General features: G+C 46.2%; 96 protein-coding genes and 1 riboswitch (2 of these 97 only partly in view). Of the genes, 19 read left to right on the top strand and 77 right to left on the bottom strand.

Annotated features, from left to right (window positions below; all coding sequences use genetic code 11):
• Window positions 1–812, top strand: partial view of a Ger(x)C family spore germination protein gene (locus GQF01_RS31700; RefSeq protein ID WP_161411045.1) — the 3' portion only. 376 nt of this gene lie to the left of the window's left edge; 812 of the gene's 1,188 nt are visible here — the last part of the coding sequence; its start codon lies beyond the left edge, outside the window; the stop codon is at window positions 810–812.
• A gap of 16 nt (window positions 813–828) precedes the next feature.
• Here GQF01_RS31700 and GQF01_RS31695 read toward each other — a convergent pair whose 3' ends face one another.
• The gene (locus GQF01_RS31695) at window positions 829–1,398 is read right to left on the bottom strand and encodes a DJ-1/PfpI family protein (RefSeq protein WP_161411044.1); all 570 of its coding nucleotides are present in this window, start codon (window positions 1,396–1,398) and stop codon (window positions 829–831) included.
• Window positions 1,399–1,499: 101 nt separating this feature from the next.
• Here GQF01_RS31695 and GQF01_RS31690 point away from each other — a divergent pair, with 101 nt between their 5' ends.
• Both GQF01_RS31690 and GQF01_RS31685 read left to right on the top strand, forming a co-directional pair.
• Complete coding sequence (locus GQF01_RS31690; protein WP_161411043.1) at window positions 1,500–2,300, top strand: class I SAM-dependent methyltransferase; 801 nt, start codon at window positions 1,500–1,502, stop codon at window positions 2,298–2,300.
• Between the two features lie 194 nt (window positions 2,301–2,494).
• Window positions 2,495–3,115 (top strand): isochorismatase family cysteine hydrolase, encoded by a 621-nt coding sequence (locus GQF01_RS31685; protein ID WP_161411042.1) that lies wholly within the window; start codon window positions 2,495–2,497, stop codon window positions 3,113–3,115.
• Window positions 3,116–3,327: 212 nt separating this feature from the next.
• Here the strand turns inward: GQF01_RS31685 and GQF01_RS31680 are convergent, their stop codons facing one another.
• Entirely contained in the window at window positions 3,328–3,501 is a 174-nt protein-coding gene (locus GQF01_RS31680) for a hypothetical protein (protein WP_161411041.1), read from the bottom strand.
• A 173-nt stretch (window positions 3,502–3,674) separates the two neighbouring features.
• On the opposite strand from GQF01_RS31680, the gene GQF01_RS31675 reads away from it, so the two are divergent.
• The 3 genes from GQF01_RS31675 (at window position 3,675) to GQF01_RS31665 (ending at window position 6,455) form a co-directional block, all read left to right on the top strand.
• Entirely contained in the window at window positions 3,675–4,739 is a 1,065-nt protein-coding gene (locus GQF01_RS31675; RefSeq protein WP_161411040.1) for an LLM class flavin-dependent oxidoreductase, read from the top strand.
• Between the two features lie 179 nt (window positions 4,740–4,918).
• Window positions 4,919–5,236: an ArsR/SmtB family transcription factor gene (locus tag GQF01_RS31670; RefSeq protein WP_161411156.1), complete on the top strand. Its 318-nt coding sequence runs from the start codon at window positions 4,919–4,921 to the stop codon at window positions 5,234–5,236.
• Window positions 5,237–5,342: 106 nt separating this feature from the next.
• On the top strand, window positions 5,343–6,455 hold the full coding sequence (locus GQF01_RS31665; protein WP_161411039.1) for an NADH:flavin oxidoreductase: 1,113 nt from the start codon (window positions 5,343–5,345) through the stop codon (window positions 6,453–6,455).
• A 387-nt stretch (window positions 6,456–6,842) separates the two neighbouring features.
• Here the strand turns inward: GQF01_RS31665 and GQF01_RS31660 are convergent, their stop codons facing one another.
• The 8 genes from GQF01_RS31660 to GQF01_RS31625 form a co-directional block, all read right to left on the bottom strand.
• Window positions 6,843–7,655, bottom strand: coding sequence for an arylamine N-acetyltransferase family protein (locus GQF01_RS31660; RefSeq protein WP_161411038.1), 813 nt, complete (start codon window positions 7,653–7,655; stop codon window positions 6,843–6,845).
• A 76-nt stretch (window positions 7,656–7,731) separates the two neighbouring features.
• Window positions 7,732–8,550 (bottom strand): inositol monophosphatase family protein, encoded by an 819-nt coding sequence (locus GQF01_RS31655; RefSeq protein WP_161411037.1) that lies wholly within the window; start codon window positions 8,548–8,550, stop codon window positions 7,732–7,734.
• 33 nt (window positions 8,551–8,583) lie between these two features.
• Window positions 8,584–9,027: a DMT family transporter gene (locus GQF01_RS31650; protein WP_161411036.1), complete on the bottom strand. Its 444-nt coding sequence runs from the start codon at window positions 9,025–9,027 to the stop codon at window positions 8,584–8,586.
• Window positions 9,028–9,045: 18 nt separating this feature from the next.
• The gene (locus GQF01_RS31645) at window positions 9,046–9,987 is read right to left on the bottom strand and encodes a ComEC/Rec2 family competence protein (protein WP_161411035.1); all 942 of its coding nucleotides are present in this window, start codon (window positions 9,985–9,987) and stop codon (window positions 9,046–9,048) included.
• Between the two features lie 19 nt (window positions 9,988–10,006).
• Window positions 10,007–11,104: an ABC transporter ATP-binding protein gene (locus GQF01_RS31640; RefSeq protein WP_161411034.1), complete on the bottom strand. Its 1,098-nt coding sequence runs from the start codon at window positions 11,102–11,104 to the stop codon at window positions 10,007–10,009.
• Between the two features lie 12 nt (window positions 11,105–11,116).
• Window positions 11,117–12,775 carry an ABC transporter permease gene (locus GQF01_RS31635; protein WP_328803569.1) on the bottom strand — a complete coding sequence of 553 codons (1,659 nt, stop codon included), beginning with the start codon at window positions 12,773–12,775 and terminating at the stop codon, window positions 11,117–11,119.
• Between the two features lie 75 nt (window positions 12,776–12,850).
• Window positions 12,851–13,963 carry an ABC transporter substrate-binding protein gene (locus GQF01_RS31630; protein ID WP_161411032.1) on the bottom strand — a complete coding sequence of 371 codons (1,113 nt, stop codon included), beginning with the start codon at window positions 13,961–13,963 and terminating at the stop codon, window positions 12,851–12,853.
• Window positions 13,964–14,029: 66 nt separating this feature from the next.
• Window positions 14,030–15,364 (bottom strand): hypothetical protein, encoded by a 1,335-nt coding sequence (locus GQF01_RS31625; protein WP_161411031.1) that lies wholly within the window; start codon window positions 15,362–15,364, stop codon window positions 14,030–14,032.
• Between the two features lie 315 nt (window positions 15,365–15,679).
• On the opposite strand from GQF01_RS31625, the gene GQF01_RS31620 reads away from it, so the two are divergent.
• Window positions 15,680–16,393 (top strand): GntR family transcriptional regulator, encoded by a 714-nt coding sequence (locus GQF01_RS31620; protein ID WP_161411030.1) that lies wholly within the window; start codon window positions 15,680–15,682, stop codon window positions 16,391–16,393.
• A gap of 57 nt (window positions 16,394–16,450) precedes the next feature.
• Here GQF01_RS31620 and GQF01_RS31615 read toward each other — a convergent pair whose 3' ends face one another.
• The 4 genes from GQF01_RS31615 to GQF01_RS31600 form a co-directional block, all read right to left on the bottom strand.
• Complete coding sequence (locus GQF01_RS31615; RefSeq protein ID WP_161411029.1) at window positions 16,451–16,750, bottom strand: iron-sulfur cluster assembly accessory protein; 300 nt, start codon at window positions 16,748–16,750, stop codon at window positions 16,451–16,453.
• A gap of 130 nt (window positions 16,751–16,880) precedes the next feature.
• A complete protein-coding gene (locus GQF01_RS31610; protein ID WP_161411028.1) occupies window positions 16,881–17,600 on the bottom strand; it encodes a stalk domain-containing protein in 720 nt (239 codons plus the stop codon).
• Between the two features lie 94 nt (window positions 17,601–17,694).
• On the bottom strand, window positions 17,695–18,426 hold the full coding sequence (locus tag GQF01_RS31605; RefSeq protein WP_161411027.1) for an anti-sigma factor: 732 nt from the start codon (window positions 18,424–18,426) through the stop codon (window positions 17,695–17,697).
• Window positions 18,423–19,001, bottom strand: coding sequence for an RNA polymerase sigma factor (locus GQF01_RS31600; protein ID WP_161411026.1), 579 nt, complete (start codon window positions 18,999–19,001; stop codon window positions 18,423–18,425). The genes GQF01_RS31605 and GQF01_RS31600 overlap by 4 nt, the downstream gene beginning before the upstream one ends.
• Window positions 19,002–19,170: 169 nt before the next feature.
• Here GQF01_RS31600 and GQF01_RS31595 point away from each other — a divergent pair, with 169 nt between their 5' ends.
• On the top strand, window positions 19,171–20,796 hold the full coding sequence (locus tag GQF01_RS31595; RefSeq protein ID WP_235960722.1) for a copper amine oxidase N-terminal domain-containing protein: 1,626 nt from the start codon (window positions 19,171–19,173) through the stop codon (window positions 20,794–20,796).
• 149 nt (window positions 20,797–20,945) lie between these two features.
• Here the strand turns inward: GQF01_RS31595 and GQF01_RS31590 are convergent, their stop codons facing one another.
• The 27 genes from GQF01_RS31590 to GQF01_RS31460 form a co-directional block, all read right to left on the bottom strand.
• Window positions 20,946–21,155 (bottom strand): alpha/beta-type small acid-soluble spore protein, encoded by a 210-nt coding sequence (locus GQF01_RS31590; RefSeq protein WP_161411024.1) that lies wholly within the window; start codon window positions 21,153–21,155, stop codon window positions 20,946–20,948.
• A gap of 55 nt (window positions 21,156–21,210) precedes the next feature.
• On the bottom strand, window positions 21,211–21,747 hold the full coding sequence (locus tag GQF01_RS31585; protein WP_161411023.1) for a hypothetical protein: 537 nt from the start codon (window positions 21,745–21,747) through the stop codon (window positions 21,211–21,213).
• A gap of 121 nt (window positions 21,748–21,868) precedes the next feature.
• Window positions 21,869–22,027 (bottom strand): DUF3934 domain-containing protein, encoded by a 159-nt coding sequence (locus GQF01_RS31580; RefSeq protein WP_161411022.1) that lies wholly within the window; start codon window positions 22,025–22,027, stop codon window positions 21,869–21,871.
• Between the two features lie 61 nt (window positions 22,028–22,088).
• Entirely contained in the window at window positions 22,089–23,006 is a 918-nt protein-coding gene (locus tag GQF01_RS31575) for a DMT family transporter (protein ID WP_161411021.1), read from the bottom strand.
• On the bottom strand, window positions 23,003–23,710 hold the full coding sequence (locus GQF01_RS31570) for an ABC transporter ATP-binding protein (protein WP_161411020.1): 708 nt from the start codon (window positions 23,708–23,710) through the stop codon (window positions 23,003–23,005). Before GQF01_RS31570 ends, GQF01_RS31575 begins: the two co-directional genes overlap by 4 nt.
• Window positions 23,707–24,492, bottom strand: a complete 786-nt coding sequence (locus GQF01_RS31565; protein WP_161411019.1) for an ABC transporter ATP-binding protein — start codon at window positions 24,490–24,492, stop codon at window positions 23,707–23,709. The genes GQF01_RS31570 and GQF01_RS31565 overlap by 4 nt, the downstream gene beginning before the upstream one ends.
• The gene (locus tag GQF01_RS31560) at window positions 24,489–25,775 is read right to left on the bottom strand and encodes a branched-chain amino acid ABC transporter permease (RefSeq protein ID WP_161411018.1); all 1,287 of its coding nucleotides are present in this window, start codon (window positions 25,773–25,775) and stop codon (window positions 24,489–24,491) included. The genes GQF01_RS31565 and GQF01_RS31560 overlap by 4 nt, the downstream gene beginning before the upstream one ends.
• Before the next feature lie 10 nt (window positions 25,776–25,785).
• A complete protein-coding gene (locus tag GQF01_RS31555; protein ID WP_161411017.1) occupies window positions 25,786–26,772 on the bottom strand; it encodes a branched-chain amino acid ABC transporter permease in 987 nt (328 codons plus the stop codon).
• A 75-nt stretch (window positions 26,773–26,847) separates the two neighbouring features.
• The gene (locus GQF01_RS31550) at window positions 26,848–28,062 is read right to left on the bottom strand and encodes a branched-chain amino acid ABC transporter substrate-binding protein (RefSeq protein ID WP_161411016.1); all 1,215 of its coding nucleotides are present in this window, start codon (window positions 28,060–28,062) and stop codon (window positions 26,848–26,850) included.
• A gap of 1,780 nt (window positions 28,063–29,842) precedes the next feature.
• On the bottom strand, window positions 29,843–30,814 hold the full coding sequence (locus GQF01_RS31545; protein ID WP_235960720.1) for a C40 family peptidase: 972 nt from the start codon (window positions 30,812–30,814) through the stop codon (window positions 29,843–29,845).
• An 8-nt stretch (window positions 30,815–30,822) separates the two neighbouring features.
• On the bottom strand, window positions 30,823–31,926 hold the full coding sequence (locus GQF01_RS31540; RefSeq protein ID WP_161411015.1) for a dipeptide epimerase: 1,104 nt from the start codon (window positions 31,924–31,926) through the stop codon (window positions 30,823–30,825).
• Window positions 31,927–31,938: 12 nt separating this feature from the next.
• The gene (locus GQF01_RS31535) at window positions 31,939–32,871 is read right to left on the bottom strand and encodes a S66 peptidase family protein (RefSeq protein ID WP_161411014.1); all 933 of its coding nucleotides are present in this window, start codon (window positions 32,869–32,871) and stop codon (window positions 31,939–31,941) included.
• 74 nt (window positions 32,872–32,945) lie between these two features.
• The gene (locus GQF01_RS31530; RefSeq protein ID WP_161411013.1) at window positions 32,946–34,589 is read right to left on the bottom strand and encodes a peptide ABC transporter substrate-binding protein; all 1,644 of its coding nucleotides are present in this window, start codon (window positions 34,587–34,589) and stop codon (window positions 32,946–32,948) included.
• Between the two features lie 31 nt (window positions 34,590–34,620).
• The gene (locus tag GQF01_RS31525; protein ID WP_161411154.1) at window positions 34,621–35,658 is read right to left on the bottom strand and encodes an ABC transporter ATP-binding protein; all 1,038 of its coding nucleotides are present in this window, start codon (window positions 35,656–35,658) and stop codon (window positions 34,621–34,623) included.
• A gap of 14 nt (window positions 35,659–35,672) precedes the next feature.
• Window positions 35,673–36,590, bottom strand: coding sequence for an ABC transporter permease (locus GQF01_RS31520; RefSeq protein ID WP_161411012.1), 918 nt, complete (start codon window positions 36,588–36,590; stop codon window positions 35,673–35,675).
• A 3-nt stretch (window positions 36,591–36,593) separates the two neighbouring features.
• Window positions 36,594–37,526 (bottom strand): ABC transporter permease, encoded by a 933-nt coding sequence (locus GQF01_RS31515; protein WP_161411011.1) that lies wholly within the window; start codon window positions 37,524–37,526, stop codon window positions 36,594–36,596.
• A gap of 21 nt (window positions 37,527–37,547) precedes the next feature.
• Window positions 37,548–38,372, bottom strand: coding sequence for a M55 family metallopeptidase (locus GQF01_RS31510; protein WP_161411010.1), 825 nt, complete (start codon window positions 38,370–38,372; stop codon window positions 37,548–37,550).
• A 124-nt stretch (window positions 38,373–38,496) separates the two neighbouring features.
• Window positions 38,497–38,886 (bottom strand): DUF3870 domain-containing protein, encoded by a 390-nt coding sequence (locus GQF01_RS31505; RefSeq protein WP_161411009.1) that lies wholly within the window; start codon window positions 38,884–38,886, stop codon window positions 38,497–38,499.
• Between the two features lie 134 nt (window positions 38,887–39,020).
• Complete coding sequence (locus GQF01_RS31500) at window positions 39,021–40,175, bottom strand: serine hydrolase domain-containing protein (RefSeq protein ID WP_161411008.1); 1,155 nt, start codon at window positions 40,173–40,175, stop codon at window positions 39,021–39,023.
• Window positions 40,176–40,226: 51 nt separating this feature from the next.
• A complete protein-coding gene (locus GQF01_RS31495; protein WP_161411153.1) occupies window positions 40,227–41,459 on the bottom strand; it encodes an MFS transporter in 1,233 nt (410 codons plus the stop codon).
• Between the two features lie 27 nt (window positions 41,460–41,486).
• Window positions 41,487–43,061 (bottom strand): response regulator transcription factor, encoded by a 1,575-nt coding sequence (locus tag GQF01_RS31490; protein ID WP_161411007.1) that lies wholly within the window; start codon window positions 43,059–43,061, stop codon window positions 41,487–41,489.
• Window positions 43,058–44,851, bottom strand: a complete 1,794-nt coding sequence (locus GQF01_RS31485) for a cache domain-containing sensor histidine kinase (RefSeq protein ID WP_161411006.1) — start codon at window positions 44,849–44,851, stop codon at window positions 43,058–43,060. Before GQF01_RS31485 ends, GQF01_RS31490 begins: the two co-directional genes overlap by 4 nt.
• 127 nt (window positions 44,852–44,978) lie before the next feature.
• A complete protein-coding gene (locus tag GQF01_RS31480; RefSeq protein ID WP_328803568.1) occupies window positions 44,979–45,779 on the bottom strand; it encodes a carbohydrate ABC transporter permease in 801 nt (266 codons plus the stop codon).
• A 54-nt stretch (window positions 45,780–45,833) separates the two neighbouring features.
• The gene (locus GQF01_RS31475; RefSeq protein WP_161411004.1) at window positions 45,834–46,706 is read right to left on the bottom strand and encodes a carbohydrate ABC transporter permease; all 873 of its coding nucleotides are present in this window, start codon (window positions 46,704–46,706) and stop codon (window positions 45,834–45,836) included.
• Window positions 46,707–46,815: 109 nt separating this feature from the next.
• Entirely contained in the window at window positions 46,816–47,949 is a 1,134-nt protein-coding gene (locus GQF01_RS31470; protein ID WP_161411003.1) for a Gfo/Idh/MocA family protein, read from the bottom strand.
• A 20-nt stretch (window positions 47,950–47,969) separates the two neighbouring features.
• The gene (locus tag GQF01_RS31465; RefSeq protein ID WP_161411002.1) at window positions 47,970–48,767 is read right to left on the bottom strand and encodes a sugar phosphate isomerase/epimerase family protein; all 798 of its coding nucleotides are present in this window, start codon (window positions 48,765–48,767) and stop codon (window positions 47,970–47,972) included.
• A 51-nt stretch (window positions 48,768–48,818) separates the two neighbouring features.
• Window positions 48,819–50,138 carry an extracellular solute-binding protein gene (locus tag GQF01_RS31460; RefSeq protein WP_328803567.1) on the bottom strand — a complete coding sequence of 440 codons (1,320 nt, stop codon included), beginning with the start codon at window positions 50,136–50,138 and terminating at the stop codon, window positions 48,819–48,821.
• A 280-nt stretch (window positions 50,139–50,418) separates the two neighbouring features.
• On the opposite strand from GQF01_RS31460, the gene GQF01_RS31455 reads away from it, so the two are divergent.
• Window positions 50,419–51,138: a 3-ketoacyl-ACP reductase gene (locus tag GQF01_RS31455; RefSeq protein ID WP_161411000.1), complete on the top strand. Its 720-nt coding sequence runs from the start codon at window positions 50,419–50,421 to the stop codon at window positions 51,136–51,138.
• Between the two features lie 434 nt (window positions 51,139–51,572).
• Here GQF01_RS31455 and GQF01_RS31450 read toward each other — a convergent pair whose 3' ends face one another.
• From GQF01_RS31450 to GQF01_RS31405, 10 genes are all read right to left on the bottom strand, one after another.
• A complete protein-coding gene (locus tag GQF01_RS31450) occupies window positions 51,573–54,662 on the bottom strand; it encodes a glycosyl hydrolase family 95 catalytic domain-containing protein (RefSeq protein ID WP_161410999.1) in 3,090 nt (1,029 codons plus the stop codon).
• An 18-nt stretch (window positions 54,663–54,680) separates the two neighbouring features.
• Complete coding sequence (locus GQF01_RS31445; protein WP_161410998.1) at window positions 54,681–55,553, bottom strand: carbohydrate ABC transporter permease; 873 nt, start codon at window positions 55,551–55,553, stop codon at window positions 54,681–54,683.
• Window positions 55,554–55,565: 12 nt separating this feature from the next.
• On the bottom strand, window positions 55,566–56,543 hold the full coding sequence (locus GQF01_RS31440; protein WP_161410997.1) for an ABC transporter permease: 978 nt from the start codon (window positions 56,541–56,543) through the stop codon (window positions 55,566–55,568).
• Between the two features lie 82 nt (window positions 56,544–56,625).
• A complete protein-coding gene (locus tag GQF01_RS31435) occupies window positions 56,626–58,266 on the bottom strand; it encodes a type 2 periplasmic-binding domain-containing protein (RefSeq protein ID WP_161410996.1) in 1,641 nt (546 codons plus the stop codon).
• Window positions 58,267–58,502: 236 nt separating this feature from the next.
• Window positions 58,503–60,878, bottom strand: a complete 2,376-nt coding sequence (locus GQF01_RS31430) for a helix-turn-helix domain-containing protein (protein ID WP_161410995.1) — start codon at window positions 60,876–60,878, stop codon at window positions 58,503–58,505.
• 469 nt (window positions 60,879–61,347) lie between these two features.
• The gene (gene kynA, locus GQF01_RS31425; RefSeq protein ID WP_407945438.1) at window positions 61,348–62,205 is read right to left on the bottom strand and encodes a tryptophan 2,3-dioxygenase; all 858 of its coding nucleotides are present in this window, start codon (window positions 62,203–62,205) and stop codon (window positions 61,348–61,350) included.
• A 33-nt stretch (window positions 62,206–62,238) separates the two neighbouring features.
• On the bottom strand, window positions 62,239–62,865 hold the full coding sequence (gene kynB / locus GQF01_RS31420) for an arylformamidase (protein ID WP_161410994.1): 627 nt from the start codon (window positions 62,863–62,865) through the stop codon (window positions 62,239–62,241).
• Between the two features lie 29 nt (window positions 62,866–62,894).
• The gene (kynU, locus tag GQF01_RS31415; RefSeq protein ID WP_161410993.1) at window positions 62,895–64,181 is read right to left on the bottom strand and encodes a kynureninase; all 1,287 of its coding nucleotides are present in this window, start codon (window positions 64,179–64,181) and stop codon (window positions 62,895–62,897) included.
• A gap of 630 nt (window positions 64,182–64,811) precedes the next feature.
• Window positions 64,812–65,987 carry a GntR family transcriptional regulator gene (locus GQF01_RS31410; RefSeq protein ID WP_161410992.1) on the bottom strand — a complete coding sequence of 392 codons (1,176 nt, stop codon included), beginning with the start codon at window positions 65,985–65,987 and terminating at the stop codon, window positions 64,812–64,814.
• 124 nt (window positions 65,988–66,111) lie between these two features.
• A complete protein-coding gene (locus GQF01_RS31405) occupies window positions 66,112–69,165 on the bottom strand; it encodes an alpha-mannosidase (RefSeq protein ID WP_235960719.1) in 3,054 nt (1,017 codons plus the stop codon).
• Between the two features lie 230 nt (window positions 69,166–69,395).
• Between GQF01_RS31405 and GQF01_RS31400 the strand changes: the two genes are divergently transcribed.
• Window positions 69,396–71,480, top strand: coding sequence for a GxGYxYP domain-containing protein (locus GQF01_RS31400; RefSeq protein ID WP_328803566.1), 2,085 nt, complete (start codon window positions 69,396–69,398; stop codon window positions 71,478–71,480).
• Window positions 71,481–71,553: 73 nt separating this feature from the next.
• On the opposite strand, the gene GQF01_RS31395 is transcribed toward GQF01_RS31400, so the two are convergent.
• The 14 genes from GQF01_RS31395 to GQF01_RS31335 form a co-directional block, all read right to left on the bottom strand.
• The gene (locus GQF01_RS31395) at window positions 71,554–72,381 is read right to left on the bottom strand and encodes a carbohydrate ABC transporter permease (RefSeq protein ID WP_161411149.1); all 828 of its coding nucleotides are present in this window, start codon (window positions 72,379–72,381) and stop codon (window positions 71,554–71,556) included.
• Between the two features lie 74 nt (window positions 72,382–72,455).
• Entirely contained in the window at window positions 72,456–73,412 is a 957-nt protein-coding gene (locus tag GQF01_RS31390) for an ABC transporter permease (RefSeq protein WP_161411148.1), read from the bottom strand.
• 191 nt (window positions 73,413–73,603) lie between these two features.
• Window positions 73,604–75,412: a cache domain-containing sensor histidine kinase gene (locus GQF01_RS31385; RefSeq protein WP_161410991.1), complete on the bottom strand. Its 1,809-nt coding sequence runs from the start codon at window positions 75,410–75,412 to the stop codon at window positions 73,604–73,606.
• Window positions 75,409–76,425: a response regulator gene (locus GQF01_RS31380; protein ID WP_161410990.1), complete on the bottom strand. Its 1,017-nt coding sequence runs from the start codon at window positions 76,423–76,425 to the stop codon at window positions 75,409–75,411. The genes GQF01_RS31385 and GQF01_RS31380 overlap by 4 nt, the downstream gene beginning before the upstream one ends.
• A 108-nt stretch (window positions 76,426–76,533) precedes the next feature.
• Window positions 76,534–78,096, bottom strand: coding sequence for a type 2 periplasmic-binding domain-containing protein (locus GQF01_RS31375; protein WP_161410989.1), 1,563 nt, complete (start codon window positions 78,094–78,096; stop codon window positions 76,534–76,536).
• A gap of 120 nt (window positions 78,097–78,216) precedes the next feature.
• Window positions 78,217–80,526, bottom strand: a complete 2,310-nt coding sequence (locus GQF01_RS31370; protein WP_161410988.1) for a glycoside hydrolase family 95 protein — start codon at window positions 80,524–80,526, stop codon at window positions 78,217–78,219.
• Window positions 80,527–81,146: 620 nt separating this feature from the next.
• The gene (locus GQF01_RS36760; protein ID WP_268894407.1) at window positions 81,147–81,275 is read right to left on the bottom strand and encodes a hypothetical protein; all 129 of its coding nucleotides are present in this window, start codon (window positions 81,273–81,275) and stop codon (window positions 81,147–81,149) included.
• 5 nt (window positions 81,276–81,280) lie between these two features.
• Entirely contained in the window at window positions 81,281–82,063 is a 783-nt protein-coding gene (locus GQF01_RS31365) for a carbohydrate ABC transporter permease (RefSeq protein ID WP_161411147.1), read from the bottom strand.
• A gap of 129 nt (window positions 82,064–82,192) precedes the next feature.
• The gene (locus tag GQF01_RS31360; protein WP_161411146.1) at window positions 82,193–83,059 is read right to left on the bottom strand and encodes a carbohydrate ABC transporter permease; all 867 of its coding nucleotides are present in this window, start codon (window positions 83,057–83,059) and stop codon (window positions 82,193–82,195) included.
• A 7-nt stretch (window positions 83,060–83,066) separates the two neighbouring features.
• Window positions 83,067–84,146, bottom strand: a complete 1,080-nt coding sequence (locus tag GQF01_RS31355; RefSeq protein WP_161410987.1) for an ABC transporter ATP-binding protein — start codon at window positions 84,144–84,146, stop codon at window positions 83,067–83,069.
• A gap of 20 nt (window positions 84,147–84,166) precedes the next feature.
• Window positions 84,167–85,036 (bottom strand): HAD family hydrolase, encoded by an 870-nt coding sequence (locus GQF01_RS36985; RefSeq protein WP_161410986.1) that lies wholly within the window; start codon window positions 85,034–85,036, stop codon window positions 84,167–84,169.
• A gap of 115 nt (window positions 85,037–85,151) precedes the next feature.
• The gene (locus GQF01_RS31345; RefSeq protein ID WP_161410985.1) at window positions 85,152–86,465 is read right to left on the bottom strand and encodes an ABC transporter substrate-binding protein; all 1,314 of its coding nucleotides are present in this window, start codon (window positions 86,463–86,465) and stop codon (window positions 85,152–85,154) included.
• Between the two features lie 189 nt (window positions 86,466–86,654).
• Window positions 86,655–87,287 carry a glycerol-3-phosphate responsive antiterminator gene (locus tag GQF01_RS31340; protein WP_235960716.1) on the bottom strand — a complete coding sequence of 211 codons (633 nt, stop codon included), beginning with the start codon at window positions 87,285–87,287 and terminating at the stop codon, window positions 86,655–86,657.
• Window positions 87,288–87,313: 26 nt separating this feature from the next.
• Window positions 87,314–88,156, bottom strand: a complete 843-nt coding sequence (locus tag GQF01_RS31335; RefSeq protein WP_161410984.1) for a metallophosphoesterase family protein — start codon at window positions 88,154–88,156, stop codon at window positions 87,314–87,316.
• Window positions 88,157–88,404: 248 nt separating this feature from the next.
• Window positions 88,405–88,533, top strand: a riboswitch (SAM riboswitch).
• 99 nt (window positions 88,534–88,632) lie between these two features.
• On the opposite strand from GQF01_RS31335, the gene GQF01_RS31330 reads away from it, so the two are divergent.
• The gene (locus tag GQF01_RS31330) at window positions 88,633–89,133 is read left to right on the top strand and encodes a hypothetical protein (RefSeq protein WP_161410983.1); all 501 of its coding nucleotides are present in this window, start codon (window positions 88,633–88,635) and stop codon (window positions 89,131–89,133) included.
• Here GQF01_RS31330 and GQF01_RS31325 read toward each other — a convergent pair.
• A complete protein-coding gene (locus GQF01_RS31325) occupies window positions 89,130–90,374 on the bottom strand; it encodes an MFS transporter (protein ID WP_161410982.1) in 1,245 nt (414 codons plus the stop codon). The genes GQF01_RS31330 and GQF01_RS31325 overlap by 4 nt on opposite strands.
• A 345-nt stretch (window positions 90,375–90,719) precedes the next feature.
• Between GQF01_RS31325 and GQF01_RS31320 the strand changes: the two genes are divergently transcribed.
• Window positions 90,720–92,102, top strand: a complete 1,383-nt coding sequence (locus tag GQF01_RS31320) for an MFS transporter (RefSeq protein ID WP_161410981.1) — start codon at window positions 90,720–90,722, stop codon at window positions 92,100–92,102.
• 39 nt (window positions 92,103–92,141) lie between these two features.
• Window positions 92,142–92,777, top strand: coding sequence for a peptide-methionine (S)-S-oxide reductase MsrA (locus GQF01_RS31315; protein ID WP_161410980.1), 636 nt, complete (start codon window positions 92,142–92,144; stop codon window positions 92,775–92,777).
• Window positions 92,778–93,045: 268 nt separating this feature from the next.
• On the opposite strand, the gene GQF01_RS31310 is transcribed toward GQF01_RS31315, so the two are convergent.
• Window positions 93,046–93,705, bottom strand: coding sequence for a cupin domain-containing protein (locus GQF01_RS31310; protein WP_161411144.1), 660 nt, complete (start codon window positions 93,703–93,705; stop codon window positions 93,046–93,048).
• Window positions 93,706–93,910: 205 nt separating this feature from the next.
• On the opposite strand from GQF01_RS31310, the gene spoVB reads away from it, so the two are divergent.
• Window positions 93,911–95,461, top strand: coding sequence for a stage V sporulation protein B (gene spoVB / locus GQF01_RS31305; protein ID WP_161410979.1), 1,551 nt, complete (start codon window positions 93,911–93,913; stop codon window positions 95,459–95,461).
• Between the two features lie 21 nt (window positions 95,462–95,482).
• Here the strand turns inward: spoVB and GQF01_RS31300 are convergent, their stop codons facing one another.
• Window positions 95,483–95,989, bottom strand: a complete 507-nt coding sequence (locus GQF01_RS31300; protein WP_161410978.1) for a GrpB family protein — start codon at window positions 95,987–95,989, stop codon at window positions 95,483–95,485.
• A 191-nt stretch (window positions 95,990–96,180) separates the two neighbouring features.
• Complete coding sequence (locus GQF01_RS31295) at window positions 96,181–97,437, bottom strand: S1C family serine protease (protein ID WP_161410977.1); 1,257 nt, start codon at window positions 97,435–97,437, stop codon at window positions 96,181–96,183.
• Between the two features lie 288 nt (window positions 97,438–97,725).
• Here GQF01_RS31295 and GQF01_RS31290 point away from each other — a divergent pair, with 288 nt between their 5' ends.
• Window positions 97,726–98,073, top strand: coding sequence for a VOC family protein (locus tag GQF01_RS31290; protein WP_161410976.1), 348 nt, complete (start codon window positions 97,726–97,728; stop codon window positions 98,071–98,073).
• Between the two features lie 95 nt (window positions 98,074–98,168).
• Here the strand turns inward: GQF01_RS31290 and GQF01_RS31285 are convergent, their stop codons facing one another.
• The 3 genes from GQF01_RS31285 to GQF01_RS31275 form a co-directional block, all read right to left on the bottom strand.
• Entirely contained in the window at window positions 98,169–99,371 is a 1,203-nt protein-coding gene (locus tag GQF01_RS31285) for a multidrug effflux MFS transporter (RefSeq protein ID WP_161410975.1), read from the bottom strand.
• A gap of 99 nt (window positions 99,372–99,470) precedes the next feature.
• Entirely contained in the window at window positions 99,471–100,178 is a 708-nt protein-coding gene (locus tag GQF01_RS31280; protein ID WP_161410974.1) for a DNA alkylation repair protein, read from the bottom strand.
• Window positions 100,179–100,670: 492 nt separating this feature from the next.
• The gene (locus GQF01_RS31275) at window positions 100,671–101,498 is read right to left on the bottom strand and encodes a glycerophosphodiester phosphodiesterase (RefSeq protein WP_161410973.1); all 828 of its coding nucleotides are present in this window, start codon (window positions 101,496–101,498) and stop codon (window positions 100,671–100,673) included.
• Window positions 101,499–101,797: 299 nt separating this feature from the next.
• On the opposite strand from GQF01_RS31275, the gene GQF01_RS31270 reads away from it, so the two are divergent.
• Entirely contained in the window at window positions 101,798–103,282 is a 1,485-nt protein-coding gene (locus GQF01_RS31270) for an oligosaccharide flippase family protein (protein WP_161410972.1), read from the top strand.
• 296 nt (window positions 103,283–103,578) lie between these two features.
• On the opposite strand, the gene GQF01_RS31265 is transcribed toward GQF01_RS31270, so the two are convergent.
• Window positions 103,579–106,122, bottom strand: a complete 2,544-nt coding sequence (locus GQF01_RS31265) for an asparaginase domain-containing protein (RefSeq protein ID WP_161410971.1) — start codon at window positions 106,120–106,122, stop codon at window positions 103,579–103,581.
• 21 nt (window positions 106,123–106,143) lie between these two features.
• Window positions 106,144–107,313 carry an asparaginase gene (locus tag GQF01_RS31260; protein WP_328803564.1) on the bottom strand — a complete coding sequence of 390 codons (1,170 nt, stop codon included), beginning with the start codon at window positions 107,311–107,313 and terminating at the stop codon, window positions 106,144–106,146.
• A 718-nt stretch (window positions 107,314–108,031) separates the two neighbouring features.
• On the opposite strand from GQF01_RS31260, the gene GQF01_RS31255 reads away from it, so the two are divergent.
• The 3 genes from GQF01_RS31255 (at window position 108,032) to GQF01_RS31245 (ending at window position 112,749) form a co-directional block, all read left to right on the top strand.
• Entirely contained in the window at window positions 108,032–110,242 is a 2,211-nt protein-coding gene (locus GQF01_RS31255; RefSeq protein WP_161410970.1) for an amidase family protein, read from the top strand.
• A 31-nt stretch (window positions 110,243–110,273) separates the two neighbouring features.
• Window positions 110,274–111,929 carry an S-layer homology domain-containing protein gene (locus GQF01_RS31250; RefSeq protein WP_235960714.1) on the top strand — a complete coding sequence of 552 codons (1,656 nt, stop codon included), beginning with the start codon at window positions 110,274–110,276 and terminating at the stop codon, window positions 111,927–111,929.
• Window positions 111,930–112,056: 127 nt separating this feature from the next.
• On the top strand, window positions 112,057–112,749 hold the full coding sequence (locus tag GQF01_RS31245; protein ID WP_328803563.1) for an MBL fold metallo-hydrolase: 693 nt from the start codon (window positions 112,057–112,059) through the stop codon (window positions 112,747–112,749).
• Window positions 112,750–112,850: 101 nt separating this feature from the next.
• Here GQF01_RS31245 and GQF01_RS31240 read toward each other — a convergent pair whose 3' ends face one another.
• The 3 genes in view from GQF01_RS31240 to GQF01_RS31230 are tightly spaced (at most 22 nt apart) and all read right to left on the bottom strand, a layout consistent with a single transcriptional unit that may run on beyond the window.
• Window positions 112,851–113,675, bottom strand: coding sequence for a carbohydrate ABC transporter permease (locus GQF01_RS31240; RefSeq protein ID WP_161410968.1), 825 nt, complete (start codon window positions 113,673–113,675; stop codon window positions 112,851–112,853).
• A 15-nt stretch (window positions 113,676–113,690) separates the two neighbouring features.
• Window positions 113,691–114,620: a carbohydrate ABC transporter permease gene (locus GQF01_RS31235; RefSeq protein WP_161410967.1), complete on the bottom strand. Its 930-nt coding sequence runs from the start codon at window positions 114,618–114,620 to the stop codon at window positions 113,691–113,693.
• A gap of 22 nt (window positions 114,621–114,642) precedes the next feature.
• Window positions 114,643–115,343, bottom strand: partial view of an ABC transporter substrate-binding protein gene (locus GQF01_RS31230; RefSeq protein WP_161410966.1) — the 3' portion only. 613 nt of this gene lie beyond the right edge of the window; 701 of the gene's 1,314 nt are visible here — the last part of the coding sequence; the start codon falls outside the window, past its right edge — the gene reads right to left on this strand; the stop codon is at window positions 114,643–114,645.

Raw genomic sequence — 115,343 nt, 5'->3', positions numbered from 1 at the left:
TTGTGCGCAGCATAAATTTAGAGACGCTGATCGATCAGCATTTTCGCGATAATGAAGTTAGAGAAAGCGGACTTGTACTCGTGGCTAGAGGACTGGCGAAAGATACATTAGAATCAAAAGGCCCTGACATCCCCGTCGATCGACTTGTTCGGATTTCGAAAAATCAATACCGATCGACGAGGATTTTACCGTCAATGACCATTCAAAACATCATGGAGAAGATCGCAACCCATTCCAACTTCCTGATCCAAAGCGTAGTTGCCGCGCAAGATGAAGTGAAATTTGCTGGAGCTGCTGTATTCAAACAAGGAGAAAATAAGCTGATCGGGTTTCTGAGTGAAGAAGAATTAGAAGGCTTGACCTGGTTAACGGGAAAAAGTAAAGGCGGCGTGGTGAAAACAATGGATGAGGGCAATCATCCGTTTATCATCTATGAGCTGGAATCGTTAAAAAGCCAAATTAAGCCGAAAGTGTCGGGCGACAAAATATCCTTTCACGTGGAAATTGACTCTGTTGGCCGCCTGACGGAAGACTGGCGCGATAAAGTCGATTATCTCGATGACAGCTACCTGCAATCCGCGGAAAAAGCGGCAGAAAAAGAAGTCTCTCGCCATATCGACATGATTCTCAAGGTCATGCAAAGCAAGTATCTTGTTGAGGTTGCCGGCTTTGGCACGCAATTAAGAATCCATTACCCGAAGGTCTGGCAAAAAGTGAAACAAAACTGGGATCAAGAATTCAGCAAGATCCCTGTTACGTACTCCGTAAAACTGAAAATAAACGATTATGGATTAAGACGCGAGAAAAAATAAGACAGACTTGAGCCTGTTATCTATCCATAATATCTCTATACAGTTCTCGCTTCTCATCCCTATTTGAATAAATGCCAAGATAATCAAATATTTCGAAAGAGAAATCCACGAAAGCGCGTCCTTTGGCTGTAAGGACATGTCCTTCTCTAACGACGCGCTTATCAACATAATTTTCCCGCGGAAACGGATCTTCTACGTTTAATTGATTAATACTCTCTATTGAACATGATGTGGTGAATTTACGCTTATGAAGGATACCAGCTCTTCCTAAATATTGCGGACCGTTACAAATGGCAGCCAGCATCTTGCCTTCTTGATCAAGTTTGTTGATGAAATCGGTTAACGCTTGGCGCTGAATGCGAATCGGGCCACCCGGGATAATAAGTCCTTCAATATCGCTTAGTTCCATCGCTTCACGGAATATTAAATTAGGCTTATAGGTCAAACCAGATTCGCTCACGATAGATTCATCGCTATAGGCCACTGTCAAAACTTCTTTCTTTCCTACATTTCTGATTTTATGGAGAGCCAGCGTAATCTCAAAATCCGCGAAATCATCCGATATAAAACAAATTATTTTCCCCATCGTTGATACCACCTTCGCATTTATTATGTTAAAATAAGAAAGAGTTCCGCAATGTGACACTGGGTTTCATCTAGTGAAATTTTATTTCGGAGGTGTTTCTTATGGTAAATGAAAATGAAAAGACCATCAAACAGCATGTGCAGCAGCAATTCGGCAAAAATGCTAACAAGTATGTGACAAGTGAGAGGCATGCAAAAGGTGACGATCTCGCACTGCTGCTAGGCTGGCTGCCTGTAGAAAATACTTGGAACGTACTGGATATCGCAACCGGTGGCGGTCACGTGGCCAAATTGTTGTCTCCACATGTCCAGCAGGTCGTTGCTACTGACCTAACGCGCCCTATGCTGGTTGCGGCTGCTGAACACTTGAAGCAGGCGCAGTGCACGAATGTGCTTTATGTCGTCGCTGATGCCGAACAGCTCCCTTTTCTCGACAGTTCGTTCGATGCAGTAACCTGCCGCATAGCTGCTCATCATTTTCCCAATCCTCACCTGTTCATTCTTGAAGCGGCGCGCGTACTTAAGCCAGGAGGCAAATTAGTTCTCATCGATAATGTTGCTCCCACTGAAAAAGCACTTAATCAATTTATGAATACGTTTGAAGCTATGCGGGATACCAGCCATGTTCGGTGTTTAACGGTTCTGGAATGGCAAGCACTTGCGGAGAAAGCCGGACTGCAAATCGAGCAATCCGTCATGAATCGCAAACCATACAATTTCCCGGTATGGGTCATGCGTACGACCGAAAACGAAGAACAAGCGAAAGCTGTAGAGCAGTTTATAAGTGATGCTGATCCGGCTATTCGCGCATATTTTTCCGTGCATATTGAAAATGAGAACGTTCAAACCCTTGAAATTGATGAATGGCGAGCTATGTTCAGTAAACCTGCTCAAACCACATAAATATGGATACAATGGCAGCCGATTCGGCTGCTTTTTTTCATCTCAACCGCGAACACACCCACCCCCTCCTCGCTCCATATTTTACCACACTTTTCTAGCGGAATATGACCAAGCTCCCCTTCATATATTCATGAGGAACAGTAGGCTGACAGTACATGAATCCTCATAAATATAATGTGATTTGGAGGAAACTAATGTTTACACCTCATCCCGCTCATACAGCAATTGTCATTACGGACCCGCAGAACGATTTTCTTTCACCTGGTGGCAAGGGCTACCATTTAACGAAAACTAATATTGAGCATAACAACACGCTAGCTAACTTGGAAATTCTGATGCATACCGCTATGAGCAAAGGGTACCAGCTTTTCATATCTCCCCACTATATCTATCCGCATGACTATAGTTGGCAATTTACTGGAGCTGAACAAGAAATGTTATTAAAGCTGCGAGTGTTTCAAAAACAACATGACTACACTTCTGTAGGAGCCGACTGGGTTCCATCGCTTAAACCCTACATATTATCTAATCGGACAGTCATTACAACAGCTCATAAGATCGCGAGTCCGCAGAGTAATGATCTAGTCTACCAGCTGCGTCAGCATCGCAAAGAAAAAATCATTTTGGCAGGCGCCCTATCGAATATTTGTGTGGAGTCGCATATGCGAGATTTGATCGAAAATGGCTTCGAAACCGCGGTTGTTTATGATGCCACTGCCACTGTAAGTGAGCAGGCTTTTCAGGCCGCGTTAACAAACTATCAAGCCTTCAGCAGTGCTACTTGGTCTACTCAACAGGCGATCTCTCACATGTAATCAAAAAAGGTAACCTTATCCCCACTGATCCTACTGGGACAAGCTTATTGGCAATAACCTCTAAAAGAGCAAAAAAAGGACCCACAGCAACGGGCTGTGGGTCTAAGTTTTATATTTTAAAGGGGGGTCGACTTTTATTATAGGCTTGTTTCATTAAAACCATATGAATGTAAGATTTCATTTCTGTTACATTTAAATACAATTCAAAATCATTAATTTTGATTAATTTTCGGGGAAATCCAAGATACTAACATAGTAACAACAAACCATGAAGCTCCTCCAACGAAGCTGACACTGATGTGTTTATCTAAAAAGTAGTTAACTGCAGCCCAACTGATCCCGCCTGCTAAACCCAGAAGTATAGCTTTGCGCATTCTCTTTTGCATAACAACCCACCTTTCAACAACCCATATTTTACTCTAAAAAAGTTGCTTATGGTACTGATAAAATATTCTTGGTCCGCCCGCATTACTTGGCTATCGTTGATATTAACTTACTTTTGTTGAGTTACATTAAAATATAAAGTATAATAATCCTATACAGAAGGGAGAGAATTACTATGACTAATCTTACGACTTCTTCACTCGAAATAGGAATAAGCACTTTTCTCGAAGCTGCTCCGAGAGCGGGCGGCATCACACATGCCGAGCGGCTCCGACAAGCCGTCCAGGAGATTAATCTTGCCGATCAAGTCGGCCTTGACGTCTATGCGATCGGTGAACATCATCGCGCAGATTATGCGAGTTCAGCTCCAGCCGTCATCTTAGCAGCTGCCGCTACGACAACCAAACGAATTCGCCTCTCAAGTGCCGTGACTGTATTATCTTCGGACGACCCGGTTCGCGTGTACCAAGCTTTCTCCACATTAGACGGCCTATCCAATGGACGAGCTGAAATTATGGCGGGCCGCGGCTCGTTTATCGAATCTTTTCCATTGTTCGGATATGACTTGAACCACTACGACGAACTATTCGAGGAAAAGCTTGAGCTTCTACTCGCGATCCGCGAAACAGAGAAAGTGACATGGCGTGGCGGTCATCGCCCTGCCATCAACAATCTCGGCGTCTATCCGCGATCTGTCCAAGAGCCGCTACCCGTATGGATCGGAACGGGCGGCAATCCAGAATCCGCGATACGCGCTGGTATCCTAGGACTGCCAGTCGTCTTCGCGATTATCGGCGGTATGCCGGAGAGATTCGCTCCTCTAGTCAAGCTCTATAAAGAAGCTGCTGCCAAAGCCGGACACGATGTAAGCAAACTGCAAATCGCGACGCATTCGCACGGCTTCATCTCCGATACGACAGAGAAAGCCGCCGACTTGTTTTATCCATCGACGGCTGCTCAAATGAATACCATCGGCCGCGAACGCGGCTGGGCGCCATACACCCGCGAATCGTTCGACGATGCTCGCAGTCTTCGCGGAGCGCTGTACGTCGGCGATCCCGAGTATGTCGCTGAGAAAATTATTCTGCTGCGCAAAAACCTGGGGCTAACGCGCTTCCTCTTGCACGTAGACGTCAGCACGCTGCCGCATAGCGAATTGCTTCGCACCATCGAACTGCTCGGCACGAAGGTTGCGCCAATCGTTCGCAAAGAGCTTGCTCGCGAGACAGTTCAAGGCTGATTTAAGCCATACCACAGCAATCAGTCCGAACCAAGGGGCATGACCTTGGCTCGGATTTTTTTTACCCCAACCGTCGCTGAACGCTTGTTACATAGACCTCTATTTCTCTATAGCCATACTTTTGGTATACTGAGAACAAATCAACCAGAAATGGGTGTCGAGTAGTGAAACATGAAGAAATGCTTGCGGTGCTGAAGGCTCTGTCCAATGAGACTCGCCTCAACATCCTATGCTGGCTGCGGGAGCCGGATAAGTTGAACGAGAAGCTGCCGAGCTTGATTAAAGAAGAGTTTCCAGGCGGGGTTTGCGTGGGAAGCATCCAGGAAAAATCTGGTCTGGCGCAGTCTGTCATCTCCTCTTACCTGTCTTCCATGCAGAAAGCAGGTCTGCTGGAGTCTCGCCGTTATGGCCAATGGACCTATTACAGACGTAATGAAGAAGCAATTGCCAATTTTTTGACGGACTTTACCTCGGGGCTGCAAGCCACAAAGAAGTAGTCTCCGATGTTTTCTCCGAAGAACTTGCATCTTTATCGATTAATCTATATATTTATATTTATAGATTAATTTATAAACCTTTTTATATGCAGGAGGAGAGAATAAGATGACTACATCCAAAACAACAACAGCTCTGTTTCAACCTTTTGAAATTGGTAACCTGAAGCTTGATAATCGTGTTGTTATGGCACCGATGACCCGTACTTTTTCACCAGGTGGCGTCCCAGGTCCTAACGTAGCAGGCTATTACCGCCGCAGAGCGGAGAACGCCGTTGGCCTCATCATCACGGAAGGAACCGTCATTAACCACCCAGCTGCATCTGCCGATCACGGTGTACCGCATTTTTACGGGGAAGAAGCTCTGGAAGGTTGGGCGCGTGTCGTCCGCGAAGTGCATGAAGCTGGCGGCAAAATCGCTCCGCAGATCTGGCATACCGGAACTGCCCGTGACAAGAACAAGTTCCCCGATTCGAATATCGATTCGATCGGCCCATCCGGCCTCAACCTGAAAGGTGAGCAAGTATCTGAGCCGCTTTCGGTCGAAGAGATTCAAGGACTCGTTCAAGCTTATGCGCAGGCTGCCTCTGACGCGAAGCGTCTTGGCTTTGATGCAGTAGAGATTCACGGTGCGCACGGTTATCTCATTGACCAGTTCTTCTGGGACGTCACGAACAAACGCACGGATGAGTATGGCGGCGATCTAGTTGAACGTACCCGATTCGCGGTAGAAGTTATCGAGGCTGTACGTGCCGCCGTTGGCCCCGACTTCCCGATTATCTTCCGCTTCTCCCAATGGAAGCCAGTTAATTACGATGCCAAGCTGGCAGCTACGCCAGAGGAGCTGGAACGCTTCCTTGCACCGCTGTCCGCGGCTGGTGTTGATATCTTCCACGCATCCTCACGCCGCTTCTGGGAGCCAGAGTTCGAGGGCTCCGATCTGAACCTAGCAGGTTGGACGCGCAAAGTCACTGGAAAGCCGGCTATTACCGTCGGTTCCGTCGGCCTGGACTCCACTTTCACAAGCCTATTTGAAGAAGGCAAGGGAGGCGAGTCTGCCAGCCTCGATAACCTGATTGAACGTCTGGATAACAGCGAGTTCGACCTCGTCGCTGTCGGTCGCGCACTATTGACTGACCCAGCCTGGGCAGCCAAAATCCGTGACAACCGCACGGATGAATTACTACCGTTCACACGCGAGGCGCTTGCTTCGCTGAGTTAATTCTATTGTGCAGTGCCTCCTCACGGAGGACCAGCCAAATAGTTCAAAGAGGCGATCCCACAGTCATGAGATGACTTGGGGTCGCCTCTTTCGTATGGAGCCGAATCGAATAGCGGGAAAAACTCCATGTATTCCAAGCGAGTCTTTGTCAGATAAACCTAATAACTGGAAAAAGTCCTGTTAATTCACTCCTCAACCCCTGTTTCCAAGCTCAATCGTCCACATTAACTGGAGAAATTCCATTTATTCGTCCCTGTAGCGTGTTATTGGGCGATTTAGCGGGAGTATTTCCCGTTATTCTAAAAAGGCGCTGCCAAGCTCACAAAGCGCACAAAGCGCACAAAAGGCTGTCTCTCAGTCATTAATTGACTTCAGGACAGCCCTCTTTTATGTAACAATACCAAAATAGGTGACCAAAGCTTCTTTAAACGCTTCCTCTGTCTCCGTGGAGAAGGTTCGTACACCTTCAGAATTGAAAATACGGAATTCGCGGTCAACGACGGTGTGCCGCCCCTCGGGCGTCCGGATCGCAACTATCGGGAATTTGGTGAAAATCGAATCAGGCGCATTTTCACACCAGAAACTAGCAAACAGGTAGTCTTTCGCCAGCTGCGGCTCCTCCGTGAAGGAATAAATGCGAGTCCAATCCCCATGTTTGTGTTCGCATAGTGCCCAGCCATGCTCAGGATCTTTATCCAGCCGATAGTACTCTTCACCTTGCTGCTGAACAAGTCCCTCGACGATGGCAATCGGTCTGATGGGCACGACCCCGCCGACTCCGACATCGCACAGATAGCTGGTGCCCTCGGCTTCTACCTTCAGGACGTGATGGCGCCTTTTGGGCGGAAGCTCTGTCTCATCGCGCCAGAACCTGGCCACAAGGTCAGTAACCTCGTATCCAAGCTCTCGCAGCAGCCAGCCGAATAAGGCATTTAACTCAAAACAATATCCGCCCCTCTTGCGCTCGACAATCTTGTGATACAGCACCTGTGGATCTAGCGACAGCGCTCTACGTGCCAGAATGTCCAAATTCTCGTAGGGAACCGAGTACAAATGTCGTTCTTGCAGGGCAGCCAGCGTCTTAGCACTGCCATCAAGCGGGCCTTGAAAACCAATACGATCTAAGTAGCTCTGAATGTGATTGTTCAAACTTAAGACACCGTCCTTATGAGAGTTACTTGCCAGTAAGATAACAGTCATTTGATAAAATCATACCATGAGGTACAACGAGATGACAAAATATCTTGTGAAGCAAGCTTCTCGCCTGTCCGCTATCTCATTTCAATAGTGACATCAATTCCCGGTGTATGATTGCATTGGAGGCAACTAAGCTGTCATCGCTTAAGGCATATGTTTTCCCCGCAGCATCGGTAAGTACGCCACCCGCTTCTTGCAGAATTACCATTCCGGCGGCAACATCCCAAGGATATAATCCGTCATGCCAAAATCCCGTCAATCGCCCTGATGCCACGAGGCACAAATCAAGACTGGCAGCCCCCATGATGCGCACACTGCGAGCTTTACCTGTCATTCTGCCGATTTGTTCCACAACCACAGAATTCGGTTTCCAGTCCAAAGCGCGGAATCCCGTTGCCAGCAAGGCTTGACTAATATCTTGCTCTAACCCAACCTGAAGCTTGCGTCCATTCAGAAAAGCCCCGCCCTGCTTTTGACCCGAATACAGCTCGTTGGTTACAGGATTATAAACGACACCGCCAATCGGTACGCCATCTTTCACAATACCGACGGAGATCGCAAAATGTGCGATGTTGTGAATAAAGTTAATCGTGCCATCCACTGGGTCGATAATCCATCCATAACCCGCCGGTGGCTGCTTTAGCGTATGATGGGAATCTTCCCTGCCGCCATCTGTTTCCTCCGATAATATCCAATGATCCGGATAGTCCTGGTGAATTCGACTACGCAGCAATTGTTCGCTCTGCACATCGACTTCCGTCACTAGATCGGCTTGATTCTTCTTTTCTTGAATGTGAAGCGGCATCTTCATGAGTTCCATAATCAAAGTGCCCGCTTCTTTCACATACCTTATGGCATCCTGCATAATTGCATCCTCGTGTGTTAGTTGCTCGTTCATACGCTCTCCTTCTCCTCAAGCTTTCTGTTTGATTTACCTAGATGATTTTATGAAACAAAGTATGCCTGTCATAATAAGTAAGATACTTCCGAATTTCGCTAAAGTAACCGGATTTTTAGGCAAACCCATGAGCCCGAAATGATCGATCACCGATGAAGCAACCATTTGCCCGGCGATAATCAGGATAAATACGGGGAGGGTGCCAATTTTCCCTGTCGCATAGGACGTACTAAACATAATTGCTACGCCCAAAACGCCAGCAACCAGTATCCATGGAATAACATGAAGCTGCAAGGAAGAATGAGATTTCATACGCCACAATAAGAAGGATGCAAAGACAATTTGGATCGCAGAAACACCAATAATCATTCCGTATTGTCCCTGAACCTTCCCAATGTACGCATTCATCATCCCTTGTGTGACACCAAATAGTCCTGCTGAAAAAGCGAGTATAAAGCTGATCTTGTTGCCTAGCATTTGCCTATCTCCTTTTAATTAAAAGCCAATTTCAATTGGCATAGATCCGTTAACAATCTGGCACGTCTTTCCTCTGGCATAACTGCCCGTTAAATAAAAGGCAGCATCCGTCTTCGAACGGAGTTCTTCCCAATCTCCCTTCAGAGCATGAGAGCGTCCGATGCTGACGGGAATAATGCAATGTTCAGGCTGAATCCATGATAGAACGCGGGCATTAAAGCCGTCATCCATCCCATGATGGGAAACTTTCCAAATACTGCACTTAAGTTCTGTCCGCTGTGCCAGACGCTCCCATCCTGGTTCTAATTGATCCCCTCCGAACAAGACAGTTGATTCGGGTTCTTCCACGCTGCTGAGTCGATATACGGAGCTATCATGGTTAGATAGTTCAAAGAAACGCGGTAAATCCTCCCGTAAGCCACTGTCGTCTGCATCATCTGAGAGAGCATTCATGAGCATATCGTAAGCGGGAAGCGGATCTCCTTCCCAAGGATAGAGCTGGGTGAAGGTGATCCCTTCCTCGGACCAAATCGTGGATTGCTCATTTGATCCATACTCGCTGCGCCACTTGATCTCCGTCCCCTGTTCGATCAAGACCTGAATTAGCTCCAGATAGGTAGCTAACATGCGGTATACTCTACAAGTAAATTCGTCCCTTAGCTCTTGCACCAGCTCTTCTGGGGGCAGCACAAACGGTTCATACGGCAGAACGGCTTTGGTGACCGACTTCGCTCTGGCTACATCCAGAAGTCCGTTGACATGGTCTTCATGAATATGAGTAAGAAGCATCCAGTCCAGTCGATCAACCTTATGACGGTTCATCCAGGACAAGGGATGGTCCTGATCTTCAGAGAACGTACCGTCCCCTCCGTCAATTAAGCAAACACCGCCGGAAGGCAGCCTAATCAGGTGAGCATCCCCCCACCCGACGTTCAGGAATTGAACTTTGGTATTCAGCATAGGAATATCCCCTTTATCGTTAGTTTGTCGTTGTTTCCTTCTCAGACGGCAGCAAATGAATGTTATGCTTATCCAGCGCTAGATATACCGTGCCTTGCAGATATCCCCGCATACTTGGACTTGCGTCATCGACGATCCATTGAAGCGGAGCATCATTGATCCAATAACGGATCATGCGCCCCAGGAAACTGCTTCTCTGAATGACGCCGCTCCAAACATTGTGACCTTCCACCGGCTTGTCGGATATGGCGATGCACTCCGGTCTGATGACAACGGTCACTTGGTCACCTATCCGGAAGGCGTAGTTGCTTCGATGAACGCGAAATACGACAGAGCTGCATTTTACAATCAAATCTTGGCCCTCTTCAGCTATGACTCCACCCTCAATAAAATTAGCTGTTCCAACAAAGTCGGCCACAAACTTGCTTTCCGGTTTAAAGTAAATATCCCAAGGTGTCCCCACTTGCCCGATACGCCCCTTGTTGAACACAGCAATTCGATCCGAGATCGACAACGCTTCATCTTGATCATGCGTTACAAATATCGCTGTAATGCCTAATCGTTGCTGCAGCTCTCTAAGCTCATCTCTTACTTCTACTCGCATTTTGGCGTCCAAATTGCTGAGCGGTTCATCCATCAGAAGTACCTTCTGCCCCATAACGAGTGCTCTTGCAAAGGCAACCCGCTGCTGCTGTCCTCCGCTTAACTCTCTGGGAAATCTGCCTTGCAGCCCTTGCAGCCCGAACATACTGAGCATGGCATCGACTTTGTCCTTCACTTCTTGCCGGGTCGGCCTCTGCAGCTTTAATCCGTAAGCTATATTCTCGTATACCGTCATATGAGGGAATAAGGCGTACTCCTGAAAAACTAGCGGTGTATTCCGCTTATACACAGGCAGCTCATTCATATTTCTACCTTCTATAGAAATGTGACCGGCATCCGGCTCGTAGAATCCGGCAATAAGCCGCATCAGTGTCGTTTTGCCGCAGCCGCTTGGCCCGAGAAGTGTCGTGAAGCTGCCTGCGGGAATGTCGAGAGACACTTGACTGATGGCATCGAAGTCTCCAAAACTTTTTGAAACATTAGAAATTTGGATCATCGGTTTCTCCGTATTCATGGTTTCCTCCACTTATAGTTCTATCGATCTGCCCTGCTTTTTCAAGAAAAACTGTGCCAACAGCAGCACAACGAATGCGATGGAAATCAGCACAACCGTAAAGGCCGATGCGCTTCCCCAAGCCCCGTTCTGCACTAATCCAAGAATGGACACCGTACCCACGGAAGTTTTCGCCGAATAAATGAATATAATGACGCTCAAGCAAGTAACGGACCGCAGAAAAGACACGACAATCCCCGAGATAAAAGGCCCTTTCAACAAAGGAAGGACAATTTTCCTGAATGTAGCGAAGTTGTTGGCACCAAGATTCAGTGAAGCTTCTTCCAGCGCTCCGCTGATCTGCTGAAGACCAGCCAGACTGGCGCTATAGCAGGTCGGTAAATTCCAGAACATGAGCGCAAGAACCATAATGAGCGAAGTTCCTGAAAGCAGCAGCGGTTTCTCGTTAAAGGCCATGGCGAAGCCAAGTCCTAAGAAAACTCCCGGTACAGCCCCCGGCAATATCGCCAAGAAATCAAGCAATCGGTTAATGCCTATACGCTTCCTCTGAACGATATAGGCAAGTGGCAAGGCAAAGAATCCAGCCGCTAACGATGCAAGCAAAGCGAATTTCAAGCTGTTGAAAATTTCTCTTCCCTTGGCCTCCACATATTGTAAATTTTGCAGCGTGAACGACCAGTCGAATCCCCATGTCTTGGTGAAAGCTCCATAAAACAACACGCCATAAACCGAAAGAACAATGAGCGTGACGAGCATACAGAAAGCAAATAACCCCCATTTCACCGCAAAGGGCAGTGGAAAATGCTCCAGGGATGTTTCTTTACCGGTAACAGTAACGTAGGATCGCTTACCTACCCAAGCCCTGTTCCATACAAATAGACCAAGTGCAGGAACCAGCAGCGCGGTTGAGAGCACAGCAGCCGAATTTAGATCGAACATCCCTGACATTTGCATATATGCTTCTGTTGGAAGAACCGTGAAGTTCCCAGCTATGATCATCGGATTTCCAAAGTCAGCTAACACGTTCATTGCTGTAATTAATGCCCCGCCTGCTATACCCGGCCTGCATAGGGGAAGAAATACTTGTTTAAATACTTGCCAATGAGAGGCACCGAGATTATAAGCCGCATACTCCAGATTCGTGGAGGTTGATTTCAATACACCGTGAATGACCGCATAAGCATAGGGGAAAAAGGTCATCGTTTGCACGAGCCAAAGCCCATGCCAACCGTAGACATCTATATTAACGTGCAGCACATATTTCGAAATGATGCCCTGTCTGCCGAAGAGCAGAATGTAGGACAGAGCGACAATAAACGGAGGTGAAACAATCGGCAATATCGTTATAAATTTAAAGAGCCCTTTGCAGGGAACTTTCAATCTGGTAATCGTATAGGCAAAAATAAAAGCAATAACTGTACATGAAACGGTTGAGATAGCTGTCATGAATACACTATTCAAAGCGGCATGATACCATCGGGTGAATGTAAAGAGCTTCAGATAATCCTCCGGGCGAGTGAAGCTTAGCACCTTCAGAATAGGCCAAATGACAAAAAAACAGGTGATCAGAATGATTGCTGCCACACCCAAAGCGACAGCAGGTTCCTTCCGCAACTTCTTTATTTCCGACCAGGTATCTTTGACAGTAGTTGAAATCAAGACTTTCCACACCTTTCGGTTATAAGCATGCACCTCCCCCTGCCAATTGGCCGCAGGAGGAGGTGTACAAGCTTTCCTTTACATCACTTATTTGCTTGTCATTTCCGTAAATTTCTTCACAACATCAGCTTTCATAGAAGCAGCTTTATCTCTGTCATAGTTCACTAGCTTGACATCCTCAATCTTGATCATACCTTCTGGTGGGGCTACATCTTTTCTAACGGAGTAGCGATTAGACAGCTTCGTGTTCATTTCCCCAACCGGTTTGGTTAACAACCAATCTACGAATTTCTTCGCATTTTCGGTATTCGCTCCACCCTTGACTACACCAACACCGCCGATTTCAAAAGCCGTTTGCTCAGGAACGATAACCTTAATTGGGTAACCTTTTTGAGCGGATTTTACGATATCATGTGCCCAGGACATAGCCGCTACGAATTCGCCTGTCGCAGTAAGCGTAATTCCGTCTCCGGCAGCTGGTGTGTAATGGTGCACATTGGCGCTAAGCTTTTTCAAATAGTCCCAACCTTTTTCTTCTCCCAATCGGAACAACTGGTCAGCAACAAAGATATAACCCCCGCCCGCTGTTGCAGGATTGGACGTAAGGAAGAGACCTTTATAGTTAGGGTCGAGCAAATCGTCCCATGTCGCTGGCTCTTTTACGCCTTTCGGAGCAAGCTCCTTCTGGAATCTATCTTTGTTCAGAACGATACCGAGAACGCCCATGTACCAGCCTTGCCAGTACCCCTTCGGATCATTGAAACGGGACTCAATTTCCTTGGCATTCGGGGACGTGTACTTTTCAAGCAATCCTTGCTGAGCAAGCGGCTCATAGAACTCAACCGAGCCCCCTACGAAGATATCCGCTTTAGGTGTAGCTTTTTCAGCTTGAATGCGCGTACTAGCTTCACCGGCACCGCTTAAACGCAAGTATTCAATCTCAATGCCCGTATCTTCTTTGAACTTCTTTTGAATTTGTACGATATCATCTTCGTTTAACGCTGCGTAAACAACCAGTTTCTTCGACTCTGGTGCTTTCGTAGCTTTCGCAGGCTCACTGCTTGTCGTGCTGGCTGGCGTTGATGCTGGTGCACTGGCTGTCTTGCTTCCGCCAGCTCCACACCCTGTTAATACGGTGGTTAACATGAATGATGCTGCTAATAACAAACTTACAGTACGTGCCTTCGGTTTCAAAAACATTGCCCATCCTCCTAGATGTATTCTCTTTTGAATTTTTCGTTGAACCGACTTACTCCTGCAATAACCTTATTGCGCAGTGACGGTAGCGGAAACCTTGGCCTGCCCATTACTTGTCAGTGCATTTGTCCAAGATTGGGTGCTTCCAGGCGCTACAACTGCTGAGACATATCCCATATCGTCATCACCAGAAGTTCCATCTGAATCATAGACATGGATTTCAACATTGCTATTGGATGGTTTCGCTACATAGACGGTGTTGTAGTTTTCCGAGAAGTTAGGACCGAATTCTGCATCATTGGCACCAAAAGCGATATTGTAAACTTGATTTTTTGGAGCATCATTTTTCTTCCAGAACCTAGCATCTGTCTGTCCTTGACCGTTCACGTAGGCTTTAATGAACATATCGCTTTTATTGCCGAACGGATCGCGATCTTCAAGACTCTGTGCATTCTGGAGAACTATTTTATGAGAGTAGTAAGGATTAAACACATAGGTATGCGAAAAATTACCGAGTCCATTCAGGTGCACATCGACTTGGTGAGCCGGATCAGACCAGTTCATCCCTTGCAAGGCAGGCCCGTCATCACTATCGTCCCAGCCCCATGGCGCATTCGCCGAGTTAGCTGTATGGTTGTCGCCTGCAATCGTGCCCCAGGAAGCGAAAATATTAGGGTCATTCCGGCGGTTCCAAAGATCTCCCCACTCCACTAATGCGTAGCTGTAATGGTTCGTATAGCTGCCTGATGTATTCGTTGGGAACTGTGCTACACCCGAGTAATCGTAGACGATGCCATCTCCGCCCGGAGCGCTTGATCCGTCATAGGCTTTGACGCCATGCCCACCGCTAGGACTCTGTCCATTCGCCTGACAAAACACCATAGGATGACTTCCATTGAAGAGAACGCCACCATCAACGTTATCGGTACCAGCGGTAATGTTGGGATCATTCGTGTAATCGTACCACTGGTTATGTGCCATGGTTTCCATTAACTGGAACGACCCATAATTGGATCCATCCTTCTTGATCACAAGGAATAGCCCTTCAAGGTCATTCTCATGAGCATCAAGCGGTCTGGTGTAAGCATCGTCTCTTGCATGGAACAAGTCATACTCAATAAAGTAATGCGTTGTCGTTTCGGACACTTTATAGTAGACGTATCCATTTTCATTGTAATTGGAGAGATTATCCCAGTTATTGCGAGCCAAATAATCACCGTCATAGTTGAAATTGGTAATAAAATCTGCCCTTACATCAAGATCAGCATTCACATCCTGGTAAATCTGAGGTGCCCAGTAGGCAGCCAGTTCGGAATAACTTGCAGCATGGGTGGTGCTCGCGTTAGTGAAGAAAGGAACCGCCAAAGTTAATATCGTCATTAGACTTAACACTTTTTTCCTCATTTAAAATGCCCCTCCGTGATATCAAATGATATGCCATTTATCATCATGCCGTCCTCCTTTTAGCAAGTCCTCCTTTCATTCCCGCTGCAGTTCATGCTGTCTGACATCTAAAATTATAGGGAAGATATCTCACTTGTGTCAATCGATCCAATGTTAAATAATTATGTAGATAAATAGCTCTATTCTGCTGATAATATTGCCTATCTAGTCTTTCAAATTTTATAAAATGTGGTACACTATTGTTGTCAGACAGCTCGGATTTTAGTACTCATTGAACTTGACCATCATCAACCTATGGAAAGGAATCGCTGAAATTTGGAGAAAAAGCTGCTTTACCTCAGAGTCAAAGAAGAGATCGAAAGAAGCATCAACGAAGGTGAACTTAAGCCGGGAGACAAGCTTCCGTCTGAACCGGAGCTCGCCAAGAAATACGAGGTAAGCCGCCCTACCCTCCGCGAAGCGCTCAAGATGCTTCAGCGGGAGAAGGTGCTCATTAGTAAAAACGGTGTCGGGACCTATGTCAACAATCGTCCGGATTTCATTATCAACCCACTAAGCAAGCTGCAAAGCGTGGGGCAAATGATTAAAAATGAAGGTTATATCGAGAGCGAATTAGACATTAAGATCTATACACGAGAGCCAGAGGAAGATTGGAGAAAGCAATTACAAATTGATGAGGATGAAAAGGTTGTCATTTTGGAGCGTTCGCGAACAGCAAACGGTAAGAAAGTGGCATTTTACTATAATATTTTTCCGCAGAGTCTAGTGGCAGGCCATTTTGAGGGGGAATTCTCAGGAGCTATCTTTGATTTCTTAAAGAGCAAGATGGGCATCAACATCGCCTACGCCATTACCGAAATTTGCGCGTTAAGCAGCTCCGAAGAAATGGATCAGAATGCGGTGAAAGTGCTCGGCAATGAAATTCTATTATTAAAACAACTTCATTTCGATGAAGAAGATCGACCTGTCTTCTATTCGCTGGACTATTTGAAAAACAGCGTCTTTAAATTTTTTATCAAACGTGAATAGAAATGAAAATGACGTATATTCCTGTCCATACTTACGACAAGAATATACGTCATTACCTTACTTCTCAAGAAATCCTGTAGAAGGATTCGTAATGAAAAAACCTTCATCCGGGACATGAAAATACTGAATCCAAACGCCATCTAACAGGTTTTCTCGTTTATCTAGTATGACATTAATCCCTTTATCTGTTTCTACGATTTCATCATTCTCAGTGGCATGATCCAAGATGACGTCATAATGACCATGATCACCATGATTCTGTGTAATAATGACTCGGACCATCTTGCCTTCCGCGCCTTCCTGACTCAACATATCCTTCAAAACCTTCGCAGCGTTTCGGTTTATTTTGCATTTCATATCCGTATTTCTCCTCTATTCCATCTTATTTTTGACTATTAGTACGGCCTTCCTAACTTCACCCAATCGCCCATAAAATATTCCATGTAAAATGAAAAAAAGGGGGATTCGCCCCCTAATCGTTCACGGTTTATTTGACTGTAATCGTCCCCTGCATCGCATTTTTATGCAATTCACAGAAATACGCATAGTCACCAGGCTCAGTTAACGTTATACTCCCCGATTCACCTGTTGTCAACAACGGAATCTTGAAACTCCCATTTTCCGCCACGGCATTGTGCTTAACTTTATCCTTATTCGTAAAAATAATCGTTGAACCTGATTCCACGGTGATATTCCCGCCCTTGAATTGGAAACCTTCGATCGTTATCTCGTAGGTTTTAGGGGCTGGGTTCTCTGAAGGCTGCCCAGAACTAACCAAATGAACCGTTCGCGTCGCTTCGTCATAGTGAACTCTGATCCCAAACACTTCAGAAAGAAACCGGGAATGCACGAACGTCGAGTTATTTATCAATTGGGCAGGGCCTACCATCATACGACTGCTTCCACCAACAATCGCCTCTGAGGAACCAATGGTTAAATGGACTGTCAACCCGCCTTTTTGGACGGTTACTCCCTGAGTGGCAGCCTCATAGCTCACTTCCGCACCAATTCCTTCCGCGAACGCGCGATATGGAACAAAGAGTGAATTATCGATCAGGTACGACTCGTCTAGTTGCAGCGGCTTTCCATCCAGCTCCAACTTCATATCCGATTTCACTTGGAGATGCTCCTCAGCAGATACGGTAACGGCCCCAACCATCCACATTGCGACACACAGACAAACAAGCAGCCAACTTTTTCTCAACATGAAAATCCTCCTTTGTGTTTTCATCCACTCTTTAGAGTAACGAAACAAAGGAGGATTTGGATTACTTCCAGCTAAATTAAGTAATTCCTCACCATCAACTTTTCAACAGAGCCGCCGCCAGAACTGGTGTTCCCCTTGGTTTGTCGCCATGAGCATCAGGCTCCAGTGTAATCGCAATGGTGTCATAGCTATTGGTATCAATGGTGTAGTACAAGCCTCCTGTACCATTATGCGTCAGGAATGTGCCTGCATTCACCGGATTTTCTTTCCCCTTGATCAGCCATACTTGATAAGCTTCGCTATTTTTAAGCTCTGGCAGCTGTTCTGCTTGCACCAGCAGATGAGTGCCTTTGGCATCAATCACAATTGTTGCAAGTCCCTTCGCCACGATTTCCTTGGCCGTGCTGCTGAGCGCCACAACATTATTCACCTGCACAGCTTCTGCCGGGCGATTAAGAAGTGAGATTCTGGACTGCAATTCATTAACATTCTGCTTTAGCGTGTAGCTATATACACCAAGGATAAGGACAGCAGCCGACAGTCCTCCAACCAGCCACGGACGAATTCGGGTTACTTTGCTACTGCTAGGTTGCACGTTGCTCTCACCCAAAACATGCTCAAGCACACGAGCTTTCATGCCATCAGGTACGGACACAGGCTCCGATGCCATCGGTAGAAGATCCACAAGTGCAATAAGCTCAACTAGTTCTTCTGCACACGCCGAGCATTCTTGGAGATGGCGTTCAAACTCCACCCGTTCTTCCGGGTCTAATCCACCAACTGCGTACATTTCGAGATTCTCGCAACCATTCATTGGCTTATTCATCTTTGAATTTCCTCCTTCCCTACACCGGCAAGTCGTCCTCTTAATTGCTTTAAAGCTAGCCTCACCCTGCTTTTCACTGTACCGAGCGGGATTGCCTGCTGATCAGACACTTCTTGCTGCGTGTAGCCCTGATAATAGATAAGATCAACAACTTGCTTCTGATCAGGACTTAGTTCATGCAAAGCCTCCCGAATTTCTTGTCCCCTCCAACCCTCCAGGGCAACTTCCTCCGTGCTCTTGCCGTTATCCGGTATGCGATTCAACTGTTCGGTTTCCGTCGTTTGCACATTTGTGCGATTTTGCTTCTTACGCAGTAAATCAATGGCAATATTTCGAGTCAATGTGAACATCCAACTCGTTAATTTTCCATGATCTGCATCGTAACGTTCGGCAGCCTTCCATATTCGCAGAAACAGTTCCTGCACAACTTCCTCTGCCATCATCGCATCTTGAACGATTCGATACGCAAACGCATATATGGGCTTCTCATACTTGTCATATAGAAATTTGAGCGCATCGGCATCTTTATTGACGATTTGCATCATAAGCTCTTGATCGCTACGCGTACCATTCATGAAGGATCTCCTCTCCAAGGTCTCCTTCCTAGTATATACTTCGCAAAATCTTTTGTATTGGATGATAGACAAAAATAAAAAAGATTGCGATCCCTGTGATCCATATCTCAACATCTCACGTTCTATTAACCGAGAGCACACAAAAACCATAATGAGGAGCGCGATAACTATGAAACCTATGATCCGAACGTTCGTAACTGCAGCACTTGGATTTACACTCCTTTTCCCGGCAATGGCAAGCGCACATACGTATTCGATTAAAAGCGGGGCATCCGACCTGCGCATCACACTCGAAAGTTTGCTTGGCGAACATGCCGAGTTAGCTGTCATCGCGATGCAAAAAGGCGTTGACGGAGCTGCCGACTTTAATGATGCAGCAGCAGCTCTACTCGCCAATGGCGATGATTTGTCCGCAGCTATTGGTTCTGTTTATGGCGCAGATGCTGCCAAGGCTTTCAAGGGACTGTGGAATACACACATCGGTTTCTTCGTTGACTATGTGACGGCTACAGCGAAGAAAGATGAAGCTGGACGTAAAGTTGCACTCGATAAACTAGAGAGATACGGGACTGATTTTGGCGCTTTCTTAGAAAGTGCGAATCCCAATCTGAAAGCAGCCGATGTAGCGGATGGATTGAAAGCTCACGTTAGTCAACTGATTGAAGCTTTCAATGACTACGTAAACAAAGATTACGCTGGTGCCTACAAAGCTGATCGTGAAGCCTACTCACACATGATGCATTTCGGTCACGTGCTGGCTGATGCCATTGTGAAGCAATATCCCGATAAATTCACGAATCAAGGTGCTTCTGCAGCTTCTGTCGACCTGCGCTCCGCCTTGGATGGTCTGTTAAGTGAACATGGCGGCTTGGCTGTTCTGGCTATGCAAAAGGGAATAAGCGACGCCCCTGATTTTGATGCTGCGGCAGGTGCTCTACTCGCAAATAGTGATGACTTAACGGCTGCCATCATCTCTGTCTATGGGGAAGACGCAGGCAAAGCCTTCAAAGGGCTATGGAATACGCATATCGGATTCTTCGTAGATTATGTGAAAGCGACAGCTGCGAAAGACGAGAGTAAGCGAAAAGAAACTTTGGATAAACTGAACCAATATGGAACTGATTTCGGAGCCTTTTTAGAAGGAGCTAACCCAAATAATTTTAAAACAGCCGATATTGCTGGCGCCTTGAAGCCGCATGTTGCCCAATTGATTAGCGCGTTCGACAGCTATGTGAATAAGGATTATGCCAAAACTTATGCCAGCACTCGTGAAGCTTATGCCCATATGTCACATACGGGTGACTACTTAGCAGCAGGAATCGTTGCGCAATTTCAAGACAAATTTCATGATCCTAAAGCGCCAGACATGACCTCTACCATGAAAATTTGGCTAAAAATAGGAAGCAGCAACATCATGATTGATGATAAATCCACCATGATGGACACCGCACCTTTCATGTGGGAAGGCAGCACGTACATCCCCCTTCGCTTCTTAGCAGAAGGAATTGGTGCTAAGGTAACTTGGGATCAAGCCAGTCAAACGGCTTGGGTGAAGGCCGGAAACGATACGCTGACGTTCTGGGTCGATAAAGATTACATGGAAGTTAATGGTGTAAAAAAAGAGATCGGAGCTCCTATTGTTCTCAAAGATGGGCGCACGCAAGTACCGCTGCGTTTCATCACGGAACTGCTAGGTTGGGATGTAAAGTGGAACGAAGCAGATTGGTCCATTACGTTAACCAAAGCCATGGCCATGAAACCGGGCATGGATATGGGGACTCACATGCACGAATAAGGCACAAGAGGCTGTCCCGCGTCATTGGATGACTCGGAACAGCCTTTTTGCATCGCATACCCCAACATAAAAAAGACTGCATTCACCCAAGGAGGAAGAGTGATTGTAGTCTTTTTAATTCTTGCTTATTGCTTGCTTTACAAAAAAAATTAGCGTCTGAAACCTTGCAATTGTTGTTCCGCTATTTGCACCAACCGTTTGGTGATGGTGCCACCAATCGAGCCTGCATCGCGCGTGGCCAGATTGCCATTGTAACCATTCGGTTGCAAAGCAATCCCTAACTCTTGAGCAACTTCAAATTTCAATTGATTTAAAGCAGCCTTTGCTTCTGGAACAACTAGCGTGTTACTGTTTGCCATTAATAAATCACTCCTTCTCGTGGTGTAATCTTATAATGTGGAGTGTAAGGAAGTCTTATACATTCAAATTTAAAGAAGTTAAATTTCTTGCTCTGTTCATAATTTTGAGGAACGTTTGCAGATCCTCCGTTGCCACATCTTCATTACTTTTAACCACAGTAACGCTTTCCTTCTGACTTCTCAATTCATTAATTTCAAGTTTGAGCTTTGAGTTTTCATGAATTAATTGTTCAAACTTTAGCGCCTGATCCTTCGCGATCTTAATAATTTGTCTAAAAGCATCTTCATATTTCGGCATCATCGGTTCATCTTCTAGTGTTGGCATGCCAGAAATGGTTGCATGAATGTCTCTTTTTTGTTGCTTGCGCTTCATCCTAAATAATTTGGCGTCATTGATCTCGGTTTCGTATTGATGACGCAGTTCTTTATTCCATCGAAATCCACATGCGGCAGCTGTACGATTCAATCTACTTGCTGAATCTTCGAATGCTGCAAGCTGCGTACTTCCATTTTTAATATGACTAATTACGGTTTGAGCTAATGTTACATCATGATTATCGGTCCAAGCATCTTCTCGTCTTTTATCTTTCATTCTAGTTCACCTTCTTTGATATGTTATTAGAGATTGTTACCTGTAATATTAATTTTATTCAATGTGCATGCATAAAAGACCCACATATCGTATATGTGGGCCTCTTTTAACTAGAAATACACTATCCTTTGTTGCTGGTGCTTACTTTATCATTGCTATCTTTTTTAAGACCTTTGCTTTTATAGGGTTTCGGGGCGCTTTTTGCTTTATTAGCACTAGCTTGCCATCTATTCCAGCCTTTTTTGTCCGTTCCTCTGCCAGTTCCCTTGCCTTTACTCATGTAATCACTCCGTTCCATTAATCGGATAGAAAGCTATTGTATCACGAAAATGGAATTAATCTTAATTTATTCGTCTATTTTTCGGTAGTAAACTATGGATGATCATGCCGACAATCACACAAAACATCCCCATCCAAGACCAAACCGTTGGAAATACCGCACCAAGAATTAACATTTCACCGAGAATGGTAAAAATGATTTCACCGGCTTGCGTCGCTTCTACCGCAGCTAGTTGATGAGATGAGCTTTTCACCCGTTCTGTTGCTGCAAAAAAAAGGACCGTAGCAATCACGCCTGAACAAACGGCCACAATAGCGGATTGACCGACTTGCCCTGCGGTGGGTGCGCCTGCATGAACAACCGCATAGAGTGAGAGTACGATCCATAGAGGTAGACTGGCTATTGTCATACCTAGTACTCGCTGGTAAGTATCTAAGCGATCCTCGCAAACCTCCATCATCTTTCGATTACCTAAAGGATAAGCAAAAGCTGCCAGCAAAACTGGCAACACACCTAATAGAACCTCTTTCACGGACAATTGCTCACCATGATCCACCTGGATAACGATTACACCAAATAAGATAAGGAGAGAAATAAGCAAACCCCGTACAGGGAGTTTTTCCTTGAATAATGGAGCAAGCAAAGAACCCGCAATAATCGTTATCTGCCAAGTAGCTGCAAGTAACCATCCAGGTCCATAGGCGGCGGAAAAGCACAGCGGCACATAAAATAGTCCGAATCCGACAAAACTCCACCCCATCCACGCCCCTATGTTCCTTCTCATTTCATAGAGCAAGCCCCGGAGGTTCCCTCTGGCCCCTACAATCAGCAAGAGCAGAGGAAACATGAACAGATAACGAAGCGAAGCACTCCATACCCAATACCCGCCTGACAGCTCCATGGACCGGTTCATGATGAAGGAAAAAGAGAAAAAGAAGGACGCCAAGATGCCATACAGCATCGGCAGAAATGAATTCATCCCGCAAGATAAGCTTCTTTTACTTGATCGTTGACAAGCAAGGTTTTGGCGTCATCCTCCATAATAATTTCACCAGTCTGTATGACATAACCCCGATTCGCAACTTGCAGAGCTTGATAGGCGTTCTGTTCCACGAGCAGAATCGTCATCCCTGTACGGTTCATCTCCCCAATAATTTCAAAGATTTGATCCACGATAACAGGAGCCAGACCCATCGATGGTTCGTCGAGCAGCAGCATCTTAGGTTTCATCATGAGCGCACGGGCTATTGCAAGCATTTGTTGCTCGCCGCCACTCATCGTGCCTCCGGTTTGGTTCAAGCGTTCGCGCAACCGCGGAAAATAGGCGAAGGACTGCTCCATACGCTCTTTGACCACTTTCTTATCTTTCACGGAAAATGCGCCCATCTCCAAATTCTCTTTGACCGTAAGCTTGGGGAATATACGCCTGCCCTCCGGGACATGAGCGATGCCTTCCATTGCCGCTTGGTGCGGCTGCCAACTCGATATGTCTATATTTTTAAACAGAATAGAGCCTTTCGTCTTCACCTGACCGCAGATGGACTTCAGCGTCGTTGACTTCCCCGCTCCGTTGCAGCCAATCAATGTAACAATTTCTCCCTCATTCACATGAAGTGAGATTCCCTTTAAGGCTTGGATACCTCCATAGTAAGCTTGGACCTCTTGAAGCTGTAATAAGCTCATAACTTCACCTCTTCTGTTAAGGCACTTTTACCTAAATAAGCCTCAATTACACGCGGGTTCGCTCGAACCTCATGCGGAGATCCTTCCGCTATCTTCTCACCATGATCTAGCACTAGGATGTGGTCGGATAGTTCCATGACAAGTTTCATATCGTGCTCAATGAGGATGATGGAAATGTCCATTTCCCGTTGAATGCGCCTGATAAGTTCTGTCAAATCTTTGGTTTCACTCGGATTCATGCCCGCTGCGGGTTCATCCAGCAGCAGTACTTTGGGCTTTGCCGCGAGCGCTCTCGCGATCTCAAGCCGCCTTTGCGCGCCGTAAGAAAGGCTGTTCGCATTCTCATTGAGATAAGAGGCGAGACCTACATATTGCAGCAACCGATAGGCTTGATCCATCGCCTGTTGTTCCTCAAGCCGCGTTTTCGTAAAACCTAGTAAAGTGCTTACTATTCCGCCCCTCAAATGGATATGCATGCCAACCATCACATTTTCTATTACCGTCATATTGCCAAACAATCGTATATTTTGAAAGGTACGCGCGATGCCTTTGCCCGTAATTCGATCAGGCTTAACATTCACAATCGACTTGCCTTCCAATTCGATTTCACCTTCATCAGGCGTATAAATACCGGTAATCATATTAAAAAAAGTCGTTTTCCCGGCACCATTCGGGCCGATAACCGCGGATATTTTCCCTTTTTGAAAATCAAATTGAACACCATTAACGGCAATCAGTCCGCCGAATCGTTTGACTACATGTTTCACTCTGAGAATGGTCATTGAGCGATCCCTCCGCTTTGAGGGGTTATTGGCTGCACGGTCGTTGATGCGATTCGTTCCTGAATCATCTTCTCATTGACCTTGCGATTTCTCACGGAAATCAAGCCGTTGGGCCTAAAGACGGCAAAGAGAATAAGAATAGCCCCAAATATTAAGCGCTGCATCTTGGCTGGAGATAAGGCAAAAGGAATGTGAACGACGCCCTGCAGCGTCAGTTGATTCAGCCAATTCGCAAATTCCGTAAGCACCTGCAAGTTCAGAATCGTAATAAGTGCAGCTCCAAGTATGACTCCGGGAACACTTCCCATTCCGCCTAATACCACCATGACTAATATCGTAATAGATTCCAGTAAGGTAAAGCTGGATGGGTCAATAAACGTCTGTTTGGCCGCAAAAACGACCCCCATCATGCCAGAGAACGAGGCTCCCACAGCAAACGCTGTCAGCTTCGTGCGAATTAATGGAACTCCCATCGATTGAGCGGCAATTTCATTTTCTCGAACCGCTTTCCATGAACGTCCTATGCGAGAATGTTCGAATCGTTTTACCCCGAAAATCACGAACGCCAAGATCGCAATCACAATGAAATAAAATTCATGCGGATGCGTGAATTCAAGTCCGAATAGATCCGGCGGCTTAATCGATGATATGCCCTTTGCGCCGTTCGTAATATTAATCGGTTTCTCCAGGTTATTGAAGATGATCCGCACAATTTCACCGAAGCCCAAAGTCACGATCGCAAGGTAATCTCCTTTCACCCTAAGAACGGGCAGACCGAGAAGAATACCGAACAGAGCAGCCATAAATCCGCCAATAAAAATGAACAGCCAAAACGTAGAACCTGAAAGCGGGAAGAAATCGCCTGATAGGAACTTGTTTGCTTGAGGCGTTGAGAAGATACCGTACGTGTAAGCTCCAATTGCGAAAAAAGCGACAAAACCCAGATCTAGCAAGCCTGCAAAACCAACCACAATATTGAGTCCAAGCGCCATTGCGATATAAATTCCACTTTGCGTAGCAACTTCCATATATGATTCGTAGGCAGGGCCTCCTGATGAAGCAAATGGAATAATAAGAATAACCAGAATACCGCCGATGAGCCATTTGACCTTAGTCGTGAAGGAAGTGTAGTGAAGCAGCAGCAAGGATGCCAGCAATAATAAAAAGGCGATGACCGATTTCGCCATCAGATAGACACTTAGCGCTGATACCAAGACGAGCAGGGCAAGGATGAGGGCTTGCATTTTCGAGTTCTGCGCTAACGCCTGTTTTATTTTATCCATAATGAGTCACCTACACTTTCTCCTTGACGGCTTTGCCAAACAGACCTTCCGGCTTAAAAATCAATACGATGATTAGAATCATGAAAGCAAACACATCTTTGTACTCAGAACCGAAGCTGCCGCCTGTCAGCAAACCCAGATTAGAAGAAGCAAACATCTCTAGAACGCCAATAACCAGTCCACCAAACATGGCACCTCGAATATTGCCTATGCCACCTAGAACAGCTGCCGTGAACGCTTTCAATCCTAGTATATAGCCGATAAAAGGATCGATTGTCCCATACTGCTGCGCAAATAGAACCCCTGTAGCACCACCCAAAGCTGATCCGATAAAAAAAGTTAGGATAATGATTTTATTCACATTTATCGACATTAACGAAGCCGTTTCACGGTCTTGCGCAACCGCCCGCATAGCCACCCCCCATTTGGTCCGATTAACAAAGAAATCAAGACCGATCATTAGGAGCACAGCCACTACGATGATGATGACCGTATTGGTTTTCAAAGAAGCGTCTCCGAGCCATGATCCGAGAGATGATGTGCCGATGGTCATATTTTTATCGAATAACGTAATACTGCTAATGATGTAGTTGCCTGTTCGCAATTCGGATATAAAACGAACGAGATCTTGAACCACGAAGGACACACCAATCGCAGAGATTAGAGAGATCAGCTTGGGCGCTTTGCGGAGAGGCTTATAAGCAACTCGTTCAATCCCCACCCCGAGCAGCCCCGTAACCAGCATCGCAATCGCGAGAATTAAAACATAGGCCACCCATCCCGGCATCCCGCCAAGCCATCCTGTCGATTGAAAAAGGAATAAGACGCCCGTTCCAACGAATGCACCCGTCATAAAAATTTCACCATGCGCAAAATTGATCAGTTCGAGAATCCCGTAAACCATGGTATAACCTAAGGCAACGACCGCATAAATAGCTCCTAAAGCAAGCCCGTCGATCAATACTTGGGGAAGTGAATGCAGGATGTTAAGGATCATTGAGCTTCTCCTTTCGCTGATGAATGAAACGTAAAGAGGTATATCTGCTAAGCACATACCTCTTTACTTAATTTCTTACTTGCCCACTTCAGAAATCATCGTGCCTGGATATTTCGGACCCTCAAATTTGTAAATAAATACTTTGGCATATGTATTGTCACCTTTGCCATCGAAGGAAACCTTCGTCGCTACACCTTGGAAGTCTTTGGTAGCGCGTACAGCATCGCGAACTTTATCACGGGCAGGCACTTTCCCACCGTCTGCCGTGCTCGCGGCTTTAATGCTGTTAAGAATGATCGTCATACAGTCATAGGCGTATGCGGAGTATCCATCTGGGGCTTTACCGAATTTGGTTTTGTATTGCTCCGCCCATTTCAACCCATCTGGCGATTTGGTAATATCCGTTGAAATAGAAGCGTACAAAGCATCTTTTACTTTGTCACCAGCGACATCAACCAGACCTTGCGTGTCCCAGCCGTCAGCCCCCATGAAAGGTGCTGTAATTCCTTTGTCGCGTGCTTGCTTGATCAGCAGCCCGCCCTCGGCATATAGGCCTCCGAAGAATACGAAATCCGGCTTCTTGCTAAGCGCGATGTTCAGCACCCCGTTGAAATCCTTCTCACCTACGGTAATTCCCTCATAGCCGACGATGTTGGCCCCTTGCTTAGTCGCTGCGTCTTTGAACGCTTCTGCTAAACCTTGGCCGTAAGCTGTTTTGTCTTGGATGACGAATATATTTTTGGCTTTCACTGTTTTAAAAGCATAATCAGCTGCTGCTGGGCCTTGGAAATCATCCCTAGCAACGATGCGGTTCACGACCTTCAGATTACGATCGGTTACCTCCGTTGCCGTATTCGACGGTGAAACCATCACGATATTGTTCTTCTCGTACACGACGGAGGAGGGGATCGCTACGCCCGAGTTCATATGCCCGACAATTCCGAGAATGGCTGGGTCAGCACTGATGATTTCGGCATTGGCAACGCCTTTCTTGGGATCTGCTTGGTCGTCATAGGGGATTAATTGGAGTTCAAAGCCCAGCTTGGCAAACTCCTCTTTGTGGTCATCCAAGGACATCTGGGCACCAAGCTTAATAGCTTCACCTTGAACGGCGCTGCCTCCCGACAATGGGGACTGAGTAGCAATTTTGATGACGCTCTTCGTGACTGTGCCGCTGGGTGTCGTTGTTCCTGGAGCAGAGCTTGAAGTTGTTTCATTTCCGCATCCTGCCAACATACTAATGGCAAGCGCCGAGACTGAGATCAATAGAGCCGTCTTTTTCAAAATCATGAAACATCCTCCTCAGATAGTTTGATACGCAAAAATGCCGATTAAGCAGTATTCAGAACTTCGACTTAAGCTACGAAATTCATACAAAAACTACTTCATCGGCACTTTCAACACATGAACCTTCCCTATTTATATTATTAAAATTCATAGATTATGTCAATTAAACTAACATAAATATAGTAGATGACAAAGGAAATGTGCCTTGTTTGTTATAATTAATGACATTAACAGTTATTTGTTTTCTATTTAATGGAAAATATAACTCTCTGAAACTAGCATTATCGTTTCAAACCCCTTATCGTAGGTCAAAGGAGTCATTTTGCCGTAGTCATCCGATTAGGAAGGCGAAAATGAGGGACCACAGCCCCCCCTCCCACGGCAAATCAGCCGTTTTCGGTGAAATAGCTGACCACAGTTCCGCATTTCTCATGCGGCATCCGGAAACTGAGCACGACACCGCCGGACTTTATGCAGTAAGGGAACTCCGTTCCCTTATTTCAGAAGAAACTGGATTCCAGCGGGGTCCAGGAGAACTGCAGGGTCTTATTTCGCCCCAATCGTCCGAGTATCCGATCAGAACGACGAAATAAGGGACCACAGTTCCGCATTTCTCATGCGGCACTTGGAAACTAAGCACGAAACCACCAGACCCCATTGAGTAAGGGAACTCTATTCCCTTATTTCAGAAGAAACTGGATCCCAGCGGGATTCCGGGGAACTACAGGAGCTTATTTCATCCCAATTGCCGCAATATCCGATCAGAACGGTGAAATAAGAGACCACAGTTCCGCATTTCTCATGCGGCATCCGGAAACTGAGCACGACACCACGAGACCCCATGAAATAACTACAGTTCCGTACGAAAGAGCTGCAGCATGAGACTCTCCCTCTTTCGCCAACAGAATAAAAAACCCGACGAATCAATCTTCGTCAGGACATTTCGCTAGCTACTTTACCAACCTTCACCCTCCACTCACGCAACTCACCATACAACCAACTTCCACCTCACCACCAATAACAAATCACAAAAAACCTTAACGAGAATCCTGCTAAGAATTCACTTAGTGAACCGAAACCATCCCCAGTTCCCCGCCTCTCACGGGTTACCCGAAAACTGAGTACAACACCACAGTTCCGTACGAAAGAGCTGCAGCATGAGACTCTCCCTCTTTCGCCAGCAGAATAAAATACCTGACGAATCAACCTTCGTCAGGACATTTCGCTAGCTACTTTACCAACCTTCGCCCTACACTCACGCAACTCACCATACAGCCAACTTCCACCTCACCCGCCAATAACAAATCACAATAAAACTTAGCGAGAATCCCGCTAAGAATTCACTTAGTGAACCGAAGCCGTCCCCAGTCCCCCGCCTCTCACGGGTTACCCGAAAGCTGAGCACGACACCACCAGATCTTATACAGTAACGGAACTCCGTTCCCTTATTTCAGAAAAAAACTGGATTCCAGTGGGGTCCATGGGAACTGCAGGGTCTTATTTCCCTCCGAAAGAGCTGCAGCACAAGCTCCCGTACCAGCATAAAAAAAGCCTGACGAATCAATCTTCGTCAGGACATTTCACTAGCTACTTCACCAACCTTCACCCTCCACTCACGCAACTCACCATACAACCAACTTCCACCTCACCACCAATAACAAATCACAAAAAAACCTTAGCGAGAATCCCGCTTAGGCCTCGCACAGGGAACTGTAGCCCCCTCCCGTACGACAAAACAAAAAGCACGTAAGATCAGCATCTTACGTACTTTCCACAAATTACCCTACTTCCAATATCGCCTAGACTCACAATGCTCTCGAGCCAGCTTAAATGTTCTCATATCCACCAATTCAATAGACTTGGTAGTTTCAGGGGAATGAATCATCTGATTATCCCCTGCATAAATGCCCACATGATGAATAGATCCTTTACCTTCCTCATGGGCGAAAAAGACCAAGTCCCCCGCTTCCAGCTGCTCTCGCTCAACAGGAGTTCCTTGTTTGGCTTGGTCGGAGGCATCTCTAGGAATCAAAATCCCAAAATATCTATGCATGGCATGCGCCAAGCCAGAGCAGTCAAAGCCGTAGGAGGATGCTCCTCCCCATAGATAAGGCAGATCCAGAAACCTCTTCGCCTGTTCCACGATCCCTCGCCCAATGTTGACTACCCCTGCCTGAGAAACTAAAGGACCATCCATCAAGCGGATGTCATCCGCTTTCAGAAATCCCTCCCCCTCTGGCGTCTGTACTTTCACCAGCTTGTCCATTTCCTCCAGGACCGGCAGAGAGGTCAGATAGCTCAGCTCAATTAACTGTTGGGACGGACTCTTATACAACCACGCTTTATCGGAAATCACTTCGGCTCTCTTCAAGCCGGACGGGGCATCCGACTCTTCAACCAACTGCCGGCTTGGCACCCAGCCAGGATAACCCATTGCATCCTTGCGAGTTCCCTGCTGAGGGATTAGCACCTTACTCCACCCATCGCTTTCCTCCACGACAAGCACAGCTGAACCATACAGAACCTGTGTCTGAACCCGGCTCGCCAGACACAAATCCAGCCTTTCACTAAGCGTCATGCTCGCCAGCCATTCTCTCATTTCAACCGGATACCTCAGCACAGGCTCATCCACGGGACGCGGCGAATCCGGCTTGCTCCATACGACTGCAACAGAAACAGCGACCAGCATTCGTTTTGGCATACTCTCGCTCTCGCTCTTGCTCATACTCTCGCTCACGCCCTTATTCATGCTCATATCCATACTCACGATCCCACTGGAGCTTGGCTGTGAACCACATCGAGAATACCAAGTCCAGTTGCTTTCGGGAAGGTCATTACCCTTCCATCATACTGCACACCACCAACGACAATATCCTGAAGCATCATTAACGGCGCATCGAAATCACAACGGGTAATATTCTTCTTGCTAGCAGCAAGATGAGCAGCAGCCGTTACAGCCACACGGGATTCAATCATGCTGCCCACCATACACTCGACTCCAAATTCTTCCGCAATATGATTAATAATTTGCGCTTTGTATATTCCGCCCGATTTCATCAATTTGATATTAATCAGGTCAGCCGCACGGCATTTCAGCACCTCGAAGGCTTGAACGGGTGAAAACACGCTCTCATCGGCCATAATGGGAGTTTCCACATGATCTGTCACCATCTTCAGTCCTTCGATGTCTCCCGCTTTCACCGGCTGCTCAACCAGTTCAATGTCGAGTCCCAAATCCTCCATCCGCCGAATCGTGCGAATAGCATCCTTCACCTGCCAGCCTTGATTCGCATCAATACGTATTTTCACACCACTACCTATGCATCTGCGGATTTCCTTGATCCTTTCAATATCCTCCAGGATATCGTCCTTACCCACTTTAATCTTCAATACATTGAAGCCATCCTGCACATAACGAGCCGCGTCTTCTCCCATTTCCTTCGGGGAATTGACACTAACCGTAAAATCTGTTTCAATCTGATCCTTATAACCGCCAAGGAACTGATATAACGGCAAACCACAGTTTTGCGCGACAAGATCGTAGATCGCCATATCCACGGCCGCTTTTGCACTGCTGCTTCCAATCATCGATTGATGAATCTCCTGCAGGATGCGTTCGTAAGCAAGCAAGCTTTTGCCCACCAACAAAGGAGTGAATGTATGTACAATAGCCGAATGGATGCTATCCAAGCTGTCACCTGTTATGACAATGGTCGCCGGGGCTTCCCCCCAACCAACTCTGCCGTCAGTACTCTTAATTCGGACAATGATAGACTCCGTACTGTACACGGTACGCAGCGCTGTTTTAAATGGCTTCTTAAGCGGAGTTGACTGCCGCATGACCTCAATACTTTGAATAATGCTCATGTTATTGCCTCCTTATGCCTCTACACCGGGTTCCGTGCATGCAAGCAACTTCTCGTAAGTACTCATCCTCGCTCTCACACCTATGGGAATCGCAATATTCGGCGAGCAGTGACCAATCCTGAATCCGGATAAAGTCGGCTTCCCAGCAGGAACGATGTGATGGTCAAAAATCTCTTCTAAAGTAAACGACACTTTACGTTTATCAGGCTCACAATCATGAAAATCACAAATCAGAATACCAGCCGCATCGGCAAATTTCCCAGCGTGCTTGAGTTGATTTAACATCCGATCCACCCTGTAAGGCTCTTCGTCAATATCTTCAATAAAAAGCAGTTTCCCTTTTGTATCCAACTCATATGGCGTCCCAAGCGAGCTCACGATTAAAGAGAGATTTCCTCCAACAAGCGGTCCAGCAGCTTCTCCTTCCACTAACACTTGCAGTGGGGAAATCTCTTCTGTATAACGAAGAACGGAAGGACGAAGGAGCGTTTCATAATTCTGAACCGTCAGTGGGTGCAGATCCTCTTTTCCCAGATCAATCAGCATAGGGCCATGAAATGTAATCAATCCAGCAAACCTACTAATAGCCGCGTGCAAAAAGGTAATATCACTGTATCCCCAAAAAATCTTCGGATTCGCACGAATTAAGCCATAGTCCAGCAAATCCGCGATTCTCCCGGTTCCATACCCACCACGTGCACAAATGATAGCTTTGATAGCAGGATCAGCAAACATAGCATTCAGCTCCCCAGCCCGCTCCTCATCCGTACCCGCTAGGTAGCCATGCTTCTTGAACAAGGTATCTCCAAGCCTAACCCGCAGCCCCATTTTCTCCAAAATGGTTGATGCCGCCTTCACCTGTTCCGTATCTACCCAACATGCCGGCGCCATAATACCCACTGTATCGCCAGGGCTTAGCCGCCTTGGTTTTATAAGCTCTGCCATGATGACAAGACTCCTTTCCCGCATGAAAAAAGGGAGAAACACCCCTTAAAGGTGCATCCCTCCATCTCCCAAATTTATTTCAGATCTGCCCATTTAAAGTCCAAGAAGCCAAAAGCATGTCTAACGACACCTTCCAATTTATCGCTTTGCAGGTAAGTGGAGTTGTAGAAGTAAAGCGGCAGAACCGGAGCTTCGTCCATCAAAATCTTCTCAGCATCATGCATCATTTTGTATCGTTTAGCCTCATCCGTTTCCACATAGGCATCTTTGATCAATTTATCATACGTAGGATTTACCCACCCTGTACGACTGAACGGATTCGTCGATTGAAAGCCATCAAGGAAATTGATCGGATCCGCAAAATCCGGCAGGAAAGAAGAACGAGACAACTGCAGCTGTAGACCTTTTTGTTCCGTAGTCAGCACTTTCCCTTCTTTGTTTGCCAGTTTCACATCGATACCTAAGTTATCTTTGAGCATGGCTTGCAGCGTTTGGGCAATTCGTTGACTAACATCATTGGTGTTATACGTCAAAGTGACTTCAGGCAGCTTCGTGTATCCCTTTTCCTGCATCCCTTTTTCCAGGAGCTTCTTCGCTTCGCCCGCATCAAACTTGATCAAGCTGCCGCCAACTTTACGGAAATCTCCACCCGCAGGATCGGTAAGCCCTGGAGACACATAACCATCAGCTGGTTTTTGCTTTTGCTTCAAAACCAAATCCACAAGTTTCTGCCTGTCTACAGCCGCAACAAATGCTTTACGAATGTTGACGTTATCGAACGGTGCCATTTTCACATTAAAACGATAGAACGCCGTACCTGCTGCATCCTCCACCTTCACCTTGTTGTCTGCGAACAATTTATCGCTCATGTCAGCCGGAATCGAACCTGTTGTATGAAGCTCTCCGGTAGTGAAGAGCTGGTAAGCTGTGTTCGTGTCATTGATCATTTTGAAAGTAACACCAGACAGCTTTACATTTGCGACATCCCAGTATTGATCGTTTTTTACCATTTTAAGCTCGCTATCGTGTTTCCATTCCGTAATTTTGAAAGGTCCGTTACTTACAATCGTAGCTGCCTCGCCCGCCCATTTGGCATTGCCTTCCACTGTAGCCTTATGTACCGGGAAAAAGGCAGGACTGGAAACCATGCCCACTAACCATGAAGCAGGCTGTGTCAACGTAACCTCCAGCGTCTTATCGTCCAGCGCCTTGATTTTCACGTTGTCCGCCGACCCCTTGCCGGAGTTGAATGCTTCAGCGCCTTCAATAGGGTAGGCCAGGAATGCCGCATCAGATGCTGTTTTAGGATCCAACAGACGCTTCCAGGCGTACTCGAAGTCAGCAGCTTTCACTGGATCTCCGTTAGACCATTTGATACCGTCGCGCAGCGTAAAGGTAACCTTCTTCCCATCCGGCGCGATTTTCCACTCTTTCGCCATTGCCGGCTCTGGCGTCTGGTTTTTGCCAAGACGCGTCAATCCTTCGAAAGCATTATTAACAACGTCGTAGGAAACTTGGTCAAATCCTTTTGGCGGATCGAGAGATGTTGGTTCTTTTAAATTGTTGTAGAGGAGGACCTTAGACTTCGTTTCTTTGGCAGCTTCTGTCTGGCTAGCCCCAGACGCTTGCGTTCCGGAACCAGGATCTTTGCTGCACCCAGCAAGTAGCGTACTAATTACCAATACGGAGCTGATTAGCAAGGTTGACACTTTTTTCATGTGCACTTCTCCCCTTCGTTCATCGTCTTATTTATCCTAGAGCCGTCATGTTATTTCTCTTGATCGACGGTTGGAATACAACTTGTGCGCGCGGATCCTGAAGCCAACAGGCGACGGAATGTCCACTCGATACAGCAGTCTGCTCCGGCTGATAGATACCGCATACTTCCATGGCATAACTGCAGCGTGCCGCAAAAGCGCAGCCTTGGGGCGGAGCAAACAGATCTGGCGGCGTGCCCGCAATTGGCGTAAGCGGAAGCGACTTATCCGTGTCCAGACGCGGCATGGAAGCCAATAGCCCCTTGGTATAAGGATGTTGGGGGTTGTGGAACAACTCGTCCACAGTCCCTGATTCAACGACCTTGCCGGCATACATCACATTGACCCGGTCAGCCATATTCGCAACAACACCTAGGTCATGCGTGATGATGATAATAGACACTCCTGTTTTCTTCTGGAGCATTTTGAAAAGCTCAATGATTTGCGCTTGAATGGTGACATCAAGCGCAGTCGTGGGCTCATCCGCAATGAGCACCGAAGGTTTGCAAACCGCTGCAATTGCAATCATAATTCGCTGTCTCATGCCACCGCTAAATTCATGCAAATATTGCTTCAAACGCATCTCAGGATTGGAAATGCCAACGAGCCCAAGCATTTCCGTCGCTTGCTTCCGCGCTTCCGCCCGTGATATTTTCTGATGGCGAATAATCCCTTCCATAATCTGCTCACCAATGGAAATCGTAGGATTCAGGGCCGTCATCGCATCTTGGAATATCATCGAAATTTCAGAGCCCCTCAGCTCTCGCAGCTGCTTTTCGCTTAGCTCTGTCAGTTCTCTTCCTTTGTAACGAACACTGCCTTGACTGATCTTCGAACTCTGCTCTGGAAGAAGACGCGTCACACTGCGTGCTGTTACACTTTTGCCGCAGCCGGATTCGCCTACGATAGCCAAAGTCTCTCCTTTGCCTAACGAAAAGCTGACTCCGCGAACAGCCTTCACTTCACCACCATGCGTGGTGAACGAGACATGAAGATTGTCCACTTCCAATATAACGTCGGGCGAGTTTATTGTTTTCACCTAGGCTACCTCCTCCTTTTCGGATTAAAAGCGTCCTGCAAGCCATCACCAACCAAGTTAAAAGCAAGCATCGTGATCGATATGAAAAATGCCGGATAAAACAACCGCCACCATTGCCCTGACAAAATGGTCGAAAGCCCATCATTCGCCATTACGCCCCAGCTTGCAAGTGGAGGCTGAATGCCTAGGCCCAGAAAGCTTAGGAACGCTTCTGCGAATATGGCGGAAGGTACCGAGAACGTCACCTGCACGATAATGACACCTATAGCATTAGGCAGCAAATGCTTGCGGATAATGTAACCCGCGCCACCGCCTAATGTTCTTGCCGCCAACACGTACTCCGATGATTTCAAGCTAAGCACCTGTCCACGCACAATTCTCGCCATGCCAATCCATCCCGTTGCGCTTAAGGCCACAATGATCGTCAGCAGCCCTGGCCCCATGACAACCATTAACAAGATGACTACGAGCAGATAAGGTATCCCGTATAGAAGATCAACGAACCGCATCATGATGTTATCGATTCGTCCTCCCAAGTAACCGGCGATGCCGCCATAAATGATGCCGATGACCAAATCGATGAAAGCCGCCATTAGGCCGATAAACAGGGAGATGCGCGCCCCGTAAAGGATTCGGGCATAGACATCGCGTCCAAGTTCATCCGTGCCGAACCAGTGCGCTCCCGAAGGCTTCTGGTTAGCATCCAGCAGCACTTGCTTCGAATAGCTCTGATCGGTAACGAAAGGCCCAAGTATGGCGATCAGCGCCATCAGAATAATAATGACAAGGCCCGCCATAGCCAATTTATTGGCCCGCAGTCTAATCCAAGCTTCCTGCCAAAATGACAGCCGCATACGAACTATAGCTTCTGATGTCCCTTTATTCTTGGCCATAGGGACAAATAAGGAATCTGGAACGTTCATCGTTTACCCCTCCTTCCTGTGCAGCTTGATGCGGGGGTCAACTAGCCCGTAGGCGATATCCACCAGAAACATCATCATAACGAGCAGCGCGCTGTAGAAGACAGTCGTTCCCATAATGAGCGAGTAATCGCGATTATTAATGCCATCGACGAAATATTTCCCCATTCCCGGAATTGCAAAGATCTTTTCAATAACAAAGCTCCCTGTAAGAACATTGGCCACCAAAGCACCGAGCAGCGTAATAACCGGAAGCACCGCATTTCGAAGCGCGTGCTTGATGACGATCGTAGCCGGTGACAAACCTTTGGCCCTTGCCGTTTCGATGTAGTCGGCGGTTAGAACCTCCAGCATGCTCGCACGGGTCAACCTGGCAATAATCGCAAGCGGGCCAGTCGATAAGGCAAGTGCCGGAAGAATGACATGCTTCCATGTGCCCCAAGTTGCTACCGGAAGGAGTTTCCACTCTACCGCTACATATTTAATTAACAAGGTAGCTACGATGAAGTTAGGTACCGCAATGCCAATAACCGCGAAGATCATCGCGAGATAATCAATTATGCGGTTTTGCCGGAGTGCAGCGACCGTGCCAAGCGCAATTCCTGTGACGATCGAGATCAGGATCGATATGATCCCAAGCTTAAACGAAACAGGAAATCCCCTGCTGATCATGGAATTGACGGTATCGGGAAAGTGGCCGATGGAAGGCCCAAGATCCAATGAAAGCAATGATTTTAAATAAAGCACATACTGCGTCGTAATCGGCTGGTCTAAGTGGTAAAATTCCATCAAATTCTGAACCGCCGTCGGATTCGAACTCTTGCCCTCTTTCTCAAATGGCGACCCCGGAACAGCGTGCATCAAGGCAAAAGTAACCGTAATAATTAGCCACAGTGTGACAATCATGGAGATAAATCTACGAAGAATATATTGCGTCACGCTATCACCCACTCCCGCTTTTTAACAAAATGCCGTTCTCATCGCTAGTTCCGTCATAACCAACATCGCTCGGTACGCCTCAAGAATGTCTTTCGCTTGAAAGGTTACTGTAGGGCTGTTCTCATCTATCATCGTACCTGGCATCAGGTGCGCCCACTCCGCTTGACCATAGTTGGCAAATTCAATCTTCAGCACCGGATGATCCGGCGGCACGAGCGGCTTCACTCTGGCCGCGTTAGCCAGTGCTTCCTTGGTTTTCTCCTGAAGCAGCAGTCCGCTTTTCTCAGGAGTTAAACAGATGGCCGAAGTTCGCGAGATCCGCTTTTTCACAATCGCTGTCGTAACCCCTGGAATTAGTTCCTCCGCTTCAATCGCGGTCTCATCATCCCCGGCAACCAATAGAACAGGCACACCATAATGACCAGCAACATACGCATTGAAACCCAGCTCGCCAATCACCCTATCATTGATATACATATTACGAACGCCGAAAATCATCGTATGGCTTAGGACGCCTTTGGTCGCCGCTCTCGTGTGATAACCTAGAAAAGCCGCACCAGAGAACGAAGCATCCAATCCTTGCACCATGGAAAATGGCTTCACATCGCCTGAAATCAACTGCGTTTCGGGATGCAGCTTCTCGATTAACAGATTATTCATCTTGGAGTGACTATCATTCACAATGACTTCCTTGCAGCCTTCATCAAAAGCAGATCGAATGACATGGTTCGCTTCATCCGTCATAATGTGCTGCCCGCGAGTGTAGTTGTACTGCCTGGAATCTACAAACGTGTTATCAACAAGTCCAGTTATACCTTCCATATCGATAGAAATATAAAGCTTCATGGGTACGCCTCCAGTATTGTAACGTAACAAAAACCCAGCAAACAGCCTCAGGAAGATGCCTCCCAAGAAACCATTTGCTGGGTTTTATTTACGGGTATGTTGCCATACGGATAAATAAAGCAGCTTACACTGTACCGGAAGATTGGAATCCCAGCTCTTCCCGGCCGTTAAGTGCTAATTTGTATTTTTTTTGCGCGTCTTTATACGCTACGATCAGAGCCTTCTGGGATGATCCGTGGTATCTCTGGCGGATTTCCTCTGCTACCACATCAAGGAGAAGCATATTGTGCCCGATGAAGATCGAGCGGACAAATTCCGAAGTGAGCGGTATGGTGGATGAACACCCTGCATCTACAATTTTGTGGCTTGACGTATCTACGACAAGGCCAATAAAAAAGGCGTTATACTGTTGAGTAATCGGATTGTTCACAGAAGCTTGCGCGTCGCCTATGATGTAAATCGTGTCTTTGTCGTATACCAAACGACCACTCCCCTTATTAGCATTCTGTTCCATTTCTGAGTGGGATGTCGGAAGAGATTGAGTCTCCCTACGACCACCAGAAGCTAGAATACTAATGATGTAATATATACTAACATCGAAATAACATGTTGTAAATATGTAAATCTCGAATCTCTTTCTCTCCCTCATTATTCAAGGAAAGCAGCCTGTAAGACTTGTGCAAGTTCTTCTTCCGCCTCAAAATAAACGCCTTGTCCTTTTCTTTGAATAAGACCATTGATAAGCAGAATGAACCCCCATTTCTCTTGTTTATGAAAGTACATGTCACTCAGCAGACCGTATGCATCTCCGGAATGTCCAATAAGTCTGTGCCCCGGGATCAGATCGTCTGTCAGTTGAAACTGGAGCCCGCAATTGCGGAAAAAGCCTTCTTGTCGATGTCCTGACCAATGCGGTGTGTGCATGAGATCCACAGATTCTGATTGCAATATTTGAACATCGTTCAATTTACCTGCATTAGAATGCGCTTCCATAAAACGAGTCAAGTTATCGACGGTTGTGCGAAGACCCCCCTGCGGGCTAAACAACGCGCCATTGGTGCCTGGTACATAGTCGCTGTAATCTATGGCTTCCGGTTTCTTCCCACGAAAATCGTCCATACTAGCGATAAATCGATCATCAGCTTCTGAGTATTCATACAACACAGCAACGGAATCCATGTCCTTCAAGTCACCGATATTAAAACTCGTATCGTACATGTGTAGCGGTTCGAACAGATGTTTCTTGCCGTATTCGTCAAATCGTTCATTCGAAAGCTGCTCCACCACAGTCGCTAGAATGACGGCACCCAGATTCGAATACTCGAAGTAATCCGGATCCCCCGGCCGTCCATCTCCCCAGAGATTGTCCGTGTTATAAGTTCCGCCTGGCAGCAGAATATCTGCAAGACGTATCTTAGGTGGATTCTCGCTACGCGAATCAACGACATAACGAACATATTCATCTTGCAGTCCCGAAGTATGCGTCATTATCATCCTGAGCGTTATCGGTGTATCGGGATACTTGGGACTGCGTACCGGAAATCCGAGAATGTCGCCTACATCCTGATCAATCCCGCATAACCCCCGCTCAACAAGCTGCATAACCGCTGTCGCGACCACCGTCTTCGAGATAGAAGCGACGCGAAATATCGTTCGGGATGTAACAGGGATGCGTCTTTCTACATTCGCTAAGCCATATCCCGAGCTCCAGATCTGTCTCCCTTCACGCATCACGGAGGCCGCTAATCCAACGATCCGATGTTTGTCCATCACCCGCTGAATCTGTTCATCCAAGGAATTCAAGCTGACCCTCCTTTGCCCTGATTTGTAAAAGAATTGATCCCAATAGATTCATTATAATAAAGTCTTTTCGTACTGTGTAGCATTTTTTTGACGTACTTCTATTTTAGCGGCAATTACGAACATAATTGCGAACCCCGCTACCCCCATAAGCGCCATGATCGCACTGATCGTATACATCGCATGCGCCCCTAATTCCTGAAAGATTAAGCCCCCGGCAATCCCAGCAACCATGCCAGACAAACCTCCCCAGCTCAAGGCATAAACTGCTTGCCCTGATGCCCTATATGCTGGCGGAATCAAATATGCCGTCAATTGCGTGCCCACATAGTAATAACCCGCGAATGTAATGGAATTTAAGGCTTGGATGAAAAGAATGTGATAAGGCGATGTCGCCGCCGCCATTAGGAACCAGCGTAGCGCGTACAATAAACTGACAGCCGCCAGACAAAAGAACATGCTCCTTCGATCTTTTCGCAGGAAACGGTCGAACAATAGGTAAACAGGTATTTCAAAAATGGAGGCAAAAAATGCGGACCATCCGATTAACGAACTTTTCCCTCCTAGTTCAGACATATAAATCGAGACAAATGTATTGTTCATCGCGTTAGGAATCGAAATCAGAATTCCCATCAAGATGAAGACCATAAACCATTTATCACTCATAATTTGCAGATAATTGCCCTTGTTGCCGCTCTTGATTGGGCTTCCTAGCTCTCGACTTCTCTCGCCCCGAGGCAGCATCCATGCGAATACAATGGATAACCCCATCATGATGCCGCACACTTTCCATAAATCCCTGATACCTAGCCATTCCATCACAGGACCTGTCGCTAGTGCCATTAACGCCCAACCAAGCGCACCCCAGAGCCGGAAAGAACCAAACTTATGATCCGTATGCTCAATTGCCTCCAGAATAAGGCTATTGGACTGAGCAAACAAAGGGCTCTGAAAGCAGAAAAAAATAAGTAAGAAAGTGATGAGCAATGGATATGAATCCGTAAAAAAGACCGTTTGCAGGCTAAGAAAGCTGCCGATCAGAAGAATGATCAGAATACGCCTTACATTAGACAAACGGTCGCTCCAATAGCCCCAGAATGGATTGGCGATTAACGAAAGAATAGGCCCGCCGGCCAGCAGCAAGCCTATCGCAACGCTAGAAATACCTAATTCTTTCAAGTACAGCGGGAAAAAAGCACTGTAAATAGCGAAGGCGCCATATAAAATAAAGCTAAATGCTTTGATGACGCCGAATGGGTGATCTTTGAGTCTTGCGATTACGAACATAGGTGTCACGCTATCCTTTCTAAGCTCTTAAGTCGTATGGACAAGCTTCCGATACTGCGTAGGTGTAACGCCTGTGTAGGTTTTGAAAATGGAACAGAAGTATTTATATTCTTTGTATCCAACGCTTTCAGCGATTTCGAAGACGCGATCATCCGTCCCGGATAGCTTCGCTTTCGCCTGTTCGATGCGCACTTCATTCAGGTACTCAGCGAACCCTTTGCCGAACTTTTGCTTGAAGAGGATGCTGAAGTAATTCGGTGTAATTTTCAGCCACGCAGCTACCTCAGATGCCTTAATATCCTTGTTGTATCTGGCTTCAATGTACGATTTCACTCTGTCAGCCAGCCAATGATTTTTTCCAGTCAGGGAATTATGAATCAATGAGAACATGGACGCAAGCTCCGCGCGCAGCAGTGACTCCATGGCTCTGTAGGAATTGTGCACCAGGAGATCGATCTCCTGAGAATGAAAGATGTTGAGATACCCCGTTAAATCAATCCCAGCTGCTCGCAGCCGCCTCTGTAGAATAATGACCAACTCCTGAAACGCCTGCCATAATTCCTTAATTAAGCTGCCGCTCTCGCGAAATTCCTGCATAATTTCATCAATTTGCTGACGCAGCTCTTCATCATTTTCTTGAAACAAAGCATGAATCAGATTTTTCTCCAATACGATCAATTCAGGAAGACGATGACTTCTTTTGAAAATCAATTCTTCATCATGAAATACAATAGGCGCTAGGGAAGATAACACGGCATAGTGCAATAAGGAAATAGCTTCCATACAGCTAGCGTGGATCTGCTCTGAACCTTGGAAAGGGCGGGAAATACTGGCATGGAGATCAAGATCCTCTGACAACCTCAGTACTCCGCTTAAAATATTATGAAGATCCTTCGCATTCATCGATGATGGGCCTACAACTAGTGACAGCAGCAAATTCTGATGTTGGAAAAATGAAACAGTCTCCAGCCCCGATGCTCTTAAGGCGGAGTCAACACTTGTTTCCCAGAACCCCCGCTTCTCTCGGCGTTTCTCTTCGGTCGAACGATGGGTCCACTCCGCATAATCGGAGAGTTGTGTTGCGATCATCCAACAGTTACACGAGCCAGTCGTCATCATCAAAGGCATATAATCGTCATTGTGATCGACTACTCTTTGATGCAGCTGCCCCATCAGCCATTTACGCGTCCGTTCTACTTCTTGCTCACCCATAAGCTTCCGCTCTTGCGTGATCTCTTCGCCAATTCGCTGTACCATGCTCATCAGTTCATCGATATTCACCGGTTTAAGCAAATAATCCTCGATACCGAGCCGCAGTGCCTGCCGGGCATATTCAAAATGATCATAGCCACTAACAATGATGACGCGCGACTGAGGGAAACGTTTCTTCAATTCCTTGGCAAGCTCAAGGCCATCCATACCTTCCATGTTCACATCTGTCAAAACGACGTCCACTGGACAGTGCTCCAAGAATGCAAGCGCTTCAATTCCGTCATAGGCTTCTCCGACAACCTCAACACCAATTGACTCCCAGGAAATGGTATGACGCAATCCTTGGCAAATAATGGGCTCATCATCTACAATCAGCATTTTGATGGTCATCGCTTCTCCTCCTGTGCACTCATTTGAAATGGAAGTCTTATTCTCACACAAGCTCCAGCATGCGATGTTTCCGAAGGAAGCTCAATACCATATCCCTCGCCGTATTCAAGCTGTATACGCTCATGAATGTTGCAGATCGCATGGTTCATAATGCCCTCATCACCGGCTCGATCTTGAAGAACCTGACGGATAACCTCCAGTTTGTCCTTGGCAAAACCAACACCAGAATCCATCACATCAATCAGTACATCCTGCTCTGTCATATAGCAGCGGACATCAATGCGGCCGCCACCTCGTTTAAAACCATGTTTGATACTGTTCTCCACCAACGGTTGAATGATCTTCTTCAAGAGAACGGCATGGCTCAACTCCTCTTCCATATGCACGGTGAATTGGAGTTTACTTCCCATTCGCTTCTGCTGCAAGTTCAGGTAGGCACGAACAAAATCCAATTCCTCAGGCATTGTCGTGTATCGCTTGCCGCCATTTTGCCCCATTCGAAAAAACTTCGACAGGGTTTCAATCAATTGACTCGTCTCCGCTGCTTTCTCCAACCTTGCCGTCCAACGAATCATATCCAGTGTATTATATAAAAAATGAGGGTCCATTTGACTTTGCAGTATTCTAAGCTCTGATTCCTTCTGTCGTATCTCCAATTTATACTTTTTATCGATCAGCTCCTTGATCGTCATAACCATGTTGTTGAACTGTCGACCAAGTTCTCCTACCTCATCACGAGATCGGACTTTCACTTGCACCGAGAAGTCACCTTTTTTAAGCTTAGATGTTTGTTTGCTCAGCTCCAGCATAGGGCGGATCATGGCGAACTCGAACCCGATCAGGGCTATTAGTCCAAAAATAAGGATGATTAGAATCAAAAATTTGAGCGAGGCTTTGATGGCTTCTGTTTTCTGAACAATGGTTTGATCCTTAATCATCGCTACGATATACCAGCCCGTTGACTTCATTGGCTGACTGAAAACCACGTAGGAAGCCCCGGCTTCCTGCAAGGAAGAGACCTTTTTGGACAGCCCCCCGCTAAATTGACTTAGCAGCGCATCGCTTGGGTACGGATGTCCAATCAGATTTTGATTAGGATGTAGAACCACACTTCCCCCTGGCCGAACAATAAAGATAGATCCCTGATCCTGGGGAACAGCCGACATCAATAAGTCCGTGATTTCCGACTCATCCAAACGCACAATCACTTTACCCACAGGGCGTGAAGGGTTATCAAAGGAATTAATGACACGAAACATGGAAACAACCCGTTTATTTCCTGTCCAACCGCTCTCCAGTTGATAGGAGTCCGTCCATACGACCCCGCCTTTCCTCGCCTGGGCGAAATCTGTCCATGTTTGTTCCAACCCTTTGACAGGTTCACCCATTTGGAACTGATTGCCTCCTATACCTTCGAGGGATATCGATTTAATGTACCTCTTGGACATGATTTGAAAGGCAATAAAACCTTCAATCGTCGTCTGATCCTTGTTCATTTGCACCATATTGCTAGGTAGGGTCGGTGTCTCCATGTACCTTCTAAAGTTCTCTTGATAAATCATATAGTCCGATAAATCTTCAATAGCCTTTATTTTCTCGGACAAGTTCAGTTCAATTGTATTCAAGTTTTTTTCCATGGCATCAATAAACTGCTGCCGCAACACAGCATCATAACGGCTAAGAATGACATTTCCGATCAAAAGCGAGGGGAGTGTCACCAAAAGAATGAAGATTGCGATCGACTTTGTTCGTAAACTGAAGTGCAAGAAAGGATATCTGTTAAGTCTCATCAAGTTCCATCCCCTTCATCGGTATCCTTCCTCATTTTACTATAAAACGGGGTCAACCTACCTAAAAGGATGTAGAATTACTCGGGAAAAGTTTCGAGCGTCCACAAATCTAAGCGCGTCGCTATCATCAACCTTTAACAGCGCCAGCAGTCATCCCTTGCACCAACTGTTTCTCCATGGCTAAGTAAAAGCCAACAAGCGGAACAAGCGCCATAGATAAGGCAGCCATCTGAAGCGTCTGGAACCGTGTTTCTGTACCGGCGAAGTTAGCTAAACCTAATGGAAGCGTTTTGAGAGCGGCTTTATTGATCAACACAAGCGCGAATAAAAACTCATTCCAGTTATAAATAAAGTTGATAATAATAACGGTCGCCAGCGCAGGACGAGTCATCGGAAGAATAATGGACCAGAAAATTCGATAGATTCCAGCCCCGTCCATAACCGCTGATTCCTCAATATCTTTGGGGAACGCCTGCATGAAACCTACCAGAATGAAGATGGTAATCGAGAGATGGAAAGCCGTATAAGGAAGAACCAGAGAAAGGTGAGAATTCAATAGACCTACATTTTTCATGATAATAAAAATCGGCACTAACGTAGCGTGAATCGGAATGGTCATGCCAATAATGAACAAACCATACAGCCATCCGCGCAAACGAAAGTGAAATCTGGAAAGAAAGTAGGAGGTCAATGCGCCAAGCAGCACCGTCAATACGATTGCCCCAACGGTTACAATGACACTATTCCAGAAGTATGTGCCTAAATGCGCAACTTTCCAAGCACTTGTGTAATTGCTGACTTGCCAAAGCTTGGGCAATCCTAACGGATTCGTTGCATAATCTTCCTCTGACTTAAATGAGCTGACGACCATCCAAACAATCGGGATGATGTTAATAACGCTTAAAACGGCTAGGATTACATGAATCATTGTTTTTTTCCCTAAAGATGTTTGCATAGCTCCTCCTTTCTCTACATGCAGCAATTAACCATTTCTTCGAGTGACTAATTTGGCTGCATATATGGCTAATAGGCTAAATAGCAGAATAAGAATAGAAACCGCGCTTCCAAGTCCGAAGTCACTGTTGTTGAAAGCCTGGGTGTACATATAGATGGTCATCACTTCTGTATTATGAGCTGGCCCTCCAGCTGTCATCACATAGATTAAATCGAAAACCCGGAAGCTGTTGCTAATGGAGAAGATCAGCGTTACCCAGATCGTTTCTTTCAGCATTGGAAGCGTGATGAACCAGAATCGTCTCCAACCTGTCGCACCGTCCATGACAGCCGCTTCTCTCACTTCTTCCGATATATTTTGTAAACCAGCCAAGAAAATGACCATATAGAAACCATAATTTTGCCATAAATATGTGACGCTCACTGACAGCATGCCCCAACGCGGGGAGCCCAGCCAGTTCTGTTTCAAGCTCTCCAAACCGAAGAGTCCGAGCATGTTATTCATCAAACCTGATTCCGTACCGTAAACCATGTTCCAGATGAGAGAGACGATAACCGCTGAGATAATGACGGGCAGGAAAAGCACGGAGCGGTAAGCTTTGAGCCCACGCATTGATCGATTCAATAACAAGGCAAAGAACAAACCTACTGGGAGCTGTCCCACGATACCGCTAACCATCATAAACAGGTTGTTCTGCACACCTTTCCAGAAGATCCCGTCTTTCAAAACGGAGATATAATTGTCCAAACCTACGAAGGACATATGCGATAAACCGTTCCAGTCGAAAAATGAGTAATAAAATGACATTAGGATCGGAATCATCGCGATCCCGATATAAATGATCAAGGCTGGCAGCATGCCAATAAATATTGCCAATCCCATCCGCCTCGTTACCTGCATAAATGGCCCTCCTTTTTTTGCGCTAGATGATAAGTTGAGAGATGCCAAGAAGACGGAGACTGAGCAGGCTCCGCTTCTTTGGCAGCCGAAGAACGGCTCGTTGCCCCTCTTACATTGGAATCGACAGCGAACGCGAGGCAGCTATAATCTCGGCAGCCGTCGTTTCCCGCCCGAGCGAATCAGATAAATATAAACCTTCGCTAATCAGCATCGTCGCAAGTGCGATATCCGCAGTCGGTAAAAGCTCTACGCGTCCCTGCAGCGCAGCGATCCAATGCTTCTGCGATGAATCATACGCATCTTCGTTATCTCTCATTCTGTGAAAGCGGACATCCATGCGATTAAGATCAATCTTGCTGTCCAGATCGATGTCGGCAACTGTTGTGTGAAAGCTGATATCGGAGGTCATCTCTCCGGAATGGTAGGACGGGAGCCGAATGCCGCCTTTGGACCCTATGATGCTGCTCCCCTCCACGCCTCCTAGATTAACAGCCCATGCTTCAAAGATATCTAACGTGATTCCATTACGAAGGGTGACGAACCCAAGCGCCAACTCTTCTACGTCGAATCCACTTTGGTCCCGGCGACCCTCGTCCATCTCCATTTCTTGAATGAGCTTACCAGTTACGCGTTCCACTTCGGTTTCACCAAGCAAGTAGAGCATTTGCGCGATATGATAGACACCCATATCTAACAAAGCTCCGCCGCCTGCACTTGCTTTTTTCGTGAAATAAGCGGTGCCGAAACCATCGACAAAGGGTCTACCGCGCCGTCTGAAGCCATTCGACCGAGCGTGGAACAATTTGCCCAGTTGACCGCCATCAATCAGCGCTTTGGCCGCCTTTGTTTCTTTTTTATACAGCGTGCTAAGTTGAATGTGAAGTTTCTTGCCATATTCCTTGGCTGCGTCCACCATAGCTTTGCCGTCATAATAGGAGCCTGCGATCGGCTTCTCACAGTAGACATGTTTGCCTGCCTGCAGAGCAGCAATCGTAAGTGGCGCATGAAAGTTGTTGTGCAGACAGACATCCACCGCATCGATATCTTCTCGCGCCAATAGCTCCTTATAATCGGTATAGACATGAGCAACTCCATATTTGTCCGCAACCCGGCGGGCTTCCTGTTCATTAATATCACACAGAGCCACGACCTCGGCGCCCTCTATCTCGGCATACTGATCCAAGTGAGCTTTCCCGATAATTCCTGTTCCAATAATACCAATTCTAATCTTGGCATTTGCCATCCTGTACGCCTCCAGATCACCTAGCCTTTACTCTGGCTAGCAGATGCAAGTAATCGTTTCATAGCCGCTAGCGCCCACTCTATCTCGATGTAAGGATTGGACAAAGCATTATATTCAACTGCCCAATACCCTTGATATCCAAAACTACTCAGGAACTTGATTGTTGATTCCGTATTCTCGGAAAGGATTGTTCGTTTGTCCAAATGTACGTGGTTGACCCAAGGAGCAACAATCTCATTTCCTTGATTCCCCTCTATCCAACGGTCGATATGCAGTAAAATACCGTATCCTGGATGAGCAACCGCTTCAGCCAAGCGCTTCAGCCAATGAAAATCCAGCGAAATTCCTGTATGATTCTCAGGCCCCACTGTAAATCCGTAGTCCGAAGCTTGCTGGGCAAGTTCCTGATAAGTACGAACCGTGTACTCGAACTGCTCCTCTGTCACTTCACCAGGGCCGCGATTGGCATCAATTCGAACCGTCTTAGCTCCAAGCAATTTCGCTGCTTTCAAATGAGCTTGCGCATTCCGGTACAACTGCTGCCTGGTGTCCGGATCAGCGTCCCATAAGTGAGCGCGGTCCACCGCTATATTAGCAACCGTTAATTGCCTATCGTCCAAGTTGCGTTTGATCTTCAGCAACTCATCGTCATCCGGAAGTTCCCAGATGGGAACCTCACGGTTTACGAAAAAGCCGTTCCAGAGATCTACAGCATCCAATCGATACCGGTATTTCACCGTCTCCAGATAGCCGTAAATATTCATTTCGTTTTGACTTAAAAGCTGATAGAAGGAAAATGCTCCAATGGAAGCTTTCATCTCCGTCACCCTTTCAAATCGTTAGCCTTCGAGCTTGCACTAGCTAGCCGATTATTTTTTCACTTTATCCATGACATCTTGCATCTCTTTGGCAATTTGCTCCGGTGTTTTCTGTTTCATCGTAATGGCTTGCAGCCCATTCTCGATGGAATCTTTCACAGCCGCCGGCATGACACTGTCAAATACAAGCGCGTCGCCTGATTTCGTCAACTCCAGCATTTCTTTCAAATATTTACTTGTGTCTGCTGGCATTTCAACTTTGGCCGGCACGACAATCCCTTTACTCATCAAGTTCTGGTACAGCTCAGGGGAGTAGAAATATTTCAGGAATTTATACGCTGCTTCTTTCTTAGCTCCTGTTAATTCCTTGCTTAATCCGATTCCGTATTGGATAACTCCTGCACTTTTGCCTGCTGTTCCTTTGCCACCGTCTATGGATGGGAACAATGCGATGCCAATATTAGCGCCGCCCTCTGTGTTACTGACACGGAACTTCGTATCAATGGTCGAGCTGGTCATCGTCATAGCCGCTTTCTTCTGCAGGAAGTAATCTTGGACTTGCACTTCATCCATGGTGTTCAAATCAGCGTTAAAGGCATCAAGCTTCGTCAATTCGTCGAAAATGCCAAGTGCTTTCACATAATCAGCATCCGTAAACTTCGCTTGTCCTTGTTTCACCTTCGTTAAGAAATCCGTACCTGCGATGCGATCCTCGACAGCGGACATTACAGTGGATTGAAGCGGCCAGCGATTCTTATTGCCGATCCCCATCGGTGTAACCCCTGAAGCTTTGAGCTTTTTCACCAGATCGAGGAAATCCGTATAGGTTTTAGGGAATTCATTGTAGCCTACTTTAGCTAACATATCCTTGTGGTAGTAAATAATATCGACAAAAGTCATCTTCGTTGGGACGGCATATTGCTTCCCGTTTACTTTATATCCACCTAACGACTGTGGAGGCAAAATATCTTTCCAAGTATCCATAATTTCATCTAGCGGCATTAGTACGCCGGCATCGATGAACGGATCCATATCGACGCCTGGATATAAAATGAACATATCCGGCATGCTGTTGCCAGCCGCTTCCGTACGAAGCTTAGTCCGATATTGAGCCGACGGAATATCCTGCATTTCGATTTTGATATCCGGGTTCAACTGTTGAAATTTCTGAATTCTTTCTTTGTATAGCTGGTTATCTACGTTCGGGGTGGACCAGTTTTCCTCCAAAGTGAGTGTAACTTGTTGTTTTGAGGCGGGCTGCGTTGATGTTTGCGTTGTTCCTACTTGTTTTGCCGGCTCAGCTCCATTACCGCAGGCTGTAATTGTCAGTACAGCAGCTGAAGCAGCAGCTAACACCGATTTTCTAATCACTCCATGAATCATCCATGAACCCCTCACTTTATGTTATTATTTTTAACATCCATCTTACGCCTTTATTATATGATACCGTTTACCAAGTTTGTATCCCACCAATTTATCATATTGTCTGAATTTTTAATGTAATATAATCTAACATAACGGAAGATGAGCTCATTTACCATAACAAAATATACCAACAGCTAAAATTGACGTTGCCCGCCAAATGGCATAAAATGGGGCCATACTTTCCATAATACGAATACCACATTCACAGAATAAAAGGAGATTTCTCATGAACTTACACAATCAAACCGCCATCATCACGGGAGCTGGAAAAGGGATCGGTAAATCTGCTGCCATTGCTTTGGCCAAAGAGGGCGTTAATCTTGGACTACTGGCGCGCAGCCGTGCCGACCTCGAATCCCTTCAACAAGAGTTGACAAGTACCTACGGCGTCAAAGTGAGCATTGCTACAGCGGACATTTCCAAGCGAGAAGAGGCGGTACGTGCCGTGGACTTGCTAATCGGGGAATTGGGTTCCCTGGATATCCTGCTCAATAATGCCGGAACGGCTCAGTTCGGCACGTTGGTCGACATGGATCCAGATCAATGGGAGCAAATTATCCAAACCAATTTGATGGGTACCTATCATGTGACTCGCGCTGCCTTGCCAACCATGCTGAGCCGCAAGAGCGGAAGCATCATTAACATTGCTTCGACTGCAGGGGAGCGGGGTTTTGCCACCGGTTCAGCCTACTGTGCCTCGAAGTTCGCTGTCATCGGCCTGACAGAAGCGCTCATGCAAGAGGTTCGCAAATCGAACATCCGTGTTACTGCGCTCACACCATCCACTGTGAACACAGAGCTGTCTGTCAAAGCTGGCCTGCCGATAGGCGATGAGGACCGTATGATGCAGCCGGAGGATGTAGCTGAGCTCATCTTGGCAGCTTTGAAATTGCCGCAGCGCGTATTTCTAAAGACGGCGGGGATTTGGACGACGAACCCGCAATAGCAAGAAGACCGATAAAGGCCCGTGAATTATGGGCTTTTATCGGTCTTTTTTTTCGCTTTGGGGGTGGCGGAAGCTAGGCTTCATCAGGAGCGACGCCTCAGCAGGAATAGATGGAAAAACTACCGTTAATCTGCGCCAAATTGGGGCTGTGCATGAAATAACGGTAGAAACTCCATCTATTTCGGTGGTAGCTGCGCGAAATCTGCTAGATCCGGTGAAATTAGCGGGATAATTTCCAGTTAATTAGGTAAAAGTGGATCAGTCGTCGAAATTAGCTGGAGGAATCGGCGTTAATTGCAAAGTAACATCTACTCCGCCAGCCGCTCATCCCGTTGCCCAGCTCCTAGAGGCATTCGAGCTGCATCGTCACCTCGCCTCAGCTGGAATAGACGGCGAACCTACCGTTACTCAGAGCTGCATCAAACCTCCCGCTCCTACAAATACGTATAATTCTTATTAATAATTATCGCATTCATTCTCCACTGCGAGCCTTCGCAGGTACGAAATCTCAACTTTACGTAACCATCACTTTTTTGCGTAATCGGCAAAATATCCGTCGCAAACTCGCCCGCTTTCAGCATTTTTTCCGGCTTCCACATGCTTCCCCCAGTGATTTCTATCTCCGTATAGGAAGATGCCTCTGCATCGCCGGATACGAAAAGCAAATCGTATCTGCCCTTTGGTAGCTCTACCACAAACGTCGCCTCACTCTCTCCACCAATAAAATCCCTTCGCAGCTCATCTGGAGCTCCGCGATCGATTGCTCTGAGTTCCTTCGTACACTCCCAGCCAATGCCGGAATAAGCCGTAAACATCGACTCCCGTGTTACTTTACGGAACGTCTGGCCGAGAACACCTTCCACATGAACCTGTCTGGGAAGCACGTTGTTATAATCCTTCTCCAGCGATCCCACGCCAAAATCAAACCGATAAGCAGCCAGCCTTGATTCCCGGGAATTTCCGGAGTAATAATCAAAGGTGAAATGGTCGAGCAATCTCTTGTGCTGCGTGTCCGAATCTTTGCCAAGGAACACTCTTCGATAGGTATGAGCTTCATGCACAAGAGGATAGACTCTCTTTGCGTCCAGGCTATTGTCCAGTACGATAGACTCCCCATGAGGATGAATCGCATACTCTCCGTTCTTCTCCGTATCAAACGAAATCCGTCCCTCATCTTCCTGATGATCCACCCTGCTCCAGGATTGCCCCTCACGTTTTGAAACCAATACGTTATCGCTTACGTGAAACGGGTTGCGGACAACAGCTTTCTTCCCCGCTTTACTTTGGATAGTCACCCAACAGGTTCGGCCATTCTTCCGCTCTGCGCTAACTTCGAAGGCACCTACTGCCAGTAAACCTCGGAAGGAGCATTGGTTCCATTCCGCATACTTCTTCCTATCTACCTCATGCTCGTAGAGACCCATTGCTAATTCCGGCTCAGGCTCACCAGAAGGCAGCGCCGGAAACACATCGATCACCCCATCATAGCTCTGCAGCAGCATTTCATTCACGGCAGCAACCATTTCGCCAGAGGCCTCCATCATGTGGGGATGGTACAACGGTTCATTCGTAATGTTGCAGTAGTTCATCCAGCGTTCCGTTTCTTCCGCAAACAAACCGTTACTCCTGAGCGACAAATCGATGCCTTGCTCATAGAGGAGCCTAAGCGCAGTAGTGCCCTTCCCTAATCGCGAAGCGCTGCAAGAAAGCCACCCAAACTGAAACATGCCGTATTCCGTCCGATTTGCTGCATAACGAAGTGTATTCTCTCCTCTTTTTCGCACAAGAGGTTCGCTATATCTATTGATTTCCCCAATTGGATAAATAGGCATAAGGAGCGAAGGATGACGCAAATGCATGTCAGCAGTAGCCCATTCCGAGTCCAACAAGACATCCCCATACGATTTGGAAACAGCTGCCGAATACGGAGCCAAGTTGTCCGCAAGTTCGCTCCACTTGAGCCGGTCAGCTTCCGCTTCACCAAGCAGCTCGCCCGCTTCCGCAGCGATCTTCAGCAAGTACTTAAGAGCCGCAAGAGAACAAGTGGAGTTGCGAGTCAAAGGCCCCTGCTCAGGAGAAATGTCAGGAAATATCTCATAGTGACGAGATTGCTCATTCACCTGTAAATAGCCTTCGAAAAATCTGGCAATCTGCTTAAACAGCGGATAGGCCTTCTCCCTAAGAAAATCGATATCCATGCTGTAGCGATAATAATCCCAAAGGAACTGTGCGCACCAGGGCCATATGCTGACATACAAGGCATGCGGATAATCACCAGCAACGCCTTCGAGTCCATGAAACTGCTGCGACATTCGCTCAGCGAGCTGAACATAAGAGAGCAACCCCTCGTTGAATGCTTCGGCGATTTCAAGGCGATTAGCCGTATAAAGCGGCCAAAACGCAGCTTGAATGTTAACGTCCCAGTACCACATGCTGCCCCACTTGGTTGGCTGCTTAATATCCCATAAGCCGTTCAATCCACACGCTTGCTCGCGCATCCTGCCGCCTTTTCCACTGCTGCAAGCGATTGCGTATAAATTGATATACCAGAGATCTTCAATCATTTTATCTGGCAAGGTGATGGAGGTTCGAGACCAGAAACTTTTCCAATAGGCTTGATGGCGCTCCACCATGTTGTCCACTTCCACTTGCGCAGATGGCTTCGTCAGCCTCGCCAGAGCGGTCGAAAGAAGTTCCTCGGTCTCCTCCTCTGTTACCACCGTTGTTAGCAGTGTCAGGTTTGCTTCCGCATCACGAAGGGCAATTCGCAGGCTATCCTCAGGACCGGCAACAACGCTCCCCTTGGCTCCGATAATTCTCATCATCACGATGAACGAGAACGGATCGCAGCGCTCCTTCTCTTCTCCGTCCGGGTAGAAAGCGCCCATGTAGTAAAACGTTGTATCATCCAATTGATGATACGTCACATGCATATCCACATATCTTCTACGGGGGACAGATAGCGCTACCGAGGGTAACAATACTTCATTCGTCTGACGAATTGTGGTAATGACATAATCGCCATCTTGAGCAATCATCGTGCTCACTTCAAGCTTATCCTGATCTTTTTCCACATTGAACTGAACGACTGCCCTTTCAATATCAAGTGATAATGAATATTTATCAGGATCTGACAGCTTCTTACATGGAAATAAGTGAATTTCCCCCGTTGGATAATGGGAGGACCCTCCCGAAGGTTTGCCATATTTCCTGTACATGCTATTCGGGTTTAGCGCATCGCCATATAGAAATAACGGATCTTGTTCGGGATTACGATACATCTCAGCAGCCAGCTTTTTCAATTCATCAAATGTACGTCCATATTGATGGGTGAAATCTGGACCCTCACCATGTCGGTATTTCTTGCTGTAACGATGAAGCTTTTGATAATAAACTTCATAATGATTGAGCGCAAGGGTCAGCTTGTTATCTTCGAAATACGCCATGCCGCCAAAGTGTCCATTACCGATCGGCAAAGCCTCATTCCAACTGCTCGGAGCATTTTCAAAAATCACGCCTCTCACAGGATCCCCTCCTTCCCCTCACTCCTTAATGGCGCCAATCAGCACACCTTGGACAAAATACTTCTGTAGGAACGGATATAAGCAAATGATTGGCAGCGTAGAGACCATTATGGCCGCATATTTAATGGTTTCTCCAATCGCATATTTGTCGTCGCCGCCACCCGTCATCATCGAGTCCGTATTGTTGGAGATCAATATTTCACGGAGCACGAGCTGAAGAGGATAAGCTTCACGGTTCCGCAAATACACAAGCGCATTAAAGTAGGAATTCCAATGTCCTACGGCATACCACAAAATCATAACCGCAATAACGGGCATCGAAAGAGGGATAACAATTCGGAATAAAATCACCCAATCATTAGCGCCATCCATCCTGGCTGACTCCTCCAGACTGACCGGGATGCCTTGAAAAGACGTACGCATAATAATCATATTGAACGTATTAATTGCACCTGGAATAAGGATGGCCCACATCGTATTCATCATGCCAAGAGAGTTCACGAGCAGGTAACTCGGAATGAGTCCCCCATGGAAAACCATCGTCACGACGATAAAGAACATGATTATATTTTTAAAATAGAGATTCTGTCTGGACAACACATAGGCGCCAATCGCCGTCATAAGCAAGTTAATCGTCGTTCCGAGCACGACATAGATTAGCGTATTCTGATACCCCTTCATGATCATCGGATTCTCGAAAACAGCCTTATAGGCACCAAGATCAAAGCCTGCCGGTTTGAGCATGATACCTCGATGCTGCAGCAGGGATGTCGCATCACTTAGCGAAGCGAATGCCACGTATAAGAAAGGATACAGCGTGACCCCGCATAGCACGAGCATCAGCAGCATATTGAAGTAGCCAAATGTTCGCTCTCCACTGGTTAGTTTCATGTGCAAATCTCCTTACCACAGTTTGTTCTCGCTGATCCGTTTGACAAAGCTATTGGCCGCAACGATCAGAATAAAGCTGATCACCGAATTAAATAACCCGACAGCTGCCGTGAAGCTATAACTTGCCTCTAATACCCCTTTGCGATAAACATAGGTCGATATAACGTCTGCTGTTCCATAAGTAAGCGGATTGTAAAGCAACAGCACCTTTTCGCTGCCAACCGTCAGCATGTTGCCCATTTGTAAGATAAATAAGATCACAATTGTTGGCATGATGCCTGGGATTGTTATATGCAGTGTTTGCTTCCAGCGGTTAGCGCCATCCATCCTGGCCGCCTCATACAGCGTTGGGTCAATCGTCGCCATTGCCGCCAAATAAACAATAGAGCCCCAACCAATACCTTGCCATATGCCAGACGAAACGAATAGAAAGCGGAACCAATTCTCATCCTGCAAGAAATCAATCGGTTCGATGCCAAAGATGCCAGTCAATTGATTAATAAGCCCAGTGCGGCTTAAGAAATCTATCATCATCCCAGCCACAACCACGATAGAAATGAAATGCGGCAAATAAGAGATGGATTGGACAACCCGCTTAAATACACTGTGGCGAATTTCATTGAGCAGCAGCGCCAGAACGATAGCCGCCGGAAAGCCGAATAACAGATCATAGAGGTTGATCAAGATCGTATTTTTAATTAAGCGCCAGAAATAGATGCCGTTAAAAAAGCTTTCAAAATGTTTAAATCCGACCCATGGACTTCCCAGAATCCCTTTCGCAGGCGAAAAGTCTTTAAAAGCAATTTGCAATCCGTACATCGGCCCATAATGAAATAGGAGGTAATAAGCAATGACGGGAATTGCCATGACGTAAATGGACCAGTGCCGTTTCACATCAGCGCGTATGGTTTGCAGGACAGTCGGATTGCGATATGTTTTCGTTGTTGTTACGGCATGTTCAGCCGCACCGTTTACAGGACTTTTCCTCATCGTCTCCCTATCCTTTCTTTCAGGTTTCTACAAGAAAACGAGGGGATAAACAATCCCAGTTCATCCCCGATTCCAATCTCTCTTATCGTTTATTGAAACGCTCAAGCGCCCCTTGCTGGATTTTGACCGCTTCATCAATCCCCATACTCTGAATCTTTTTCACATATTGATCGAAATTAGTAATCGGCTCCACGCCCATAATGAATTTCAACAGCATCTCGTCTTGATACGTTTGGATATCCGTTACAATGGAGGCGAACTTGCTGCTTTCATCCTGCGTCGGAGAAACAAGAGGGATCTTCCGCTCCGCCGTTGGCTTCGACCAGATTTCCAAAGCTTTCTTCTGCTGTGGCAGAGCGAGATATTGCATTTGGAAATTATCGCTGAGTACAAAAGGAGCACTCCAAGTTGCCCGATTATACTTGGCAATCGCTTGCTGGATGCTAGTCCCAGCCGGAGGATTCAAAATCTCAGGAAGGAAGGTTGCTTTATTACTCTCCATCTTGTAGCTAGTGCCCTCAACCCCATAGTTGAAGAGAAGATCTCCTTTATCACCATAAGCGTAATCAAGCCATTTGACGGTTTCGATGGGATTTTTATTGGCTGTCGAAATCGCCGCCCCAACACCGTTATAGGCAAAATCCTTCTGTCCCCAAATCGCTTTATCGCCTGTTTTTAATACCGGATAAGGTGCCGCTTCCAGATCAAACTTGGGATCTTTGTCCTTCATGAGACCCGCATATTTACCAATGCCTCCCCCATTAAATGAAGCGGTTGCTCCTATGAGATTGGTCGTCATTTTGTTATCGAATAATTTATCATTAGGTGCTGCGAAATCCTTATCCAGCAGGCCTTCCTTGTACCATTTGTTCATAGTAGTCAAGAATTCTTTGTATTCAGGCTGGATCGGTCCGTATTTCACTTTTCCCCCGTCCTGATAGAAGCTGTAGTTAATCCCCCAAGCTCCGAGGAAAGGCGCATCGGTAGCAAACAGGTTTTTGTCCAAATAAATTGGAATCTCATCCGCTTTGCCATTGCCATTCGGGTCCTTTTCTTTAAATGCTTTGAGGACGGTGTACCATTCGTCGATTGTCGTCGGCATCTGGAGGCCTAGCTTATCCAGCCAATCCTGACGGACCGATGGCCCGAAGAACACTCTGACTTTGTCATCTCCGCGTAAGAATGGGAATGCATAGATGCTTCCTTCATCTGTTGAAATTTGCTTCTTCCAATCCGGATGTTCATTCAGCAGCTTCTTAAGATTAGGTGCATATTTGTCGATCAAATCGTTCAATTTAATGATTTTTTTATCTAAAATGGCTTTTTCCGGTCCACCTGGGTATCGGACGACCGCACCGCTAGTTGCTCCCCAACTAGCTTCAATGACATCTGGCAGCTCGTTCGTCGCAACCATTAAATTGAATTGCTCTTGCGCCTGTGGCACCTCAAGCGGAGGATGTTGAAACTCAACCTTGACTCCGGTTACTTTCTCAAGCTCCTTGTACATCCCCATTTCAGCGTACGTTTTCATCTGACCTGAAGCCGCTGGGTGATTGGATACCCAGTAGGATAATTTCGTCAACTTTGGCGGTTCAGCTGAATTGCCTGTCTGTGGTGCCGTGGATGAACTCTCAGTTCCTGAGTTACTGCTGCAGGCGGCTGCCGAAGCCACCAGAGCTGAAAGCAATACAACAGATCCAACTTGTTTCAAACGTTTCTTCATTTTTCATGCCTCCCTTTATATGAGTACCCTAAGCTTGGTCGGCACTGCGATTGTCATCCAGCACCTGTTCCCAAGTATGCTTCTCCAGCCCCGACCTGACTACTGCCTAGTTCTCATCCCCGTAGTATTTAAGTAAGAAACGCAGGCAATATGAGAATTCATCAGTCCATATTAGAAATCGTCTGTAGCCAATAGGAAAGAAATAAGCAGCCCCAAGAGGCTGCCATTTATGCGATCTAGCTGCTGATTTCTGTTAATTTCGTCTCCCGGTATTTACCCGGCGTTACGCCCTCTAGCTTCTTGAACGCTCGGATGAAAACAACATCATTGTTGTAACCGATCTTTTGTGCGATCTGTACAATGGTCAGTTCTTTGTTCGTCATTAACTGCTTCGCTTGTTGAATCCGTTTATGCGTAATGTAATCCAGCAGGTTTTGTCCCTGATGTTTTTTGAAGAAGGTAGAAAGATATTGCGGTGACATTTGAATACGTTCAGCAATTTGTGCCACGCCAAGGTTCGAGTCATCCAGATGCTCGTGTACAATGCCGATGATCTCCTCCAGGCGCTGCGTACTATGATCAGACCGCTCCACATTAAAGGAACGAGTAAGCGTCTCGAAAAGTTCTTTCGTTTTGGTATACATCCCTTGCGCCGTTGGATAACTGAATACTTCCTTAATCGGGTCGAAGTCAGCGCCAAGCACTTCCTCCTGACTCGTATTCGAGGAGTTAACAATTTTCAAAAGCGTACTCGTCACATTGAAAAACAAACATTTACCTAGCTCCGGTGTCATATGACCAGCGTCGAAATTCATCGCATATATTTTATTAAGCAGCTTTTCCACATTCTCGGCATCCCCGCTTCGGACAAAATTAATCAACTGAATCTCACTTTCAAGCGGATAGTAGTAATGCTGTTTGACTTCGAGAATATCCTGAAAATAGATCGTTGTATGCTTCCCCAGGATCAGCCTATATTCAAGTGCTGCCAGTGCTTCAGGATAAGAATCACGAATAGCTTTGGGTCCCGAATGAATCCCGCCAATGGCTATTGTGATACCAATTTGGAATCTTTGCGAAGTGATGCTGAAGAGCGAGTTACTGATATCTCGAATATCAGATTCGGCGAATTTCTCTTGATTTGAGGCTAAATTAATGAGAAGGGCAATGCGATCTCGGTCAAGCTCGACTGAAAATCCTCTATGATTTGCCGCAATTAAATCCGTACCGATATTGGAAATAATGAACCTTGCATGTGCCCACTGCTGCTCTTCTTCTTCCGCTGCTACAAACGGAATATCTTCAATCTTGATGAGAAGCACGGCAAAAGAGTCACTTGTAAATTTCAAATCCATAAATTGAAGAGAATCGCCATTTGCTGCTGACACATCCACATCCATGTGACCATTCAGAAGACGAGACAAATAGTTGGCCCGGATGAACGGAATTTGCTGTGTTAGCGTCATGCGCAAGTTCTTCTCTTCATGGATAGAGCCCTCAACGGTTTGCCGAATAAACTCGTATTCATTCGAGAACGGGCGTCTGATCATTTCTTTTCCGCGCATAATCGCATTTACCGTCTTCTGGAGAGGTTTGTACGTCCGGTAGGCGCCAATACTGACAGCCACTAGACCACAAATTAAACATAGGATGAACAGACCAATTGACCAACTCTGAATTTGATTCACCTGCTGCATGAAAACATCATTGGGCATGATCGAGACATACTTCCAACCCGCTTTTTGCGAGGAGGTAACCGAAACCACTTGGTCAACACCTGCGAGTCGGTAATCAAAAGGCCCTGAGCTTTCTTCAACACGCCCCAGCAAGTCGGAAGGGAAAGGTGAATCACTGTTGCTCATAATGGTTTTCCCTGCATGATCGATAATATAAACGGCGCTATGACTGGCAGACTCCATTTGTGCGAACAATTCTTTCACTTGATCGCCATCAATCAGCACGATGAAGCTTCCGAGATTCTGCGACTGCGATTGAACAGGAAGTGATTGCATATAAGTAATAACATTCTTCGGGTCTTGCTCTTGCGCGTTCGACAAGGGAGCAACCGGTAAATACGACATCTTATGCTCCGTATCCAGAAGCTGGTGCCACCCCTCGTATGACATGTCCCTATAAGCGTAGTAGATGGAATAGAAGGTCCGCGAATCCGCTACCAAGTCCGGTTTGACAATGGTATCGCTTTTTGCGAAATAGACATAATAATCGAGGATAAAATTGCTGGTCATACTGTGATACTTACTCATTTTGTCGCGCATGAATTGGATAAATTCATATTTGTCTACATCATTTGAGTTGGCAGGGATTCTTAGCATATAATCCAGCTTCGGATCAAACACCACTTGGCGCATTAAGGTATCCACTTCTGCCAACTTGTTATCTAGTGACAGCTTCAGCTGCTCAAGCATGGCAACATTGGTTCTTGTCGTGCTCCGCTCCAAGCTTTGTTCCACTTTCGTGTACAGAAAAAGCCCCATTGCAAGCGGTATCAAAAGTATAAATAAGTTGGAGGCGATGATCGTTGAAAGTGCACTTTTGCGGCTATCGACAAGGCGTAAAAGGAAGGGCAATTTCACAACAAACCCACCGTCCATTCCGTAAACGAATTTATTAGAAATTGTATCTTCTCTTTACCAAAGTTGCAATACAACATTTTCAATGTTGGTTTCGTGATCGATGTCGATGTAGTTCCGCTCCCAAAGGTGAAGGAGACCGCCACCTCAACTCTTTCATGAGGCTGCGCGCCCCTCGACGCTTCTCTTAACCGCTGATTTCATCAGCGTTCACACGCTTAACCCTCCGAAAGTCGCACATAGCTCGCTCTTAAACTAGCCTAACAATTGAGGGGCGATTGCCCCTCTCATTCCCCCCATCGGTCAAGCGTGACCGCTGATGGGAACTACAGGGCGCTATGTCTGCGAAATGCGCCCATTTTCACACAGAAGGGGAACTATGAGCCGCTTCCAGCTGAATTAGCGGACTGTAGTTCCCTCCCCGCAAAAAAACCTTCCCCTTTATTCATGAGGAAGGTTTCGGGCTTTAGCTGAAAGATTCGTTCTTAGCCTATAGATCAGTACGAAGACTCCATAGTTCAGGGAAATAACGCTGCGCAACAACGTGTTTTAAATATTCAACACCTGCTGAGCCGCCAGTCCCTGACTTGAATCCGATAATCCTCTCAACCGTTACCATGTGATTGAATCGCCATTGCTGTTGGCGGCTGTCGATATCAACCAGCTTTTCTGCAAGTTCATAGAGATCCCAATAGCGTTCCACATCTTGATACACGGTCAACCACGCTGCTTTGACGCTGGCATTTCCCTTGTATTCCTGAGACCAATCCCGCTGCAAATGATCCGCATCGATTTCCAAACCTCGCATAGAAAGAGCCTTAACAGCTGCATCATAGAGGCTAGGCTCGTGAAGCGCTTGGTTCAATTGTTGGTGGAGCTCCGGTTGGTGCTCATAGACAGACAAAACTTTGGTTTGCTTGCCGCCCAACATGAATTCGATAAGCCGATTCTGGAAGGACTGGAACCCTGATGACCGGCCGAGGCTGTTCCGGAATTGCATATACTCAGCGGGAGTCAACGTCGATAGAACATCCCAGGATTGGATCAGTTGCTGCTGGATTCTTGAGACGCGAGCTAACATTTTGAAGGCCGGCTCCAAATTATTCTGTTGAATATGAAGGCGCGCGGCTTCCAATTCATGCAAAATCAGCTTCATCCAAAGTTCACTGGCTTGGTGGATGATGATAAACAGCATTTCATCGTGATGCCCAGATAGCCGTTGTTGACTGGACAACACTTTATCGAGTTGGAGATAATCACCATAAGACATCTCTTTGGAAAAGTCGCCATGAATAGTGGCATCCGCTGCTTTGGAATGCGTTTGTTCGTGATTCTCTGAATGGGACACGTGATTCACTCCTACTATGGATTGTATAAATTGTTACTTCAAGCTGCGCAGAATAGCCCTGACAGGACTTCCATCCGCCTCAACCAGCGGTAGAGGAAGCGCTATTAATTCATAATCGCCTGGCGCAATATGTGCCAAATTGATTCCTTCCAGAATATGAATATCATTCGCATGGAGCGTGTGATGGGCAGACAATTCTTTGCTATCAAGCGGATCAACCGAGGGGACATCCACCCCGATAAGCCGTATTCCCTTTTCCGCTAAATAAGGTCCTACATCACCTCTCAAATAGGTAATCTCTGTAGGAAATTCTTGCGGATTGGACCAGGAATTAGTGCGAATTAACAAACGAGTGATGCCGTCTATATCATACGCCTTCAAATCCTCTGCGCCGATGCTCGATTTGCCCGAGAGATCAATAACCCGCGCAGGTCCGATGTACAGCTCCATATCTAGGTCCATGACCTTACGACCTTCATTGTCAAAATGAAATGGCGCATCGACATGCGTACCCGTGTGGATACTCATCGTCAGTTTGCCCACATTCACTGAACCGCTTTGTTCCTTCGTCCAACTGACCTCGTACGAGAAGGGCGTATCCCCTGGCCAAGTCGGTACACCTGTTTGCAAAGGGCGAGAAATATCAATCATGGTCGTCATCCTTCCTTTCAACGATTGGCAGATGCTTGTTATGCGACTACGTCGCGTGTATTCTCGAATTTCTCGTATTGCTTTTCAAGCATGATAGCTTTTAATCGCTGCACAGTCTCCCACACTTCATCGTACGTTGTATAGAGCGCAACAGGAGCTAGACGAATGATGTTCGGAGCTCTGAAATCAGGAATAATCTTATTTTCCTTTAAAGATTTGCAAATCCGAGCTGCTTCCACATGCTCTAAACAGACATGCCCGCCTCTGCGCAGATCATCTCTTGGATTCCCGATTGTGAAGCCCATTCCGTCCAATTCCTGTTCAATTAAATCGATCATATAAGAGGTTATATGCAAGGATTTCTGGCGGAGATTCTCGATCCCGGCATCTGCGAACATTTCCAGAGATCCAATAAGCGGAGCCATACTTAAGATATGCGGCGTGCCAATTTGAAAAGCACCTGCATTCTCCGCTGGAACAAACTGATGCTCCATATCAAATTGTTTGTCTTTCCGTGAACCGAACCAACCGGCCAATCCTGGCAAGCGACCGAAATGTTTGCGATTTACGTATAAGCTTGCTGCACCGCCTGGCCCATTGTTCAAATATTTGTAGTTGCACCAAAATGCAAAATCAACGTCCCATTTACTCAAGTGATGCGGAACTGCTCCTACAGAATGGCATCCATCAAAGCCAATGAGAATGCCGCGAGCGTGAGCTTCAGCTGTTAAACGCTCGATATCGAGCAATTGACCGCTGCGGTAGAGCACCGTCGGCAGAATAATCAATGCGATTTCATCCGTCATTGCCGCAATAATATCATCTTCTTCAATTGTACGCCCGTCGCGACTTTCCACTTGAACCAAATGTTCGGATGGATCGTATCCATGCAGCAGTAATTGACTTTGAAGCGCATAAATATCCGATGGAAACGTTAATTCATCCGCCATAATCTTCGTTCTGCTGCCTTCAGGCTTATAAAAAGTCGCCACAAGCTGATGTAAATTCGTTGTTGTGGAACCCGTCACAATGATCTCGTCTTCGGAACCGCCAACTAGCGGTGCGCTTAAGGCTGCCAACTTTTCTGATAAATAAAACCAAGGATATTGCCCTTGCAGCCAGCCATCAATGCCTTGCGTTTTCCAAGCATCAACGACTTCCAACAACGTTCGCTCAGCACGTCTGGATAACAGGCCGAGTGAGTTGCCATCCATATAAATCGATTCCGAATTCAAATAAAACTCATCCCGAAAACGAGCTAGCTCATCTTCTTTATCAAGTTGCCGGGCAAATTCTTGGGAGTAATGAAAAGGTTCTCTGGACATAAAGCCCTCCTTGTGGATTATAGAACTAGATCGAATCGTGCTTATCTTACTTAAAAACATAGATGTCGTCAATTATTATACTATGGTTAATTAGTTTGCGGACATAAGAACCGATATTTGGCGAAAAGGAGGTGCTTTGGAGTTGTAGCGGACATCAGAAACACTTATATTCTATTAAAAAAAGCCTGACGGATTGAAATTCCGCCAGACTTTGGTGTTTGCTGCTTTATTAACTTCCACTCTAACATCACGCTACTCACCCTACAGCCAACTTCCACCTCAACTGCCAATAACAAATTAAATAGAACCTAGCTAGTTGCAATGCCACAATCAACAACCCAATAACCCAATAACCCAATAACCCGGCAACCCGGCAACCTAGCTAAAGCTATCTTCAGGGAACTATAGTCCCTTATTTCGAAGAAACCGAGCTATTTCCTCTCTGAGCGGAACTAGAGGGTCTTATTTCGCATCTTTGACAAGCTTACCGGGTGAAAGTGGCATAATAGCGGACCATAGTTCCCCTCACATGTGGAAAATGCTGCTTTTCACAGAATTAGCGGACTACAGTTCCCACTAAAAATGCCAGTGCTGCCTTACTCCCTCCACCATACCATCACGTTACTCACCCTACATCATTTGGGGTTTCAGCCCCGTAGTTTGCCGAACGACCAACTGCGGCTGCAAAACCTTCTTATTATATAGAACCGCAGATTTGGCAGGGGCTTCAATTTGATTAATTAAGATTTGGGCCGCCTGTATCCCCATGTCCTCTTCGGACTGAGCAATATGCGTGAAATAATTGAATTCTTCAAAGCCTGGAGATGGATCGTCGAACGTCAGAATGGAGATGTCCTCAGGCACCCGCAAGTTCAGACGCTTCGCAATGGAAGCGATGTGCAGTCCGAGCTTCCCGTTTAATGTAATAAAAGCGGTCGCCATTCGGTTCTTCACATACCTGTACAACGCATGATCGTCTTCCTCCAGATTGCTGTAATCGACATGGAATTCAGTCAATAGCAATGCCGGATTAATCATGGCCCCTTTTTTCTTCAGCGCATCCATGTATCCAGCTATCCGATCTTCCACCGTGAACGTCGGCAGCGGCGAGTCCGAACATATGGCGATGTCCCGATGCCCAAGCTCCCACAGATGATCTACCGCTAATTGCGCGCCCAAGAACCCATTGGAGCAAACATAATTCGTCTCTACGCCCGGAAAGTACCGATCCACCAGCACAAACGGATATCGGCGAACCTTTAATGTCAAAATCTCTTCATTATAGTTCTCCGCGTCCGATGGGAAAATGATGAGCCCGGCTGCTCCCTTTTGCACCAGTTCGGCGATCCCTTCTTTTTCACGTTCAATGGAATTGTAAGTGTACAGGATAAGCGGGTAATACTCCGAATTCGCCAGCACTTTATTAATCCCCTGAACCAAGCGGATGGCGAAGAAGTCTTCCATGGACGGAATAATGAAACCAATCATCTTGCGGCGCGAGAAAAAGCTGGTCTCTGATACAACCGTCAAAGACTCTTCCGGCCTGGAAGCCTCCAATTTCTGCTGATCGATTAACGATTGAACGCCTTGATTGACGAAGCTGCCCCGCCCGGGAATCCGGTAAATCCAGCCTTCCTTCGCCATTTCCGCCAACGCGTTGGCAACCGTAATTCTACTGACATCGAACTGCTCCATAAGCTCTTTTTCCGACGGAATTTTGTCATTCTCGGACAGCTTTCCCGATCCAATCAGCGTTTTGAAATACGTCTGTATTTGTATATATAGCGGCTGTCTCTCATTTTGCAACGTCGACCGTGCCCCCACCCTATTTAGATTAGCTTCATTATATCAAATATGTCATTTCGGTCAAGACAAGCAAAGCTTAGACAGAGGGCCCTAAGGCCTCGCCATCTAAGCTTGTTGGAAAGGATTATTTGCTAAGCCCCGCTAGCTCAATCGTCTTTATTTCAAAAGGTGTAAATGAAAGCTGAAGCGTATGATTATGGCTGTCCAGCTGCTCCAGTTCGTTTTCCATCAGATCAACGAGCATTGCTTTCCGGTACGGTATACCGCTGCTTAATTCAGTTGTTACGTGCGATCCTGATGTTTCATAAAGCCGAATGATCAGGGAGTCCCGATCTTCCGCTTTTTTGACAGCCTCGATCATCACTTGAGCTGATCGAAGCGTAAAGAAGGCCTTTGCCGCTGTCAGGTCCCCGCTTTTCGTCTGAGTTTCAATCGTTTGAAGCGGTACATTGAACTCATAACCTTGTTTGTACACTTCTGCATGCACGAAATCCCCTTGATGCGGAAGAAGCGCATAGGCGAATTCATGTTCAGCTCGATCGCATGTGGGATCCGGCCATGATGGACTTCGCAGCAGATGAATGTCCAGCACATTGCCTCTGGCACTGAAACCATATTTGCTGTCATTAAGCAGCGCAACACCGTAATCCGGCGCCGAAAGATCAATCCAGTGATGCGCACAAATCTCATCCTTGGCATAATCCCAAAGCGTATTGCGGTGTGTCGGCCGCTTCAGATGACCGAATTGGATTTCACAATTCACTTGCTCGGTATAGACCTGAACGGGGAACGAAGAGCGCAGCATTTTACCATCTTCCTGCCAATTCGCTTTGGTCTCAAAATCAATTCTCTTGCTGCCCGATGTCAACCGAATGGTTTGCGTCAATGTCGATTTCCCATACGCATAGTGCTGCTCAATGACTGCCCGCGGTCCATCCACGTAAGCCTTAGCATCCATTAGTTTCATCGCGCCTACCTGCATCTGCGCATAATCCGCTGGAAAATCCCATGCGTCGCCATCGTCATGATAAATAGCCAACACGTTCGCTTTGCTTCCTGCAGCTATGGTTTCTTTCCCCGCGGCTTTGTCGAAAACGGAGCGAATGCTCCCGTCAAGGTCGAACGCCACTCGCACAAGCTCGTTCTCCAGCGCTTCACGATTTGCGCTAAGAGCGCTCACGCTCCGGACTGACGCCTCCGCGACATCCACAGCCTGATATCCCATGGATGGCACCGTCACTTGCATCCAGTTCCCTTGGATTTGCAGCCATTCGTTACGCTCCCAAGGGAGTGAATTGAAGATAACGGCCGGCTGCTTTTCCCGGGAAGTATCTATACGTTCAGCTAATTTCGCATAATAAGAATGAATAAGTTCGTGAACACGGTTCAGCAAAATTCCGTATCTCTCCAGCGATTCGTCATAGACACGCTTAATCGATGATCCTGGCAAAATATCATGGAACTGGTACAGCAGCACTTCTTTCCATATTGCATCCAGCTCCTCGCTCGGATACGCCGATGCATGCGGCAGATTGAGTGCTGCAGCAAATTCAAGCTCCCGAAGCGCCTTTTCGATTCTGCGGTTATAGCGCTTATTTCTGGCCTGGCTTGTGAGCGTGCCTTGATGTTTCTCCAAGTACAACTCGCCCTTCCAGGTTTTATAGCGCTGACGGCCTTGCTCCAGCTTCTCAAAAAAGTTCAAGGCCGGCTCTTGCTCGACGGGGGCAAGCCCTTGCAAATTCTTTTCGCGCTTCAAGCGCTCCAAATGCTCTTCACCAGGCCCTCCTCCCCCGTCGCCGATGCCAAACAAAAGCAAACTGTGGTCGGATACATTTTTATCCGCATAATCCCGTTCCGCCTTCAGAATTGATCGCGGCGCAGCAGGTCCGTTATAGGTATCTTCCGGAGGCAGATGCGTCAGTACACGGCTCCCGTCCAGCCCCTCCCATAGAAACGTGTGATGAGGGTGGTCGTTGTGAACACTCCAAGAGAGCTTCTGCGTCATCATGTAAGACATCCCGGACTTAAGCAGCAATTGCGGAAGTGCCGCGCTATAGCCAAAAATGTCAGGGACCCACAACATTTTCATATCCTTGCCGAACTCCTGCTCAAAAAATCGCTTCCCATATAGAATCTGCCGGACCAAAGCTTCGCCACCGGAAATATTGGAATCCGGCTCCACCCACATGCCGCCTTGGACCTCCCAACGGCCTTCCGCTATGCGCTGCTTAATTTGTTCGTACAGCTTTGGATGCTCCTCTTTGATCCAGACATACAATTGAGGCTGGCTGGCGCCGAATACATAATCGGGATACTGCTCCATCATCCGCAAAACCGTAGCAAATGTACGGGCTCCTTTGCGTTTCGTCTCCCTAATAGGCCACAACCAAGCGAGGTCAATATGCGCATGACCGACAGCGCTGATCGACAGCGTCGGATCTCCTCCCCGTTTGGCTAACTCAACGCCTAGCCTTTCCCGGGCTTTCTTGACCGTTTCTTCATTGATTTCAACTAACATCAGTTGCACCTCGTAAAGCGCCTGCATAATACGATGTTTTCTGGCCGAATGCTCCTCCAGATGCGTCCCTAGCTCCAATAAAACCTCGTAGTCGTAATAGAGCTGTCTCGTTTCCTCCGAACACACGGCGATATGGGCCTCTTTCAGCGTCCCGCTTCGATAATGGCCAAACAAGTCGTTGCAGCCGGCATCGCCCCAAATATCAATGATTTCATCACCATGTGCCTGCTCGGTAATTGGAACGACGCGTTTGCCAGGCAATCCAAGCGAGAGATCGAATTCCGAGTTCACATTCGTAAGGCCCTGCGTAGGTGTCCCCTCTTCGTCAAAGAGACATAGCTCTCCATTAATATCTATGAGCAGAACCACTTTACTTCCTGCAGCCGAAGCTGGAATCACCCCTTGGAAGTGAAACCATGCGCAATCCCACAGCTCCCCCCATTTGTCTCCAGGGCTCAGCGTAATGGGTAGTCCTGCTGTCTTCTCCTGATAGGAAACGGGCTCTTTCGTTACATAAGCGACCACCGATAGAGCAGCTGTTGGTGAGTAAATGTGCTTTTCAATTTTAAGCAATGTTTGTTTAAGCCGACCCATGCTGATCGTTTCGTGAGGCATTGGCTGCACCATCCTTCCTCGTTCTCTCAAATTTGCTATATTCATAATATATCATATATATCAGTCATTCAATTTATTTTTAATTCCTGATTACAACTGCTTTCATCATAGATTTTTAGGAAAAAATGTTACATATCAGGAGGTTTTGTCGAAAGGATTGACCAAAAACACCTTATTCAATATATTAAATATGTTATATAAGTCATTCGTGGAGGTGAACAAGGAAGGCACGAAACGATAGATCCATTATCTTAAAATGAGATGAGGCGCAAATTGTGAATCGAAAGCTCTTAACAATGGGTATTGCTTTGTTAGTTACGGTATCTTTGCCATTCCATGCCTTTGCTTCTTCGGATTCCAACGAACACTCAGGGTCAATTAATTGGCCAAAGCAGCAGGAACTTCCTACGTTTGCCAAAGTAGGACGATTGGATGTTGCGGATGTCTATGACGCGCCTGGGGATATCAAAATCCTTTTGGCCACCTTACAAGGAATTGTGAACCGTGAGCAACCACGAATCTATCTGCTCGAAAATAAAGAAGAAGGCGAGAAGACTTGGCTGAATAATCTGCAAGTCCCTTACCACCAAGAGGATTACTGGCAAATCGTGAAAAAATATGCGAGTGAGATTAAGGGCATCATTGTTTACGATCCACTGGTCCCTGACTCCATCAACGTAGCAACCACGCTCGCTGGATTGAAAAACGCCGTTGTGGCAAGCCCACAGCTGGCGGAACAGTTGAAAGCAGCTCCTTACAAACTTAAGGTGCTTGAGGATTTGCAAGGAAAATTCAAAGATCGTTTGGACGCCTATACATGGCAATATGAGCATCTATGGGACCAAACGTCGCATCGGATGTTGGTTGGACTCAGCCCGAACACGTCCGTCAAGATTCCACCGGGTCTTCCAGCTTCCTTCCAGACCATCGGGCAGGACACGACACAGGAACGTGATGGCAACAACCGGAAAACGTACGATTTCGATTTAACTTCTTATCTGGGGAAAGAGTCCGTGTATTTGCGTTTCGACGACGCTTTTGCGCAAGACGGCTGGGGTCCTGCGGTTCATGAGGTGACCGTCAAGGCAGACGGGCAAATCATCGCCCAGTTCATTCCAGGTACAACGCAAGAAGAACCGTTCCTTTTCGATCGCCAGAATTCCCAGGTATCCTCGGGCAATGGCGGACACCGTTTTGCCGATAATGACCGCTACTTCGTGTATAAGTTCACTCCGCCTGCGGGTGCGAAGCAGATCACCGCTTCCGTCGACATGTGGAACCAGTACAAAGTTTCAGCTGGCAATGTGCAGCCGCCCTCCTCTGAGGTTAAGGAACCTTATGGTTATCTCCGTGACTATGCCGTCGCGAATAAAGCTATGGTCTTCTGGCTAGACTCGAACGTGCCGGCACAGAAAACGCTTTTCGAAAAAATTTTATCGGACGTGAAACCCGGTTCTCCTTATCTAGGCTGGTTCAGCAATGACGTCGAAGGCGAATTCAGCTCCGTCGAAATTACATCCAGACACAGCGTGTATGTGCTGGCAGCGGACTGGTTCAGCAACCTGACCGTCTTCTCCGGGACCAGAGCCAAACCTGTTAAAGCCAAACCACTTGCTGCGCCTCCATTGGAAAATAAAATATATGTCACCTATACGTTCAGTGAAGGCGACAATTTCCAATACAACCAGCATCGGATGCGAATCCTGTGGGATGACCCAAATCGTGGCAAAGTACCGATTAACTGGACGTCAAGTCCACTGCTCTATGATGGCGCACCAGCCATTCTAAACTATTATCAGTCGACTGCGACAGCGAACGACCTGCTCATTGCTGGGCCTTCCGGGGCTGGATACTTTTACCCGACTCCTTGGCCAGAATCCACATTCCCGGACTTCTTGAAACAAACGAACTCCTATCTCAAGAAGACCGGCATGACAATTCCGTACATCCTGAACAGGGTAGCCAATGAAAACGTGCCGCTTAGCGATTCCAAGGCAGCCGCTTACCAGCAGTATTATAAAGCTCCAGGCCTTTTCTTGAGCTGGGAAGATCATTCCGGCGTTCACATTCAGAACGGCCTTCCACAGTCAACCATTCATGGCATCGGCTCCGTTCAAGATGGCAAAAAGCTTCTTGATGAAGCCAAAGCGAATTGGGATGGCCAATCACCGCTGTTCGTCTCCATCGGCCTGTTAGCCTGGAGCATGACACCTTCGGATGTGGCCGAGATAACTGCAGCGCTTGGACCGGAGTATCAAGTCGTACGCGCTGATCAATACTTTTCGCTAATCCGGAGCGCCAATGGACTCCCGTCCAAAGCACAATCGGATGTAGAAAGTGATGAGTCTATAGACCAGTAGCCGCTAAACACAAAAGACACCAATCAACCGTAGACATCTACGAGATTGATTGGTGTTTCTTCTTTTCTAGCTATTAAGATTTAATTGAGCCCACCATCATTCCTTTAATGAAGTGCTTTTGCAGGAATGGGTACACCAGCATAATTGGAATCGTAGCTATCACGATCACTGCCATTTTCAGTCCTTCCGGAGAGACGGACAGCAGCAATTCCGAGGATACGTCTGCCGAGCCCAAGTTATCCGTAATAACAATTTCACGCAGCCGTACTTGCAGTGGAATTAACGACCTGCTGCTGATGTAGTAAATAGCTTGTGAATACATATTCCAGTTCCCTACGGCGTACATGATCCCCATCGTCGCCATTACCGGCTTTGATAACGGAAGTACGACGCTCCAGATCATGCGGAACTCGCCGCATCCGTCCATTTTAGCAGAATCGAACATCTCTGCCGGCAGCGTCATAAAGAAAGACCGCATAACGAACAAGTTGTAGGCACTAATGGCTCCCGGTATGATTAAGACCCACAAAGTATCCAGCATATGCAGATTTTTGAGAAGCAGGTAGTTGGGAATAAGTGGCGCATGGAAAATCATTGTGAACAGCACCAGTAACAGTGCCGGTTTTCGGTACAGGTATTCCGCCCGGGACAAAGGATACGCCAAACTTGCCGTTGCTGTTAAGTTAATCAAGGTACCGAACACCGTGATAATGACACTGTTTCGGAACGAGATCCAGATCGAAGGGTCCTTCAGAATCATGTGATAATTCTCGAGTGTAAAGCCAACAGGCCAGAACCCTACGGTTCCGCTGTTAATGGCAACTGCATCGCTGAATGACTGGGAAATGACATTTAAGATAGGGAGAAACATTGCAAGGCCGATTACAAGCAGTAGAATCATATTAAATAATTGAAATGCGCGCTGTCCTTTTGTTAAAATCACGTTCCTTATTCCTCCTTTTGACTGAACGCAGGTTAGTACAAGCCGTTGCCCGTTGTTCTTTTGCTCAGCGTGTTTCCAAGCATAATAAGTAATAAACCAATAACCGATTTGAAGAGTCCGATAGCTGTTGTATAACTGTATTGACGGTCGATAAGACCTGCGCGATAAACGTAAGTATCCAGGATTTGACCATTCTCACTGTTAAGCGAGTTTAAGAAAACGTAGACCCTTTCAAACCCGAAATCCAGAAAGCTTCCGATATGCAGTAAGAACAAAATGGTAATGGTAGGCACAATCGAAGGAAGGGTGATCGACAACATCTGGCGGAACTTGCCCGCTCCATCAATTTCAGCAGCCTCATAGAGGTCTGGGTTAATGCCCGCAATAGCGGCCAAATAAATGATCGTTCCCCATCCGCTGTCCTTCCAAATCCCTGAGGTGATCAGAATCGATCGGATGTAGCTATTTTCACCAAGGAAATAAATAGGTTCAATATGGAACAAGCCAAGAACATGGTTGAAAATGCCGGTCGTTGGTGAAAGAATGCCGATCACAATCCCGCCGACAATGACCCAGGACAGAAAATGCGGCATATAGATGACCGTTTGCAGCACTCTTTTATACCCATTAAACCGAATTTCATTAAGCAGCAGCGCGAGGATAATCGGAATGGGAAAAGCAAAGAGCAAATCATACATGCCGATCAATAGGGTGTTTTTTAAAATGATAAGAAACTCATCATAAGCGAACATGCGTCTAAAATGTTCCAAACCTACCCACGGACTGCCCGTTATGCCTTTAAAAATATTGTAGTTTTGAAAAGCAATCGACGAGCCGAGCAAAGGAATATATTTAAAAATGACGAAATAAACAAGCCCCGGAATCGAAATCACATACAAAGGCCAATGTTTCATTACAAATGCTCTTTTCGCTTTTTTCGATCCAAATGTATATACCGTCTGTCCTGCAGAATCTGTCTTTGAAGCCATGGTCGTACTCCCTTTCTTTCCATCTGAGTGTTTTGATGGTCTCATCATACTATGGGCCTCCCAGTGAAACCATGGAGAAACTTCGTTTCTAGGTGTGTTTTTCAACAATCTGAACAAACAAAAAAAACCCTGCCTGCGGCAAGGTTCCTACCTGATATTCCAGTTGCTCTCGGGGGTCTATCTCCTACATTTTAACCCAGAGCTGAAGTCGGCATTACCATAATGAGTTTGGTCCCCTTCTCTACTTCACTCTCGATCTGCAAGCCATACTGCTCGCCAAACACCATCTGAATTCTCCGATGGACGTTGACTATGCCGATGCCTCCAATCCCTTTTGAAGCATCACTCTCTTTGTCCGCAAGCTGATTTGTATGCAGTTTCTCACGCAGCTCCTCAAGCCTAATCTCGTTAATACCAAGACCATTATCTTCCACGCTAACCCAGAACTTATCCTCATCCACACCCGCATCAATCCGAATATAATGATAGTCCTCCACACCGTCTGCAAAAGCATGCTGAAACGCATTTTCAATCAGCGGTTGCAGCGTTAGACGAACCATATTGTTCAGCAAATAATCCGGATGAATGCTTACCTCTACATCAAACTCCCGTCCGATGCGATGCTTAAGAACGACTAGATAGAACATGACATGTTTTAGTTCATTAGATACCGTTATTTCTTCCAGATTGGTCTGCACGGAATACCGCAGCATGTAAGCAAGCGCTTTGACAATTTCATAGATCTCCTTGGAATCTCTAATGACGGCATAGCAAACAATCGTTTCTAGGGTGTTATATAAAAAATGAGGATTAATCTGCAGTTGCAGCGATTGCAGCTCTGCCTTCTGCCGTTCCATTTGGCTCTTCTGATCACTCAGCTCGGCCTGGTATACCTTATCTACCAACTCCGAGAGACGGGTCACCATCAGGTTGTACCGGCTCATCAGCTCTGTGATCTCGTCTCGATGCTCCGGGAGCGGAATTTGCACCCATTTCCCCTGTTCGGTTTGACGCATGGCACTACGCAAGAGGCGGATCGGCCCTGTAATCGATTTACCAAAACGGAAAGCTATCCATAACGCGATGCCAAGTGTAAAACACCCGACAACAATCGTTGTTGTGCGGATCATATCACTCGGTTTGCGCAGCTCTTCGACCGACATCGCGACAACCAGCCGCCAATTGCCATAGGTGGATCGGCGGCTCATGAACATCTGCGGCTTATCATCGATTGTCGCCATAAATGCGTGAGGACCTGCCTCAATCACCTGACTACGTATAGCTTCAGGCAATTCTGTGGCTGTCTGTTCAGTATCAGGCTGATAGACATACTTGCCACTGTCATCAGCAATAAAAAAGTAGCCATCTTCGCCCAAATCAATGCCTTTCCACAGCTCTGACAGTTCGGCTGCCCGTAACTCCACCACAAGAATCCCTTTGGGTTCTGTAGAGGAGAGTCCACGAATCTGTCGGACCAAGGTTATATTCTGTTGACCAGACAGAATACTGTGGTTCAGTACACTCAAACTGCCATCCGGTTTCGTATGGGCTTTGAAGAATGCCAGCTGTTGTTGTGCTTCTTCCTTATTAAACGATCCACCAACGGAATCATTATAAAAATACATCGTATTTTGATTAAAACTAATCATATAAATATTGGAGATTTCTGGATTGCGAGCAAACGAAGGCTCAATAATAAGCTCCTTAATGAACTTCCTCACTTCATAATAGGGGTAGCCGGTTTCCCCCTCAGGCAGATCAATGAACCTTTTGACATCGTTGCTGCTTAATAAGGAAACCATGGATCGCTCATAGCTTCGGATATATAGATCGGTATGATGCGCTGCATTGCCAACCACCTGTGTTAGCTGCTTCTCCACAATCTGATCAAGTTCATTCGAAGAGCTCCAGTAAGAGAACACACCGACACTCGTCAAAGAAATCATAATCACTACGAAATAGGATAGAAATAGCTTTGGATACAGATTAATTTTTTTCATTTCATCCCCAGCGATTCTCGATAATCCGAAGGTGAAATGCCAAAGATTTTCTTAAATGTTTTTGTGAAATGCGGGTAATCATCGTAGCCGACTTCTGCAGCTATATCCACGGTACGTTTATGCGGAATCGCGAGCAGTTCACGCGCCTTGTCCATTCTTCTGTTAATCCGGTAGGAGATGAAGGTTTCATTGCTCATTTTTTTGAACAAGGTACTGAAGTAATTCGGGGTAATCCCTACCCTGTCCGCTACTTCTTTCAATGAAATATCCACCGACAAATGATTGTCGATATAGGCTTTGGCTTCCTCCATAGGGTCCTTGAAGTTGCCACGACGCACAACCAAAATATCCATCATAACAGTCTGCAGACGTTCCTCAAATTCCTTAAAAAGCTCTGCCTTGGAAGATGAGCGAAAATCTGCGGTTAAATCTGCGCTGATCACGCGATTTTTCTCTTGAAACTGCTTGTGCAGTAGGACGGCCGCATCGAGGAGCTGCCCCTTCAGCTGAGGCGCAGACAAGTGGGAGCAATGCTCTTTCCACTCCTCCATAATCTTCTGCAATTCCTCCTCCTGCAGCAGCCAAATGCTATTTTCTATCCGTTCAACCCATTCCACATAGCGGGATACAGGGATATAGCCTTGGGATTGCGACTTCATAATGAGATCAAAGACATCGTGCAGATCCGGCGGTGTAACCGGCTTTAGCAAGTAGTGCTTGACCCCGTACGACAGACACTTTTGCGCATAATCAAAATCACTATAGCCCGAAACAACGACCATTAGAATATGAGGATATTTCTCGTATACGTTTCGGCAAAGCTCCAAGCCGTCCATTCTGGGCATTCGAATATCCGTTAGAAGCAGGTCTGGTTCGAACCGAGTCATTTGCTCCAGAGCATCAAGTCCGTTTATGGCGGTTTCAATTTGTTGAAACTTATGCGTATAGCTCTGTGCCATCATCATCAAGCCGCTGCGAATCACCGGTTCATCATCTACAATTAACAATCTCACGAAAGTCCAAGCCCCCACCTCTAACATTATTCGAAAATATACAACTAAGAAAAAAGAGACTTGTCCGCCGATTGCAGGGGACAAATCCTTTTTTTCTTTGCATTGAAATTAGTTTATGTTCTTGGAAACGATAGCCCCATTGCTTTTCTTGTAACGCTCAGTCGCTTCTTTCAGGATATCGTTACCGCCTTTTGCTTTGTACTCCTCAATCACTTTCGGCCAATCCGAGATTGGTTCCTTGCCGTAAATCATTTTAATCATATGATCAATAATTAATTTAGGTCCTACATCATCGCCTGCAGGAGCTGCATCAGGATACTTCGAGAACGATTCAAGCTGCGGTACAAAGCGGATAGAACCCAAACCTTCTTTGGACACAATCGTGTCTAAATACTTGATCATGTCGCGTCCGTCCGCAGACATCTCTTCTTTGGCTTTATTGTAGACGACATCGTGAACAAACCAGAACATACCGCGGAACTGATCTTCCTCAATGGCTGAGGTCTCCGTTGGAGGCGTGAATTTGATGGCACCATTCTCTGTTGTATACGTTTCGCCCTCGATGCCGAAGGAGAAATATTTCTCAGCTTCTGGAGTCAGCATCCATTCCAGGAATTGAATAATCCGGATCGCTTTTTCCTGCGACACTTTATTATTAATATAATAAGAAGTATTAATGCTGGAGTAAAGCAAATGTCCACCGAAGTTTTCCGGACCGCGAGGAGATGAGATAATCTCAATTTTCCCATCCGGTACAAGATTCTTCAATTTGTTGCGGTAACCGGACAAGCTTTGGGCATTCGCTGACCACATGCCTACCTTACCCGCTTCGATATTCTTATTATAATCCGAAGAAGAGATTGATGCGAAATCTTTTGGAATTAAGCCTTCATCAAACATGGTCTTAAAGGTCTGAAGCGCTTTGGTCATGTTCTCCACATCGAAGAATTTCGGTACGACTTGATCGCCCTTAACTTCGAATTGAGCAGGAAGCACATCATAGGCACCTAGAATCGTATCTGCGTACTTGAAGTTTTCACGCATTTGATACGGGTTCTCTACCCCTTTGGCTTTCAGCGCTCTCATCAGAGTCATAAATTCATCAACCGTTTTCGGTGCAGGCAGCCCTGTTTTGGCAAGTAGATCCGCTCTAATGAAGGTCGCTCGGCGCGAAGGATTGGAAAGCCACGATGGAATACCGTAGATTTTGCCGTTATAGCTTGTTTCTTGCCACGCTTCCTTTGGGATCGCTTTCATTATGTTTGGAGCATACTGCTTCAGCAAATCGTCCAAAGGCATGAACACCCCGGCTTCTACAGATCCCGACATCCCTTTGGTTGTAGCGCCTCCAACATTTTGGACAAGATCGGGAATATCATTGGAAGCAAACATCAAGGACATTTTTTGGTCAAAATCTTTCAGCGGAATCATGCGAAGGTCGAGATCTACCTTCGTAAGCTCCTCCAGCTTTTTCACCCATTTTTCCTTATTCACATCAGCTGTTTGCTCCGCATATTTGTAACCGCTTGTCGTCATGGACATGGAAAACTTCGTCACTTCGTCTTTTTTGGCTGTATCGCCAGACTTTGGATTTGTTGCTCCGCCACCACAGCCCGAAAGCGCGCCAGCTGTCAAAACCAAGGTTAATGCGATAACCATCCCTTTTTTCATTCGTTTCGGCCCCATTCTCTCTCGTAATTATCCAACGGAACTGGATATCTACATCTTACCCTTCCTTGGAATGATGAGGAATGTGTTTTTTAACAATGGTGTTGTGTTTGTGTTAACACTTTACTCGGCAATGACACGATACACGCTGTCCTGCTGTACCTTGAAGCTCGTTGTCTGCTCCCCATTGGAACGAGCAATCTCCTGATCATTCCAGACAACAACTACTGGTACTGAGGTGCGAATCGTGCAAATCTCATTCCCTGATGCTTGAATCGTTGCCTCGCTTAGCTGCCCTTGATCCCAAACCAAATCAACAACATACCCGCCTTGCGCTCTCAAACCTTGGATCGAGCCTGATTCCCAATCGCCAGGAAGAGCTGGCAGCAGATTAAGCTCACCCATATGACTCTGGAGCAGCATCTCGGCTATACCTGCCGTTGCTCCGAAATTCCCATCAATCTGAAACGGCGGATGTGCGTCAAATAAATTCGGGTACGTAGATTTCTCAAAAAGGTTCAACACATACGTCAGCGCAGAATCGCCATCTCCAAGCCGAGCGAACATGTTAATGATCCAAGCGCAGCTCCAGCCCGTGTGGCCTCCCCCGTTAGCCAGCCTGCTTTGCAAAGTCATCTTCGCGGCTTCGGCAAGCTCTGGCGTTGTATGAATGTCAATCTGTCTGCCAGGATGAAGCGCGAACAGATGCGAAATGTGCCGATGACCAGGTTCAGCTTCTACGTAATCCTCCATCCATTCCATTAACTGGCCGTTAGCTCCGACCTGTGGCTGGGGAAGTTTGCCCATCCGCTGCGTCAGTTGCTCACGAAAAGCCTCATCGCACTTTAAGAGCTGGCTGCTTTGTATGCAAGCTTCGAACAAGGCATGAACAATCTGCGAATCCATCGATGGTCCCATGCACAAAGTGCCTCGCATCCCATTAGGCAATAGGAAACTATTCTCCGGAGAAATAGAAGGTCCTGTGACCCACGTTCCATCTGGAGCCTCCGTTAAATAATCCATGAAAAATTCCGCAGCCTCTTTCAAAACAGGATAAGCCCGCTCACGCAAGAATGCTGTGTCCCCCGTATAAGCATAATGCTCCCACAGATGCAGACTTAGCCATGCTGCCCCCATCGGCCATAGGACACTTGTTGCGAGAATGCCTTCAGGACGGGTTTCCGCCCATATATTCGTATTGTGATGCGCGACGAATCCTCCGCAGCCGTAAAGCGTCTTCGCGGTTATTCGGCCTTTGACTCTCATTCTTTCAACGAGATCAAACAACGGTTCATGGCATTCCGATAACCCGCAGACCTCAACTGGCCAATAATTCATTTGCGTATTAATGTTAATCGTATATTTAGACTCCCACGGAGGAGTAAAGCTATCATTCCAGATCCCTTGCAAATTGGATGGCAGACTTCCAGGGCGGGAACTAGCAATGGTCAAATAACGGCCGTACTGAAAATATAACTCAGCCAGCATCTTTCTATGATGCGGACTTCCTTGCACGACTGCTTTCATTAGTTCATCCGTTGCTAGTGGCTGCTCCTCCTTCGAAACAGATAAGCTAAATTGCACCCGATTAAATAATGTTTGGTAATCCTCCACGTGCCTTTGTTTTAGCTCCAAATAGGTGTAGGTTTCAGCTTTTTCAATCTGCCGCAAGCACGCCGCCTCTGGATCAGCCTCTCGGAAGGTACTGCCCGCTGCGAACAAAAGCGTCACTTCCGAAGCGCCTTCCACTGAAATAAAATCGCCAATCGTCTGAACGACGCCATCAGAAGCCTTGGCCTTAAGCACGCCGCTGAAAGCAACTCCGTCTTTGCCGCATTCTCCGTTCATGACAATGCTGTCTGAGGTTCGTGCATAGCTATCTCCCTCATATGGACGGCGATTCAAATTCACACAAAAGGTAAGACCGCCAGGCTTGCTGCTGGTCAAATGGATCGCCATCACTTGATCCGGATAACTTGTGAATATTTCCCTGCGATAAGTCACATCGCCAACATTGAAAGCTACACGAGTAATACCTGTCTGCAAGTCCAATTCGCGAAGATAGGCATGGACATCCCCTTGCAAATCAGTGAAAAATAGCTTCATCTCCCCAAGAGGCTGATACGGATTATAATATTTGGGCGAAGAAAACATAGACATCCTCGCTAGATATGTCGCCTTCTCCACGTCCCCATCAAAAAGCAGCTTACGAATGTGAGGGAGCTGCTGAAGCGCATCTGGATTTTCCCCCTCTTTGGGTCCCCCATACCAAATGGAGTCTTCGTTAAGCTGAATCTTCTCTTCCTTGATCTGGCCAAAAATCATTCCGCCTAAACGGCCATTTCCTACCGGCAATGCTTCCGTCCACTGCTTCGCAGGCTCTCGGTACCATAATTTGAGCTCTTTATTTTCCTCATCCTTGTGAGTTCTCATAATAACTCCTTGTCACAATAGTTTAGTTGGAGTGCGACAACACACGTTGCCTTGCATCCTCTTGAAGCGTCCGAAACGCTCCATCCTTAACGTTTAGCTTAACAAAACCCAAACACGATATGTTTTGTCAGATTACGATAAAATGTTGCTGTATTATGATTTCATCCGGAGGTGCCATCGTGAAAATAACTGGTAGTGTAGCAGTCCCTCGGATTAACTGGAAAAACTACCGTTATTTAAATGATTGATACAGCTACAGGGTGAATAAATGGAATTTCTCCTGCTAATGGGCACGATTGGGCCAGGAAGTAGGGGAACTGGCGTGGATTAACGGGATTTTTTCCCGCTAATCGCTGCAGCCCCATAAAAACCAGCAAACTAGACTACGGAGGAGCTGTTAACTCCTTCAAACACCCCCCATCCTCTCGCGGATGGGAACTACAGGGCGCTATTTCTATGAAATACGCCTTTTTCGGATCGAAAGGGAACTAGGGTCCGTTATTTCCTGACATTTGACTGAATTTCAACCAAATGTCAGGAAATAATGCCCTGTAGTTCCCCACCAACCAGCCCAGCCCCGCTATTCGCAGAAATAGCGGACCCTAGTTCCGCCAAGTTGGCTAACCAGCCAACTTAGCCCAAGCCCCAGCACCAAGCTCCGCAGTAACGCTGTGTTCCCAGCGTTCCGCTTCCTCCCCCATATAGAAAAAGGCATGATCCCATAGGATCACGCCGCTTTCTATATCCAATTGGATTATTTGACTCCCGTATACACAAAAGCGCGAATGATATGCCTTTGCGCAAAACAAAATGCAATCAAAATAGGAGTTACCAGAATCATATTTCCAGCCATAAGCACGTTCCAGTTAGCGACTCCCTCTTCTTCCCGAATCCTCGCAATTCCCAAAGGCAGCGTCCTCGCCACGTCATCTGTCGTCATGACAAGCGGCCAGAAGTAATCGTTCCAATGGGCAATGAAGCTGAATAAGGCAAAGGTCGCCAGCACAGGTTTAGCCATCGGTACCATTAATTTGATAATAATTTGCCATTCTTTTGCACTATCAAGCCGTGCGGCTTCAATCAGTTCTTCCTGAACTTGTTTAAAGGATTGTCTCAAGAGAAAGATGCCGAAGGCACTGGACGCAAAAGGAAGAATAAGCGCAAGATGCGTATTCAGCAGCTTCCATGTACTCAACTGTAAATATACGGGTAAGAAAATTAATTGTGACGGGATCATTAAAGTCACCATCACCATGCCGAACAAAATGCCTGATCCCTTAAACTGATAGCGAGCAAACGCATATGCCGCCGGAATAATCGTAAGCATCTGCAAAATTAGAATACTAATTGAAATTATAATGCTGTTCGAAATATAGTGTAAAAACGGACCGGATCCCCAAGCTTTTGCATAATTGTTCCAAATGAACTGTTTTGGAATCCAATTCGGCGGAAAAATCATCGTTTCAGGCAGCGTTTTAAGAGAAGTAGAGAGCATCCATATGAATGGCATTGCAAATACAAGGACTAATGCAATCATGCCAACAATGCTTATGGCACGGATGACATACTGTAACGTTTTTGATGCAATTTCTTCTTTGCTACTAACATATAACAACGTTCGATCAGCATCAATGATCTGTTCAGCTTTCAATGGAATCACTTCCTTCTATTGATAATGCACGCGTTTGGACAACATTTTAAAGTAGAGAATGGTTAGTATGCCGACAATGAATAATAGGATGACTCCTGCCGCAGAAGCGTAACCGATTTTAAAGAACCGGAAACCATATTCATAGATGTAATAAACAAGTGTATTCGTTGTGTTTACTGGTCCCCCTTGCGTCATGATCGCAATCGTTTCAAAAACCTGAAAAGATCCGATCATATTGATGATCACCAGGAAGAAGATCGTAGGTGAGAGCATGGGAAGTATCAATCTGTAGAAAGTGGTCCAAGGTTTAGAGCGATCTAGTGCTGCCGCTTCATAGATGTCCTTAGGTATGCTTTGCAAACCGGCAATAAATACCAAGGTATTGTAGCCAAGCCCTTTCCAGACAGCAACGATAACTAACGAAATCAGAGACGTCTTTTGAGAGGAAAGCCAGGCGAGCTTAGCAAAACCAAACAAACCGATAAACCAGTTTAATAAGCCATATTGCGGGTCCATCACCCAAGCCCAAATCATCGAAATGGATACCCAGGAAACGATATGCGGACTGAAGATTGCCCCCTGTACAAAACTTGAAAACATACTCGTTTTATTCAGCCACAGCGCTAAAACCAAGGAGAGTCCGATGATGAACGTGACCGTTAAAACGGTGTAGATGGACGTATTTGTTATTACTTGTATAAATTCTTTTTCCGTTAAGAGATCCGTAAAGTTCTGCATCCCAACAAAGTTCTTATTAGGGCTAATAAAGTTCCAATCAAACATGCTTAGGTACACCATATAGATGATTGGATATATAAAAAATATGGAAAACACAGTTATCGCTGGAGCAACCATCGTATACGGACGCAGCTTTTCCCACATTGTCATATTAAACACCGCCGCCAGCAACCAGGATTCTTTCACGTTGTACATGTCTTGATATATCACGAATTCGTTGACCATTTGAGTCAAAATAGTATAGCTGATCATAAGGAACCAATGCTTTAATATGATCATTCGTTTCCAAAGAAGTAAGGAAGGTTTTTACGAAAAAAGTTCCCATGTTGGAATCGATTTGATAAATATTTTCTGCGCCTAGGCTTTCTCTCGTGATAATTTCTCCTTCAATGGCAAATCCATCTGTATCATCCTTGGGAGACATCAGCACTTGCTCAGCCCGGAAGCCAAGATAACCAATTTCCGAAGTCGTCTCCACCTTCAGCCCATTTATATGGCCATAATCAAAAATATTCATAGCCGGGGTACCGATAAACTGTGCTGTGAACATATTAACCGGATCGTTATAAAGCTTCAATGGTGAGTCTGTTTGTTGAATAACACCTTTATTCATGACTACGATCTCATCGCCCATCGACATGGCTTCCACTTGATCATGGGTTACATAAACAAAGGTACTACCTAGTCTCTTATGAAGTTGAATCAGTTCCGTTCTCATTTGGTTACGCAGCTTAGCATCCAGATTGGAGAGGGGCTCATCCAAAATAAATACCTTCGGTTTCTTAACCATTGCCCGGGCTAAAGCAACCCTCTGCCGCTGTCCCCCGGATAAATTTTGCGGTTTTTTATCCAGGTGAGGAGTTAGTGCGACGATTTCACAAATATCGCGGATTAAGGTTTCCCGCTCCATTTTGGGTACTTTTCTATTCTTGAGTCCGAACTCAATATTTTCACGTACGGTCATTGTTGGATATAACGCATAGTTTTGGAACACCATGGCCACATCTCTAAGGCCTGGTTGTGTATCATTTACACATTTGTCACCAATCCATATTTGTCCTTCGGTCTGTTTTTCAAGTCCCGCAATCATGCGCAAAGTTGTTGATTTCCCACAACCGGATGGACCAACAAGAACCGTAAACGATCCATCTTTGATCGTAAGATTTAGACCGCTGATAATCGTTTCTTCTTTAAACTTTTTCCCAATATTGACTAATTGGATCTTTGCCATACGTTCATCTCCTTTACGTTTTAACTCGTATACGAAGTCACGACTTGTCTATGTTCCTGAATAGCCTGCATCAGCTGCATTAATTCATCTAAGGCATGCAAGTGTAAATCCCACTGCTTTTCGTCACCAGTCTGGTAAGGAGTAATGAAGCATGTTCGGCCGCCAATTTGTTTGACTGGATATAAGTCGTTCCACGGATTATCTCCGATCGATAGGATTTCATGAGGATGATATCCCTGTTCAAGTAACGACTCGATGAATTTTTTTATACCAAACGGTTTATCAGCACCACAATAAATTTCATCGAACATATGGTGTATTTGCATATAGTGCAAAAATTCGATACCGGATTTTTCGTATGTATTGGTCATCAAGATCTTTTTATCTACAGCTGTCAGGTTCTGAATGGTTAGAAACAAGTCTTTATGAAGCTCAAATTGATACGGCTCAAGGACCATTTCTTCCCGTACTCGTTCAAAAGCAGCTTTCATTTTCTCTTCAGAAATCTTGTAAGTATGACGAATTGTCCCAACAACTCCCCATGGATCCCCCATATAGATGAGATTGGAATCATAGAGAGATAAGAATCTATACTTCTCTGCAAACTCATGCCCTTCAAGCGGGATGCCTTCTGGAGTAAACCCTTGAATAAAGCTGCCAGCATGCTGCACAAGCACTAAACCATCTAATTTATGATAGAAATGACCTAGTTTAATCGGGTAATTACCGGATAATAGGTTTCTCGATGCTGCTATTGCGGCTTCAACCTTCTCTTCGTGCTCTGTACCTTCTAATAAATAGCGGATGTAACGGTCCATGAACGTATCCTCTTGGTAGAGCGTTCCATCCATATCAAAAATCACTACTTTAATGTCAGATAACCATTCCACAGGTAAGCTCAACCTTTCTTCTTGGTGATTTGAGAGCAAGCCAGCTTCCCGCTTCAATAGAAAGTTGCTGACCTGCTCTCATGGAATGAACTGGGAGTCCTCCCCAGTCTGGTGATTACTTGCTCAACAATTTATTCGCTTTTTCCGCAGCCTCGTTCATAGCATCTTGCGGTTTGACATCCTTTTCAAGGATGGCTTTGGTCATAGCATCGATGATCGTTTTCGAAACTTCTGCATAGGCATTCGCATTCGGACGAAGTACAGCGTACTGTAATTGATCGGAAGCTACTTTGTATTGTGGAAATTCTTTGTAGTAGTTTTGCAGCTCATCGCTTTGCAAAGCAGATAGACGGTTAGGCAGGTATCCAACATACTTGTGTTGGTAGATCGTGTTTTCCTTCGATGTCATGAACTTCACGAATTCCCATGTTGCTTCTTTTTCAGCATCTTTCAGCTTGGAAGTTATGGCCAATTGACATCCTCCAGTTGGAACCCCATACGATTTATTAGCAGGCATAAAGTCGGTTGCCATGACGAAGTTATTTCCTTTAGCAACCTCTAAGCTTGCGGAAACGCCCGCCGTTGATCCGATTTTGAAAGCGGAAATTTGATTCGTCCAATCCTTATCTGCGTCAGCACCAGCTGTCTTTCCTACAACAAACTTGATCAGACCGTCATCGGACATTTTCTTCCAAAACTCTACTGGCGCGACACCTTCAGCCGTGTTGAAAGTTGCTTTTTTACCGTCTTCGCTTAGTACTTTACCACCGCTTTGAGCAACGAGTGCCTCATATTCCCAAACGCCTACGGCCATCGTCATTGGTGTTTTCCCTTTTGCTTTCAGAACGCGGGAATACTCTTCTAATTCCTTCCAATTTTTCGGACCGGCAGGATCCAAACCAGCATCTTTTAACATCGTAACATTTTTATAAAAAATCGGCGTACTTCTCATAAATGGAATTCCATACAGCTTGCCATCTACATAGGCATTCCCCATCAAACCTGGATTGAAATCCTTAATATTGACTTGTGCCTCATCCCTTGCTGCCAGAGGAGTCAAATCTACAAGCATGCCTGAGCGTGAGAAAATCCCGGTAGATGCAATTTCAAGATCAAAAACAGCTGGTGCGTTTCCAGCAGCAAATGCCGCTTGCACTTTCGCATGAAGGTCATCATAGTTCCCTTGGTTCGCTTGCTGAACTTCAATTTTGTTCTGTGACTCATTAAATTTCTTCACCAAGTTTTGCTTTGCTTCTTCAATTTTCCCACCGTTTGCAGTCCAGTATTTAATGACGATTTTGCCTTGTGGAGCGGAAGCCGTACTTGCTGAACCCGAAGCTGCCTTGTCTCCTGCTCCACCTGTTCCGCATGCTGTAAGCATGATGATTGAACTAACTGCAAGAATCGATACCAATTTTTTCTTAAACATTTGTAGATTCCTCCCAATTTTTAGTATGGATCCAAAAAGAAAGAAGCCTAAATCAACCGCCGACTTAAAGTCGGCCGTTAATCAGGCTTCTCCACTACTCCAACCTACTGCTATTTACTTGTCTGCCTTTATCATAATCGACCAGTATTAAATGAGTGTTAAGTAGTTATTAATATTATGAAAATGATTTCATCCGATATTTCGAATCATTTTTTCTTCTGTGGAATACGTTTCTCGCCATAAATCTGATTTCGAAGCCGATACCGCCGTTGCTCCATTTTTAAATCCGTCCATGACATGGCCCCGTTCATACACCAAACCACCTGTTATGATTGGAAGCGTGGTGAACTTCTTAATCTCCCCAATCATTTCTGGAATGCGAGCTGGCATGACCTCTATGATGTCAGGTTCGACTTGGAGAAGACTTTTCAAGATGTTCTCCACCCCTTCCGTATCCACTAGGAAGAAGCGTTGAATGGTAAGCAACCCCATTTTTTTGGCTGTTTTGACAACATTCGTTTTCGTGGTAATAATGCCAGTTGGTTTAATCACTTTGGCTAAGTAGTCCATCCCATATGAGTCAGTGCTTAGGCCGCCTATTTTCTCCAAGTGCAAGAAAACAGGGAGTTGGTGCTTATTGAACAAATCGACATAACCCTTTATTACGCCAATATGCCCAGTTAAGAGAAAGACGCCGCTTAATTGATTTTTAAGTGATAAGGCAATTTCAATTTGTTTTGGCTCCTTGATGGAAGCTATCATGCGGTGTGTGCTTAATCTTTCAAAAAACATTCCGCCTTCATCATTCTTTAGCCTTTTCATCCATCAAGACCTCCCCGGTTAAGAAACTAGATTTGTTCCGCTTCTATTCGTAAAGAGACGGTACATTCCCGTTCTGAATCTACACCGCGTGCGGTAGGATTGTGTCTAAAATGCTTCATATTGTTGTATAACATCTCAACATTCCCCGAAAGTGCTGCATCCGTTAAATCAATAGCGGTAACACGGATTTCATCTTGGTCAACGTCCACAATCCGCAAGCCATGCTGATCCAGACAAGCCGATAGTTGAACAAATGTCCAGTTATTTTGCTTAACAATTGAATCAATGTGCGTATGACCGTTAAAGTAGATCCCTACGCCTTCTTTCTTGCTTAAAATGCTCCACATATCAATGCTTGGGTGAATGGAACCTTTATCCTTATTGGAATTCGTTGTTGTATTATGAACCGGATGATGAGCAAACACTAACACTGGTTTCGTCCCTGATGCCGTTATGACATCTTCAAACCATTGCATTTGCTCTTCGTCAACCCAGCCTCCCCAATCCTCAAAATCCATTTCTTTGGCAGTATCCAGAAATACTAGTACAGCTTTGTCATTGGTTACTGCGTGATAACGGTTTTGACCCGTAATTTCGAGAACTTCCCTTCTCGTTTGAGCATACAAATCATGGTTGCCCAAAGCATGATAGAATGTTCTGTCACTTTTTCTCAGCAAATCATAAACTTCATTAAGCTCCGAAGAGTGCCCATAATTCGTTAAATCCCCCAAAGAGATATGAGCATCACCTTCCAATTCTAAAAAGCGTCCTAGTAATGTTTCATAGAAACCATTACGTGCTTCTAACCAACCTGGAATTGTTTCATCAATTTCGTGATAATGCAAGTCTCCCATCAATACTAGCTTCATAAGATCTCTCCTTCTCTCACTTCAAATTTGATGTTACCATTCTCATAGTAATCATATTTAAGTAGTATTAAATCTACTTACAATTTCATTTATAAATTTTGTAAATTCTTAACTTGATTTTTCTAAAAGATTCATTCATCCGATTTTATTTGGAAAATAAAGAAAATATTTACTTTTATAAGCAGTGAAATTTCCTTGACAACCGAGTGCTTTGTAGTAATATTGAACGTAATTGAATATGTTGATTATTCTTATCAAGAGTAGGTGGAGGGACTAGCCCGATGATACCCGGCAACCGACAAACCTTTGTTCACAAAGGAATGCACGGTGCTAATTCTTGCGGAAACGCTTTGTTCAGCGAATCTGGGAGATAAGAGCGAGGCTATGACTTTGAATTCCTATGACCTTTCTCTGTTTCCAGAGAAGGTCATTTTTGCTTTTTCGAGCTATTTAACTTGTAAAAGGAGTGAAAGATAATGTCGATTGCCCTTAATGATTACAGGAAGACAGATGAACCCGTTGACTCTCGCCAAGATATATATCCCCTTCATCCTGCTTTGCTGCATGTAAAAATTAAGATAACCCGAATAGAGTGTTTTCGCTATGACAACGAGCTTATAGAAAAGCGGCAGCTTGGAAATGAGGAGGATGATATCTGCGGGCTAATAGCTCTCTCTACAGATGCAGGAGTCGTTGGTTTCAAGGAATTTGCTATTCCTTCAGGGAGCTTGAAGTGCGATTTGACGACGTGGGTTGCTCTTTTTCAACGGATAAAAGGTCTGACTTTGACCGAGACTGTGAACTATGCACAGCGAAAACAAGAAGCATGGGGACCTGTGAGATTCGAGTTATTCGAGTCCTCCATACTGGATGTAATCAGTAAAATTGGATCGAACTCACTAAACAACAGGGATCAGGACTATCTCTTGGATCGGGCGTACTTATTCAACCATACACAAGCGTATATCTCTTTCTAGTACGAATGCCCGTCAGCTCCCGTGGTGGTTACCTTAACGTTCACTTGCATGCGCTTGAATTGAACGTACAGGAAGATGCCCGATACCAGCGTGATGATGCCTGACCAAAAAAACCAGGCCTGCACACCGAAGTTGCTCACGATCACACCTGCCAGAGATAGCCCGATAGGTGCTGAGAGCAATGTGACACTCGTCACCAGTGAGATGACGCGCCCCAAAATTTCGGGCTCATAAGACCGTTGAAGCATCGCCGCATAAGGGCCATTGAAGAACGGAGACATCATCCCCATGATGGTTGAGAGGATAACAAAGTAGACGAACAATCCTTGGCCAATTACACCAATAGCTGCGCAGGTTAGGCCAATTCCGAGCATGCTTATGCAAATATATGAAATGTCCTTCAAACGAGAACCGAGCATTGACAGTAGAAATGAACCTGCAATCATTCCGATACCGAACAAACCATCAACGATGCTTGCACTATAGCCGCCTCGACCAAAATGCGTCAGGGTCATCAAGGGAAACAAAGTAGGAAGCGGCATAATCGCAACACCGAAAATTCCAGTCCCAATGGTCAGCAGCACAATGGATTTTACCTGAATGAAGGCATTCCAGCCGAATTTGAGCTCGCTAAAAAAGGAAGATGCAGTCGCGGGTGAATGGGGCTTTGGCTGGCGAATTTTTGTAAATAACAGCATGACATTCGCGATCAAAGCGCCAAACACATCCAGAAACAGCAAAATGCCCAGAGAGGTCGCCGAGTATACAGCAATGCCAAGCACTGGCCCTGCAATTATTGAAAACGAATTAATTAATTGCTGCCAGCCAGCCACCCTAGTCAGTTGATCTTCTGGAGCAATGAGCGGAATCGCCGCCTGGAACGAGGGAGCATGAAATGCAGATGCTGTTGAGCGAATCAGCAGGATGACATAAACAAAGACCAGGCTCGGATCACCCAAATAGTAATAGAGGCCTAATGCTAAGCTAAAAAGAGCAATCGTCCCATCCGCTGCAATCATCGTCTGCTTGCGATTCCAGCGGTCTAGCCACACGCCGATGAAAGGGCCAAGGATAACTTGCGGCAAAAACCCTGCAAGCCCGGCGATCATCAGGACAACGGCAGACTCCGTCGTTTTCGTCAAATGCCAAATAATCGAAAATTGAACCATGGACGTAGTCAGGATAGAGAAAAGCTGCCCGCTAAAGATTAGTGCAAACGTCTTTTTCCATTGCTGTTGCATGATTGTAGCCTCCAATAGTCCTCTATAACATCTTATGGAGGTATTTCACCATACAACCATCTTCCACCTTCTCCTGGGTGAAAGAAATTTCATGAAACTTAGCGAGAATTTCCGCTAGGTCCTGAGAGAGGGAACTGGAGTCCTCTATCTCGTGGAAATCGGGCTTTTTCCTCTTCGAGCGGAACTACAGGGCTCTATTTCGCCTCCAGGCCGGGTTTTTCGCATGAATCGTGAAAATAGCGGATCATAGTTCCCCTCGCATGTGGGAATTGAGCCTTCTCAGCGGAATAGCGGACTGTAGTTCCCTCCGCAGAATCAATTGACAATTGAAAGGAGTACAACTTCTTGTCAGATACCGTCAAATCAAACAAAAATGGCCATCTATGGCTCATTACCGCTGTGGCTTTGGGTACGCTGCTTAACCCGCTGAACACAACCATGATTTCCGTCGCTTTTTCCAGGCTGCAGGAAGAATTCCATGTCACGTATGCCTCGATTTCTTGGCTCATAGCAACCTACTATGTGGCTAGTGCTGTGGCACAGCCTGTCATGGGAAAGGTCGGCGATTTATTTGGCCGCAAAAAAATCTTCATGCTTGGACTCGCTCTCATCACCATCTCTTCCATGCTGGCGCCGCTATCAACGAGCTTCGGCTGGTTAATGACTTTTCGTGTCATTCAAGCGATCGGCAGCTCCGCCTTGTTCCCCAATGGCATGGGCATCATCCGCTCGGTCATCACGACGAATCAAGCGAGAGCGCTTAGTGTCATGTCGGTGTTCTCCTCGACCTCAGCAGCGCTAGGTCCATCGCTCGGAGGATTTCTAATTCAATATAGTGACTGGCCCTCTATTTTTCTCATTAATTTTCCGTTTATCATCGTTTCTTTCGTACTCGCTCTACGAATGATGCCTAAAGACACACCACGGAAACACTCCGCTGCGGGAGCTCTGGATATCACGGGCATCATCTTTTTTACCGCGCTGATCTTCAGTTGGCTGTTCTTCTTCCTATCGTTCAAATCAGGTGTCAATTGGCTGCTGCTCCTGCTTAGTCTAGCGCTCAGCATCGGCTTTTATTGGTATGAAGCCAAACGCAAACAGCCATTTATCGATGTCTTGTTTCTTAAGCGGAACGTCGATGTTTGCTTCGTTTATTTGCAATTTATATTAGTGAATATTGTGTTTTACTCGATTATGTTCGGTATCCCTTCCTATTTGCAGCAGGTACGGCATTATAACGGGCAACAAGTGGGTTTGATCATGCTGTCTATCTCAGGCTTCGGTATTCTAGTCACACCTATTGTAGGCAGATGGATTGACCGTTCCGGTTCACGAACGCCACTGCTGGTTGGTACGTTATTCGTTGTCACGGGAACCTCCATGTTGTTAACCATTCATGATAGCTCCACAGCGGCTTGGATCTTTATCTGTTTATCTGTGCTCGGCATTAGCAACGGATTTCAGAATCTTGGGCTGCAAACAGCCCTGTATTCCTATGTCACAACGGCGGAGACGGGCATTGCCTCGGGGATGTTCATGACTTCGCGTTTTATGGGAACAATATTATCCTCAAGCTTACTTGGAACGGTTTTCAGCTCTCAAATCACAACCGAACACTTTCACAGTTTAATTATCGGCTGCGTGATTATCAGCGTGTTGATGCTTCTATTGTCTCTTCGCATGTTTGTTAGAGGGAGAAACGGTGCCGAGCAAGTCCAGTCGCAGTAACAGGATCATAAGGAAACGGTACATAAGGAGGAGTGTGCGATGAAAACTAGCAACCACCAAACTGTAACTTTGGGTATGGGGTGCTTCTGGAGTCCTGACGCATTGTTCGGGCAGCTGGCTGGAATAACGAGAACGCGTGTAGGATTTGCTGGAGGAACGACAGAGAACCCGACTTACAGGCAAATGGGGGATCACTCTGAGACCGTTGAAATGGATTTCGATCCAAGTATCGTGAGTTTGGAGACTATCCTGCATGTATTCTGGAGCAACCATAATCCAGTAAATATTAATGATTATAAAGGCCGGCAGTACAGATCGTTGGTATTGTATCGTAACCCCATTCAGATGGATATCATCCATAAGGTCATGGCTGACAGGGAGGTACAAGGAAATGGCAGACCGGACACTGAGGTTGCTCCCTTGATCCACTTTTATCTTGCTGAGGACAGACATCAGAAATACTATTTGAAACGGTATCCTGATGCGCTGGACAAGCTGAAGCCCCTTTTTCCAACCGATGAAGAACTGACAAATGCGACCTTGGCTGCTCGCTTAAACGGACTGGCGAAAGGTTACACGAATATGGATAAAATCATCCATGAAATCCGCACTTGGCTGATTAGCAGTGAGGAGCAAGAGGAGATTATTCGACTTATCAGGCGAATAAAATGGTAGCGTGCGATCACCATAAATACGTATGGGAACTGGAGTCCTCTATTTTGTTGAAAAACGAGCAGTTTCCTATCTGGGCAGAACTACAAGCTCTTATTTCTCTTCCATGGCCTGGTTTCACACCAAAATTGATAAAATAGCGGAACATAGTTCCCCCCCCTACACATGGAAAATTTGCTTTCCACCAAAATAGCGCCCCCTAGTTCCCTGAATGCCTCCAAATAAACAAAGACCCGCAATTTTTGCGGGTCTTTGTTTTGTACAGCTAGCCCTACTGATTGAATCCATTGCCGATACCTGGAAAAGAGGATGGCCGCGACACATACCCCGTATAAGAGGCCTGCGGGTGTTGAGCCGCTTGCGGTGAGTAGTTATCATGCCGCGCCTGATGTTGATGCGAGCAATCAACCGGCGGTCCAATCGTAACTGTGCCCTTGATCGGCGCTAAAGCCTGCGTAATGAGCGCTTGATCAAGGCAGTATGTATGAGCGAGCATGTTTCTCGGCGCCAGCTTGAGGAAGTCGGATACCGCGATAAACTCCGGTACTGGCGCATCGAAGATCGCGAGCAGATGCGTATCATCTTCCGTAGCCATCTCCCAGTGGAACCACCCCTGGGGAATATTCGCTACCTGACCTGGCGTGATATTGAAGTTAAGCACCATTTTGGTGAACGGGTTCAGGAGGGACACGACCGCTGCGCCGCGAATGCAATAGACCAGTTCAGTTGCGTTCTGATGAACATGCGGTTCGACCACATTCGCTTTGGATAAATAGATGTCGAGCAGTGAGACGTTGCCCAGCGTATTCAACTGCTGTATACCCAGCGCGTTAATGAAATTGTTCGCATCCTTTGTGAATGAACGATTGTTCTTCAGATCGTAGAAATATTGTACGTTTGGAGAAGTGAAATCCATGTAGGATACAGCCATACGCTCAGCCCCCCCGATTGTAATATCTTCTTTTCTAAGCGTATTCCACTGCACCTACCCCCATGACTAATGCCCTTCAATCCGGGTCAACTTTCATTGCATCTAGCAAATTCATCCCCAAAAACAACATCAAAACTGGCTTGTTCGCATGCTTTTCCAATTTTTGAATACATTTAAATATTCGATAAACAGGAGGACACAAGTCATGTCACAACATGGGCAATCGTTCATGAGAGGTACGCTGGTTTTGTCTGTCGCTGCTTTCATCAACCGTATCCTCGGTTTTATCAGCGGTATGTATATCGCTCGCGTTCTGGGCGCCGAGGGAATCGGCATCTTGATGATGGCACATCCACTCGTCCCGCTCGTCATAACGATTACGGAGCTTGGACTGCCGGTAGCCATTTCTAAGTTGGTCGCAGAGGCCCACGCTCGTGGTGAACGGATGAAGGTGAGGCGGATTCTTCATGTCTCCCTTGCTGTCACGGGATTCTTGAGCATAGCGCTCACAACCATAACACTGCTTGGATCTGAGTGGATCGCATCCATTCTCCTGAGCGACCAGCGCGCTTATTACGCGATGCTCGCCATAACGCCGATTGCACCAATTGTTGCTGTCTCCGCCGTTCTAAAAGGATATTTCCGCGGCGTACAGCAAATGAAGACAATCGCCGCGTCCGACGTACTGGAGCACACCGTTCAAATCGCCTGCGTGCTTGCGCTGGTCCACCTATTGCTGCCATACGGCGTCGCTTATGCGGCTGCTGGAGCAATGGCGGCTTCTGTCATCAGTGAGATGATCAGCCTCCTCTTCCTGGTGACAAGCTACAAGCTATTCGGCGAATCCAGGATGCCAGGCGAGACTTGGGCAAGTCATCTGAAACAAGGAAGAAGCACACTCGGCGAATTGCTTCAGATCGGACTTCCGACCACTGGTCACGGCATTATTCATTCGTTATACAGCACTTTCCAGCCGCTTCTTATTACAACGAGCCTTGCACTAGCCGGTGTGGGCACGGCGCTCGCCACAAAGCAATTCGGCATGCTGGCCGGCTATGCGTTTCCGCTGCTGTTCATGCCAAGCTTCATCACGCAGTCCCTATCCACTGCGCTTATTCCTGCAATTGGCGAGGCAGCGGCGAATAAGAACAGTCTGCTCATCCATGAGCGGATGAATCAGGCTTTAAACTTGGGGCTTCTAATTGGCGCACCGGCAACCGTTATCCTGTACGAGTGGGCGACCCCGCTAACAACACTTGTCTATAATGCGCCCGAGGCAGGATTGCTTCTAAAAATACTGGCGCCAATGTTTTTCTTGCATTATTTCGATGCCCCGCTTCATGCGATTCTTCTCGGACTTGGTCGCGCACAAGCTACGCTGTGGAATTATGTCATAGCTACCGCATTCAAAGCTGTCACCATCTACATATTAGGCAGCCAAATGGGTATTGTTGGTGTGGCTTACGGCATCGGTATCGGTATTGTGATACAAACGCTGCTGAACTTCTATTCCATCTCCAACTCAATCGGATTCTATTGGAATATTCGTCCTTATGTCAAAGTTGGGATCAGCATGTTGCTGATGGCAATAAGCGGTCACTGGATCTACCAATATGTTACTAGCCATGGCATGCCAGAGGTTTGGTGCGTAACCACCTCAATCGTCTGTTCCTTGTTTCTCTATTTCGCTGCCCTCGTATTCACAGGTACGTTGACTTGGAAGAGCTCGCGCCACCGATTTTCAATTCCTTGGTAAGTTTACGTGCAGAGATATATGTCAAGGCCGTCCAGTACGCTGAAGGATTTCCAAAACAAAATCACTTTTAGCAAGGGTATACGCCGCACGGTCATTACTAAATCGTTCGGCGAGTGCCATTTTCAAGCTGCCATATCTTTTGGCGTCTTCGGGATGACTTCTTAAATAGTCGCGAAATAGGATATGACGTTTATAATCCGTGTTGTCCACCGTGCATGCGTATAGGTGATGCCATACCAAGTTATCAGGTGGAATAAACGCCTCACGTCCTTTAACCCCTAAATCGTCTTCATGAACGTAACCAAGAGTTGCGAGTCTTTCAATAGCCGTGGTCAGATCCTGCTGTGTAGCGACGACGACGTCCATATCGATGATAGGCTTTGCTGCCAACCCTGGAACAGATGTGCTCCCAACATGATCAATTCCAACAATGATGTCACACACAACCGGAAATACGAAACTTCTTAGCATCTCGTAAGTCTGAACCCAGCTAGGGTCGTACGCAACTACTTTCAGCTTAGTATTCATGCAAGTCACTCCCACTTAGAATTAAAATCCATGAACATGATTCAGAGCAAAAAAGAGACCCTCAGCAACGGGCTGGGGGTCTAAGTTTTATATTTAAAAGGGGGGTCGACTTTTATTATAGGCTTGTTATATTAATCCCAGATGAAAATTAGATCACAATCTTATTACATTTTCTTCAAATCATTGATAGATTAACTTTGATAGTTAGCTGCTGCGTTTTTATCACCAACTTTGACCGTAACATCCTTCGTTTCACCATCGCGAGAGATGGTTACTTTCAGTTCATCACCCACAGCCGCGGCTTGTACAGCCTTTGTAATGTCCTCGGTGCTTGAAGTTGCTGTACCATTTACGCTCAAAATAACATCGTATTGACGAATGCCCGCTTCAAAAGCTGGCGTACCATGCTCCACTTCAGCAACTACGGCACCTTTTGTACTGTTAATTTTTAAATCTGATAGCATTTCATCCGTAATATTTTGCAGCGCTACACCGATGTAGGGTGCTGGCTCTTTGGGAATTGATTCGTTATTTTTCAGCTTATCTACAACAGAACCGAATGTACTTGCGGGAATTGCAAAACCAATTCCTTGCGCTTCCGAGTTAACTGCCGTATTAATTCCGATAACTTCACCATTCAAATTTAAAAGCGGACCGCCTGAGTTACCTGGATTAATCGCTGTATCCGTCTGCAGTAAGTGCTTGTAGTTTCGAGTTCCCTCGGTATCATCGATGCTGATTGTACGCTCTTTGGCGCTTAAAACACCCGTTGTTACGGAATAATCGAAGTCGTACGGGTTACCAATCGCAACTAACCAATCCCCTACTTGCGTGTTGTCAGAGCTGCCGATTTTCAAAGCAGGAAAAGCTTTATCACCTTGGATTTGAAGCACGGCCAAGTCTAAATCGTAGCTGCTTCCAAGAAGTTTGGCCGTAAAAGGTGTATCATAACCTTGCACATAGACGCTAATTTCGTCCGCGCCATCAATCACATGCTCATTCGTTAGAATATAACCATTCGAGTCAAAGATAAAGCCCGATCCAATGCCATTTTCAATCGTATCTCCGCTTTGGGTGCCCTGCTGGAACGAGTTTCTTCTATTTTGCCCATTATTCGTCTGCTTTACTTTCGTCTCAATTTTGACAATGGCAGGACTTGCAGCTTTGACAATGGAGGATACGCTATTCGCCCCTGTCGGTGATAAAGATGCAGTCTGGACATTAGCGGCTGCCGAGTTAGCAGCTGCTGCGACGCTCGATTGAACGGCCCCATCATTATACCCAAACAAATTCAGCTTATCAGACGTGAACATCAAACCACCGATAACGACCGCGCCAGCCATAAAAGCTGCAAACATCGGTTTAAATTTGCTCGTTTTCATTTTATTTTCAACCTTTATATCCGTTATATTGATCATATCCTTCGTATCTTTCATATCTTCATTCATGTGATTACCACCTTTCGTCTGCCGTTTGTTTGTTTACTGTTGATAATTGAAGTATAGACGGCTAACCTGAAATCTTAATGAAGCTGGGCTGATAGTCATATGAATGTTAACTGAAAGAATGCTGAAGATTGCCTACTGGCATATCCGGATGGTTGGAGGAGCAGACTAGATTTTGGCCGCAGCTGAACCTCTCTCCATATAAGTTGAAAAAGGAACTTAAATTTCAATCTCGAATATCTATTGTAGTCGAATCGTTAAAAATTGAATGACAGACAGGAGTTAATTACGATGATCAAAGGTTTCGGAGGCGTATTTTGGAGAACTAAGAATCTCGAAGCTACAAAAAAATGGTACAGTGACGTCTTGAAGATTGAAATTGGAGACTGGAATGGGACTATGATCAAACAAGAATCAGGAAACCAGACGATCTTTTCCTTCTTTACTGAGGATGACAGTTATTTCCCAACCGAACAACAAGTGATGTTAAATTTCCAAGTCTATGATCTGGACGAAGTGATCAAGCATCTTGAGCAAATTGGTGTACCTCTTGCTAAGAACAAAGAGGTTGGTGACTATGGAAAGTTTGTTTGGATTGAAGATCCTGAAGGTCGACTGATTGAGCTTTGGGAGAAATAAACGATCTAGAAGAAAAGCCAAAAGAAAACCCAAAAGAAAAAGCCTCTAGATCGCACTTATTCAGTGCTTCTAGAGGCTTTTTGACTTTATTGAATTTAAGCAACTCCGCGTGAGCTTCTTCTTACTAGAATGAAGTAAGCGAACATCGCTGCGGCGCTTGTCATTAAAATAATTACACCGAGCGGTACTGCGGTGTGTTCACCCGCAATTCCGACGAGTGGCGAGACAACGGCTCCGAGCAAAAAGGGAATGACACCAAGCAGCGCAGCAGCACTGCCCGCCATATGACCTTGACTCTCCATAGCAAGTGGGAATGCCGCTGTTGATGTAATACCGATTGCCGCTACGAAGAAAAACAGCGGAATCACCAATGCGAAAAGTGGTCCATGAACGATGGCCACCACTAAAACAGTTACGCTCGCTAGAATAGCAAGCCATAGACCAAATAACAGGAAGGCGTGCTCGGATACGCGATGCGACATCCGCCCCACCACTTGGGAGCCGATGATTAAGCTAATCCCATTCGAGCCGAACAATAGAGCGAATACCGTCGGCGAAGCCCCATAAATATTTTGATAGATAAAAGGCGTTCCCGACACATAGGCAAACACTCCCGCGATCATAATGCCCTGTGCTAGCATGTAGCCGACAAACTGTCGATCTCGCAGAAGCGATCCGTAGTTTCTTAACTGCTCCATGAAATTACTTGGCCTGCGGCGATCTGCCGGCAGAGTCTCCTGTAGTTTCCATTTTGTCATGATCAAAAGGTACAATCCTAACAGTGACAGCGCGATGAAGACGCCAACCCAAGTAGTGAAAGATAGAATCCCGCTACCCGTAACGGGTGCCACGAGGGGTCCTAAATTACCGACAAGTAGTAGCAGGGAGAAAAACTTGGTAAGCTCATGACCGCTGTACAAATCACGTGCAATTGCCCGGGAAATGACAATGCCCGCTGAAGCTGCAAATCCCTGAATGAAGCGGAACGCGATTAACAGGCCGATATTCGGCGAGAATGCGCAAGCTAGTGAAGCGACGAGATAAACAGCCATAGAGATAAGCAGTGGGTTGCGTCTACCATAGACATCGCTTAGCGAACCCATAACGAGTTGGCCAATGCCTAGACCGAGCAAGCAAGCGGTGAGACTGAGCTGCACAAGCGAAGCTGTCGTACCGAATTGCTTCACAATCTCTGGGAACGCGGGTAAATACATATCGATAGTAAAAGGCCCGAGCGTCGAAAATAAACCGAGCAGCAATGCTAATCTAAACACATGCTGATTGTTCTTGCTGGTCATAATAAAGATGATCTCCTATTCTTCATTCCGTATCCGAGTCTCTTATAGAGAATCTGATGTTCATCCTAACACAAATTTGCAAATTTCGACAACAAAAGTTTAGCACCTTACATATTTACGTTTAAAACCGATTCTTCCTTTATCTACTTCCTTTTGGATACGTTCAGAAGCTATCAGGAAGCTGCTTTTCTTCTTATCGCGTTGTACTTCTACAGGGCCAACGGCCTCTGCAATCTCAACTGCCTTGTCATGTAGCGGTAAATAGGATAACCCTACTGTATAAATGAAATTATTCATCGCATATTTCGTTCGTTCGGGCGAATCATGAATCGTACTTTTCACCCTTTCAAGCATATCAGCAAGTTTACTTTCTTCAAATGCGCTGTCCGGCTGATTCCCCAGAAGCCAACAGTAACAACTCCAGCCCGCTGACATTTTCAGTTCATCACCGCTTAGGATCCACTTGTCAGCCACTTGCTCTGCAATATCTGCTTCTGCCAGGGTCACTGCAACCACAAAATCAGACAGCATGTAAAAATAGGCCCCATCCATCCAGCGGTCAAAATCTGCTTCAGTCATTGCATTTGGCTCGGCTATGACGCCGGCAAAATACATCGCATCGTAATTCCCTGTATGGTAAAGCTGCTCAGCCAAAGGCTGATTGAGCTTAATTTTCTTGGCAATGGGCTTCATTTCGCCAGTCGTTACGCCAAAAAGAGGTTCATGCGCGCCATTGGATGCATAAATTTTCTTCATTCGTTCCTTGCCCAGAGTTTCAAGCTCTTGCATAACCGTTTCAAAGTTCATCGTTTAGCACTTCCTTTTTTATCTCAGTGAGATTCCTCTAATAGTTGACATTGAGCAGTCGCGATCATAACCTTCTGCCCTTGAAGTAATACTGTCTCCAAAAGAGACCCGTATCATTTATTTGCTCCCCGTTTGATCCCAGTTGCCATTGTAGCAGATTGATGTGATCACTTGGAGGACAGTAGCTAGATAAGATGGAATTATTCCTGTTAATTCCCATCTTTCAGCATGAACCCGCGCCTTAACTGGAAAAACTCCAGTTAATTCAGCCCGTTTACTCGTAGAAAGCGATTTTCGTACGATTTAAAGGGAGATTTTCCAGTTATTTATGTGGAAAACGAAGATAGGCATAAATTAGCTGGAGATTTTCCATCTAACTTATATGGGTGGGTCAGACGTCGCCGGTAAAGGAACTACAGCTAAGCTCACTAGAATAACTTTAATATCTTTCTCTGGTTTAGGCAATCACAACGGGCCGAGCTCAATCACCCTCTATTCCACATAACGCTTCAGTCTTTCAACAAATATACTTGGCTCGTCAACCGCAAATCGCCGGATGCCCATGTTAAGCAGCTCGAATAAGTCTTCCTGTTCAAATTTGAACGGCAGTACTTCCAATTCCATCCCCGCTTCTGCCAAATACTGAAGAGCTTCTTGAATAAAACCCTTCTCTAGCTTGTATCGCCACGGTCGTTTCTCTTCGCCATCTGGCAGATGAAGCTGAACAATATCAAGGGATTCAAACCCCGTTTGACGTATATCGGTGAATGTCTGCATCGCTGTTTCCGAGGAACGGACAGGAATCCATAACATAGTTCTAACCTCTGGAACTAACCGCTTAATGGACTTACAATTCTCATGACTATTATGGGCAAAAATAATCTGCCGGGCTACACCGTAATCCCGAATCAACCCAGACAGCACTTCCAAATCGACGTCTTTGAAGTCCAGATAGAGCTGGCGATCGGGATGCTCAGACAAAACAGTCAAGACTTGCTCGAGCGAAGGAACCTTCTCCATACGGAACTGCTCCCCGAACTTCACACCCGCATCCCATTGCTGAATCTGATCAAAAGTAAGTTCAGAAATCTGCTTGTCTTGATCCGCTTCAGGAACAGACAATGTTCGTTTCGGCGTTGCGTCATGATGGCCGATAATAATGCCATCTGCGGTTTGCCTGATATCGATTTCCGGAATTCCTCCGAGCTCCCAAGCATACTTCATCGCTGCCATCGTGTTCTCTGGCACTTCGGAATTCGAGTTTTGGTGGGCCTGCCATTGAATAGGCCGATTTGATAAGTGCCTGTCATTGATGAACATTGTGCGTTATTCCTCCAAGAGATCTGATTTGGACTTCAAAATTCGCTCCTATTTCAAGTATACAAGAGTAGCAAGGTAAAATAATCCACTTCTTTCCTGGAGGGGACTATATCCACGATATTGTCGTTTACACAATACTCATATTTCTCATATTGGAATTAACAACACCCTATAAGCAATGAATATCTTTATTTTTCTCCGTTTTCCTTTAAATCTTTGGTTTGTCATACACGAAGGTGTTTGATACGCTTTGAATATCTCAACGTTACGCCTAATCCACGGAAAAGGGGACGTCCCCAATGCGAGCTCAGCGATTCAAATTAACAGAAACACAGCGTTTCTTACTTCGAAATGTGTCGATCATCGGTCTCGGACTTTTTATCAATCAAATGCTGCAAACCGTGGGCAGCATCGTACTCGCCCGGGAGCTAGGCGACCCTGATCGGTTTGGCGAGGTTAACCTGCTGCTGCAAATCTTCGGCATGTTGGCGCTATTTCTCAATTTCGGCTTCAACTCTTCCTTAATTTATGTGTTTTCACGCAAGCCACTGGAAGCGGTTCAGACGAATTTCCGTGTCGCTTTGACAGGCAGCACGATTTTCAGCCTTCTTATCGGATTGCTGCTCACCGCATTAGCTCCGCTGTTAGCAAACTATTACCATTTGCCAGAGCTTCGAGGCGCCTTGCTGCTGAGTTCGATCATGTTTATTTTCAACTCCATTCTAAATATTGGCGTTGCCTCCTTCTCTGGGAACCGCGATTTCGGAACGCAAGCCTTCTTTATGGTAATTACGACGGCGTTGTCCACAATCGGCACCGTACTTGGCGTGCTTTTGCCGCGTGGAAATATGAATTTATTGGAAAACATTTCACTTTGGATGGGCGTAGGAGCACTCCTGACTGCCTTTATTATTTGTATCAAAGTTGAACGTGTGCATAAACCGCAATGGTTCGGTCCTCTTCCGATTAAGGAGGTTAAAAGCATGCTGGCGTACGGCCTGCCAACCTGGGCCGGCAATATTGCGAAAGCTTTCCAGCAGCCTTTTCTCGTCATGATGGTTGGTTCAAGCTCCGTATTGGCCGTTGGTTATTTAGCGAACGGGTTCCGCATTACCGGCTTTATCGGAATCATCACATGGGCGTTCATGATTGTCACACTCCCCTTTGTGGCCGAGCAAGCTCAGGATGTTGAGGAGAGCAAACGTCGCGGTACGAGTTGTATCCGGTACAACAACATTTTGCTTTATCCGTTAACCGCAATCATTTGTTTATATCCGAGTCAAATCAATGGATTTTTATTTGGTTCGGATTACTCAACAGGTGATTCCGCTACATACATCCGCCTGATGGCGCTAGGTGTCCTCTTCTCCTCCGTTGGTCGTCTTGGCGGCAGTATTATGGCAGGTATTGGCAGGACGAAATCCACCTTTTGGGTAATGATTGCCGCCGGGATTTTCGTTGTTATTTTTGTCCCTATGGTTGCTGCCAGCAGCCCTGTGCTTGCCGTTTGGATTTATACCGGAGGTTGGGCTGTGTCTGCTCTGACGATGATTGGATTTTATTACTATGAAAAGTTTGCGCTTAATTGGTGGAAAGCCTACGGCGAGCCCCTGCTGCCAACACTTGTCATGCTGGTGATTATGGAGGCGGGGCAATTGGCAAAAAGTTGGTTCCCTCTTTTCGTATGTGCGGGACTTCTTGCTCTCCTTATTCTCACAATATGGATAGAGAGAAATCGTAAACCTAGGTCAAATGCTGCGCAACGTGCAGTTGTTGTGGAATAACCTAGCGAGAACTCCGCTAAGGCTTATCTCAAGGGAACTGGGGTTCATTATTCGGGACAAAAACGAACTAATCCCCTTATGAGGGGAACTGTAGGGCCTTAATTTGCTTATATCACCCGTTTTTCAAGTGATTGAGTCAAATTAGCGGACCGTAGTTCCCCTTCCAAGTGAAAAGTGTGCCTTTCCATTGAAATAGCGGACTGTAGTTACACTCCCTGAATATCCCCGCGCCCATAGATAAAAACCACCTCAAAGGGTGGTTTTTATCTTTATATCTTTATAACCCTAATTTCCCGTTACTTCTGCTGCAACATTTTCATAAGAACCTTAACAGCTTCTGCTCGTGTAGCCGTATTCGCAGGTTCAAACTTATTACCGCTACGTCCGTCGATAATGCCCAATAAGCGAATGCTTTCTACCTTGCCTTTCGCCCATGCTGGGATATCTTCGTCATCGGCAAAGCCCGTTGTCGCTTGCGATGCTGGCTTCGTGCCCAGAGCCGCCGAAATCATAGACACCATTTCCACGCGGGAAATCAAGCTGTCCGGCCGGAAAGTCTGATCCTCGTACCCTTGGATGATTCCCAAATCTACCGCTTGAGCCACCGCTGCTTCTGCCCACAGAGGGATCTGCTGCTTATCTGTGAATTCGAGAACTTTACCCTTTTTATCTACCTTCAGCGCGTTCATCAACATGACGGCAAACTCGGCTCTCGTAACCTGATTGTCAGGTTTGAACGTTCCGTCTGCATAGCCGCTGATGATTTTCTGCGTTACAGCTTGCTTGATGTCCAGTTCGGCCCAATGTCCAGCTGTATCCGTGAAGGAAATTTCCGTACTCACTGGGCTCTTCGGTTTGTCCACAGCAAATACAGCAAACTTCGTAAAGTGTTCAACTTCCACCGTTATTTTGTTATCCACGACATTTCCGCCAATTTCAATCCATGTCTTCTTGGTTTCATCGTAATAAAAAACAGATGGCTTCTGACTTTCACCTAACTTGGCAGGATCGAACAAGAGGGAAATGCTTACCGGCTTGTCGAAATTCTGCGTGAAGTTTTTCAATATCTCAAAAACAGAGCTCAGCAGCTTGCTGCTATCGCTAACTAATCCACTTACATTTTGCAACGCCTCAACTGTTAATCGAAGCTCTTGACCTGTCGCTCCTTCAGGTATCGTAATCCAAATGGCATCCTTCCAACTTACGCTGCGCGTGCTGCCGGCTGGAACCGTTACATCTAGCTTGTCAGTTACGACAGCCGAGCCTGAGCTCGAACCCGATGAGTCTGATGAACTACTTGGTGAAGTCTGAATCGTCTTACTAAGCCCAATACTCTCATTACCTGCTGCATCTATCGCCGTGACACTGAACGTATAGGTGGTACCTGCCGTAAGAGAACTGAGATTAAACGAATAAACATTTCCTGTAACCGAGGAATAAACCACATTAGAAACGGATGAATATACGCCATTAGTTACCGAAGCATAGACATTGCCAACCACCGTGCCGCTTCCCGTATCATAAATACGATATTGCTTGACGCCAATATTATCCGACGCTTCCGGCCAACTTAAAGTCAGGCTATTCTGTCCAACATTCGTGGCCTGCAACGTGCTGTCTTGCGGCCACACGGGAGCCTCGATATCAGGTGCTTGTGTCTTGAGTTGAATAGCTTGAGTCCCAACAGTGCCAAACCAATTCTTGATTGTATTAAAATCGCTAGAAAAAGCTAATGACAACAGAAGCATGATTCTGGCATGCTGTGGATTCAAGCTGTCTCCAGCAATAACACCGTTGCCACCGCCTGGGTACATCGTGCCCGATCCGGTTCTTGTTGTGGTGACGAATATGACGCCTTGTTTGATGGCATTACTACGGGCCGTGCTCATTTTGGACGAAATTCCTCCTGCACCCGTGCCAGCCGTCACAATCCCCTTCGCACCTTCCCCCACAAATCCTTTAATAGCACCAGCCGAACTGTCTTGGTAGCCATACACGATTTCAACAGCCGGAAGCTTATCCTTTGTGATTTTCTTCAAATCAAACGGGGTTGCCCAATCGGCTCGTCCTGCTTTGAACCTTTTTGCCGTGGTGCGATATATACGTATGTTGGTCTCATCAATATAACCAAGTGCACCTAGAATCGGTGTTTCGAACGTATCCATGCGCTGTGCATTCGTTTTGGTTACATCCCTTGCCGCTTGAATGATGTCATTCAGCATAACGACTGTGCCGAATGATTTGGTTTTACCGCTGCCTGCAAGCTTAATGGCATTGTACAGATTCGCTGGACCATCTGTTCCGATGACGTCCCAGGGTCTCATTGCCCCCGTAACAACGACCGGTTTTTCGCTTCTTACCGTGAGGTCAAGAAAATAGGCGATTTCCTCCATGGTATCCGTTCCAGTGGTAACGACCACGCCGTCATAAACTTCCAAAGCTTGATCCACGGCAAGGGAGAGGTCGTACAGATCCCCCATTGAATAGCTGCCTGAGCCTTTATTTCCGAATTGATAGCTATTCACATTCGCAATTTTGTTTTTATTTGGCAGTTGATTCACGAGGTCAGACATCAGATACGTTCCTGCTTGATAGGTTTGAAAACTCGTTGCATCCCTTGCTTTTCCCGCCAACGTTCCCCCGGTTGCGATCACAACAACGTTAGGCAGCTGAGTGTCTCTGTTATCGGAAAGCGGGGGAATCGGAAAAACGGTTCCCGAAGCTTCCGCCGCACCCGCTTTTAACGGATGGATCAACAGAACAGACAGCAGAAGTACCAGAGACAAGAAATAGAGCGGGATCAGGCTTCTTTTGAGATTCGGATGATACATATCATTCATTAAACCTTACCTCCCGCTGAATTATGATGCCTCTTCCACATCTTGGGTACCATAAGTGCCAAACCAACCTTTTATCACATTAAAATCGCTTGAAAATGCCATAGAAAGTAAAAGCATAATTCTAGCATGCTGCGCGTTCAAGCTATCTCCGGCGATAATGCCGTTGCTTGAGCTAGGATACATAGTACCTGAACCTGTGCGTGTCGTTGTAACGAAAATTACCCCTTGCTTGATGGCATTGCTGCGCGCTGCGCTCATCTTCGACGAAATCCCGCCCGCACCTGTTCCGGCAGTTACAATACCTTTGACACCGTCAGCTACCAGACCGTTAATTGCACCGCCTCCAGCATCCTGATAGGCAAAAGCAATCTCTACAGCAGGCAGCTTGTCCTTCGTTATGCTCTTCAAGTCGAATGGAGTCGCCCAATCCGCTTCACCAGCTTTAAGCGCTCTAGCCGTTGCACGATAGATGCTAATATTCGTTTCATCGATATAACCAAGCGCACCAAGGATTGGTGTTTCAAAAGTATCCATGCGGTGAGCATTTGTTTTGGTCACTTCTCTAGCTGCCTGAATGGTGTCATTCAGCATAAGGACGGTACCAAACGATTTCGTTTTTCCACTGCCTGCAAGCTTAATAGCGTTGTACAAGTTCGCAGGACCATCTGTTCCGATGACGTCCCAAGGTCTCATGGCTCCAGTGACTACAACTGGCTTTTCACTTCTAACCGTGAGGTCGAGGAAATACGCGATTTCTTCCATCGTGTCCGTCCCGGAGGTAACGACCACACCATCATAGATTTCCAAAGCTTGATCTACCGCAAGTGATAGATCGTACAAGTCGCCTATGGAATAGCTGCCTGATCCTTTGTTGCCAAATTGATAGGTGCTCACATTACCAATTTTATCTTTATTCGGCAATTGGTTGACCAAGTCAGACATCAAGTACGTTCCTGCTTGATAAGTTTGAAAACTCGTTGCATCTGTTGCTTTTCCTGCAAGCGTTCCACCGGTTGCGATGACGATAACGTTAGGCAATTGGGGATTTCTACTGTCAGATAGCGGTGGAATCGCCGCAGCTGCACTCGCAGAAGTCGGATTCATAAATACCAACATCATACTAAAGAGAGCCAAGACAAGAAACGGGATGAGGACCTTTTTGCTGAGTTTGCTTTCATGAATAAATGTCACGTAAGAAAACCTCCATGTTAGGTATTTTTGAATTTAAACGCTTAAACTCACCCCAATCTTATTTAATGTCATGTTATTTATCAAATACATAACATATCAATTAAAACGTTTACATAATTATTTTTCTTCGATTATCACGTTTTATTAATATATTATCTCTGTTTTTAATATATAGATTACATAGGGAATTATGGAAATTTCAAACCAAATTTCATGTTTATAACACATATATCTCATAAACATGACATTTATATTGGTTAATCCTGTATCTCCCCAATTCGCAACTTTAACAACAGCTATATGAAAATGGGTCCAGACGATGAAATCACGCACTTATTCGTGTCATAAAAGTTAACTTAAATAACCAAGGAACCCCTCTGAATTTACAATTCTAAAAATTTTAGAATATTTGCATGCGCTTTCTTGGAATTTTATACCTTGTTTATTAACAAATCGTGTAATAGAATGGTGTCCATAAGTGAAAATTAATTAAACGAGGTGATATTATCTAACACAAACTCACTTAGATATTCAACTTCAACGATTAGTCCCAGGTTAATTCATCTAACTCTTTCTATTTATCTATTTATCTATCTATTTGTTTATCTATTTATCTATTAATCTACCGATCTACGCACTTGCTTAGAATTACACTCTCTTCATTCACTCAGAATTTTCCTTGTTCAATAAATTCGTAATTGTAACTGGAGGCGTCCTCATGAAATTCTTATTGTCCAGAAGCTCTGTTTCAAAGGTACTTTCCACAGCCCTTATTGCCGCTACGTTGCCTATAGGAGCATTTAGCGCTGCTGCAGAAACCTCTATCCCTAACATCAATTCAACAGTAAGTTCATCTACAGTAACAGAAAATGTCTATCAAACGCCGCCTAATGTTATCATTTTGCCGCCAGGTTCGGAATCAGTCCTCGTTACAGGCCCATCTACTACAATCAGCGGCGCGCAATTCGATGTAAATGTAGCGTTAACCGGCATCACCGGTAAAGTAACCGCTCAGAAGTTTATCATTGCGTTTAATCCAGCTCGCGTTGATTTTATCGATGCAGAAGCTGTAGATAGTTCCACCAGTATCGTCGGACAATATACAGAGCTCGGTAAAGCAACAGTCGTTGCTGCCAGTATTAGTGAATCGGCCGTTAATAACAAACCACTCATCCGCCTTACATTCAAAGCAAAAGCAAACGGCGGCATACAGGATATTAAAGTGAGCGCAGAACTCGGCCTTGCAGATAACGGCGTGATTCAAGCAACTCACCCCAGCAGCCTCAGCCTGCAAACAAATCAAGTTACCGGTGACTTAAACGGTAATGGCGCACTAGATATCGGCGACTTGGCTAAGCTAGCTCCTTTTTACGGTATCACATCTACTCATACATCTTGGTCTACAGTGGCCGGTGCCGATTTCAACCAGAACGGATCGATCGATCTGACTGATCTAGGCCTTTTAGGCAAAAAGGTGCTGTATGACACCAAGGACTTTGAGCTGATGGAAGCATCGGTCATGGATATTCAAAATGCGATGAATGCCGGTAAATTAACTTCCGTCCAGCTCGTCACGAAATATTTGGCACGAATTGATACATACGATCAAAAGGGTCCTGAAATCAAGGCCATCCTCTCAGTCAACCCAGATGCCCTCGAAGAAGCAGCAGCACTAGACAAGGAACGTAGCGAGAAAGGTTCCAGAGGACCACTGCACGGAATCCCCGTGATCGTGAAGGACAACTTCAATACAATCGGAATGCCCACGACTGCCGGATGTATTTGCCTCAAAGCGAACAACACTTCGACCGATGCGTTCATGATCAAGAAATTAAAGAATGCAGGCGCGATAATACTCGCGAAATCCAACCTCCATGAATTCGCCTTCGGAACAACAACACTCAGCTCGCTTGGTGGACAGACCAAAAATCCGTATGATTTGACTACAAATCCCGGCGGATCAAGCGGTGGAACCGGTGCCGCACTTGCAGCGAACTTCGGTGTAATCGGCCTCGGAACAGATACAGGCGGCTCTATTAGAATCCCATCCTCACGCAACGCACTTGTAGGTATTCGCCCAACAATTGGGTTGACGAGCCGTGAAGGCATCATCCCCCTCGCTCATTCCCAGGACGTCGGCGGTCCGATGGCACGTTCCGTAGCTGATGCAGCAATAGCGCTTGATGCTGTCAGTGGATATGACCCGAATGATCTGGTTACCGCTCTATCAACCGGTAATATCCCGAAAAGCTACACCGATTATTTGGATAAAGACGGTTTAAAAGGAGCGAAAATCGGAGTCATCCGTTCACTGTCAACCGGCAATGACGCAGCTTTCACTGCGGCAACTGACAAGATGAAAGAACTCGGGGCAACCGTTATTGATGTAACAATCCCGAACCAATCCAAAATCCTCGGTTATGCCAGCTTGAGCGGCACTGAATTCAAGTTTGACTTGAACGATTATCTAGCTTCACTCGGCGCAAATGCCCCTTACAAGACATTGACGGAAATTATTGCTTCCAACGATATTTTACAGAGTCAAAAAAGTTCGATGATTCAACGCGATAACGTAACCACGTTGGAAACGTTGAACTATTATAAAGATCTTTGGGAGCGTACGAAGCTTACACAACAATCGCTAACTCAAGTATTAGGCGAAAATTCGTTAGATGCCGTCCTATATGCAACCACTTCAGGCAATGCGAATCGATTAAGTGCTTACTCCGGTTTTCCAGCTATCAGTTTCCCAGCAGGTTACACGAACCAAGTTCCATTCGGGCTTGAACTTCTGGGCAGAGAGTACGATGAAGGAACCTTGATTAAACTGGCATACGCCTTCGAACAGGCCACCCACCTCCGTACGATGCCGGCGTCCACTCCCGCTCTAACACCCGAGGAGGAATCAAAGCTCGTATTAACACCGTAAGCAATATTCAATGAAAGGTCGGGACCTAGATATGGCACGTATGCTGCTTGGATTTTCTTTATCCCTATGTTTAGCTGTAGGACTTTGGCTTCCGCAGGTTGCGGCAGCAGTCGTCGATCCTGTATTCTCCGTAACAACTTCAACAAACTCCTTGTTGCAAAATCAATCGTTTCAGGTTGATATTAAAGGCGATTCCTTAGATGACGTATTCGCCTATGAACTTAACCTATATTATGATGAATCCAGACTGCAGTTGGATACCACCCAAAAATTTACCGACCTGAACGGCTTCGCACTACCAATAAAGATTGTGCGGGACGGTGGTACACACGCACAGCTCGTCTATACAAAAACAGGATCATTAACGGGGCTGAACGGGTCGGTCAAACTCGGCAGTTTAACCTTCCATGCAATTACCCCTGGCACCGCTGAGCTTGCACTAAAGATGGTTAAGATGAGCACCAGCTCTCTTAAGGACGAGAAAACAATGACGCCTGACATTAAGGCGGCCGTCGTGGTAGTAAGCAGTGAATCATCGACAAGTGGAGGCTCCCCTGTGACTACAGCCCCCATTGAACCAACTGTCGTTTCTGTGAAACCAGAGCAGCTACAGACCAGTGGAGTTGACCAGATTTCCATTTCCCTGCCAGTTGATGTTCAGCAGATCAATTTTCCTCCCAATACGGCCGAATTGTTAGGCGATAAGAAGCTTGAAATTCAATCGGAGAACATCAAGCTGAAGATCCCAGCTAAGTTGTTCACCCAGCTTATCAATCTTGTCAGTGAGCAAGAACGCTCCGAGAGCAAAATCACACTTACCATCAAACCGCATAACGAGCCGACAATTGGAGACGGGGTGCTGAATCGAGCTAAGAATGAACTAGGAGCGAGCGTAAAGTTAGGCAGCGCAGTTTACGACATTAAGCTGTATGTTACAACCAAAGCTGGTCAGACCTTGAGTCTCACGAGTTTCGAACAACCCATTCAGATTCGATTCAAGCTTGATCCCGCTGTAAATCCGAAACTTAGCAGCGTCTATTACATCTCTGATCTTGGAGGACTGGAGCGTGTAGGAGGAACTTACGCAAATGGTGAATTGACTTCCGACGTCTCCCACTTCAGCACGTACACCGTTCTGGAAGTATCCAAATCTTTCGCAGATGTCCCACAAACCCACTGGGCGGCGAATGTCATCCGAGAACTAGCCTCTAAACTTGTCATTAGCGGCACAAGTGAATCAACCTTCGAACCCGAAAGCAAAGTAACGCGCGCACAATTCACAGCTCTTATTGCAAGGGCACTGAAGCTGAAGACAGCCAGTGTATCCACTTCTTTCCAGGATGTGAAGCCAACCGATTGGTTCGCCTCCGAGGTTGCAGCCGCCGTACAGGCTGGCATCGTGAATGGCAGGGAAATTGACAAGTTCGATCCAAATGCCCAGGTCTCTCGCGAAGAAATGACGACCATACTGATGCGGTCTTACAGGCTTCTGCATGGCATAACCGATTCGACCGCAGCGCCGTCTTTCTCAGACGAAGCCGCAATCGGAGAATGGGCGTTAGCCGATGTCAAAGCAGCAGCAGCTTTAGGCTTGGTGCAAGGCCGCTCTGAGGGTCAATTCGAACCTCAAGGCGTTGCTACGCGAGCCGAAGCAGCACAGGTATTGTACCGTTTGTTATCGAAATAAACCAAACGAACAGGAGGGGACGCCTAGTCCCCCACCTCCTCGCCCCTCTCTTTTATCCCAACGCACAGAACTTGTTTTTCCACGACAATAAAGGAATAATAAGAGAGTATCTAAATTTAATTAGGCGGTGTTCGAATTGGTTCAATTGGGCTCAGGTATTACAACCATTCAGCTAGGCGCAGCAAACAGCAGCAACCCCTTCATCCCAACCATCTTATGGGACGATCAAGACGTCATTCTCATCGATACTGGCATCCCCGGCCAACTGGAGCTGATTCGTGCCGCGTTTCAGGAATTATCCATTCCATTTGAGAAGTTGAGCAAAATTATCATAACCCACCAAGACATGGATCATATCGGCAGCCTGCCGGCGCTGGTGCAAGCCCTCGGCGACCAAGTTCAAGTGTTGGCCCACGAAACGGCCGTGCCTTATCTGACCGGTGAAACCCCACTCGTCAAGAGTAAAAAGCTCGCCCCGTCCGTCAAGGTCGACGTCGCGCTGCAAGACGGAGATATTCTACCGTTTGCTGGCGGCATTCGGGTCATCTATTCACCAGGTCATACGCCGGATCATACCTCTTATTATCATATTCCGAGCAAAACCCTGATCGCAGGCGATGCGCTAACAGCGAAGAATGGCGTTCTGCAATCCTATAACCCGACCTACACACCGGATCAGGAAACAGCACTGGCATCCATCGCCAAGTTCCAAGAGTTGGAGCTTGAAGCGATCATCGCCTTCCATGGCGGTGTTTGCACCGACAATTTGCAGGAACGCCTGCAGGAAATCATTACAGCTGGGCCAGTCGCGAACAGCTAATTAGCTCCATAAGCAAAAGAACCTCCCTATCCACTACTTTCGTGGATAAGGAGGTTCTTTTGTTGTAGCGTCCTCACTATTGCAGCTTTCTCAATACGGAATTATTTTACCGCTCCTGCCGTCATACCTTCCATGAACTGTTTGGAAGCCAGGAAGAAAATAACCATCATAGGCACAGAAGCCAAGGTTAGTCCAGCGAACAACATACTCAAGTCTGTCGAGTACTGCCCGAATAAGGATAGCATACCGACCGGAATCGTCTTCATCGTATCATCTTGTATGAAAATGAGCGGGAAAAAGAAATCATTCCATGCCATGATGAAATTCATAATCATTACTGTCCCTATCGCCGGGCGTATTAACGGCAGCAACACATGCCACATCACACCGAAATCAGACGCACCATCGATGCGTGCCGCTTCTTCCAGCTCTTTCGGGAGCGTTCTGAAGAAGCCCGTTAAGATCAGAATCGCGAGTGGCATGCCGATCGCCGTATACACACTAACGAGCGACCAAATACTGTTCAACATCGAGAGTTTCTTCATTAAAAGAAACAATGGCACGATCCCGAGTTTTATGGGAATCATCATACCCAAGAGAAAGAAAAAGAACAAAGCGCCATTCCAGCGGAACGGGTATCTGGCAATATAGAAGGAAGCCATAACACCAAATAGTAAAATAAGAACCACTGACACGACGCTCACTACAAGGCTATTCCAAAAATAAGTGAAGAATGGTATTTGATGCACTAATTTACTATACGCAGCAAAAGATATGGAAGTTGGCAGTGACATTGGATTCTTCAAAATTTGGATATTCGTTTTCAACGAGGAGGTCAGCATCAGAAAAATCGGATACAAACTGACCAGTGCCCCCAAATACGCCACAGCGTATTGGAGCCCCCGAACTGTATGGTTGGTTTTCATGGTCCGCCTCCTGTCTTAATGCTGAGCCGATTGGTTCCTAGTGAAGTACAGGAACAAAGCGGAAATCGTTGCAATAATGAAAAATAGTACGACAGCCAATGCAGAGCCAAGACCAAGTGCAACCGAATCTCCGCCAGATGAGCCACCAAATGCAATACGATAAAAGAATACAGCCAACGTGTCTGTCGAGTTATAAGGTTCACCTTGCGAACCTTCCATCGCATAGATCAACTCGAAGGCTTCGAAAGCATGGATAAAGGTAAATACCGTGATAATGATCAGAGACTGACTCATCATCGGCAGGATAATTGAGCGAATCAATCGAAATCCTTTGACGCCGTCAAGCCTGGCAGCTTCAATAACTTCCGAAGAAATCGCATGTAAACCGGCAAGGAAGATCAGCATCGAGAAACCAACGCCAAACCAACTATTGACGAGTGTTATCGAGGTTAACGCCGTAGCTGGATCCCCGAGCCAAGGCTTGGCCCATGAAACAAGGCCTATCTTTTTGAGCATAACATTCACGACGCCATTATTCGGGTTGAGCATAAGCTTCCACAAGAAACCCACTACGATGACAGATAGCAGCCTCGGCAAGAAATAGGCCATTTTCAAGAAATTAGAACCTTTTAGTTTACTATAAACCAGATAAGCAAGCACAAATGCAAACACATTCTGCACAGCCATCTCTACAGCAAAATAATAAAGATTATGACCAAATGCATTCCAAAACAGATGATTGAATGGTTCTTTCGTAAACAAGCTTACAAAATTGCCTACACCAACGAATTCTCCACGAACGAGACCTTTCCAATCATAAAAGCTGTAACCAAATGCGGAAAGAATCGGGTAAATAACGAACATTATGTACACTGCGAGGGCAGGGACCGGGAACAGATGAACTGCTCCCTTTTTCCACCCGGACGTTTTGGCCAAGTTATTCATGTCCCCAACACCTTTTCTTTACTTATTTCTTTGGTTTAAACCACGTATCTGCACTCTTTTGAACTTCTTCTGTCACTTGCTCCGGCGTCAATTTGTTCAAATACATACCTTGGATTGAATTCTCTAAGGTAGCTTTCGTCGTTGGGTTGCCCGCATTAAAATATACGACAGCAGCGTACGGTGTAGAGATTGAATCGGCATTTTTGGCGATTTTAGCTACCAATGGATCATTAGCCGCCACACCTGGAATCGTGCTTGGTTTTTGCAATTCATTTACAGCAAGCGCTCCGAATTCTTTCGTTGTCAAAAATTCCATGAATTTCAGAGCTTCCTGTTTATGAGCGGACTTCGCATTGACGGAGAAAGAACCATCCACCCAAGTCGTTACGGTTTGTTTGCCATCTGCCTTCATTGGCGGAACTGGGAATACATCCATTTGCAGATCAGGATTCGTCTTCTTCATGACCGCATACTCCCAATCTCCCATAACCATCATAGCCGCTTGCTCAGTAACGAACATATTTCTCATATCGTCCATACCGATTCCTACATAATTATCCGGGAAATAAGGCGTCAATTCTTTCATCATTTTAATGGAACCCACATACTCCGGACTTTTGAAGTTCGCAGCCCCGCTAAGTATTTTCTTCATAAAATCAGTCCCATAAACAGACGGCCCAAGCGTCCCTTCAGTCAGCGAAAGAATCCATCCTTCTTTAGAAC

It is taken from the genome of Paenibacillus silvestris (assembly GCF_009882985.1).
Classification (GTDB): Bacteria; Bacillota; Bacilli; order Paenibacillales; family NBRC-103111; genus Paenibacillus_E; species Paenibacillus_E silvestris.
This window is presented reverse-complemented; position numbering and strand designations above follow the sequence as displayed.

What these genes read in the sequence shown, in the direction of transcription:
- GQF01_RS31695 (WP_161411044.1), bottom strand. Translation starts at nt 1,398, where the DNA reads ATGGGGAAAATAATTTGTTTTATATCGGATGATTTCGCGGATTTTGAG.
- GQF01_RS31690 (WP_161411043.1), top strand. Translation starts at nt 1,500, where the DNA reads ATGGTAAATGAAAATGAAAAGACCATCAAACAGCATGTGCAGCAGCAA.
- GQF01_RS31685 (WP_161411042.1), top strand. Translation starts at nt 2,495, where the DNA reads ATGTTTACACCTCATCCCGCTCATACAGCAATTGTCATTACGGACCCG.
- GQF01_RS31680 (WP_161411041.1), bottom strand. Translation starts at nt 3,501, where the DNA reads ATGCAAAAGAGAATGCGCAAAGCTATACTTCTGGGTTTAGCAGGCGGG.
- GQF01_RS31675 (WP_161411040.1), top strand. Translation starts at nt 3,675, where the DNA reads ATGACTAATCTTACGACTTCTTCACTCGAAATAGGAATAAGCACTTTT.
- GQF01_RS31670 (WP_161411156.1), top strand. Translation starts at nt 4,919, where the DNA reads ATGCTTGCGGTGCTGAAGGCTCTGTCCAATGAGACTCGCCTCAACATC.
- GQF01_RS31665 (WP_161411039.1), top strand. Translation starts at nt 5,343, where the DNA reads ATGACTACATCCAAAACAACAACAGCTCTGTTTCAACCTTTTGAAATT.
- GQF01_RS31660 (WP_161411038.1), bottom strand. Translation starts at nt 7,655, where the DNA reads ATGACTGTTATCTTACTGGCAAGTAACTCTCATAAGGACGGTGTCTTA.
- GQF01_RS31655 (WP_161411037.1), bottom strand. Translation starts at nt 8,550, where the DNA reads ATGAACGAGCAACTAACACACGAGGATGCAATTATGCAGGATGCCATA.
- GQF01_RS31650 (WP_161411036.1), bottom strand. Translation starts at nt 9,027, where the DNA reads ATGCTAGGCAACAAGATCAGCTTTATACTCGCTTTTTCAGCAGGACTA.
- GQF01_RS31645 (WP_161411035.1), bottom strand. Translation starts at nt 9,987, where the DNA reads ATGCTGAATACCAAAGTTCAATTCCTGAACGTCGGGTGGGGGGATGCT.
- GQF01_RS31640 (WP_161411034.1), bottom strand. Translation starts at nt 11,104, where the DNA reads ATGAATACGGAGAAACCGATGATCCAAATTTCTAATGTTTCAAAAAGT.
- GQF01_RS31630 (WP_161411032.1), bottom strand. Translation starts at nt 13,963, where the DNA reads ATGTTTTTGAAACCGAAGGCACGTACTGTAAGTTTGTTATTAGCAGCA.
- GQF01_RS31625 (WP_161411031.1), bottom strand. Translation starts at nt 15,364, where the DNA reads ATGAGGAAAAAAGTGTTAAGTCTAATGACGATATTAACTTTGGCGGTT.
- GQF01_RS31615 (WP_161411029.1), bottom strand. Translation starts at nt 16,750, where the DNA reads ATGAAATGCAAAATAAACCGAAACGCTGCGAAGGTTTTGAAGGATATG.
- GQF01_RS31610 (WP_161411028.1), bottom strand. Translation starts at nt 17,600, where the DNA reads ATGTTGAGAAAAAGTTGGCTGCTTGTTTGTCTGTGTGTCGCAATGTGG.
- GQF01_RS31605 (WP_161411027.1), bottom strand. Translation starts at nt 18,426, where the DNA reads ATGAATAAGCCAATGAATGGTTGCGAGAATCTCGAAATGTACGCAGTT.
- GQF01_RS31600 (WP_161411026.1), bottom strand. Translation starts at nt 19,001, where the DNA reads ATGAATGGTACGCGTAGCGATCAAGAGCTTATGATGCAAATCGTCAAT.
- GQF01_RS31595 (WP_235960722.1), top strand. Translation starts at nt 19,171, where the DNA reads ATGAAACCTATGATCCGAACGTTCGTAACTGCAGCACTTGGATTTACA.
- GQF01_RS31590 (WP_161411024.1), bottom strand. Translation starts at nt 21,155, where the DNA reads ATGGCAAACAGTAACACGCTAGTTGTTCCAGAAGCAAAGGCTGCTTTA.
- GQF01_RS31585 (WP_161411023.1), bottom strand. Translation starts at nt 21,747, where the DNA reads ATGAAAGATAAAAGACGAGAAGATGCTTGGACCGATAATCATGATGTA.
- GQF01_RS31580 (WP_161411022.1), bottom strand. Translation starts at nt 22,027, where the DNA reads ATGAGTAAAGGCAAGGGAACTGGCAGAGGAACGGACAAAAAAGGCTGG.
- GQF01_RS31575 (WP_161411021.1), bottom strand. Translation starts at nt 23,006, where the DNA reads ATGAATTCATTTCTGCCGATGCTGTATGGCATCTTGGCGTCCTTCTTT.
- GQF01_RS31570 (WP_161411020.1), bottom strand. Translation starts at nt 23,710, where the DNA reads ATGAGCTTATTACAGCTTCAAGAGGTCCAAGCTTACTATGGAGGTATC.
- GQF01_RS31565 (WP_161411019.1), bottom strand. Translation starts at nt 24,492, where the DNA reads ATGACCATTCTCAGAGTGAAACATGTAGTCAAACGATTCGGCGGACTG.
- GQF01_RS31560 (WP_161411018.1), bottom strand. Translation starts at nt 25,775, where the DNA reads ATGGATAAAATAAAACAGGCGTTAGCGCAGAACTCGAAAATGCAAGCC.
- GQF01_RS31555 (WP_161411017.1), bottom strand. Translation starts at nt 26,772, where the DNA reads ATGATCCTTAACATCCTGCATTCACTTCCCCAAGTATTGATCGACGGG.
- GQF01_RS31550 (WP_161411016.1), bottom strand. Translation starts at nt 28,062, where the DNA reads ATGATTTTGAAAAAGACGGCTCTATTGATCTCAGTCTCGGCGCTTGCC.
- GQF01_RS31545 (WP_235960720.1), bottom strand. Translation starts at nt 30,814, where the DNA reads ATGAGCATGAATAAGGGCGTGAGCGAGAGTATGAGCAAGAGCGAGAGC.
- GQF01_RS31540 (WP_161411015.1), bottom strand. Translation starts at nt 31,926, where the DNA reads ATGAGCATTATTCAAAGTATTGAGGTCATGCGGCAGTCAACTCCGCTT.
- GQF01_RS31535 (WP_161411014.1), bottom strand. Translation starts at nt 32,871, where the DNA reads ATGGCAGAGCTTATAAAACCAAGGCGGCTAAGCCCTGGCGATACAGTG.
- GQF01_RS31530 (WP_161411013.1), bottom strand. Translation starts at nt 34,589, where the DNA reads ATGAAAAAAGTGTCAACCTTGCTAATCAGCTCCGTATTGGTAATTAGT.
- GQF01_RS31520 (WP_161411012.1), bottom strand. Translation starts at nt 36,590, where the DNA reads ATGAACGTTCCAGATTCCTTATTTGTCCCTATGGCCAAGAATAAAGGG.
- GQF01_RS31510 (WP_161411010.1), bottom strand. Translation starts at nt 38,372, where the DNA reads ATGAAGCTTTATATTTCTATCGATATGGAAGGTATAACTGGACTTGTT.
- GQF01_RS31505 (WP_161411009.1), bottom strand. Translation starts at nt 38,886, where the DNA reads ATGGAACAGAATGCTAATAAGGGGAGTGGTCGTTTGGTATACGACAAA.
- GQF01_RS31495 (WP_161411153.1), bottom strand. Translation starts at nt 41,459, where the DNA reads ATGTTCGTAATCGCAAGACTCAAAGATCACCCATTCGGCGTCATCAAA.
- GQF01_RS31490 (WP_161411007.1), bottom strand. Translation starts at nt 43,061, where the DNA reads ATGACCATCAAAATGCTGATTGTAGATGATGAGCCCATTATTTGCCAA.
- GQF01_RS31485 (WP_161411006.1), bottom strand. Translation starts at nt 44,851, where the DNA reads ATGAGACTTAACAGATATCCTTTCTTGCACTTCAGTTTACGAACAAAG.
- GQF01_RS31480 (WP_328803568.1), bottom strand. Translation starts at nt 45,779, where the DNA reads ATGATTCATGTAATCCTAGCCGTTTTAAGCGTTATTAACATCATCCCG.
- GQF01_RS31475 (WP_161411004.1), bottom strand. Translation starts at nt 46,706, where the DNA reads ATGCAGGTAACGAGGCGGATGGGATTGGCAATATTTATTGGCATGCTG.
- GQF01_RS31470 (WP_161411003.1), bottom strand. Translation starts at nt 47,949, where the DNA reads ATGGCAAATGCCAAGATTAGAATTGGTATTATTGGAACAGGAATTATC.
- GQF01_RS31465 (WP_161411002.1), bottom strand. Translation starts at nt 48,767, where the DNA reads ATGAAAGCTTCCATTGGAGCATTTTCCTTCTATCAGCTTTTAAGTCAA.
- GQF01_RS31455 (WP_161411000.1), top strand. Translation starts at nt 50,419, where the DNA reads ATGAACTTACACAATCAAACCGCCATCATCACGGGAGCTGGAAAAGGG.
- GQF01_RS31445 (WP_161410998.1), bottom strand. Translation starts at nt 55,553, where the DNA reads ATGAAACTAACCAGTGGAGAGCGAACATTTGGCTACTTCAATATGCTG.
- GQF01_RS31440 (WP_161410997.1), bottom strand. Translation starts at nt 56,543, where the DNA reads ATGAGGAAAAGTCCTGTAAACGGTGCGGCTGAACATGCCGTAACAACA.
- GQF01_RS31435 (WP_161410996.1), bottom strand. Translation starts at nt 58,266, where the DNA reads ATGAAGAAACGTTTGAAACAAGTTGGATCTGTTGTATTGCTTTCAGCT.
- GQF01_RS31430 (WP_161410995.1), bottom strand. Translation starts at nt 60,878, where the DNA reads ATGGACGGTGGGTTTGTTGTGAAATTGCCCTTCCTTTTACGCCTTGTC.
- kynB (WP_161410994.1), bottom strand. Translation starts at nt 62,865, where the DNA reads ATGACGACCATGATTGATATTTCTCGCCCTTTGCAAACAGGTGTACCG.
- kynU (WP_161410993.1), bottom strand. Translation starts at nt 64,181, where the DNA reads ATGTCCAGAGAACCTTTTCATTACTCCCAAGAATTTGCCCGGCAACTT.
- GQF01_RS31405 (WP_235960719.1), bottom strand. Translation starts at nt 69,165, where the DNA reads ATGAATATAGCAAATTTGAGAGAACGAGGAAGGATGGTGCAGCCAATG.
- GQF01_RS31395 (WP_161411149.1), bottom strand. Translation starts at nt 72,381, where the DNA reads ATGATTCTACTGCTTGTAATCGGCCTTGCAATGTTTCTCCCTATCTTA.
- GQF01_RS31390 (WP_161411148.1), bottom strand. Translation starts at nt 73,412, where the DNA reads ATGGCTTCAAAGACAGATTCTGCAGGACAGACGGTATATACATTTGGA.
- GQF01_RS31385 (WP_161410991.1), bottom strand. Translation starts at nt 75,412, where the DNA reads ATGAAAAAAATTAATCTGTATCCAAAGCTATTTCTATCCTATTTCGTA.
- GQF01_RS31375 (WP_161410989.1), bottom strand. Translation starts at nt 78,096, where the DNA reads ATGAAAAAAGGGATGGTTATCGCATTAACCTTGGTTTTGACAGCTGGC.
- GQF01_RS31370 (WP_161410988.1), bottom strand. Translation starts at nt 80,526, where the DNA reads ATGAGAACTCACAAGGATGAGGAAAATAAAGAGCTCAAATTATGGTAC.
- GQF01_RS31365 (WP_161411147.1), bottom strand. Translation starts at nt 82,063, where the DNA reads ATGATTGCATTAGTCCTTGTATTTGCAATGCCATTCATATGGATGCTC.
- GQF01_RS31360 (WP_161411146.1), bottom strand. Translation starts at nt 83,059, where the DNA reads ATGTGGGAAAAGCTGCGTCCGTATACGATGGTTGCTCCAGCGATAACT.
- GQF01_RS31355 (WP_161410987.1), bottom strand. Translation starts at nt 84,146, where the DNA reads ATGGCAAAGATCCAATTAGTCAATATTGGGAAAAAGTTTAAAGAAGAA.
- GQF01_RS31345 (WP_161410985.1), bottom strand. Translation starts at nt 86,465, where the DNA reads ATGTTTAAGAAAAAATTGGTATCGATTCTTGCAGTTAGTTCAATCATC.
- GQF01_RS31340 (WP_235960716.1), bottom strand. Translation starts at nt 87,287, where the DNA reads ATGAAAAGGCTAAAGAATGATGAAGGCGGAATGTTTTTTGAAAGATTA.
- GQF01_RS31335 (WP_161410984.1), bottom strand. Translation starts at nt 88,156, where the DNA reads ATGAAGCTAGTATTGATGGGAGACTTGCATTATCACGAAATTGATGAA.
- GQF01_RS31330 (WP_161410983.1), top strand. Translation starts at nt 88,633, where the DNA reads ATGTCGATTGCCCTTAATGATTACAGGAAGACAGATGAACCCGTTGAC.
- GQF01_RS31325 (WP_161410982.1), bottom strand. Translation starts at nt 90,374, where the DNA reads ATGCAACAGCAATGGAAAAAGACGTTTGCACTAATCTTTAGCGGGCAG.
- GQF01_RS31315 (WP_161410980.1), top strand. Translation starts at nt 92,142, where the DNA reads ATGAAAACTAGCAACCACCAAACTGTAACTTTGGGTATGGGGTGCTTC.
- GQF01_RS31310 (WP_161411144.1), bottom strand. Translation starts at nt 93,705, where the DNA reads ATGGCTGTATCCTACATGGATTTCACTTCTCCAAACGTACAATATTTC.
- spoVB (WP_161410979.1), top strand. Translation starts at nt 93,911, where the DNA reads ATGTCACAACATGGGCAATCGTTCATGAGAGGTACGCTGGTTTTGTCT.
- GQF01_RS31300 (WP_161410978.1), bottom strand. Translation starts at nt 95,989, where the DNA reads ATGAATACTAAGCTGAAAGTAGTTGCGTACGACCCTAGCTGGGTTCAG.
- GQF01_RS31295 (WP_161410977.1), bottom strand. Translation starts at nt 97,437, where the DNA reads ATGAATGAAGATATGAAAGATACGAAGGATATGATCAATATAACGGAT.
- GQF01_RS31290 (WP_161410976.1), top strand. Translation starts at nt 97,726, where the DNA reads ATGATCAAAGGTTTCGGAGGCGTATTTTGGAGAACTAAGAATCTCGAA.
- GQF01_RS31285 (WP_161410975.1), bottom strand. Translation starts at nt 99,371, where the DNA reads ATGACCAGCAAGAACAATCAGCATGTGTTTAGATTAGCATTGCTGCTC.
- GQF01_RS31280 (WP_161410974.1), bottom strand. Translation starts at nt 100,178, where the DNA reads ATGAACTTTGAAACGGTTATGCAAGAGCTTGAAACTCTGGGCAAGGAA.
- GQF01_RS31275 (WP_161410973.1), bottom strand. Translation starts at nt 101,498, where the DNA reads ATGTTCATCAATGACAGGCACTTATCAAATCGGCCTATTCAATGGCAG.
- GQF01_RS31270 (WP_161410972.1), top strand. Translation starts at nt 101,798, where the DNA reads ATGCGAGCTCAGCGATTCAAATTAACAGAAACACAGCGTTTCTTACTT.
- GQF01_RS31265 (WP_161410971.1), bottom strand. Translation starts at nt 106,122, where the DNA reads ATGAATGATATGTATCATCCGAATCTCAAAAGAAGCCTGATCCCGCTC.
- GQF01_RS31255 (WP_161410970.1), top strand. Translation starts at nt 108,032, where the DNA reads ATGAAATTCTTATTGTCCAGAAGCTCTGTTTCAAAGGTACTTTCCACA.
- GQF01_RS31250 (WP_235960714.1), top strand. Translation starts at nt 110,274, where the DNA reads ATGGCACGTATGCTGCTTGGATTTTCTTTATCCCTATGTTTAGCTGTA.
- GQF01_RS31240 (WP_161410968.1), bottom strand. Translation starts at nt 113,675, where the DNA reads ATGAAAACCAACCATACAGTTCGGGGGCTCCAATACGCTGTGGCGTAT.
- GQF01_RS31235 (WP_161410967.1), bottom strand. Translation starts at nt 114,620, where the DNA reads ATGAATAACTTGGCCAAAACGTCCGGGTGGAAAAAGGGAGCAGTTCAT.